The sequence below is a fragment of the Streptomyces sp. NPDC053755 genome (genome assembly GCF_040677675.1).
Classification (GTDB): Bacteria; Actinomycetota; Actinomycetes; order Streptomycetales; family Streptomycetaceae; genus Streptomyces.
On record NZ_JBFASK010000001.1, the window covers coordinates 359,362 to 473,741 of the forward strand.

Annotated in this window: 104 protein-coding genes and 3 tRNA genes; 45 read left to right on the forward strand and 62 right to left on the reverse strand. The window is 70.6% G+C overall.

The features are described 5' to 3' along the window. Positions 1–447 precede the first annotated feature (447 nt). The 5 genes from AB0K65_RS01585 (at position 448) to AB0K65_RS01605 (ending at position 5,905) form a co-directional block, all read left to right on the forward strand. On the forward strand, positions 448–669 hold the full coding sequence (locus AB0K65_RS01585; RefSeq protein WP_365713161.1) for a hypothetical protein: 222 nt from the start codon (positions 448–450) through the stop codon (positions 667–669). Between the two features lie 85 nt (positions 670–754). Continuing rightward, positions 755–1,381, forward strand: coding sequence for a PadR family transcriptional regulator (locus AB0K65_RS01590; protein ID WP_365713163.1), 627 nt, complete (start codon positions 755–757; stop codon positions 1,379–1,381). Between the two features lie 238 nt (positions 1,382–1,619). After that, positions 1,620–2,390: an ABC transporter ATP-binding protein gene (locus AB0K65_RS01595; protein ID WP_365713165.1), complete on the forward strand. Its 771-nt coding sequence runs from the start codon at positions 1,620–1,622 to the stop codon at positions 2,388–2,390. Beyond that, on the forward strand, positions 2,387–5,248 hold the full coding sequence (locus AB0K65_RS01600) for an ABC transporter permease (RefSeq protein ID WP_365713167.1): 2,862 nt from the start codon (positions 2,387–2,389) through the stop codon (positions 5,246–5,248). The genes AB0K65_RS01595 and AB0K65_RS01600 overlap by 4 nt, the downstream gene beginning before the upstream one ends. 111 nt (positions 5,249–5,359) lie before the next feature. Further along, a complete protein-coding gene (locus tag AB0K65_RS01605; protein WP_365713169.1) occupies positions 5,360–5,905 on the forward strand; it encodes a bacterial proteasome activator family protein in 546 nt (181 codons plus the stop codon). A gap of 88 nt (positions 5,906–5,993) precedes the next feature. Here the strand turns inward: AB0K65_RS01605 and AB0K65_RS01610 are convergent, their stop codons facing one another. From AB0K65_RS01610 to pdhA, 7 genes are all read right to left on the reverse strand, one after another. Beyond that, a complete protein-coding gene (locus AB0K65_RS01610; RefSeq protein ID WP_365713171.1) occupies positions 5,994–6,977 on the reverse strand; it encodes an NAD(P)H-quinone oxidoreductase in 984 nt (327 codons plus the stop codon). Between the two features lie 10 nt (positions 6,978–6,987). Further along, complete coding sequence (locus tag AB0K65_RS01615) at positions 6,988–8,046, reverse strand: potassium channel family protein (RefSeq protein ID WP_365713634.1); 1,059 nt, start codon at positions 8,044–8,046, stop codon at positions 6,988–6,990. Between the two features lie 20 nt (positions 8,047–8,066). Beyond that, a complete protein-coding gene (locus tag AB0K65_RS01620) occupies positions 8,067–9,545 on the reverse strand; it encodes a molybdopterin molybdotransferase MoeA (RefSeq protein ID WP_365713173.1) in 1,479 nt (492 codons plus the stop codon). 419 nt (positions 9,546–9,964) lie between these two features. Beyond that, positions 9,965–10,849 carry an NTP transferase domain-containing protein gene (locus AB0K65_RS01625; protein WP_365713176.1) on the reverse strand — a complete coding sequence of 295 codons (885 nt, stop codon included), beginning with the start codon at positions 10,847–10,849 and terminating at the stop codon, positions 9,965–9,967. A 397-nt stretch (positions 10,850–11,246) separates the two neighbouring features. Beyond that, positions 11,247–12,650: a dihydrolipoamide acetyltransferase family protein gene (locus tag AB0K65_RS01630; protein WP_365713180.1), complete on the reverse strand. Its 1,404-nt coding sequence runs from the start codon at positions 12,648–12,650 to the stop codon at positions 11,247–11,249. Beyond that, positions 12,650–13,675 (reverse strand): alpha-ketoacid dehydrogenase subunit beta, encoded by a 1,026-nt coding sequence (locus AB0K65_RS01635; RefSeq protein ID WP_365713182.1) that lies wholly within the window; start codon positions 13,673–13,675, stop codon positions 12,650–12,652. The genes AB0K65_RS01630 and AB0K65_RS01635 overlap by 1 nt, the downstream gene beginning before the upstream one ends. Further along, positions 13,675–14,835, reverse strand: a complete 1,161-nt coding sequence (gene pdhA / locus AB0K65_RS01640) for a pyruvate dehydrogenase (acetyl-transferring) E1 component subunit alpha (protein ID WP_365713636.1) — start codon at positions 14,833–14,835, stop codon at positions 13,675–13,677. Before pdhA ends, AB0K65_RS01635 begins: the two co-directional genes overlap by 1 nt. Positions 14,836–15,012: 177 nt before the next feature. Between pdhA and AB0K65_RS01645 the strand changes: the two genes are divergently transcribed. Further along, positions 15,013–15,510: an Lrp/AsnC family transcriptional regulator gene (locus tag AB0K65_RS01645; protein ID WP_365713184.1), complete on the forward strand. Its 498-nt coding sequence runs from the start codon at positions 15,013–15,015 to the stop codon at positions 15,508–15,510. Positions 15,511–15,652: 142 nt separating this feature from the next. On the opposite strand, the gene AB0K65_RS01650 is transcribed toward AB0K65_RS01645, so the two are convergent. Further along, positions 15,653–16,246, reverse strand: a complete 594-nt coding sequence (locus tag AB0K65_RS01650; RefSeq protein ID WP_365713186.1) for a TetR/AcrR family transcriptional regulator — start codon at positions 16,244–16,246, stop codon at positions 15,653–15,655. Continuing rightward, a complete protein-coding gene (locus AB0K65_RS01655) occupies positions 16,243–17,850 on the reverse strand; it encodes a 3-hydroxyacyl-CoA dehydrogenase (RefSeq protein WP_365713188.1) in 1,608 nt (535 codons plus the stop codon). The genes AB0K65_RS01650 and AB0K65_RS01655 overlap by 4 nt, the downstream gene beginning before the upstream one ends. A gap of 121 nt (positions 17,851–17,971) precedes the next feature. Here AB0K65_RS01655 and paaN point away from each other — a divergent pair, with 121 nt between their 5' ends. After that, positions 17,972–19,666 carry a phenylacetic acid degradation protein PaaN gene (paaN, locus tag AB0K65_RS01660; RefSeq protein WP_365713190.1) on the forward strand — a complete coding sequence of 565 codons (1,695 nt, stop codon included), beginning with the start codon at positions 17,972–17,974 and terminating at the stop codon, positions 19,664–19,666. A gap of 20 nt (positions 19,667–19,686) precedes the next feature. Here the strand turns inward: paaN and AB0K65_RS01665 are convergent, their stop codons facing one another. Genes AB0K65_RS01665 through AB0K65_RS01675 form a run of 3 tightly spaced genes read right to left on the reverse strand, consistent with a single transcriptional unit; the run spans position 19,687 to position 22,396 of the window. Continuing rightward, a complete protein-coding gene (locus AB0K65_RS01665) occupies positions 19,687–20,403 on the reverse strand; it encodes a TrmH family RNA methyltransferase (RefSeq protein WP_365713192.1) in 717 nt (238 codons plus the stop codon). Then, positions 20,400–21,668 (reverse strand): HTTM domain-containing protein, encoded by a 1,269-nt coding sequence (locus AB0K65_RS01670; protein WP_365713194.1) that lies wholly within the window; start codon positions 21,666–21,668, stop codon positions 20,400–20,402. Before AB0K65_RS01670 ends, AB0K65_RS01665 begins: the two co-directional genes overlap by 4 nt. Then, complete coding sequence (locus AB0K65_RS01675; protein ID WP_365713196.1) at positions 21,665–22,396, reverse strand: DUF5819 family protein; 732 nt, start codon at positions 22,394–22,396, stop codon at positions 21,665–21,667. Before AB0K65_RS01675 ends, AB0K65_RS01670 begins: the two co-directional genes overlap by 4 nt. Positions 22,397–22,508: 112 nt before the next feature. Between AB0K65_RS01675 and paaA the strand changes: the two genes are divergently transcribed. The 6 genes from paaA to AB0K65_RS01705 all read left to right on the forward strand — a co-directional run bounded on the left by paaA (position 22,509) and on the right by AB0K65_RS01705 (position 27,442). Continuing rightward, entirely contained in the window at positions 22,509–23,600 is a 1,092-nt protein-coding gene (gene paaA, locus AB0K65_RS01680) for a 1,2-phenylacetyl-CoA epoxidase subunit PaaA (RefSeq protein WP_365713198.1), read from the forward strand. Beyond that, positions 23,597–23,884 carry a 1,2-phenylacetyl-CoA epoxidase subunit PaaB gene (gene paaB, locus AB0K65_RS01685; protein WP_365713201.1) on the forward strand — a complete coding sequence of 96 codons (288 nt, stop codon included), beginning with the start codon at positions 23,597–23,599 and terminating at the stop codon, positions 23,882–23,884. The genes paaA and paaB overlap by 4 nt, the downstream gene beginning before the upstream one ends. After that, positions 23,881–24,603 (forward strand): 1,2-phenylacetyl-CoA epoxidase subunit PaaC, encoded by a 723-nt coding sequence (gene paaC / locus AB0K65_RS01690; RefSeq protein WP_365713203.1) that lies wholly within the window; start codon positions 23,881–23,883, stop codon positions 24,601–24,603. Before paaB ends, paaC begins: the two co-directional genes overlap by 4 nt. Continuing rightward, positions 24,597–25,094, forward strand: coding sequence for a 1,2-phenylacetyl-CoA epoxidase subunit PaaD (gene paaD, locus AB0K65_RS01695; RefSeq protein ID WP_365713205.1), 498 nt, complete (start codon positions 24,597–24,599; stop codon positions 25,092–25,094). The genes paaC and paaD overlap by 7 nt, the downstream gene beginning before the upstream one ends. Beyond that, positions 25,095–26,183 carry a 2Fe-2S iron-sulfur cluster-binding protein gene (locus AB0K65_RS01700; RefSeq protein ID WP_365713207.1) on the forward strand — a complete coding sequence of 363 codons (1,089 nt, stop codon included), beginning with the start codon at positions 25,095–25,097 and terminating at the stop codon, positions 26,181–26,183. 125 nt (positions 26,184–26,308) lie between these two features. Further along, positions 26,309–27,442, forward strand: coding sequence for an acyl-CoA dehydrogenase family protein (locus tag AB0K65_RS01705; protein WP_365713209.1), 1,134 nt, complete (start codon positions 26,309–26,311; stop codon positions 27,440–27,442). Between the two features lie 68 nt (positions 27,443–27,510). Here the strand turns inward: AB0K65_RS01705 and AB0K65_RS01710 are convergent, their stop codons facing one another. The 4 genes from AB0K65_RS01710 to AB0K65_RS01725 form a co-directional block, all read right to left on the reverse strand. Continuing rightward, on the reverse strand, positions 27,511–27,855 hold the full coding sequence (locus AB0K65_RS01710; RefSeq protein ID WP_365713211.1) for a rhodanese-like domain-containing protein: 345 nt from the start codon (positions 27,853–27,855) through the stop codon (positions 27,511–27,513). A 60-nt stretch (positions 27,856–27,915) separates the two neighbouring features. Further along, positions 27,916–28,722 carry a hypothetical protein gene (locus tag AB0K65_RS01715; RefSeq protein ID WP_365713638.1) on the reverse strand — a complete coding sequence of 269 codons (807 nt, stop codon included), beginning with the start codon at positions 28,720–28,722 and terminating at the stop codon, positions 27,916–27,918. Between the two features lie 322 nt (positions 28,723–29,044). Continuing rightward, positions 29,045–30,493 carry a DUF2252 domain-containing protein gene (locus tag AB0K65_RS01720; RefSeq protein ID WP_365713213.1) on the reverse strand — a complete coding sequence of 483 codons (1,449 nt, stop codon included), beginning with the start codon at positions 30,491–30,493 and terminating at the stop codon, positions 29,045–29,047. Positions 30,494–30,640: 147 nt separating this feature from the next. Continuing rightward, complete coding sequence (locus AB0K65_RS01725) at positions 30,641–31,735, reverse strand: hypothetical protein (protein WP_365713215.1); 1,095 nt, start codon at positions 31,733–31,735, stop codon at positions 30,641–30,643. 91 nt (positions 31,736–31,826) lie between these two features. Between AB0K65_RS01725 and AB0K65_RS01730 the strand changes: the two genes are divergently transcribed. Then, a complete protein-coding gene (locus tag AB0K65_RS01730) occupies positions 31,827–32,282 on the forward strand; it encodes a MarR family transcriptional regulator (protein ID WP_365713217.1) in 456 nt (151 codons plus the stop codon). Positions 32,283–32,430: 148 nt separating this feature from the next. Here AB0K65_RS01730 and AB0K65_RS01735 read toward each other — a convergent pair whose 3' ends face one another. From AB0K65_RS01735 to AB0K65_RS01745, 3 genes are all read right to left on the reverse strand, one after another. Then, positions 32,431–33,087, reverse strand: coding sequence for a response regulator transcription factor (locus tag AB0K65_RS01735; RefSeq protein ID WP_365713220.1), 657 nt, complete (start codon positions 33,085–33,087; stop codon positions 32,431–32,433). A 39-nt stretch (positions 33,088–33,126) separates the two neighbouring features. Next, positions 33,127–34,803 carry a histidine kinase gene (locus tag AB0K65_RS01740; RefSeq protein WP_365713640.1) on the reverse strand — a complete coding sequence of 559 codons (1,677 nt, stop codon included), beginning with the start codon at positions 34,801–34,803 and terminating at the stop codon, positions 33,127–33,129. Between the two features lie 336 nt (positions 34,804–35,139). After that, positions 35,140–35,226 (reverse strand) — tRNA-Leu (locus tag AB0K65_RS01745). A gap of 834 nt (positions 35,227–36,060) precedes the next feature. Here AB0K65_RS01745 and AB0K65_RS01750 point away from each other — a divergent pair. The 6 genes from AB0K65_RS01750 (at position 36,061) to pknB (ending at position 44,105) form a co-directional block, all read left to right on the forward strand. Continuing rightward, positions 36,061–36,903: a DUF3662 and FHA domain-containing protein gene (locus tag AB0K65_RS01750; RefSeq protein ID WP_365713222.1), complete on the forward strand. Its 843-nt coding sequence runs from the start codon at positions 36,061–36,063 to the stop codon at positions 36,901–36,903. A 10-nt stretch (positions 36,904–36,913) separates the two neighbouring features. Continuing rightward, entirely contained in the window at positions 36,914–37,435 is a 522-nt protein-coding gene (locus AB0K65_RS01755) for an FHA domain-containing protein (protein ID WP_365713224.1), read from the forward strand. Positions 37,436–37,603: 168 nt separating this feature from the next. Beyond that, on the forward strand, positions 37,604–39,088 hold the full coding sequence (locus AB0K65_RS01760) for a Stp1/IreP family PP2C-type Ser/Thr phosphatase (RefSeq protein ID WP_365713226.1): 1,485 nt from the start codon (positions 37,604–37,606) through the stop codon (positions 39,086–39,088). 25 nt (positions 39,089–39,113) lie between these two features. After that, complete coding sequence (locus AB0K65_RS01765) at positions 39,114–40,523, forward strand: FtsW/RodA/SpoVE family cell cycle protein (RefSeq protein WP_365713228.1); 1,410 nt, start codon at positions 39,114–39,116, stop codon at positions 40,521–40,523. Further along, positions 40,520–41,986, forward strand: a complete 1,467-nt coding sequence (locus AB0K65_RS01770; protein WP_365713230.1) for a penicillin-binding transpeptidase domain-containing protein — start codon at positions 40,520–40,522, stop codon at positions 41,984–41,986. The genes AB0K65_RS01765 and AB0K65_RS01770 overlap by 4 nt, the downstream gene beginning before the upstream one ends. A gap of 154 nt (positions 41,987–42,140) precedes the next feature. Further along, the gene (gene pknB / locus AB0K65_RS01775; protein WP_365713232.1) at positions 42,141–44,105 is read left to right on the forward strand and encodes a Stk1 family PASTA domain-containing Ser/Thr kinase; all 1,965 of its coding nucleotides are present in this window, start codon (positions 42,141–42,143) and stop codon (positions 44,103–44,105) included. A gap of 87 nt (positions 44,106–44,192) precedes the next feature. Here pknB and AB0K65_RS01780 read toward each other — a convergent pair whose 3' ends face one another. From AB0K65_RS01780 to AB0K65_RS01805, 6 genes are read right to left on the reverse strand one after another with little or no spacing between them, the layout of a single operon-like run. Continuing rightward, on the reverse strand, positions 44,193–44,870 hold the full coding sequence (locus tag AB0K65_RS01780; protein ID WP_365713234.1) for a class E sortase: 678 nt from the start codon (positions 44,868–44,870) through the stop codon (positions 44,193–44,195). Between the two features lie 29 nt (positions 44,871–44,899). Beyond that, positions 44,900–46,111 carry a class E sortase gene (locus tag AB0K65_RS01785; RefSeq protein WP_365713236.1) on the reverse strand — a complete coding sequence of 404 codons (1,212 nt, stop codon included), beginning with the start codon at positions 46,109–46,111 and terminating at the stop codon, positions 44,900–44,902. After that, the gene (locus AB0K65_RS01790; RefSeq protein WP_365713238.1) at positions 46,108–46,746 is read right to left on the reverse strand and encodes an aminodeoxychorismate/anthranilate synthase component II; all 639 of its coding nucleotides are present in this window, start codon (positions 46,744–46,746) and stop codon (positions 46,108–46,110) included. Before AB0K65_RS01790 ends, AB0K65_RS01785 begins: the two co-directional genes overlap by 4 nt. Further along, positions 46,743–46,913, reverse strand: coding sequence for a hypothetical protein (locus AB0K65_RS01795; RefSeq protein WP_365713669.1), 171 nt, complete (start codon positions 46,911–46,913; stop codon positions 46,743–46,745). Before AB0K65_RS01795 ends, AB0K65_RS01790 begins: the two co-directional genes overlap by 4 nt. 55 nt (positions 46,914–46,968) lie before the next feature. Continuing rightward, complete coding sequence (locus AB0K65_RS01800) at positions 46,969–47,655, reverse strand: class E sortase (RefSeq protein WP_365713642.1); 687 nt, start codon at positions 47,653–47,655, stop codon at positions 46,969–46,971. Between the two features lie 37 nt (positions 47,656–47,692). Beyond that, entirely contained in the window at positions 47,693–48,460 is a 768-nt protein-coding gene (locus tag AB0K65_RS01805; protein WP_365713240.1) for a DUF881 domain-containing protein, read from the reverse strand. Between the two features lie 140 nt (positions 48,461–48,600). On the opposite strand from AB0K65_RS01805, the gene crgA reads away from it, so the two are divergent. After that, positions 48,601–48,855 carry a cell division protein CrgA gene (gene crgA, locus AB0K65_RS01810; protein WP_362005428.1) on the forward strand — a complete coding sequence of 85 codons (255 nt, stop codon included), beginning with the start codon at positions 48,601–48,603 and terminating at the stop codon, positions 48,853–48,855. Between the two features lie 284 nt (positions 48,856–49,139). On the opposite strand, the gene AB0K65_RS01815 is transcribed toward crgA, so the two are convergent. Then, complete coding sequence (locus AB0K65_RS01815) at positions 49,140–50,006, reverse strand: rhomboid family intramembrane serine protease (protein ID WP_365713242.1); 867 nt, start codon at positions 50,004–50,006, stop codon at positions 49,140–49,142. Between the two features lie 291 nt (positions 50,007–50,297). Then, positions 50,298–50,831, reverse strand: coding sequence for a peptidylprolyl isomerase (locus AB0K65_RS01820; protein ID WP_365713244.1), 534 nt, complete (start codon positions 50,829–50,831; stop codon positions 50,298–50,300). A gap of 159 nt (positions 50,832–50,990) precedes the next feature. Between AB0K65_RS01820 and AB0K65_RS01825 the strand changes: the two genes are divergently transcribed. Next, entirely contained in the window at positions 50,991–51,755 is a 765-nt protein-coding gene (locus AB0K65_RS01825) for a DUF5324 family protein (protein WP_365713246.1), read from the forward strand. A gap of 237 nt (positions 51,756–51,992) precedes the next feature. Here the strand turns inward: AB0K65_RS01825 and AB0K65_RS01830 are convergent, their stop codons facing one another. Together AB0K65_RS01830 and AB0K65_RS01835 are read right to left on the reverse strand one after the other, a co-directional pair. Next, a complete protein-coding gene (locus AB0K65_RS01830) occupies positions 51,993–52,370 on the reverse strand; it encodes a DUF6344 domain-containing protein (RefSeq protein WP_365713248.1) in 378 nt (125 codons plus the stop codon). A gap of 590 nt (positions 52,371–52,960) precedes the next feature. Beyond that, a tRNA-Ala gene (locus tag AB0K65_RS01835) sits at positions 52,961–53,033 on the reverse strand. A 129-nt stretch (positions 53,034–53,162) separates the two neighbouring features. Between AB0K65_RS01835 and AB0K65_RS01840 the strand changes: the two genes are divergently transcribed. Together AB0K65_RS01840 and AB0K65_RS01845 are read left to right on the forward strand one after the other, a co-directional pair. Continuing rightward, complete coding sequence (locus AB0K65_RS01840) at positions 53,163–53,711, forward strand: DNA-binding protein (RefSeq protein ID WP_365713250.1); 549 nt, start codon at positions 53,163–53,165, stop codon at positions 53,709–53,711. A 132-nt stretch (positions 53,712–53,843) separates the two neighbouring features. Continuing rightward, a complete protein-coding gene (locus AB0K65_RS01845; RefSeq protein ID WP_365713252.1) occupies positions 53,844–55,253 on the forward strand; it encodes a serine/threonine-protein kinase in 1,410 nt (469 codons plus the stop codon). A gap of 110 nt (positions 55,254–55,363) precedes the next feature. Here the strand turns inward: AB0K65_RS01845 and AB0K65_RS01850 are convergent, their stop codons facing one another. The 11 genes from AB0K65_RS01850 to dnaA all read right to left on the reverse strand — a co-directional run bounded on the left by AB0K65_RS01850 (position 55,364) and on the right by dnaA (position 69,996). Then, complete coding sequence (locus AB0K65_RS01850; RefSeq protein WP_365713254.1) at positions 55,364–56,764, reverse strand: hypothetical protein; 1,401 nt, start codon at positions 56,762–56,764, stop codon at positions 55,364–55,366. A 275-nt stretch (positions 56,765–57,039) separates the two neighbouring features. Further along, on the reverse strand, positions 57,040–57,174 hold the full coding sequence (locus AB0K65_RS01855) for a DLW-39 family protein (protein ID WP_251415102.1): 135 nt from the start codon (positions 57,172–57,174) through the stop codon (positions 57,040–57,042). A gap of 217 nt (positions 57,175–57,391) precedes the next feature. Continuing rightward, positions 57,392–57,465: transfer RNA gene (locus tag AB0K65_RS01860), tRNA-Ile, on the reverse strand. A 97-nt stretch (positions 57,466–57,562) separates the two neighbouring features. Continuing rightward, the gene (locus tag AB0K65_RS01865) at positions 57,563–58,135 is read right to left on the reverse strand and encodes a DUF3566 domain-containing protein (RefSeq protein WP_365713256.1); all 573 of its coding nucleotides are present in this window, start codon (positions 58,133–58,135) and stop codon (positions 57,563–57,565) included. A gap of 105 nt (positions 58,136–58,240) precedes the next feature. After that, positions 58,241–60,868 carry a DNA gyrase subunit A gene (gene gyrA / locus AB0K65_RS01870; protein ID WP_365713259.1) on the reverse strand — a complete coding sequence of 876 codons (2,628 nt, stop codon included), beginning with the start codon at positions 60,866–60,868 and terminating at the stop codon, positions 58,241–58,243. Between the two features lie 41 nt (positions 60,869–60,909). Continuing rightward, entirely contained in the window at positions 60,910–62,955 is a 2,046-nt protein-coding gene (gene gyrB / locus AB0K65_RS01875; protein ID WP_365713261.1) for a DNA topoisomerase (ATP-hydrolyzing) subunit B, read from the reverse strand. A gap of 580 nt (positions 62,956–63,535) precedes the next feature. Continuing rightward, positions 63,536–64,084: a DciA family protein gene (locus tag AB0K65_RS01880; RefSeq protein ID WP_365713263.1), complete on the reverse strand. Its 549-nt coding sequence runs from the start codon at positions 64,082–64,084 to the stop codon at positions 63,536–63,538. Next, a complete protein-coding gene (recF, locus tag AB0K65_RS01885) occupies positions 64,081–65,202 on the reverse strand; it encodes a DNA replication/repair protein RecF (protein ID WP_365713265.1) in 1,122 nt (373 codons plus the stop codon). The genes AB0K65_RS01880 and recF overlap by 4 nt, the downstream gene beginning before the upstream one ends. Before the next feature lie 55 nt (positions 65,203–65,257). Continuing rightward, on the reverse strand, positions 65,258–66,136 hold the full coding sequence (gnd, locus tag AB0K65_RS01890) for a phosphogluconate dehydrogenase (NAD(+)-dependent, decarboxylating) (protein ID WP_365713267.1): 879 nt from the start codon (positions 66,134–66,136) through the stop codon (positions 65,258–65,260). A gap of 100 nt (positions 66,137–66,236) precedes the next feature. Continuing rightward, positions 66,237–67,367: a DNA polymerase III subunit beta gene (gene dnaN / locus AB0K65_RS01895; protein ID WP_365713270.1), complete on the reverse strand. Its 1,131-nt coding sequence runs from the start codon at positions 67,365–67,367 to the stop codon at positions 66,237–66,239. Positions 67,368–68,184: 817 nt separating this feature from the next. Next, on the reverse strand, positions 68,185–69,996 hold the full coding sequence (dnaA, locus tag AB0K65_RS01900; protein WP_365713272.1) for a chromosomal replication initiator protein DnaA: 1,812 nt from the start codon (positions 69,994–69,996) through the stop codon (positions 68,185–68,187). Positions 69,997–70,378: 382 nt separating this feature from the next. On the opposite strand from dnaA, the gene rpmH reads away from it, so the two are divergent. The 9 genes from rpmH to AB0K65_RS01945 all read left to right on the forward strand — a co-directional run bounded on the left by rpmH (position 70,379) and on the right by AB0K65_RS01945 (position 77,128). Continuing rightward, a complete protein-coding gene (rpmH, locus tag AB0K65_RS01905; RefSeq protein WP_018489831.1) occupies positions 70,379–70,516 on the forward strand; it encodes a 50S ribosomal protein L34 in 138 nt (45 codons plus the stop codon). A 24-nt stretch (positions 70,517–70,540) separates the two neighbouring features. Continuing rightward, a complete protein-coding gene (rnpA, locus tag AB0K65_RS01910) occupies positions 70,541–70,912 on the forward strand; it encodes a ribonuclease P protein component (RefSeq protein ID WP_215065480.1) in 372 nt (123 codons plus the stop codon). Continuing rightward, positions 70,909–71,235 (forward strand): membrane protein insertion efficiency factor YidD, encoded by a 327-nt coding sequence (gene yidD / locus AB0K65_RS01915; protein WP_015034858.1) that lies wholly within the window; start codon positions 70,909–70,911, stop codon positions 71,233–71,235. Before rnpA ends, yidD begins: the two co-directional genes overlap by 4 nt. Before the next feature lie 3 nt (positions 71,236–71,238). Then, on the forward strand, positions 71,239–72,543 hold the full coding sequence (gene yidC, locus AB0K65_RS01920; RefSeq protein ID WP_365713276.1) for a membrane protein insertase YidC: 1,305 nt from the start codon (positions 71,239–71,241) through the stop codon (positions 72,541–72,543). 13 nt (positions 72,544–72,556) lie between these two features. After that, the gene (locus AB0K65_RS01925; RefSeq protein WP_365713278.1) at positions 72,557–73,069 is read left to right on the forward strand and encodes a R3H domain-containing nucleic acid-binding protein; all 513 of its coding nucleotides are present in this window, start codon (positions 72,557–72,559) and stop codon (positions 73,067–73,069) included. A 118-nt stretch (positions 73,070–73,187) separates the two neighbouring features. Then, on the forward strand, positions 73,188–73,904 hold the full coding sequence (rsmG, locus tag AB0K65_RS01930) for a 16S rRNA (guanine(527)-N(7))-methyltransferase RsmG (protein WP_365713280.1): 717 nt from the start codon (positions 73,188–73,190) through the stop codon (positions 73,902–73,904). A gap of 267 nt (positions 73,905–74,171) precedes the next feature. Beyond that, positions 74,172–75,248 (forward strand): ParA family protein, encoded by a 1,077-nt coding sequence (locus AB0K65_RS01935; protein WP_365713644.1) that lies wholly within the window; start codon positions 74,172–74,174, stop codon positions 75,246–75,248. Beyond that, on the forward strand, positions 75,245–76,351 hold the full coding sequence (locus AB0K65_RS01940; RefSeq protein WP_365713282.1) for a ParB/RepB/Spo0J family partition protein: 1,107 nt from the start codon (positions 75,245–75,247) through the stop codon (positions 76,349–76,351). Before AB0K65_RS01935 ends, AB0K65_RS01940 begins: the two co-directional genes overlap by 4 nt. Positions 76,352–76,510: 159 nt before the next feature. Next, a complete protein-coding gene (locus AB0K65_RS01945) occupies positions 76,511–77,128 on the forward strand; it encodes a GNAT family N-acetyltransferase (protein WP_365713284.1) in 618 nt (205 codons plus the stop codon). Between the two features lie 102 nt (positions 77,129–77,230). Here the strand turns inward: AB0K65_RS01945 and trxA are convergent, their stop codons facing one another. The 7 genes from trxA to AB0K65_RS01980 all read right to left on the reverse strand — a co-directional run bounded on the left by trxA (position 77,231) and on the right by AB0K65_RS01980 (position 86,702). Next, positions 77,231–77,575: a thioredoxin gene (gene trxA, locus AB0K65_RS01950; protein WP_365713286.1), complete on the reverse strand. Its 345-nt coding sequence runs from the start codon at positions 77,573–77,575 to the stop codon at positions 77,231–77,233. A 50-nt stretch (positions 77,576–77,625) separates the two neighbouring features. Beyond that, on the reverse strand, positions 77,626–78,600 hold the full coding sequence (gene trxB / locus AB0K65_RS01955) for a thioredoxin-disulfide reductase (protein WP_365713288.1): 975 nt from the start codon (positions 78,598–78,600) through the stop codon (positions 77,626–77,628). Between the two features lie 125 nt (positions 78,601–78,725). Then, positions 78,726–79,433: a hypothetical protein gene (locus tag AB0K65_RS01960; RefSeq protein ID WP_365713290.1), complete on the reverse strand. Its 708-nt coding sequence runs from the start codon at positions 79,431–79,433 to the stop codon at positions 78,726–78,728. A 188-nt stretch (positions 79,434–79,621) separates the two neighbouring features. Then, the gene (sigM, locus tag AB0K65_RS01965; protein ID WP_365713292.1) at positions 79,622–80,326 is read right to left on the reverse strand and encodes an RNA polymerase sigma factor SigM; all 705 of its coding nucleotides are present in this window, start codon (positions 80,324–80,326) and stop codon (positions 79,622–79,624) included. Positions 80,327–80,351: 25 nt separating this feature from the next. Beyond that, entirely contained in the window at positions 80,352–82,058 is a 1,707-nt protein-coding gene (locus AB0K65_RS01970; RefSeq protein WP_365713294.1) for a protein kinase family protein, read from the reverse strand. A gap of 117 nt (positions 82,059–82,175) precedes the next feature. Then, on the reverse strand, positions 82,176–84,368 hold the full coding sequence (murJ, locus tag AB0K65_RS01975) for a murein biosynthesis integral membrane protein MurJ (protein WP_365713296.1): 2,193 nt from the start codon (positions 84,366–84,368) through the stop codon (positions 82,176–82,178). A gap of 45 nt (positions 84,369–84,413) precedes the next feature. Beyond that, entirely contained in the window at positions 84,414–86,702 is a 2,289-nt protein-coding gene (locus AB0K65_RS01980; protein ID WP_365713298.1) for a DUF6049 family protein, read from the reverse strand. Positions 86,703–86,883: 181 nt separating this feature from the next. Between AB0K65_RS01980 and AB0K65_RS01985 the strand changes: the two genes are divergently transcribed. Next, positions 86,884–88,326, forward strand: coding sequence for a CCA tRNA nucleotidyltransferase (locus tag AB0K65_RS01985; protein ID WP_365713300.1), 1,443 nt, complete (start codon positions 86,884–86,886; stop codon positions 88,324–88,326). 93 nt (positions 88,327–88,419) lie between these two features. Here the strand turns inward: AB0K65_RS01985 and AB0K65_RS01990 are convergent, their stop codons facing one another. The 3 genes from AB0K65_RS01990 to AB0K65_RS02000 form a co-directional block, all read right to left on the reverse strand. After that, a complete protein-coding gene (locus AB0K65_RS01990; RefSeq protein ID WP_365713302.1) occupies positions 88,420–89,682 on the reverse strand; it encodes an MFS transporter in 1,263 nt (420 codons plus the stop codon). Positions 89,683–89,755: 73 nt separating this feature from the next. Next, on the reverse strand, positions 89,756–90,838 hold the full coding sequence (locus AB0K65_RS01995; RefSeq protein ID WP_365713304.1) for an inositol-3-phosphate synthase: 1,083 nt from the start codon (positions 90,836–90,838) through the stop codon (positions 89,756–89,758). A 49-nt stretch (positions 90,839–90,887) separates the two neighbouring features. Continuing rightward, positions 90,888–91,577 carry a helix-turn-helix transcriptional regulator gene (locus AB0K65_RS02000; RefSeq protein WP_365713306.1) on the reverse strand — a complete coding sequence of 230 codons (690 nt, stop codon included), beginning with the start codon at positions 91,575–91,577 and terminating at the stop codon, positions 90,888–90,890. A gap of 367 nt (positions 91,578–91,944) precedes the next feature. Between AB0K65_RS02000 and AB0K65_RS02005 the strand changes: the two genes are divergently transcribed. Continuing rightward, the gene (locus tag AB0K65_RS02005; protein ID WP_365713308.1) at positions 91,945–94,680 is read left to right on the forward strand and encodes a transglycosylase domain-containing protein; all 2,736 of its coding nucleotides are present in this window, start codon (positions 91,945–91,947) and stop codon (positions 94,678–94,680) included. Between the two features lie 111 nt (positions 94,681–94,791). Further along, the gene (locus tag AB0K65_RS02010; RefSeq protein WP_365713310.1) at positions 94,792–96,285 is read left to right on the forward strand and encodes a glycosyltransferase 87 family protein; all 1,494 of its coding nucleotides are present in this window, start codon (positions 94,792–94,794) and stop codon (positions 96,283–96,285) included. A gap of 75 nt (positions 96,286–96,360) precedes the next feature. On the opposite strand, the gene AB0K65_RS02015 is transcribed toward AB0K65_RS02010, so the two are convergent. From AB0K65_RS02015 to AB0K65_RS02025, 3 genes are all read right to left on the reverse strand, one after another. Next, positions 96,361–97,392: an alanine racemase gene (locus AB0K65_RS02015; protein ID WP_365713312.1), complete on the reverse strand. Its 1,032-nt coding sequence runs from the start codon at positions 97,390–97,392 to the stop codon at positions 96,361–96,363. A 95-nt stretch (positions 97,393–97,487) separates the two neighbouring features. Further along, positions 97,488–98,606 (reverse strand): peptidoglycan bridge formation glycyltransferase FemA/FemB family protein, encoded by a 1,119-nt coding sequence (locus AB0K65_RS02020; protein WP_365713314.1) that lies wholly within the window; start codon positions 98,604–98,606, stop codon positions 97,488–97,490. 113 nt (positions 98,607–98,719) lie between these two features. Continuing rightward, complete coding sequence (locus AB0K65_RS02025) at positions 98,720–99,031, reverse strand: hypothetical protein (protein WP_365713316.1); 312 nt, start codon at positions 99,029–99,031, stop codon at positions 98,720–98,722. Between the two features lie 282 nt (positions 99,032–99,313). Between AB0K65_RS02025 and rpsF the strand changes: the two genes are divergently transcribed. The 4 genes from rpsF to rplI all read left to right on the forward strand — a co-directional run bounded on the left by rpsF (position 99,314) and on the right by rplI (position 101,017). Further along, positions 99,314–99,604 carry a 30S ribosomal protein S6 gene (gene rpsF, locus AB0K65_RS02030; RefSeq protein WP_004950685.1) on the forward strand — a complete coding sequence of 97 codons (291 nt, stop codon included), beginning with the start codon at positions 99,314–99,316 and terminating at the stop codon, positions 99,602–99,604. Positions 99,605–99,678: 74 nt separating this feature from the next. Then, positions 99,679–100,257 carry a single-stranded DNA-binding protein gene (locus tag AB0K65_RS02035; RefSeq protein WP_365713319.1) on the forward strand — a complete coding sequence of 193 codons (579 nt, stop codon included), beginning with the start codon at positions 99,679–99,681 and terminating at the stop codon, positions 100,255–100,257. Between the two features lie 58 nt (positions 100,258–100,315). Continuing rightward, the gene (gene rpsR / locus AB0K65_RS02040; RefSeq protein ID WP_005315025.1) at positions 100,316–100,552 is read left to right on the forward strand and encodes a 30S ribosomal protein S18; all 237 of its coding nucleotides are present in this window, start codon (positions 100,316–100,318) and stop codon (positions 100,550–100,552) included. A gap of 18 nt (positions 100,553–100,570) precedes the next feature. Then, positions 100,571–101,017: a 50S ribosomal protein L9 gene (rplI, locus tag AB0K65_RS02045; RefSeq protein ID WP_158988579.1), complete on the forward strand. Its 447-nt coding sequence runs from the start codon at positions 100,571–100,573 to the stop codon at positions 101,015–101,017. Positions 101,018–101,141: 124 nt separating this feature from the next. Here rplI and AB0K65_RS02050 read toward each other — a convergent pair whose 3' ends face one another. Further along, positions 101,142–102,479 carry an MATE family efflux transporter gene (locus AB0K65_RS02050; RefSeq protein WP_365713322.1) on the reverse strand — a complete coding sequence of 446 codons (1,338 nt, stop codon included), beginning with the start codon at positions 102,477–102,479 and terminating at the stop codon, positions 101,142–101,144. A 426-nt stretch (positions 102,480–102,905) separates the two neighbouring features. On the opposite strand from AB0K65_RS02050, the gene dnaB reads away from it, so the two are divergent. Together dnaB and AB0K65_RS02060 are read left to right on the forward strand one after the other, a co-directional pair. Next, on the forward strand, positions 102,906–104,393 hold the full coding sequence (gene dnaB / locus AB0K65_RS02055; protein WP_365713324.1) for a replicative DNA helicase: 1,488 nt from the start codon (positions 102,906–102,908) through the stop codon (positions 104,391–104,393). A 112-nt stretch (positions 104,394–104,505) separates the two neighbouring features. Further along, positions 104,506–105,900, forward strand: a complete 1,395-nt coding sequence (locus AB0K65_RS02060) for a serine hydrolase domain-containing protein (RefSeq protein WP_365713326.1) — start codon at positions 104,506–104,508, stop codon at positions 105,898–105,900. Between the two features lie 106 nt (positions 105,901–106,006). Here AB0K65_RS02060 and AB0K65_RS02065 read toward each other — a convergent pair whose 3' ends face one another. From AB0K65_RS02065 to AB0K65_RS02080, 4 genes are all read right to left on the reverse strand, one after another. Continuing rightward, positions 106,007–106,459 carry a GNAT family N-acetyltransferase gene (locus AB0K65_RS02065; RefSeq protein WP_365713328.1) on the reverse strand — a complete coding sequence of 151 codons (453 nt, stop codon included), beginning with the start codon at positions 106,457–106,459 and terminating at the stop codon, positions 106,007–106,009. An 80-nt stretch (positions 106,460–106,539) separates the two neighbouring features. Then, a complete protein-coding gene (locus AB0K65_RS02070) occupies positions 106,540–106,998 on the reverse strand; it encodes a MarR family transcriptional regulator (RefSeq protein WP_365713330.1) in 459 nt (152 codons plus the stop codon). 80 nt (positions 106,999–107,078) lie between these two features. Continuing rightward, positions 107,079–107,942, reverse strand: a complete 864-nt coding sequence (locus AB0K65_RS02075; protein ID WP_365713332.1) for a GNAT family N-acetyltransferase — start codon at positions 107,940–107,942, stop codon at positions 107,079–107,081. A gap of 5 nt (positions 107,943–107,947) precedes the next feature. Next, a complete protein-coding gene (locus AB0K65_RS02080; protein ID WP_365713334.1) occupies positions 107,948–108,475 on the reverse strand; it encodes a DUF2269 domain-containing protein in 528 nt (175 codons plus the stop codon). A 77-nt stretch (positions 108,476–108,552) separates the two neighbouring features. Here AB0K65_RS02080 and AB0K65_RS02085 point away from each other — a divergent pair, with 77 nt between their 5' ends. Together AB0K65_RS02085 and AB0K65_RS02090 are read left to right on the forward strand one after the other, a co-directional pair. Further along, a complete protein-coding gene (locus AB0K65_RS02085; RefSeq protein WP_365713336.1) occupies positions 108,553–109,209 on the forward strand; it encodes an HAD-IB family phosphatase in 657 nt (218 codons plus the stop codon). 108 nt (positions 109,210–109,317) lie between these two features. Beyond that, positions 109,318–110,493 (forward strand): globin domain-containing protein, encoded by a 1,176-nt coding sequence (locus tag AB0K65_RS02090; protein ID WP_365713338.1) that lies wholly within the window; start codon positions 109,318–109,320, stop codon positions 110,491–110,493. 156 nt (positions 110,494–110,649) lie between these two features. Here AB0K65_RS02090 and AB0K65_RS02095 read toward each other — a convergent pair whose 3' ends face one another. The 4 genes from AB0K65_RS02095 to AB0K65_RS02110 all read right to left on the reverse strand — a co-directional run bounded on the left by AB0K65_RS02095 (position 110,650) and on the right by AB0K65_RS02110 (position 113,962). Further along, positions 110,650–111,129 (reverse strand): NUDIX hydrolase, encoded by a 480-nt coding sequence (locus tag AB0K65_RS02095; protein WP_365713340.1) that lies wholly within the window; start codon positions 111,127–111,129, stop codon positions 110,650–110,652. A gap of 35 nt (positions 111,130–111,164) precedes the next feature. Further along, positions 111,165–112,061: a LysR family transcriptional regulator gene (locus AB0K65_RS02100; protein ID WP_365713342.1), complete on the reverse strand. Its 897-nt coding sequence runs from the start codon at positions 112,059–112,061 to the stop codon at positions 111,165–111,167. Between the two features lie 237 nt (positions 112,062–112,298). Next, a complete protein-coding gene (locus AB0K65_RS02105; protein WP_365713646.1) occupies positions 112,299–113,432 on the reverse strand; it encodes a cystathionine gamma-lyase in 1,134 nt (377 codons plus the stop codon). A 152-nt stretch (positions 113,433–113,584) separates the two neighbouring features. Beyond that, positions 113,585–113,962 (reverse strand): phage holin family protein, encoded by a 378-nt coding sequence (locus tag AB0K65_RS02110; RefSeq protein WP_365713344.1) that lies wholly within the window; start codon positions 113,960–113,962, stop codon positions 113,585–113,587. Positions 113,963–114,012: 50 nt separating this feature from the next. Between AB0K65_RS02110 and AB0K65_RS02115 the strand changes: the two genes are divergently transcribed. Further along, positions 114,013–114,330, forward strand: coding sequence for a cupin domain-containing protein (locus AB0K65_RS02115; protein WP_365713346.1), 318 nt, complete (start codon positions 114,013–114,015; stop codon positions 114,328–114,330). Positions 114,331–114,380 lie beyond the last annotated feature (50 nt).

Sequence of the window (114,380 nt, forward strand, 5' to 3'; positions counted from 1 at the left end):
GCGGAGCCGCCTCCGGCGGGCACTCCCGCGCCTTCGGCCCCCTCGGCTCCCGCCGCGTCATCGGCGGCGGGCGTGGGCAAGCGCCCCGGAGTTCCCCCGGCCCCCAAGCCGGGGACGCCCGGCAAGGTCCACGGCAAGGGTGCGGACAGGCCCTCCGCCGGAAAGGCCACGGCCTCGCGGCCGGCCACGGCGGCCCCGGATCGGGGGACGGCGGCCACGCCCGGCGCCTCCGGAGCGCCCGCCGCACCCGCCGCGCCCTCGGTGTCGCCCGGGCCCTCCGAGCCGGGGGCCCCCAGCAGGTCCGCCTCGCTCGCCGGCCGCCCAGCCGGACAGGGTCGTGAACGCCCCGGCCGACCCGCCGCGTCCCCGGTGCCGGTGCCGCTCTCTCCCGGCGAGTCGGCCGATCCCTCGCGTACCAAAACGGCAACAGCCGACGATCCTTCGACCTTGACGGAAGACGAGGCGCAGGACCACGAAGGGGTACCCGCGACGGAGGCGACGCTCCCTTCCGGGGCGCCCGAAAGCCTGCCCGCCGCCGCCCGCCGACTGGGCACGGAATCCACCTCCACCGTCGTTGACCGGCAGATTCCCGTCCTCACCCTGGGCGCGGGCCTCGCCCTGATGGGCCTCGGGATCGGCTTCCTCGGCATCCGGATGCGGCGCCGCTGAGCGTCCGGGTCCCCCTTGAGACGGATGCGACGGTTCCGTCTGAGGTCGCTTGTCGGCGTGGACATACTCGGTATACATACTGAGTATGTCGATCCGTCACGGGCTTCTGGCCCTCCTCGAACGGGGTCCTCGGTACGGCTCACAGCTCCGTACGGAGTTCGAGTCCCGCACCGGCTCCACCTGGCCGCTCAACGTGGGCCAGGTCTATACGACCCTGAACCGTCTCGAACGCGACGGCATGGTCGCTCAGGACGGGGAGGACGAGGCCGGCCACGCCCTCTACCGGATCACCGACGGCGGGCGGGCCGAGCTGAAGACCTGGTTCGAGAAGCCCGTCGACCGCACGAGCCCCGCCCGTGACGAACTGGCCATCAAGCTCGCCATGGCCGTCGGCGCGCCCGGCGTGGACATCCGCGCCGTCATCCAGTCCCAGCGCCATCACACCGTGAAGGCGATGCAGGACTACACCCGGCTCAAGGCCCAGGCCCTCGCCGCCCTGGAGAGCGGGGAGAGCCGGGAGCGCGACGACGTGGCCTGGCTGCTCGTCCTGGAACAGCTGATCTTCCAGACGGAGGCCGAGGCCCGCTGGCTCGACCACTGCGAGGCCCGGCTGATCCGTCTCTCGGCGACGGCCACCGCCGCCAAGGAGACCGGACCGCCCGCGGGGGCGGTCACGTCCGCCGAGGACGTGCGCCCGGCACCCCTGCGCTGACCGCCGGCCGGTCCCGCCGGAGAGGCCTCCTCCCCGCACGGGAAGCCGCCGTTCCGCGGGGCCGCCGCACCGACCACGCCCGACGCCGCTCCACCCACCGCCGCGCCGCCACCCCGACCGCACCACACCGGGCCGGCCCGCGGCCCCACCTTCCGTACCGCCTCTTCGACCGCTCCGTACGCGCCCAGCGCCCGTCATCCGGGCGTCCACCCCGCGTACGACCTAGGGGGACCCCTCCATGACCACACCGCAGTCCCATCAGCCACAGCAGGCACGACAGCCACACAAGCCCGTGCTGCAACTCCAGAACCTCACCCGCGTGCACGGCTCGGGCGCCACCGAGGTGCACGCCCTGCGCGGCATCGACCTCGCCGTCTACCCCGGCGAACTCGTCGCCGTCATGGGCCCCTCCGGCTCCGGCAAGTCGACGCTGCTCACCATCGCGGGCGGGCTCGACACCCCGACCTCCGGCCGGGTGATCGTCGAGGACACCGACATCACCACCGCCGACCGCAAGGCGCTGGCCGCCCTGCGCCGCCGCAGCATCGGTTACGTCTTCCAGGACTACAACCTCATCCCGGCCCTGACCGCCGCCGAGAACGTGGCCCTGCCCCGGGAGCTGGACGGCGTCTCCGCCCGCAAGGCCCGCACCGAGGCCCTCGCCGCCCTGGAGGAGATGGAGCTCGGCCACCTCGCCGACCGCTTCCCCGACGAGATGTCCGGCGGCCAGCAGCAGCGCGTCGCCATCGCCCGCGCCCTCGTCGGCGACCGCCGCCTGGTCCTGGCCGACGAACCCACCGGAGCCCTGGACTCCGAGACCGGCGAATCCGTCCTCGCCCTGCTCCGCTCGCGCTGCGACGCCGGCGCCGCGGGCGTCCTCGTCACCCACGAACCGCGGTTCGCCGCCTGGGCCGACCGGGTCGTCTTCCTGCGCGACGGTGCCGTCGTCGACCAGACCGTCCGCAGCGACGCCGACTCGCTCCTGTCCGGCCAGGCGGCCGAGCGGTGAACAACTGGTTCCATTCCTGGCGCGCCGCCATCCGTATCGCCCGCCGCGACGCCTGGCGCTTCAAGGGCCGCAGCTTCCTCGTCCTCGCGATGATCGCCCTGCCCATCCTGGGCGTCAGCGCCGCCGACCTGACGCTGCGCAGCTCCGAACTCTCCCCCCAGGAACAGCTGGAGCGCAGCATCGGCGCGGCCGACGCCCGCTTCTCCGACACGCAGTACGCGGGCGTGCCCATCTACCAGTCCCCTGACGGGGACATACACACGCCGGCCAAGGACTACGGCGACGCGGTCTGGCCGAGCGGCCCGACCGATGTCACCAAGACCATCCCGGCCGGCGCCACCGTCCTGACCGACACCACCGGCAACGCCAAGCTCACCACCGTCCACGGACTGCTCCAGACCGAGGTCCGTGAGCTGAAGGCCGCCGACCCGGTCGCCGGGGGCATCATGAGCCTCCAGGAGGGCCGCTTCCCCGAGAAGTCCGACGAGGTCGCCGCCACCACACACTTCCTCGAGACCAGCGGACTGTCGATCGGCTCCACCCTCTCCGCGCGGGGCTACGACCGCCCGTACCGGATCGTCGGCGCCTACGAACTGCCCAACGGCCTGAAGACCGACCAGATCAACGCCCTGCCCGGGGCCTTCCTCGCCCCGTACGCGAAGGCCGCCGAGAGCGCCGGCCTGTCGAAGCCGCAGTCCTCCACCACATACCTGGTGAAGCACTCCGGTGGTTTCACGTGGAACACCGTGCAGCAGGTCAACACCAAGGGTGTGGCGGTCATCTCGCGCCTGGTCCTGCTGGACCCGCCCGCCGACTCCGAGGTCCCGCTCCTCCAGATGGCCGGCTGGGGTGACTACCAGCAGAGCGTCGGCGCCCAGACCGCCGAACTCGCCGCCCTGGGCACCGTCGTGGGCCTGGCGATGCTGGAGATCTGCCTGCTTGCCGGCCCCGCCTTCGCCGTCGGCGCGCGTCGCTCGCGCCGCCAGCTGGGCCTCGTCGGAGCCAACGGCGGCGCCCGGAGCCACATCCGCGCCATCGTCCTGGCCGGCGGCCTGGTGATCGGCGTCGCCGCGGCCGTCGTCGGCACGGTCCTGGCCCTGATCCTGACCTTCGCCCTGCAGCCTCTTCTCGAGCAGTACATGGGCCAGCGGTTCGGCGCCTTCGACATCCGCCCGCTGGAACTCCTCGGCATCGCCCTGCTGGCCGTCCTCACCGGCCTGCTGGCCGCGATCGTCCCGGCCGTCACCGCCTCCCGGCAGACCGTCCTGGCCTCGCTCACCGGCCGCCGGGGCGTCCGCCGCAGCAGCCGTGTGCTGCCCATGGTCGGCCTCGGCGCCGTGCTCCTCGGCGGGGCCATCGCCCTGTACGGCTCGGTCGTCACGGACCAGTTCGTCATCGTCGCGGGTGGCAGCGCCATCGCCGAGCTGGGCGTGGTCGCCCTGACCCCGGCTCTGGTGGGGCTGTTCGGGCGGGTCGGCCGCTGGCTGCCGTTGTCGCCGCGACTCGCCCTGCGGGACGCTGTGCGCAACCGGGGCCGTACCGCCCCCGCCGTCGCCGCCGTGCTCGCCGCCGTCGCCGGCACCGTCGCCGTCTCCACCTACGCGGCGAGCGACGAGGCCGAGGCCCGCGCCGAATACCAGGCCCAGCTTCCGTACGGCGCGGTCTCCGCGCTCGTCGTCGAGGAGGGCGGCCGGGACGTCCCGGCGGTCCGTGACGCCGTCCAGCGTCTCTTCCCCATCGACACCCGCGCCGACGTCGCCCGCGTCCACGTCGGCAAGCCCACCTGCATGCCCTACGGCGGCGAGCCGGGGTGCGGCCGGTTCGACATCGTCATCCCGAAGGCCAACGAGTGCCCGCTGTGGGGTCCGAGTGTCGACGGCGAGGACCCGGCGTCCAAGTTCACCCGGGCCGAGCGCGAGAAGCTGGCCAAGGACTGGCGCTGCCTGGAGAGCGGCAACGGCGGGATCGTCGGCGCCGAAGGCGGCCTGCTCGTGGGTGAGGCCTCCGTCCTGAAGGTACTCGGCATCAAGGACGCGGCCGCCGAGAAGGCGCTCGCCGACGGCAAGATCGTCACCTTCTCCCGGGCGCAGGTCGGACCGGACAGCACGATCTCGGTCAAGCTGGTCGCCGACGCGGAGGCGGCCGACCGGGCCGAGCAGGAGGGCAAGCCGCTCCCCGGTGTGGTCAAGACCCTCCCCGCCCACCTGGTGACCGGGGACCACGAGGCGTACGGCCTGCAGGGGCTCATCACCCCGGCCGCGGCCAAGGCGGCGGGATTCTCCACCGTGGCGCTCGGTTCGTTCTTCTCCACCGACGCGCTGCCCGGCACCGAGGCCCGGCAGAAGCTGGACGGCGAGCTCGCCAAGATCGGCAGCGATGTCGACCTCCGCGTGGAGGAGGGCTTCGTCGGCGACACCAGCATCGTGCTCCTGGCACTGACCGTCTTCGCGGGCCTGGTCACCATCGGCGCGGCCGGAATCGCCACCGGTCTCGCGCAGGCCGACGCCGAGGCGGACCTCAAGACCCTCGCCGCGGTCGGCGCACCGCCCCGCGTCCGCCGCAGCCTCAGCGGATTCCAGTGCGGTGTGGTGGCGGCGATGGGTGTCATTCTCGGATCGATGGCCGGAGTGCTGCCGGCGATCGGGCTGCGTCTCACCGAGCAGCGCCAGCGGGAGCGGTTCTTCGAGCAGGCCCTCGCGGAGGGCTGGGGCGGTGCGATGACGCCTCCGCAGGTCACGATCGTGATGCCGTGGGCGACGCTGCTCGCCCTGCTGGTCCTGGTCCCCCTGGGCGCCGCGGTCCTGGCCGCCCTGGTGACCCGTTCACGCGGAGCCCTGGCCCGCCGCGCCGCGACCTGACCGGGCCGTTCCGGCCCGTTCCGTTGCCTTGCCGTGCCCCTGGACGAGGGTGGATCACCCTCGTCCAGGGGCACACCGTGTGGTGAGGCATGTGTGCGAGAGAATGGCGGCATGGAGATGCCGAGGAATGAACGGTCGCAGGAGAGCCCCCAGGTCCTCATCGTGGGACAGGACGGTATGGCTCTCGGCGGCACTCAGGGTGACGACGAATCCCGCGAGGTCCCGGTGACGGAAATGGTCGAACAGCCTGCGAAGGTCATGCGGATCGGCAGCATGATCAAGCAGCTCCTGGAGGAAGTACGGGCGGCGCCTCTCGACGAGGCCAGCCGCGTCAGGCTCAAGGACATCCACGCCAGCTCGGTCAAGGAGCTGGAGGACGGGCTCGCGCCCGAGCTGGTCGAGGAACTGGAGCGTCTCTCCCTGCCGTTCACGGACGAGGCGATCCCCTCCGAGGCGGAGCTGCGCATCGCTCAGGCCCAGTTGGTGGGCTGGCTGGAGGGTCTTTTCCACGGCATTCAGACGGCACTCTTCGCCCAGCAGATGGCGGCCCGTGCCCAGTTGGAGCAGATGCGGCGGGCGCTCCCGCCGGGCGCCTCGCACGACGAGGACGACGACCAGGGCCACGGCCACGCGATCCGCTCCGGCCCCTATCTCTAGGGCGCGCCCTCAGCTTCCGCCCGTACAGCGCGCGAAGGGGCCCGGCACACGAGCGTGTGTGCCGGGCCCCTTCGGCGTAGGACGGGTGTCAGCCCTGGGCGAGCAGCAGGACCTTCCCCACGTGCGTCCCGGAATCGAGCGCCCGGTGAGCCTCGGCGGCTTCCCGCAGCGGCAGCGTGCGGTCGACGACCGGACGGACCGTGCCCGCGCCGATCAACGGCCAGACGTGCTCCCGCACCGCGGAGACGATGGCGGCCTTCTCCTGCAGCGGGCGGGCGCGCAACGTCGTCGCCGTGATCGCCCCCCGCTTGGCGAGCAGCGCGGCCAGGTTCAGCTCGCCCTTCACTCCGCCCTGCATGCCGATGATGGCGAGCCGCCCGTTGACCGCGAGGGCCTTGACGTTGCGGTCCAGGTACTTCGCCCCGACGATGTCCAGGATGACGTCCGCACCGGCCCCGTCGGTCGCCTTGCGCAACTCGTCGACGAAGTCCTGCTCGCGGTAGTCGATCAGGATGTCCGCGCCCAGCTCGGCGCAGCGCGCCAGCTTCTCCGGCCCGCCGGCGGTCACCGCCACCCGCGCGCCCACCGCCTTGGCCAGCTGGATCGCCATCGTGCCGATGCCGCTGGCACCGCCGTGTACGAGGAGCGTCTCACCGGGCCGCAAGTGGGCGATCATGAAGACGTTCGACCAGACGGTGCTGGTGACCTCGGGCAGCGCCGCGGCGGTGACCAGGTCCACCCCCTCCGGGACGGGAAGCAGCTGGCCGGCGGGGACCGCCACCTTCTCCGCGTAACCGCCCCCGACGAGCAGGGCGCACACCTCGTCGCCGACCGACCAGCCGGACACCCCGGGACCGAGTTCGACGATCCGTCCGGAGCACTCCAGACCTGGATACGGAGAGGTACCGGGCGGCGGGTTGTAGAAGCCCTGTCGCTGGAGCAGATCGGCGCGGTTGACGGCGCTCGCCACCACCTCGACGAGGACCTCGCCCTGGGCGGGCACGGGATCGGGCACCTCGGCCCACACCAGGGCCTCGGGACCACCGGGTTCCGGAATCGTGATCGCATGCATGGCGGCGAGGCTACTCCGGCGGCGTCGACAACGGCGTGACGGCCGCCGCGCGCACGATCGTGATCACACGGTCCGTCAACTGCAGGGGACTGGCGGCCGGGTCGTCGTAACTGAGCAGCCGGTGTCCGCGCAGCACGCTGACCACCAGGTCCTCGGTCTCGCGGACGTTCTTGCCCACCTCGGCCTTTATCACCGGCCGTTCGATCAGGTCGAGGCCGGAACCCTGCTGGATGAGGTCCTCCATCACCGTGCCCGCGCTGGGGCTGAGCACGGAAAGCCCCAGCAGGCGGCCCGCCGCACTGGCACTGGTGATGACGGCGTCCGCGCCGGACTGGCGTAGCAGCGGCGCGTTCTCCTCTTCCCGTACCGCCGCGACGATCTTGGCGCCCCGGTTGAGCTGCCGGGCCGTGAGGGTGACCAGCACGGCGGTGTCGTCGCGCTGCGTGGCGATGACGATCTGACGGGCCCTCTGCACCTCGGCGCGGACCAGCACATCGCTGCGGGTCGCGTCGCCGACGACACCGACGAAGCCGTCCGCGTTCGCCGTCTCGATCACCTTGCCCGAGGGGTCGACGATGACGATCTGCTCCTTGCGCAGTCCGGTCGCACAGAGCGTCTGGATCGCGGATCGTCCCTTCGTACCGAAGCCGACGACGACGGTGTGGTCACGCAAGGTGGACCTCCAGCGGTTCAGCCGCCACTCCTCCCGGGTCCGTTCGGTGAGGACCTCGAGAGTGGTGCCGACCAGAATGATCAGGAAAAGCACGCGCAGGGGCGTGACCAGCAGGATGTTGACGAGCCGCGCCGAGTCGCTGTACGGGACGATGTCGCCGTATCCGGTGGTCGAGAGCGTCACGGTCGCGTAGTAGAAGCAGTCGAGGAAAGAGACCGTCTCATTGGCGTTGTCGTGATACCCGTCCCGGTCGAGATAGACGATCAGGACCGTCACGAGGAGGACCGCCAGCGCCATCAGCAGCCGCTTGCCCACCTGGCGCAGCGGCCTCTCGACGACCGGTCGGGGCATGTGGACCCGAGAGGGGGCCACCTTCTCGTCGACATGGCGGGCCATGATGTCCCGACTGGGAAGTTTCACGTGAAACACACTCCTTGGGACGCTCCTGCGGCCGGCGCCACGGGCCAGGGGAGGTCGAGAATCTCCAGGACGTCTCCGGGCTTCGCGCCGCCGGGCGGCACTACGGCCATACCGTCCGCGGCCGCGATGCCCCGGAGCATCGCCGGACCGTTGTAGTGCAGGGGTACGGCCCGCTCACCACGGTGGACGACCGGGACGAGCCGGGTGTCGTGCGGATGACCGTGCACCTCGTCGCGTACCGGCGCCCGGTACGGCGCGGGCGCCGGGGCACCCCCCAACGCACGCAGCAGCGGCTCCGCGAGGGTGAGGAGCCCGGAGACGGCGGCGAGCGGGTTGCCGGGCAGGCCGACCAGATACCTGCCGGGGCGCTCGGGCCTGCCGTGACCCTGGGGCCTGCCGTGGCCCTCGGCTCCCCGGGCTTCGGGGGCGTCGAGGCGGGCGAGGAGCATCGGGTGGCCGGGGCGGACCTTCACGCCGTCCACGAGCAGGGTGGCGCCCGCGCGGGCGAGGACGGGGTGGACATGGTCGACGGGGCCTGCCGCCGTACCGCCGGTGGTGATCACCAGATCGGCTTCGGACCCGCTGACCGCCGCGTACAGCGCCTCGGCGTCGTCGCCGATCCGGCGGGTGGCGAGGACCTCGGCGCCGAGCGCGCTCAGCCACGGGCCGATCATCGGACCGAGGGCGTCGCGGATCAGGCCGTCGTGGGGGAGGCCCGCGGTGAGCAGCTCGTCTCCCAGGACCAGGATCTCCACCCGGGGCGGGGGCACGGTCTTCAGCGCGTCGTATCCGGCGGCCGCGGCGAGGCCGAGCACCGCGGGGGTGATCGGGGTGCCGGCGGGCAGCAGGTCGTCGCCGGAGCGGCATTCCTGACCCCGGGGACGGATGTCCTGGCCGTGGATCACCCGATGCCGGGCGTGCAGATGACCGCCGGTGTCGGTGCGGGAGTGCTCGCTGCGGATGACCGCCGTCGTCTCGGCCGGGATCCGGGCGCCGGTGGCGATCCGTACCGCCGTGCCGTCGGCGAGCGCGGCGGCGGGGGCGTCTCCGGCGAGGACGGACTCCGCCTCGCGGATCTCCCAGGGTCCGGGGCCGGCGACCGCCCAGCCGTCCATCGCGGAGGTGTCGAAGGGCGGCAGGTCGGTGAGCGCGCGCAGCGGTTCGGCCAGGGCCCGGCCGAGCGCCTGCCCGAGCGGGACGGCGCGTGGCTCGCGATGCGCCCCCGCCTCCGCTCCCGCCCGGAGAGCGACGGTCCGCGCGGCGGGCCACGAGGTGGCTCGATGGGCCTGCTCCGGGCGCGCCTCGGCGGTGCGGGGCCGCCCGAGGAGGGCGAGCGCGTCCTCGACACCGTCGCCGTCGCCGTCGCCGTCGCTGTCGCCGTCGCTCTCGGGGGCATGGGAGGCGGGCTGGGGGCCGGACCCGTCGCGGGGCCGCGGCTCGGAAGCGGCCGCCGCCCGAAGACCGGAGCGGGTCAAGGGGGCGGCGGTTTCGGTCCGGGGGGCGGTGCCGGTACGAGGGTCGGTTTCGGCGCCGGGGGCGGATCCGGGCTCGGGGGCGGTACCGGGGCCGGTGCCGGGCTCGGCTCCGGAGGTGGTCCCGGTCTCGGGGGCGAATCCGGACAGAGGGTCGAGGCCGGACAAGGGAGCGGAGCGGGTCGTGGCCTTGGAGGGGGCCCCTGGCCCCGCTCCGGGCTCGGGGGTGGTGCCGGGGACGGATCCGGGCTCGGTCCCGGAGCCGGTTGGACGGCCGGGGGCGGTATGAGGGCCGGGAGCCGTGTCAGGGGCGGCCTCGGGGCCGGTCCCGGCCCGCGCGCCGGGGCGGGGGTCGACGCCGACGGTGGCACGCGTGGCGGCGACGGCTTGCGGGCGGGTGTCGGTCCCGCGCTCCTGCGGTGTCATCCTGCGGTGCCCTGCTCCGTCTCCGCGGCCCACCGGTTCGCGAGCGCCGCGGCCTTGCGGGCGGCCTCGGCGACCGCCTCCGGGGCGGTCTCGCCACCGGCGGCCGCCTGGGCCGCCGCGTAGCCGACCAGGAACGTGGTCAGCGGCGCGGCGGGGCGGGCGACTCCGTGGGCGGCGTCACGAGCCAGGTCGAGCAGGACGCCGGTGTCGACGTCGATCTCGATGCCCAACTCGTTCTTGACTGCGGTGATCCATTCGTCCAGCACGTTCCCATGCTCCCTGATACGGGCCCGGGCCGTGGCGATGTCCTCCCAGGTGTCGCAGTCGAAGGAGGCCAGGGGCTCCGCGGTGACCCGGGTGGTGCGGAGCCTTCCGGTGAGCAGACGCACGGGAAGGCCGCTGAGGATGCCGTGTTCGGCGGCGATGAGAGACAGCTCACGCCTCAGCGCCTCGGTGCGGTAGGCGGCGACCAGCGGCTGGTCGCGGCCTTCGCCGTCGACCAGCAGCGCGACCTCGGCAGGGGGCGCGTCGGGCGGGCCGGAGGTCTCGGTCAGGCTGTCCAGGAGACGGCGACCGGTCGTCTCGTCGAGAAAGGGCAGGTCAGCGGCGAGGACGAGCACCCGCTCGGCCGTCACCCGCCGGACTCCGGCGTCGAGCGCGGCCAGGGGTCCCCCGCCGGGCGGCTCCTCGCGGGTCCACTCCACGGGCCGCACGGTCTGACGCCGGTCCCCGACGACGACCGTCCTGGCGGCTTCCCGGCAACCGCCGAGAACCCGGTCGAGCAGCGCCCGCCCACCGACCCTCACCTGGGGTTTGTCCACCCCGCCGAGCCGCCTGGCGGCCCCTCCGGCCAGCACGATGGCGTCATACGCGGTCGTCATCCCAGCAGTATGGGCCGCGCCCGGCGGGATGTACCCGGAAGATCGGCGACGTCTCACGGACGGAGACATCCCGCGCCTGCCGGGGGCCCGGCCAAGGGCACGGGCCGGTTCGAGGGCTTCGGCGGGCCCGGACGCGCGCCCGGGAGCGGGCCCGGACGCGCCAACGACCCCTGAGGACGCACACGGGGGCGCGTGCCGCCGCCCTGAGGGCGCATGGGGCGGGCGCCGCCGCCCTGAGGACGCGCACGGGGGCGGGCGCCGCCGCCCTGTCGACGGTCACCGTCCGGGGGCGGGCGCCGCCGCCCTGTCGACGGTCACCGTCCGGGGGCGGGCGCCGCCGCCCTGTCGACGGTCACCGTCCGGGGGCGGGCCGTCCTCGCCCGCTCCCCGGCCGTGGTCAGACGGTGCGGAGCAGCACCGCCGGCTGTTCCACGCAGTCCGCGACGTAGCGGAGGAAGCCGCCCGCCGTGCCGCCGTCGCACACCCGGTGGTCGAACGTGAACGACAGCTGGACGACCTGCCGTACGGCGAGCTCGCCCCGGTGGACCCAGGGCTTCGGGATGATCCGGCCGACGCCGAGCATCGCCGCCTCGGGGTGGTTGACGATCGGCGTGGAGCCGTCGACACCGAACACCCCGTAGTTGTTCAGCGTGAAGGTCCCGCCGGTCAGGTCGGCCGGGGTCAGCGTCCCCTGCCGGGCCGCCTCGGTCAGCCGCGCGAACTCCGCCGTCAGGGACTCCGCCGTGCGCGTACCGGCGTCCCGGACGACCGGGACGACCAGGCCGCGTTCGGTCTGTGCCGCGAACCCGAGGTGCACGGACGGAAGCCGGACGATCTCCCGGGCGGCCGTGTCCACCGTGGAGTTGAGCTCGGGGAAGCGGGCCAGCGCGTGGGTGCAGATGCGGGCCAGCAGCGCGAGGAGCGAGATCTTCGGGCCGCCGGCAGCGTTCATCGCGGCCCTGGCGGCCAGGAGCTCGGTCGCGTCGGCGTCGACCCAGCACGTCGCGTCCGGGATCTCCGTCCGGCTGCGCGACAGCTTGTCGGCCACGGCCCCCCGGACCCCGCGCAGCGGAATCCGCTCGCCCTGCGCCGCGGAGGCGACAGAGGCGGGTGCGGCCGCAGGGGCCGGCACGGGGGTCGCCGCGGCGGCCAGGGCCTGCTCGACGTCGGCGCGCAGGATGAGCCCCTCCGGTCCCGACCCGCGCACCTCCCGCAGGTCCAGTCCCCGCTCCCGGGCCAGCTTGCGCACGAGCGGCGAGATGACCGGTACGGGCCCGTCGTGGGCACCGTTCGCGGGGGCCGCGGGCGTGGCGGCGGGCGCCGAGGACGTGGCGGCGGGTGTGGCGGCAGGCGCCGCGGGTGTGGCTACGGGGGCCACGGCGGGGCTCGCCTGGCGGACCCGGCGGCGGCGGGCCGCGGGGCCGGCCGTGCCGTACCCGACGAGCACGTTGCCGGAGTACTCCGAGGACTCGGCGTCCGCGGCGGTGCCCGCGGACCCGGTCGCCCCGGCGGCCGCGCCGGCCGACGCTTCGACCGTCCCCGCCCCGGTCTCCGTGCCACCGACCGCGACGGTCAGCAGGGGAGCGCCGACGGGAAGCTCGGTTCCCTCGTCACCGAACCGGGCCGTCACCACACCCCCGTAAGGACAGGGCACCTCCACCATCGCCTTGGCGGTCTCGACCTCGACGACGGGCTGGTCGATGGCGACGACGTCGCCGACGTTCACCAGCCAGCGCACGATCTCGGCCTCGGTGAGGCCTTCGCCGAGGTCCGGCAGCTTGAATTCGAGCACCTGGGCCATCAGCTCCCCGCCTCCCACTGCAGCCGCGCCACCGCGTCGAGGACGCGGTCCACGCCCGGCAGGTGGTGCCGCTCCAGCATCGGCGGCGGATAGGGGATGTCGAATCCGGCGACGCGCAGCACCGGCGCCTCCAGGTGGTGGAAGCAGCGCTCGGTCACCCGCGCCGCGATCTCCCCGCCCGGCCCGCCGAACCCGGTCGACTCGTGCACCACGACCGCGCGGCCGGTGCGCCGCACGGACGCGCAGACCGTCTCGTCGTCGAACGGCACCAGCGAGCGCAGATCGACCACCTCCAGGTCCCAGCCCTCGGCACGCGCGGCCTCCGCCGCCTCCAGACAGACCGGCACGGAAGGCCCGTACGTGATCAGCGTGGCGCTGCGGCCGCTGCGCCGCACCACCGCCTTGCCGATCGGCTCCACCGCCTTCGGCGCCTCGGGCGACCAGTCGGACTTCGACCAGTAGAGCCGCTTCGGCTCCAGGAAGACCACGGGGTCGTCGGAGGCGATGGCCGCCCGCAACAGGCCGTAGGCGTCCTCGACCGTGGCCGGGGTGACGACGTGGAGCCCCGGGGTCGCCATGTAGTAGGCCTCGGAGGAGTCGCTGTGGTGCTCGACGCCGCCGATGCCGCCGCCGTAGGGCACCCGGACCACCAAGGGCATCGGGAGCGCCCCGCGGGTGCGGTTCCGCATCCGCGAGACGTGGCTGATCAGCTGCTCGAACGCGGGGTAGGCGAAGGCGTCGAACTGCATCTCGACGACCGGCCGCAGACCGTACATCGCCATGCCGACCGCCGTGCCGAGGATGCCCGCCTCGGCCAGGGGGGTGTCCGTGCAGCGGTCCTCGCCGAACTCCTTGGCGAGCCCGTCGGTGACCCGGAAGACGCCGCCGAGGGTGCCGACGTCCTCTCCGAGCACGTGGACCGTCGGGTCCTCGGCCATCGCGTCGCGCATGGCCCGCTGCAGGGCCTGCGCCATGGTGGCGGGCTTGGCCGCGGCCCGGTCCGCCGTCTTCTGCGCGGTGGTCATCACGCCTCGCTCTCGGCGTCGAGTTCGGCGCGCAGCTGAGCCGCCTGCTCGCGCAGTTGCGTCGTCTGCTCGGCGTAGACGTGCGCGAACAGGTCCATCGGTTCCAGCACCGGGTCGGCGTTCATCCGCTCGCGCAGGGCGGCGGCCATCGTCTCGGCGGCCTCGGCCGCCGCACGCTTGCCGTCCTCGTCGAGCAGCCCGCGCTCCGTCAGCTCCTGCTCCAGGATCCGGATCGGGTCGTGGGCCCGCCACGCCTCGACCTCGCCGTCGCCGCGGTAGCGGGTGGCGTCGTCGGCGTTGGTGTGGGCGTCGATGCGGTAGGTGACGGCCTCGACCAGGGTCGGTCCGCCGCCCCTGCGGGCGCGCGCCACGGCCTCGGTGAGCACCTGGTGGACGGCGACGGCGTCGTTGCCGTCGACGAGCCGGCCCGGCATGCCGTATCCGACGGCCTTGTGGGCCAGGGACGGCGCGGCGGTCTGCTTGGCGAGCGGTACGGAGATCGCGAAGCCGTTGTTCTGCACCAGGAACACCACGGGGGCCTGCCAGACGGCCGCGAAGTTCAGCGCCTCGTGGAAGTCGCCCTCGCTGGTGCCGCCGTCGCCGACCATGGCGAGCGCGACCACGTCGTCACCCTTGAGGCGGGCGGCGTGGGCCAGGCCGACGGCATGCGGAAGCTGGGTGGCGAGCGGGGTGGAGAGCGGGGCGATCCGGTACTCCCGCGGGTCGTACCCGGTGTGCCAGTCGCCGCGCAGCAGCGTCAGCGCCTGCACGGGGTCCAGACCGCGGGCGACGGCCGCCAGGGTGTCGCGGTACGAGGGGAAGAGCCAGTCGCGGTCCTCGAGCGCCAGCGCGGCGGCCACCTCGCTGGCCTCCTGGCCGGTGGTCGACGGGTAGACCGCGAGCCGTCCCTGCTTCGTGAGGGCGGTGGCCTGGGCGTTGTAGCGCCGGCCGCGCACCAGCTCCGCGTAGAGCCGCCGCAGCAGCTCGGGGTCGGCGTCGGCCACGGCGTCCGTGCCGAGGACCCGGAAGGGCTCGGCGTCGGGCAGCAGCGGGGCGGGGTCCGTGCGCGGCTTCCACGCCGGAGGCGGGGTGGGCCGGTAGACCGGGGCGGCAGCGGGGGGCTCTTGGACTGTCGAACTGCGCTGTTGCAACGAGTCCACCTCCTCGTGGGAGCGGGCATAAGACCCGAAGACGGGTGGCGCGAATGTGGCGCGCCTCACCTACCGATTGTTCGGTCAGGGAGGCATTTTGGCTACAGGCGCCCTCAGCCTGTGGACAATCGGTTCTCCACAGCCTGGGATAGAAGCAGGTCGTCCATGGGAGAGAGGCGGGGGGACATGGCGGATGAACAAATGGCCCACGAGGGCGAGAGGGGTTCCGCGGCGCGGCCGCTGGACGCCATCGACAGGTCCATCCTCCGCATCCTCCAGACGGACGGACGCGCCTCGATCCGCGCCGTGGCCGAGCGCGTCCACGTCTCCCGCGCCAACGCCTACGCCCGCATCAACCGCCTGATCGACGACGGGGTGATCCGGGGGTTCAGCGCCCGGCTGAACCACGAGCGGGCGGGGCACGGGGCCTCCGCCTACATCACGCTCAAGATCGTCCAGAACTCGTGGCGCACGGTCCGCGAGCAGCTCCAGGCCCTGCCGGGAGCGGCGCACATCGCCCTGGTGAGCGGCGACTTCGACGTCCTGCTGCTCGTGCACACCCCGGACAACCGGACCTTGCGGGAGCTGGTCCTCACCAGGATCCAGTCGATTCCCGAGGTCCTTTCGACCCGCACGCTGCTGGTCTTCGAGGAGACGGACCTGGACCCCGACCACGCCGGGTGACGGCGGGCCGGGCGGGCCCCTCACCCGGGCCCCGGCGCACGGACCACGGCCCTCGGGCTCCCGCTCCCGCGCTACCGCCCCGCGCTCCCGGGGACGGGCCGTACCGGGCGGGGGGCCGCCCGGCGCGTACGGTCCGGCCGTCTCAGCGGGCCGTCCGCAGCCCGTCGAAGGCGAGGTGGACGACGGTGTCCGTCAGCTGCTCCCGGTCCGCGTCCCCGCCCGGATGCGGCCGGTACCACTCCACCAGCGAGTTGATCATGCCGAAGAGCAGACGGGTGGCGAGCCGGATGTCCACATCGGCCCGCAGATCCCCGTCGGCCGCGGCCGCCTTGAGCAGATCGGCCACTCTCTGGTCGAACTCACGCCGCCGCTCCAGCGCCCACCGCTCGGCCCTGGTGTTGCCCCGGACCCGCAGCAGCAGGGTGACGTACGGCAGCTCCGCCATCAGCACCTCGACGGTACGCCGGGTGACGTACTCGACCCGCTCGATGGCCCGCCCCTGGCTCGCCCCCGGTTCGTCGAGGATGGCGAAGAGCTCGTCGAGTGCCCGGCTGACCGCCCGCCGCAGCAGCTCCTCCTTGCCGGAGACGTGGTGGTAGATCGAGGACTTCGAGATGCCCGCGGCCTTGGACAGGTGCTCCATGGAGGTGCCGTCGTAGCCCCGCTCGTTGAAGACCCGGACGGCGACGGAGAGCAGCGTCTCCGGGGTGTAGGTGTCCCGCTTCGCGGTCGTCACGACGCGCCCTCCCCACCCGCCGCGTCCGCGTCCCGCTCCGCCGAGGCGGCCGCGGCCGCCTCGGCGGCCACCCGGCGGCGCAGCGCCTGGGAGGGGGCGTAGCGGCCCGTCGGGTACTCCTCGTGGAGGTTCGACAGCGTCTCCAGGACCCAGTCCGCGCCCAGCTCCTCGGCCCAGGCGAGCGGCCCGCGCGGGTAGTTCACGCCGAGCCGCATCGCGGTGTCGATGTCGTCGGCGTCCGCCACCGCGCGCGTGGCGGCGTCCAGGGCGAAGTCGGCGAGCATGGCGACGGTGCGGGCGACGATCATGCCCGGGACGTCCTTGATGACGCTGACCTTCTTGCCGAGGGCCTGGAAGAGTCCGATCGCCTCCCGCAGCGACCGCTCGTCCACGGTCACGGCGGGCGCCAGGACGATCCGCTCGCAGGTGGCGAAGTCGAGCGCGAGGTCGAAGTGGATGACGGGCATCGCCGCGTCGTCGGCGGCCGTCCCGTCGGTGAGGAAGAGCCTGGCCCCGCTCGGCAGCTCGATCCAGCCCGGGTAGCCCGCCACCGCGTCCTCGCGGAGGTCGACGGTGACGGACGTGGTCTCCTGCAGCAGCCGGACCAGCGGCTCCGCCTGGTACAGATCTCCCTGCACGACCACCGCTGAGGGCGGTTCGGCGGGCGGCGCGGTGTGCGGCCCGGGGGCCGTCGCGCCCTCCCCGTACGGGAACCAGCCCTGCCCCGACTTGCGGCCGAGCCGCGCCGACTCGACCAGCCGGCGCTGGGCGAGGGAGGGGGTGAACTTGGGGTCCTGGGAGAAGGACTCCCACACGGAGCGGGTCACGGCCTCGTTGACGTCCTGGCCGATGAGGTCGGTCAGCTCGAAGGGCCCCATCCGGAACCCGCCGCACTCCCGCAGGGCGGCGTCGATGGTGGCCGGGTCGGCCGCGCCCTCCTCGTACACCCGCAGCGCCTCCGCGTAGAAGGGCCTGGCTATGCGGTTGACGATGAAGCCGGGGGTGTCGGCGCAGCGCACCGGCGTCTTGCCCCAGCTGCGCGCCGTCTCGTACGCGCGCGTGGCGGCGGCCGGATCGGTGGCGAAGCCGCTGACGACCTCGACGAGCGGCAGCAGCGGGGCCGGGTTGAAGAAGTGCAGGCCGACGAACCGGCCGGGCAGGCGCAGCCCGCCCGCGATGGCGGTGACGGAGAGGGAGGAGGTGTTGGTGGCGAGCAGGGTGTCGTCGCCGACGATCTTCTCGAGCTCGGCGAAGAGCTGCTGCTTGACCGGGAGCAGTTCGACGATCGCCTCGACGACGAGCGCCGCGTCGGCCAGCTCGGTCAGGTCGGCGGCGGCGTGCAGCCGGGCCACCGCGCCGTCGCGCTCCGCCCGGTCCATCCGCCCCTTCTCGACCAGCCGGTCCAGCCGGGCCGCGAGGGCGGCCACCGCCGCCTCGGCCCGGCCGGGGGCGCTGTCGTAGAGCCGTACGGGATGGCCGGCGACCAGGGCCACCTGGGCGATTCCCTGGCCCATGGTGCCCGTGCCGACGACGGCGACGCCGCGGCTCCGGTCGATGGCTTCGGTGCCGGCGTCCGGCACCGCGTCGCTCACATTGGCGGTCATACGACTGATCCTCCCCGATGGGTTGTCCACAGCTTCGACAGACCCCCTTGTCCCGACCGATCGTTCGGTTACTCTAACTCTGTCCGCCTGACCCTGCCCAGCTCGACGAGGAGTTGCGCCCATGGCCGCCGCTCAGCTGACCATCGACCACCTGGCCGCGACGCACCGGTCCACACTCGACCAGGCGCTCGACACCATCCGCACCCGTGCCTATTGGTCGCCCCACCCCGAGCACCCCAAGGCGTACGGCGAGAACGGCTCCCTGGACGCCGCCGCCGGACTCGAGGCGCACAAGGCCGCGCTCGGCACGCGCTTCGAGCTGGACCAGCCCGGCACGGACGGCTGGACCGGCGGCGAGGTCTCGCCGTACGGCCCGGCACTCGGCATCGAGTACCCGCACGCCGACATCGACGTCCTGCTGCCCGCCATGCGCGCCGGCATGGCCGCCTGGCGCGACGCCGGGGCCGAGGCCCGCGCCCTGGTCTGCGTGGAGATCCTCGCCCGGATCTCCGCCCGCACCCACGAATTCGCCCATGCCGTGATGCACACCAGTGGCCAGGCGTTCACGATGGCGTTCCAGGCCGGCGGCCCCCACGCCCAGGACCGCGGTCTGGAGGCCGTGGCGTACGCGTACGCCGAGCAGACCCGCACCCCCGGCAGCGCCGACTGGTCCAAGCCGCAGGGCAAGCGGGACCCGCTGGAGCTGTCCAAGCAGTTCACCCCGGTCGCCCGCGGCATCGCGCTCATGATCGGCTGCAACACCTTCCCGACCTGGAACGGCTATCCCGGCCTGTTCGCCTCCCTCGCCACCGGCAATCCGGTCCTGGTCAAGCCGCACCCCCGCGCCGTGCTGCCCCTGGCGCTGACGGTCCGCGTCGCCCGCGAGGTCCTCGCCGAGGCCGGTTTCGACCCCAACCTGGTCGCCCTGGCCGTCGAGCGGCCCGGCGAGGGCATCGCCAAGACCCTGGCCGTCCGCCCCGAGATCCGGATCATCGACTACACCGGATCCACCGCCTTCGGCGACTGGCTGGAGGCCAACGCCCGCCAGGCGCAGGTCTACACCGAGAAGGCCGGCGTCAACACGGTCGTCGTCGACTCCACCGACGACTACAAGGGCATGCTGTCCAACCTCGCGTTCTCCCTCTCGCTCTACAGCGGCCAGATGTGCACCACCCCGCAGAACCTGCTGATCCCCCGCGACGGCATCACGACCGAGGCCGGCCCCAAGTCGTTCGACGAGGTCGTCGCCGACCTGTCGGCGGCGGTCGGCGGGCTCCTCGGCGATGACGCCCGGGCGAACGCCCTGCTCGGCGCCCTGGTCAACCCCGACGTGAAGGCGCGTCTCGAGGCCGCCGCCGACCTCGGCGAGGTGGCGCTCGCCTCCCGCGAGCTGGCCAACCCGGACTTCCCGGACGCCGTGGTGCGCACGCCCGTCATCGTGAAGCTGGACGGCTCCAAGCCGGACGCCGAGGCCGCGTACCTCTCCGAGTGCTTCGGCCCGGTCTCGTTCGCCGTCTCGGTCGACTCGACCGACGACGCCCTCGAGCTGCTGCGGCGCACGGTCCGCGAGAAGGGCGCGATGACGGTCGGCGCGTACACCACCGACGCGTCGGTGGAGCGCGCGGTCGAGGAGGTCTGTCTGGAGGAGTCGGCCCAGCTCTCGCTGAACCTGACGGGCGGGGTGTACGTCAACCAGACGGCCGCGTTCTCCGACTTCCACGGCTCCGGCGGCAACCCGGCCGCGAACGCCGCCCTGTGCGACGGGGCGTTCGTGTCCAACCGCTTCCGGGTGGTGGAAGTCCGCCGCCAGGCCTGACCCCACCGGCGCGGGGGCCCTTACGGCGCCTCCGCGCCCCCCGGGAGGGCGGCGAGCTGCCCGCTCGCGTCGATCTCGGCGTACCGCTGCACCCACGCGTGCATGGCGATGGCGGCCGCCGCCCCCGCGTTGATCGACCGGGTCGAGCCGAACTGGGCGATCGAGCACACCATCAGCGCGTGCTCCCGGGCCTCCTCGGTGAGACCCGGACCTTCCTGCCCGAAGAGCAGCACGCAGCGCCGCGGCAGCACGGTCCGTTCCAGCGGCACCGCGCCCGGCAGGTTGTCGATCCCGATGATCGGGAGGTCCTCGGCCGCGGCCCACGCGGTCAGCGACTCGGTGTCCGGGTGGTGACGCACGTGCTGGTAGCGGTCGGTGACCATCGCACCCCGCCGGTTCCAGCGCCGGCGGCCGACGATGTGGATCTCCTTGGCCAGGAAGGCGTTCGCGGTGCGCACCACGGAGCCGATGTTGAAGTCGTGTCCCCAGTTCTCCACCGCCACGTGGAAGTCGTGGCGCCGGGTGTCCAGGTCGGCGACGATCGCCTCCCGCGTCCAGTACCGGTAGCGGTCCACGACGTTGCGCCGGTCGCCGTCGGCCAGCAGCTCGCGGTCGTAGCGCTCGCCCTCCGGCCAGGGCAGCGGGTGCGGCCCGACGCCGACCTCGGGCGTGTGCCCCTCGTCGTACTGGACCGGCTCGGCCGGCCCGCCGGCCTCGGGATTCTCGGTGGTGCTCACCCGACGAGGGTACGGGGGGCGGCTTCCTCACCCGTACGGCGCTGCTTCGGCACCGCCCGGCCCGGCAGCCGCGACAGCAGCCGGTCCCGGCCGCGCACCACCGCCGCGCCGAGCCCCACCAGGAACGCCGTCGGCAGGAACACCGCGTCCGCGGAGATCATCGCCAGCGAGAAGACGGGAAGCCCGAGCAGGACGGCGATACCCGCGTGTTCCAGCATCATCGCGACCAGCAGGACGTTCTTGACCCGGCGGTTGAACAGCGCGAAGGGGAAGGCGACCTGCACGAGCACGGTGCCGTAGGTCAGCGCCATCACCATCAGGGCGCTGGACCCCAGCACGTCGGAGAGGGCCGGCCAGGGCGCGAAGTAGTCCAGCTTGAGGGGGTAGTACAGGGCGGTGCCGTCCTGCCAGCGCGAACCCTGGATCTTGTACCAGCCCGCCGTGGCGTAGATCAGACACACCTCCGCCATGATCACGACGAGGGTGGCGTTGTGAGCGAGGTTGGCCAGCACGTCGAGCAGGACGTGCGGCTCGCCGGGGGCGAAGCGGCACACCAGCCACCACAGCGCCTGCGCCAGCCACAGCACCCACATCAGCACCAGCAGCCACCATTCGCCGGTCACACCGGAGAAGGCGGTGGCGGTGAGCAGGAACCCGCCGAGCACGGTCCACAGCAGCGGCCCGACGACGTCGCGCCGCGGCGGCGGCTCGTCCCCGGCCTCGTACGCCTCCCGCGCCGCGCGCTCGTCTCGCGCGGCCCGGCGCGCGTCCAGGGACCAGACCTGGGAGCAGCGGGTCAGCACGAGGTAGACGGCGGCGAGGTGGACGACGTTGTCGCCGCCGTCGCCGACGAAGATGGAGCGATTCTGCAGCGACAGCACCCCGGCCATGAAGACCACCGACACGGCGCGGGTGCGCCAGCCGAGCAGCAGCAGGAGAGCGGAGAGCACGGCGAGCCCGTAGACGACCTCGAACCACAGCCGGCCGTCGGACCACATCAGCGCCGTGAAGGCGCCGTTGTCCGTGATCAGCTGCCGGCCCATCTCCCACGACCAGGGGCCGTCCGGTCCGTACAGCTCGTGGCGGTGGGGCAGCTCGCGCAGCAGGAAGAGCAGCCAGGTGAGGGAGAAGCCGATGCGGACGATGGCGCTCTGGTAGGGGCCGAGAGCCGACGCGGTGACGCGCTGGACGGCCCGGGCGAGCCGCCGGTCGACCGGCTCACGGGCGCCGCGGCCGGGGGCTGCGTGGGGTGTGGACGGGTTCACCGGTCCCCCTCCTCGCGGTCGTCCCGCGTCCGCTCGGGCAGGTCGGCGGAGCGCACCTTCCACCACGGCACCTCGCGGTGGACCGGGTCGGTGTTCGTCTTCTCGTCGCTCCACACGGGAGCGGGGACGGCGCGGGTCGAGGAGCGGAGCTGTATGGCCTCCACGGTGCCGCCGAGGTCCTCCTCGGCGAGCCGGAGCATCACGATCCTGCGCATGTAGCTCTCGGAGAGCCGGCCGCGCAGCCCGTTGGGCCGGTGGTCGGCGCTGTGGGAGTTGAGGTAGAAGTCCCAGGCCCGCCGGAGTTCGTTCTGGTCGGTGTGGCTGGGCAGCAGGCTGCCGCGGATCCGCTCCGCGTCCTGCGCGGTGAGGTCGATCCAGTCGGTGGTACGCCGGGGACCGTCGTCGGCCGCGACCTCGGCCCGCACCTGGACGGCGATGTTCTGCTGGAGCGGGTTGGGGGCGAAGAGCTTCCAGTTCTGCTCGAACTCGGGGTACACCCAGCCGTCGACCGCCGCCCCGTGCTGCTTGGTCAGCGTGTTCGACGGCGCGACGTGAAGGAACACCATGCCGACGTGGACACAGGCGAAGACCCCGACGACGGCCAGCGCGACGGCGGCGACGACCTGGTACGGCATCGACAGGGACGCTATCCCGGCGCCGGGCCGGAGGGCCTCGTACGGGGGCGCCGGAACCCCCTCACGCACATCCTCGCCGTCGTACGCGTCCATCCCCGCCCCGATCCCGATCGGCCCACCACGTTATCCACAGGGTTGACACCATACGGGCCGCCGACCCACCATTGAAGTCATTCAACCGAACGATCGGTCGGTAGGGGATCTGATGACCGCAGGGACGGCAGCGACAGCAGTGACCCAGGACGCGCAGCACGCGCGGCCCGGGCAGGACACGGCCCAGGAAGCGACCCAGGCCGCCTACGAGGCGGTGTTCGACGCCGCCGTCGCCGCCGACGAGCGCATCGAGCCACGCGACTGGATGCCCGACGCCTACCGGGCCTCCCTCGTCCGCCAGATCGCGCAGCACGCCCACTCCGAGATCATCGGCATGCAGCCCGAGGCCAACTGGATCACCCGCGCGCCCTCGCTGCGGCGCAAGGCAATCCTCATGGCCAAGGTGCAGGACGAGGCCGGCCACGGCCTCTACCTCTACAGCGCCGCCGAAACACTCGGCACCGGACACGACGAACTCCTCGACAAGCTCCACTCCGGCCGCCAGAAGTACTCCTCGATCTTCAACTACCCCACGCTGACCTGGGCCGACGTCGGCGCCATCGGCTGGCTGGTCGACGGCGCCGCCATCACCAACCAGGTCCCCCTCTGCCGCTGCTCCTACGGCCCGTACGCCCGCGCGATGGTCCGGATCTGCAAGGAGGAGTCCTTCCACCAGCGCCAGGGGTACGAAGCACTGCTCGCCCTCTCCCAGGGCACCGAGGCCCAGCACGCCATGGCCCAGGATGCCGTGAACCGCTGGTGGTGGCCCTCGCTCATGATGTTCGGCCCGCCGGACGACGAGTCGGCCCACTCCGCCCAGTCCATGGCCTGGAAGATCAAGCGGCACTCCAACGACGAACTGCGCCAGCGGTTCGTCGACATCGCCGTCCCCCAGGCAGAGGCGCTCGGACTCACCCTCCCCGACGCCGACCTCCGGTGGAACGAGGAGCGCGGCCACTACGACTTCGGCCCCATCGACTGGGACGAGTTCCGGGAAGTCCTCAAGGGCAACGGCCCCTGCAACGACCAGCGCCTCAGCAAGCGCCGCCAGGCCCACGAAGACGGCGCCTGGGTCAGGCAGGCCGCCGCGGCCTACGCCGAGAAGCACGACCGGCGCACCACACACCACGAGAACGACCAGCACACCGAGCACGACGAGCGCGGCACCCGCGCGGACCGGCAGGACGGGGAGGCACGGGCATGACCACCGACGGATGGCCCCTCTGGGAGGTGTTCGTGCGCTCGCGGCGCGGACTGTCCCACACCCACGCGGGCAGCCTGCACGCGCCCGACGCCGAGATGGCCCTGCGCAACGCCCGCGACCTCTACACCCGCCGCAACGAAGGCGTGTCGATCTGGGTGATCCCCTCCACCGCGATCACCGCCTCCTCCCCCGACGAGAAGGACCCCTTCTTCGAGCCGTCGGCCGACAAGCCCTACCGCCACCCGACGTTCTACGACATCCCGGAGGGGGTGAAGCACCTGTGAGCGACACCGCACTCACCCCCGCGGCCGCCCTCGCCCTCGGCGACGACGCCCTCGTGCTCGCCCAGCGCCTCGGCGAATGGGCGGGCAACGCCCCCGTCCTCGAAGAGGACGTCGCCCTCGCCAACATCGCGCTCGACCTCCTCGGCCAGGCCCGCGTCCTGCTCTCCCTCGTCGGAGACGAGGACACGCTCGCCTACCTCCGCGAGGAGCGGGACTTCCGCAACGTCCAGCTCGTCGAACAGCCCAACGGCGACTTCGCCCACACCATCGCCCGCCAGCTCTACTTCTCCACCTACCAGCGCCTCCTCTACGGACAGCTGGCCACCGGCGGCAGCCCCCTGGCCGGCCTCGCCGCCAAGGCCGTCAAGGAAGTCGCCTACCACCAGGACCACGCCGAACACTGGACCCTCCGCCTCGGCGACGGCACCCCCGAGAGCCACGACCGCATGCAGCGCGCCTGCGACGCCCTGTGGCGCTACACCGGCGAGCTGTTCCAGCCCGTCGACGGGCTCGACGTCGACCACAAGGCCATGGAAGCCGCCTGGCTCGACTCTCTCACCGCCGTCCTCACCCGGGCCACCCTCACCCTCCCGGACGGCCCCCGCACCGGCGCCTGGACCGCCGGCGCGGGACGGCAGGGGCTGCACACCGAATCCTTCGGCCGGATGCTCGCCGAGATGCAGCACCTGCACCGCAGCCACCCGGGGGCGACATGGTGACCATGACCGCCCTGGAAGAGGAACTGAGCCGCATCGCCGGCGCCGTCCCCGACCCGGAGCTGCCCGTCCTCACCCTCGAGGAACTCGGTGTCCTGCGCGGCGTCCGGATGCTCGGCCCCGACCGCGTCGAGGTCGCTCTCACCCCGACCTACACCGGCTGCCCCGCCATCGAGACCATGTCCCACGACATCGAGCACGCGCTCCACGAGCACGGCATCCCCGACGTCTCCGTCGTCACCGTCCTCGCGCCCGCCTGGTCGACCGACGACATCAGCGACGAAGGCCGCCGCAAACTGGCCGAGTTCGGCATCGCACCACCGCGCCCCCAGGGCCCGGCCGGAGGACCGGTCGCGGTCACCCTCGCCATCCGCTGCCCCCACTGCGGCTCCACCGACACCGAGCTGCTGAGCCGCTTCTCCTCCACCGCGTGCAAGGCCCTGCGCCGCTGCACCGCCTGCCGCGAACCGTTCGACCACTTCAAGGAGCTGTAGATGGTGTCCTCAGGCGCCGGACGGGCCGAGTTCCATCCGCTCCGGGTGAGCGACGTCGAGCAGCTCACGGACGACTCGGTGGCCGTCACCTTCACGGTCCCGCCCGAACTGCGCGAGGCCTACCGCCACACGCCCGGCCAGCACCTCGCCCTGCGCCGCACCGCGCGCGACGGCGAGGAGATCCGCCGCACCTACTCCATCTGCGCCCCCGCCGCCCCGCCCGGACAGGAACCGGCCCTGCGCGTCGGCATCCGCCTTGTCGACGGCGGCGAGTTCTCCACGTACGCGCTCAAGGAACTGGCCGTCGGCGACACCGTCGAGGTCATGCAGCCCATGGGCCGCTTCGTCCTCACCCCCCGCCCGGGCCACTTCGCCGCCGTGGTCGGCGGCAGCGGCATCACGCCCGTCCTCTCCATGGCGGCGACCCTCCTCGCCCAGGAGCCCGGCGCCCGGTTCTGCCTCATCCGCAGCGACCGCACCGCCTCCTCCACGATGTTCCTCGACGAGGTCGCCGACCTGAAGGACCGCTTCCCCGACCGGTTCCAGCTCGTCACCGTCCTCTCCCGCGAAGAACAGCAGTCAGGCCTGCCCTCCGGACGGCTCGACCAGGAACGGCTCACCAGCCTGCTCCCCGCCCTGCTGCCCGTCGACGAGATCGACGGCTGGTTCCTCTGCGGCCCCTTCGGACTCGTCCAGAGCGCCGAACGGACCCTGCACAGCCTCGGGGTGGCACGCGCCCGGATCCACCAGGAGATCTTCCACGTCGACGACGGCTCCACCGACGCCCCCGCTCCCGCCACCGGCGCACCGGTCCACGCCACCCTGACGGCCACCCTCCACGGCCGCTCCGGGAACTGGCCCGTGGAAGAGGGCGAGACCCTCCTCGACACCGTGCTCAAAGCCCGCGCCGACGCCCCGTACGCCTGCAAGGGAGGCGTATGCGGCACCTGCCGCGCCTTCCTCGTCGGCGGAGAGGTGCGCATGGACCGCAACTTCGCCCTGGAGCCGGAGGAGACCGAAGCGGGATACGTCCTGGCCTGCCAGTCCCACCCCGCCACTCCCGAAGTGGAGCTCGACTTCGACCGCTGACCGCCCACCAGCCGCCCGAGCGACCCTTCCCATCGCCTAGAACCTGTTCTATCTTGACGGCCCGTCAGAATTTCCCGACGGGCCGTCACGACAGACGCTCAGGCAGGCAACGGAAGGGAAAGCCAGTGGACTTCACCTTCACCGAGGAACAGCAGGCCGCCGCCGAGGCGGCCCGGGCGGCCTTCGCGGACATCGCACCCGACACCGTACCCAGCCCCGCCCTCACCACCGGCGCCGTGGCCGACGACCTCGACCGTGCCCTCTGGGCCCGCCTCGCCGCCGCCGACCTCCTCAGCCTCGTCCTGACCCCCGCACACGGCGGCGCCGGCCTCGACACCATCGCCCTCTGCCTCGTCCTGCGCGAATCCGCCCGCGTCCTCGCCCGCGTACCCCTGCTCGAAACCAGCGCCGTCGCCATGACCATCGAGCGCTACGCCGACGCACGACTCTGCGCCGACCTCCTGCCCCGCGTCGGCCGCGGCGAGCTCGTCCTCACCGCCGCCCCCAACGGCCTCAGCGGCCACGAGCCCGCCGAACAGGCCGTCACCGCCCGCCGCCACGACACCCACTGGACCCTCGACGGCCTCCAGAGCGCCATCCCCTGGGCCCACGGCGCCGACCACATCGCCGTCCCCGCCCACACCCCGGAGGGACGCACCGTCCTCGCCCTGCTCCCCCGCACCCAGCCGGGCGTCACCCTCGCCGACCAGTACTCCACCAGCGGCGAACTCCTCGCCCAACTTCACCTCGACGCCGTCCGGCTCGACCCCACCGATGTCATCGAGACCGAGGGCGCCTGGGAATCACTCCGCGCCGTCCTCACCACCGGCACCTGCGCCCTCGCCCTGGGCCTCGGCGAAGCCGTCCTCACCATGACGAGCCGGTACACCGGAAAACGCGAACAGTTCGGCCACCCCGTGGCCACCTTCCAAGCCGTCGCCGTCCAGGCCGCCGACCGCTACATCGACCTGCGCGCCATGGAAGTCACCCTCTGGCAGGCCGCCTGGCGAACCAGCACCTCGGCCGGCGGCCCGCTCCCCGCGGAAGCCGACATCGCCGTGGCCAAGATCTGGGCCTCCGAAGGCATCCGCCGCGTGGTGCAGACCGCCCAGCACCTCCACGGCGGCTTCGGCGCCGACACCGACTACCCTCTGCACCGCTACCACGCGTGGGCCAAGCAGCTGGAACTGTCCCTCGGCCCCGCCGCGGCCCACGAGGAAACCCTGGGCGACCTCCTGGCAGCCCACCCCCTCACCTGAGAGGGGCCCCGCCCCGGGCCACCGAGCCCGCGGAGGCGGGGGAAACACCGCAGGGCAGGAGACAGCTCTCAGAGGACGAAGGCCGGGCTGCCGTGATCCGTCACCATCGGACGCCCGGCACCGTCCCAGGCGAGCATGCCGCCGTCGACGTTCACCGCGTCGATCCCCTGCTGCACCAGATACTGCGTGACCTGCGCCGACCGGCCACCCACCCGGCACATCACATACGCGCGACGCCCCTCGGACACCGCCTCCGTCACCTCACCGAAGCGCGCCACGAAGTCGCTCATCGGCACGTGCAGGGCGTTTTCGACATGCCCGGCCGCCCACTCGTCGTCCTCCCGGACGTCCAACACCAGCGCATCGGCCGGCACAGAGGCCGCGTCCACCGAGGGCAGCGGGGCGAAATTCATGGGACGTGCCTTCTCTCGTACGTATGGACCGCTCGAACCAACCCGAGCCTCCTGGGAAAACTACTGCACCAGCCCGGCCAGCTCCGCCTCACGCTCGGAAACCTGCGCGAGCAGCTGCTCGGCGATCTCCTCCAGGAGATGATCCGGATCGTCGGACGCCATCCGCAGCATCGCGCCGATCGCGCTCTCCTCCAGCTCCCGCGCGACCAGGCTCAGCAGCTCCTTGCGCTGCGACAGCCACTCGAGGCGGGCATACAGCTCCTCGCTCTCGCTCAGCCGCTCCTCGGCCGGCGCAGGCCCGGCCGCCCACTCCGCGGACAGCTCGCGCAGCACGGCCTCGTCACCACGGGCGTAGGCCGCGTTCACCCTGGTGATGAACTCCTCGCGCCGCTTGCGCTCGCCATCCTCCCGAGCGAGGTCCGGATGCGCCTTCCGCGCCAGCTCGCGATACAGCTTGCGGGCCTCCTCACTCGGCCTGACCCGCTTCGGCGGCCGCACCGGCTGATCCGTCAGCATGGCGGCGGCCTCGGGGGACAGACCGTCGGAGTCGAGCCAGTCGTGGAAGAGCTCGTCGACACCCGGCATCGGCATGACGGCCGCCCGCGCCTCGCGCGCCCGCCGCAGATCCTCGGCGTCACCCGTCCTGGCCGCCCGCGCCTCCGCGATCTGTGCGTCCAGCTCGTCGAGCCGCGCGTACATGGGACCGAGCTTCTGGTGGTGCAGCCGGGAGAAGTTCTCCACCTCGACCCGGAACGTCTCGACCGCGATCTCGAACTCGATCAACGCCTGCTCGGCCACCCGCACGGCCTTCTCCAGCCGCGCCTCGGGCCGCTCCCCGGCACCCTGCCCCTCGGCCGTACCGGCCACATGTCCCTGACCCGAGTCCTGCCCCGAGCCCTGATCGGCGGCCTGCGGGGCCTGGTCGGGGTCCTGGGTGGAGGCCTGACCGGCGTCCTGCTGCGCACTCTGGGCGAAGCCCTGGTCCTGGCCCTGGCCCTGGGAGGGGCTCTGGTCCTGGCCCTGGTCCACGCCTGGGCCCGCGTCTCGGTCCACGTCCATGTCCTCGCTCCGGCTCGTCACCACACCAGCCTACGGTCCCTCGGGGGCCCCTCCCCCCTCCCTCCCCCCCACCCCTCCCCACCCCCTGCCCCCGTGTGCGGTGCCCGCCGGCGGGCGGCGGGCACCGCCGTCAGACGCCCGGCTCGGCCGCGATCCGGCCGTCGCGTACCGCCGTCACCAGGTCGGCGTGGTCCGCCGTGGTGCGGTCGGCGTAGGCCACGGCGAAGGCGGCTATCGCCTCGTCCAGTTCCTCGTTCTTTCCGCAGTAGCCGGCTATCAGGCGCGGGTCCGCGCTGTGCGCGTGGGCGCGGGCCAGCAGGGCGCCGGTCATGCGGCCGTAGTCGTCGACCTGGTCGGCGGTGAGGGCGGCCGGGTCGACGCTTCCCTTGCGGTTGCGGAACTGCCGCACCTGGAAGGGGCGCCCCTGCACTGTGGTCCAGCCGAGGAGGTTGTCGCTGACGACCTGCATGCGCTTCTGTCCGAGGACCACGCGCCGTCCCTCGTGCACGGGCTCCTGGACGGTGAAGCCGACGTCCGGAAGGTGGGGGAGCAGGGCCGACGGCCGTGCCTCCTTCACCTGGAGGACGAGGGGTTCGCCCCGGTGGTCGAGCAGCAGCACGACGTAGGAGCGGGTGCCGACGCTGCCGGTGCCGACGACGCGGAACGCGACGTCGTGAACGGCATAGCGGGAGAGGAGCGGCAGTCGGTCCTCCGAGACGGTGTCGAGGTACGGGCCGAGGGAGGCGGCGACGGCCGCCGCCTCCGCGTCCGGGACCCTGCGGAGCACGGGTGGCGCGTCGACGAAGCGTCGGCCGCCGCCTTCGGCGTCGGTGACGGTCTCGGTGGACTTGGCGGCGAAGCGTGCGCTGGTGTTGTTACGGGCCTTCTCCGAGACCCGTTCGAGGGTGCCGACCAGGTCGCGGGCGTCGGTGTGGGAGACGAGTTCCTCGTCGGCGATCGCGTTCCAGGCGTCGAGGACGGGGAGCCGGGCCAGAAGCCGCATGGTCCGGCGGTAGGCGCCGACGGTGTCGAAGGCGGCGGCCCGGCAGGTGTCCTCGTCGGCGCCCACCTCCCGTCCGGCGAGGACGAGTGAGGTGGCCAGCCGCTTGAGGTCCCATTCCCAGGGGCCGACGACGGTCTCGTCGAAGTCGTTGAGGTCGATGACGAGTCCGCCGCGGGCGTCGCCGTAGAGGCCGAAGTTGGCCGCGTGGGCGTCGCCGCATATCTGGGCGGCTATGCCGGTGACGGGGGAGCCGACGAGGTCGTGGGCCATGAGGCCGGCGGAGCCTCGGAGGAAGGCGAAGGGGCCGGCGGCCATTCTGCCGACGCGTATCGGAGCGAGTTCCGGGACCCGGTCGCGGCTCGACTCCTCCACGGCGCGAAGGGCGTCGGGGCGGCCGGCGGGGAGGGACAGTTCCTTGTGCGCGGAGCGCGGGGTCCGTTCGCGCAGGTGCTTGCCCTGCTTCTTGGGGGAGTCCGTCGCTCCCGTGCGGGTGCGCGGAGCGAACCCGGGGACGTGCGGAATGCGTTCGTCTCCGGTGTCCCGTTGTCCCGGTACCGCTGTCCGGATCTCGCTCATGGAACGTCCTCCCCCGACGTCGTCACCGTGTGGTGCGATCTGTCCGACATCAACTGGGGACGACCGTACAGCCGGGCTCTTCGAGCCGTCTGCCCCTGTGGACAACCGGCTCCGTGGGGAGACCGGGGTGCCCGTCACGAGGGACGGCTACACGCCGACGGCTTCTTCCATCTCCGCCTCGGCGTCGGCCTGCGCCTCCTGCCTCGTCTGCGTCCGTGTCTGTGCCGGTGGGAGTGATGTGGTGGGGGCCTGGGGCTGGCGGCGGCGGGTTTCGGTCAGTGCGGCGAGGGTGGTGAGGACGATGCCGGCCACGAGCCACAGTGCCAGCACGAGGAGGTGACCGCCGAGGGCGTTGCCGTCGAAGTAGACGTGGCTGCGAGCGCCTTCGACGAAGCCTGCGCCGTTCCAGAAGGAGTGCAGGGCGGCGAAGAAGCCGGGCTGGAGTTCGGGGCGGTAGATGCCTCCGGAGCTGGTGAAGTTGAGCATCACGAACAGCACCATCACGCCGAGGGTGGTCCAGCGGCGCAGGAAGGTGTGGAGTCCGACGCCGATGAGGAGGATGCCGGCCGAGTACAGCCAGGACATGGCCCAGAGGCCGCCGAGGCCGTGGTCGGCGAGGTGGAACACCGGTCCGGCGAAGAGGGTGCCGACGAGGCTGACGGCGAGGGACATGCCGACGGCGAGGAGGGCCCGTGTCCGCATGGCCAGGACGGCTCCGGCGCCGCCGATCACGGCGACGGACGCGTAGGAGCCGATGCTCAGGGCGACCAGGAGGAAGAAGATGCCCTGCCCGGTGGGGTCGCCTGCCGAGACGGGGGCGACGTCGGTCACGGTGAGCGGTGCGCCTTGCTGGGCGGCGACCTTGGTGAACACCTTCTCGACGGCCATGGCGCTGGTGTCGGAGGAGGCGGACGCGACGAGGAGTTCGGGGTGTGTGCCGGGGATGTAGGCGCCGAAGCTGGTCTGCTCGCGGAGCGCGGAGACGGCGGCGTCACGGTCGGCGAGGGTGCTGACGTCGAGGGCGCCGTCGCCCTTGTCGTGGAGGGTCTGGGCGAGCACCTGGGCGGTGGGCCCGGAGCCGACGATGTCGACGTGCAGGTCGTGGGGCTGGGGCGCGTGGAAGGCGCCGAGGTAGGCGAGGCCCATGCCGATGCACATGAGGAGGGGGGTGAGCAGGTGCCCGAGGGTGTGCCGCAGCGCACCCGGGGGGTTGGTTCCTGTGGGGGCGGGGCGGGCGGTCACGTGCGCACCTCCATGGTTGGCTTTTACAACTACTTACCGTTGTACTATACAACTGACACGGGACAGCCCGCCAGCCACACCGAGGAGCGTCATGACCGACGGCGACCGCGAGAACTCCGTCGACACCATCCAGCGCGAACTCACGGCCTTCGCCCGGCGGGCGCGTGCCGCGGCGGCCCGGCTCCACCCCGAGCTGCCGCTCGTCTCCTACACGCTGCTCGCCCACATCGTCGACCAGCGGGGCTGCCGGGCCACGGACCTCGCCGCGCACTACATGCTGGACAAGTCGACGGTCAGCAGGCAGGTCGCCGGCCTGGAGAAGATGGGCCTGGTGGAGCGCCGCCCCGACCCGGACGACCACCGCGTGCAGGTCCTGCACCCGACGGAAGCGGGCACCGGTCTTCTCTCCTCCACGCAGGCGAACCGCCTCGCCGCCTACCAGGAACGCCTCAAGGACTGGTCCGCCGACGATCTCGCCCGGTTCGCCGCGTACCTCCTCCGCTACAACGCCGCCGGCACCGCCGGCTTCCCCGACCCCCTCCGCTGACCCCGGCCCCGCCCGACCCGGGCCACGACCCCGCCCCCGCCGGCCCTGTCCGACGGCCCTTCAGCCTCACCCCGGTCCGCCCCTGGCCCGTCGGCCGGACCGCCCCCGACGACCCCCGGGGACGCCTCCCCTACCGCCCGAGAAGCGGCTAGAGCCCCGCGTCCCTGGCCAGCAGTGCCGCCTGCACCCGGTTCTCGCAGCCGAGCTTGGCCAGGATCCGGCTCACGTACGTCTTCACCGTGGCCTCGCTCATGTGCAGCCGCCTCCCCGCGTCGGCGTTGGACAGCCCCTCTCCGAGCAGCGCCAGCACGTCCCGCTCACGCTCGCTCAGCGCCGCGACCCGGCCCCTGGCCTCCTCGGCACGGGCGGCCTCCCGCCCCGAGGCGAGCCGCTCGACCACATGCCGGGTGGCGGCCGGCGAGAGGTAGGCGTCTCCCGCGGCGGCGGCCCGCACCGCCCGGATCAGCTCGGCGGGCGCCGTGTCCTTGAGGAGGAACCCGGCGCCGCCGTGTTCCAGAGCCCGCAGGACGTTCTCCCGCTCACCGAACGTGGTCAGCACGATCACCCTCGCCGAGGGCGCCGTCCTGCGCAGCTCGGGGAGGGCCAAGAGCCCGTCGAGCACCGGCATCTGGATGTCGAGGAGCACCACGTCGGCTGCGTGCGCCCGGGCCTCGTCGACCGCCGCCCTGCCGTCGGCGGCCTCCGCGACCACCTCGATCTCCGGGTCCGAGGTGAGGATCATCCGGATCCCCGCCCTGATCAGCGGTTCGTCATCGGCGATCACGACCCTGATGCGCTGCCCCACAGCTACTCCCCAACGGCTACCGATACGGCGCGGTCAGCGCTACCGCTTGACCTCGTAGGACTTCTTCTCGATCAGCTTGCCGTCCTTGAAGCAGAACCGGAAAACCGGCTCCGCCTCGAAGTCGTCCCCTATCTCCGAGGACATCAGCACCAGGCAGGTGGACCCCGCCGGCTCGGCGGGTCCTCTGCCGTGCAGCCCCGTGGTGGCGATGGTGTCGCCGGAGGGAAGCCGGTCGCGGACCTCCTGTTCGGCGGTGCCGACCTTCACCGCCTCGTACTCGCCGGGGTCGATCATTCCTTCCTTCATCGATCCCACCAGGAAGTAGATGCCGAAGCCGGCCGCCACCATCAGCAGCACCAGTGCCGCGAAGGCGATCCCGCATCCCAGCGCGAACCCGTTCGCCTTGCTCCTGCCTCCGCGCAACGCCATCGCCAGCTCCCGCTCCGTGAACGTCCAGTCGGCCGGTCCGACCGCGACCGGTCCACCGTCGTCGAACACGGGCGCCGCCGACTGCTGCCGGAAGTCGTCGGCGACATCGACCAAAGGCGCTGCTTCTCCCACCCCGTAGGGCAGGACCCCGGCGACCCGGAAGCCGCCGCCGTCCACCGGCCCGGCGTGGACCATGCCGCCGACGAGCCGGGCCCGCTCGTGCAGGCCGGTCAGGCCCTGGCCGCCGCTGACGACGTCGCGAGGAGGGGCAGCGGCCGCCTCGTTGACGATCTCCACGACGAAGGAGTCCGGTTCGTAGCGCAGTTCGACGCCTATGAGGGCGCCGGGAGCGTGCTTGTAGGCGTTGGTCAGCGCCTCCTGGACGATCCGGTAGGCGGCGTGGTCGGCGGCGGGCGGCAGCGTCTGGTGCCTGCCGGCCCGGCGTAGTTCCACCCGGTTGCCCGCGGCTCTGGCCGCCTCCACGAGCCCTTCGATACCGGCGGTCCCCCGCGCCGCCCGTCCCGACTCGTCCCCGGCCCGCACGGGGGCGGACGGCCCGGCGTCCGCCGCCTCGATCCCGTCGCTCAGGATGCCGACGACCTCGCGCAGCTCGTGCATCGCGGTCACCGAGGCGTTCCGCAGGACACTCACGGCCTGGCGCTGGCGGTCGGTCAGCTCCCTGTCGACCTCCAGAGCGCCGGTGTGCACGGAGATCAGCGCCAGCTGGTGACCGAGGCTGTCGTGCATGTCCTGAGCGATCCGCTGCCGCTCCCGCAGCCGGGCCTGACTGGCCACCATGACCCGCTCCCGCAGCAGCTGGGCGTTGCGTTCCTGCAGGGCGTGCAGCAGGGTCCGGCGCTGGGTCCAGTACCGGTTGGCGAGCCCCGGGGCCAGCGTCGTCGCCAGGTAGTACAGCGTCGAGAGGAACACCAGGCTCAGCACCCGGTGCTGGTCCCAGGACTCCACCAGCGTCGTCGCGACGTTCAGGACGTACGCGACGCTGTACGCCACCAGGGCCCGTCCGGCGCCGGCGATACGGCGGCCCGCCGACCAGCCGACCACGATCAGCAGGACCAGGAAGCCCGGCAGGACCGGCGCGAGTGCCCCGGTGACGATCAGCACGCTCGCGGGCAGCCGGCGCCGGAGCAGGGACAGAACGGCGGCGGCCAGGGCGACACCGGCGAGCTGCCATCCCTCGCCGCCGAGCAGTTCCTCGGTCCCGGCGGCCAGCAGCGCCAACACCACCGCGAGCACCGCCTCGCCGGCGGTCCTGCGCCGCGACCACATGCCGGGCGCAGCGAACCACCGCCATCCGGCGGCGATCCCGGTTCTGATCCTCGAAGACGCTTCCACGCTCGCACCCTAGGCAGCGCCCCGCCCCGCCCGCGGCTCTCTTTCGTCTCACCCTCGCGCGACGAACGTCGCACGCACCCGGCGGCCGAGTGACCCGCCGCGTGACCGGCAGACCGACAGACCGGCGGGACGTAGAGCGTGGGACGTGGGGCCTGGGACCCGGGTCCCCGGCGCTCGCAATGCCGGGTCGCGCCCGCCCTGTGACCGACGCACGATGTGAGCTGTACAACGCGGAAGCCCCGTAGGTCGATGACCTACGGGGCTTCCGTCTGGTGCGCGAGGGGGGAGTTGAACCCCCACGCCCTTTCGGGCACTGGAACCTGAATCCAGCGCGTCTGCCTATTCCGCCACCCGCGCATTGGGTGTGTCTCCGGCCCTCACCTTTCGGTGCGAGCGCCTGGCGACATCTGAAGATTAGCACGTCGCAGACGGTGGATTCACATCCGTTGTTTCGGCCCCCCGTCCAGCGAACAGGGAGAGACGAGGAGGCGCGGGAAGAGCCCGCCGGAGCAGGCGAAGACCGACGAAAGGCGGGGCGGGGCAAGGAAAGCCGAGCAGAGCCGGGGAGGGCGGGGCGGATCCGAGGGCACCACCGACCGGCATTCGACACCGAGACGGACTCGTGAGCGGACACGGAACCTGACGCGCCGGCCGGCGTCGCGAGGTCCCGCAACCGGGCCCGCAAACCGGACTCTCGACGGGGCCCGCGACCGTCCGCCCAGACCGGCGCCGTCCCGGGTCGGTCGCCGGACGCCCCGGCCGGGCCCGGTGCCCGACCGGGAAGACGAAGGACCGAGAGCAAGAAGACCGAGACGAAGAACACCGAGGGAAGGAGACCGAGGAAGGAGACCCGGGAAGACGGAAGCCCGAGACGAGGACCGAGCCGAGGACGGGGAAGAAGCCCCGAAGCGAGCCGGAGGACGAGTCGGCGCGGTAAGAAGGAGAACGCACGCGTCGGACCCGTGACGGAAGGGGAGGAAGAGGACGGACCGCCCCCCGGCGATCCCGCCGCTTCGCCCCGCTCTCCCTGCGCACCCGCCGGGTGCGGGACACTGTCCACAGGCCGCCTCTACGATCCGTGTGAGAGGTGACACTCGTCCACAGGGCAGAGAAGGGGAACCAGCCGATTTCCCGACGCGTGGATACGATCAGTAAGCAGTACCAGGACGGCAACGACGGAGGAGGTGCCCCATGGGAGTCCTGAAGCGTTTCGAGCAGCGGCTCGAAGGCCTGGTCAACGGCACCTTCGCCAAGGTCTTCAAGTCCGAGGTCCAGCCCGTCGAGATCGCGGGCGCTCTCCAGCGTGAGTGCGACAACAACGCGACGATCTGGAACCGCGAGCGGACCGTCGTCCCGAACGACTTCATCGTGGAGCTGAGCACGCCGGACTACGAGCGTCTCAGCCCCTACTCGGGCCAGCTCGGCGACGAGCTGTCCGGCCTGGTCCGGGACTACGCCAAGCAGCAGCGCTACACCTTCATGGGCCCGATCAAGGTCCATCTGGAGAAGGCGGACGACCTCGACACCGGTCTGTACCGGGTCCGCAGCCGCACCCTCGCATCGAGTTCGTCACAGTCCCAGCCGCAGCCGCCGGTCGGCGGCTCAGCCCAGGGCCGCGCCCCCGGGTACGGCTACCCTCCGGTCGGTGCCCCTCCGATGCCCGCGGCCCCGCCGCCGGGCGGTCCGCAGCGCCCCGCGCCCGCCGGCCGTCCCGCCGCCGGTGCGCCCGGCCCCATGCCTTCCGCCGGCGCGCAGGTGCGCCGGTGGATCGAGATCAACGGCACCCGCCACCAGATCTCCCGCCCGACCCTGGTCCTTGGCCGCAGCACCGACGCGGACGTGAGGATCGACGATCCCGGCGTGTCCCGCCGGCACTGCGAGATCAGGACCGGAACGCCCTCGACGATCCAGGATCTCGGGTCCACCAACGGCATCGTGGTGGACGGGCAGCACACCACCCGCGCTACGCTCCGCGACGGCTCGCGGATCGTCGTGGGCAGCACCACCATCGTTTACCGGCAAGCCGAAGGGTGAAGCGGGGGCAATGTCAGAGCTGACCCTTACGGTCATGCGGTTGGGTTTCCTGGCCGTTCTGTGGCTGTTCGTCATCGTGGCCGTCCAGGTCATCCGCAGCGATCTGTTCGGCACACGTGTCACGCAGCGCGGTTCGCGGCGCCAGGACGCACGGCCGCAGCAGAACGCGCGCCAAGGGGCCGCGCCGCCCCAGCAGCGCGGCCAGCAGAGCGCGGGCGGTGGGCGCCAGCGCCGTGGCGCACCGACGAAGCTGGTCGTCTCCGAGGGCACCCTCACCGGCACGACGGTCGCCCTCCAGGGGCAGACCATCACGCTGGGCCGGGCCCACGACTCGACGATCGTGCTGGACGACGACTACGCCTCCAGCCGGCATGCCAGGATCTACCCGGACCGGGACGGCCAGTGGATCGTCGAGGATCTCGGGTCCACCAACGGCACGTATCTCGACCGGACCCGCCTCACCACCGCCACACCGATTCCGCTGGGCGCGCCGATCCGCATCGGCAAGACCGTCATCGAGCTGCGGAAGTAGTACGACAATGAGCGAGCGGAGCGAGCGGGCCGAGGCGGTCCCCACGACGGACGGCGCGGTGGACCGGCACATCCGGGCCGCGTCCCGGCACGGGCTCCCGACCGGAGGGTGGGCAGTGTGGCTCGAGACCGGCTGTACCCCGAGGCGGCGTCGACAGGGCAGGTGCGCATGAGTCTGTCACTGCGCTTCGCCGCCGGGTCGCACAAGGGCATGATCCGCGAGGGCAACGAGGACTCCGGTTACGCCGGGCCGCGGCTGCTCGCGATCGCCGACGGCATGGGCGGCCAGGCCGCCGGTGAGGTCGCTTCCTCCGAGGTGATCTCCACGCTCGTCACGCTCGACGACGACGTCCCCAGCTCGGACATCCTCACCTCGCTCGGTGCCGCCGTGCAGCGGGCCAACGACCAGCTGCGCATGATGGTCGAGGAGGACCCCCAGCTGGAGGGCATGGGCACCACGCTCACCGCCCTGCTGTGGACGGGCCAGCGCCTCGGCCTGGTGCACGTCGGCGACTCCCGCGCCTACCTCCTGCGCGACGGGATGCTGACGCAGATCACCCAGGACCACACGTGGGTGCAGCGGCTCGTCGACGAGGGCCGGATCACCGAGGAAGAGGCCACCACCCACCCGCAGCGCTCCCTGCTGATGCGCGCGCTGGGCAGCGGCGACCACGTCGAGCCGGATCTGTCGATCCGTGAGGTCCGGGCGGGCGACCGCTATCTGATCTGCTCCGACGGGCTGTCCGGGGTCGTCTCCCATCAGACGATGGAGGACACCCTCGCCAGCTACCAGGGCCCGCAGGAGACCGTGCAGGAGCTGATCCAGCTCGCGCTGCGCGGCGGCGGCCCCGACAACATCACGGTGATCGTCGCCGACGTCCTCGACGTCGACGGCGGCGACACCCTCGCCGGGCAGCTCAGCGACACCCCCGTCATCGTCGGCGCGGTCGCGGAGAACCAGGCCCAGCTGAACGACGGCGGAGCGATGCAGACCCCCGCCGGCCGCGCCTCCGGGCTCGGCCGCGCGGGCGCGCACCAGCAGCAGCCGCCCGCGGGCGGCTTCGGCCCGCCCGGCAGCGGCGACGACCACGGCTACGGCGGCATGCCGCCGCAGGGCTCCTTCGGGGCCTACAGCGACGAGGACTTCGACAAGCCGCGCACCGGCCGCAAGTGGCTGAAGCGGAGCTTCCTCCTGATCCTCGCGCTCGCCGTGCTCGGCGGCGGCACCTACGGCGGATACCGCTGGACGCAGACGCAGTACTACGTCGGCTCCAAGGACGAGCACGTGGCGCTGTACCGGGGCATCAGCCAGGACCTGGCCTGGATCTCGCTCTCCAAGGTGGAGAAGGATCACCCCGAGATCGAACTCAAGTACCTGCCGCCGTACCAGCGCAAGCAGGTCGAGGAGACGATCGCCGGGGGCAGCCTCGGCAAGGCGCAGGCGAAGATCCAGGGGCTCGCCGCGCAGGCGTCGGCCTGCAAGAAGGAAGAGCAGCGCCGTGAGGCCGCGGAGAAGGCCGCGGACCAGGCGAGCAAGCCGCCCGCGGACGGCTCGACCCCGCCCGACCCCAAGCCCACCACAGCCGCTCCCTCACCGGGTCCCACCCTCTCGCAGGACGAGAAGGAGCTGGCCTCGAACTGCGGCAAGCAGTAAGACCCGTAGGGGGCCTTTCACCACCATGAGCGTTGTCACCAACACGACCACCATCGGCGCGATCGAGGCGCCGAGCCGCCGTAACACCGAGCTGGCGCTCCTCGCGTTCGCCGTCGTCATCCCGGTGTTCGCGTACCTCAACGTCGGCCTGGCGCTGGACGGCGAGGTCCCCTCGGGCATGCTCGGGTACGGACTCGGCCTCGGCCTGCTCGCGGGCGTCGCGCATCTCGTGGTGCGGAAGTTCGCCCCGTACTCCGACCCGCTGCTGCTGCCGCTGGCCACGCTGCTCAACGGCCTCGGTCTGGTGCTGATCTGGCGGCTCGACCAGTCGCCGCGGATCATCGCCCGGTACAAGACCTTCAGCCCGGACGCGCCGAACCAGATGCTGTACTCGGCGATCGCCATCGCGATGTTCGTGGGCGTGCTGCTGCTTCTGAAGGACCACCGGGTCCTGCAGCGGTACACGTACATCTCGATGGTCGCCGCCCTCGTCCTGCTGCTGTTGCCGCTGGTCCCGGGCCTCGGCGCGGACGTCTTCGGCGCCAAGATCTGGATCCGCGTCGGCGGCTTCTCCATCCAGCCCGGCGAGTTCGCGAAGATCGTTCTCGCGGTGTTCTTCTCCGGCTATCTGATGGTGAAGAGGGACGCGCTGGCTCTGGCCAGCCGCCGCTTCATGGGCCTCTACCTGCCGCGCGGCCGCGACCTCGGCCCGATCCTCACGATCTGGGCCGTCAGCCTCCTCATCCTGATCTTCGAGAACGACCTCGGTACGTCCCTGCTGTTCTTCGGCATGTTCGTGATCATGCTGTACGTGGCGACGGAGCGGACCAGCTGGATCGTCATGGGTCTGCTGATGTCCGTGGCGGGCGCGGTCGGCGTGGCCTCGTTCGCGGGCCACGTCCAGGCCCGTGTGGACGCGTGGGCGGACCCGTTCGGCTGCGCCACGGAGGTCGCCGCCTGCGACCAGATGTCGCAGGTGCTGATGTCCTTCGGCTCCGGCGGCATCCTCGGCACCGGCCTCGGCCAGGGCAACTCCGACCTGATCGGTTTCGCCGCCAACTCCGACTTCATCTTCGCCACGGTCGGCGAGGAGCTCGGGCTGACCGGTGTCATGGCGTTCCTGCTGCTGTACGGCCTGATCATCGAGCGCGGTGTCCGCACCGCCCTCGCGGCCCGCGACCCGTTCGGCAAGCTGCTCGCGATGGGTCTGTCCGGCGCGTTCGCGCTGCAGATCTTCGTCGTCGCCGGCGGTGTGATGGGCCTCATCCCGCTGACCGGTATGACCATGCCGTTCCTCGCGTACGGCGGTTCCTCCGTGATCGCCAACTGGGCCCTGATCGGCATCCTCATCCGGATCAGCGACACCGCGCGCCGCCCGGCGCCCGCCCCCGCCCCGTCCCCCGACGCCGAGATGACCCAGGTGGTCCGTCCGTGAACAAGCCCCTGCGCCGGGTCGCGATCTTCTGCGGCCTGCTGGTCCTCGCCCTGCTGATCCGGGACAACTGGATCCAGTACGTCCGCGCCGACGAGCTGAACGCCCACCCCCGTAACAAGCGGGTGCAGATCGAGCGCTACGCCAACGTCCGCGGCAACATCATCGTGGACGGCAAGCCCATCACGGGCTCGGTCGACTCCCAGGACCCGTACTACCGCTTCAAGCGGACCTATGCCGACGGCCCCATGTGGGCCCCGGTGACCGGGTACGCCTCGCAGGCCTACGACGCCAACCAGATCGAGAAGATCGAGGACGGCATCCTCACCGGCAACGACGACCGGCTCTTCTTCGACCGCACGCTGGCGATGTTCACCGGTGACAAGAAGAAGGGCGGCGACGTCGTCACCACCCTGAGCGGCGCCGCGCAGAAGGCCGCCTTCGAGGGTCTCGGCAAGAAGACCGGCGCCGTCGTGGCCATCGAGCCCAAGACGGGCAAGATCCTGGCGCTCGCCTCCACCCCCTCGTACGACCCGTCGTCCTTCGCCGGCTACTCCCGCGAGGACGAGAAGGCGTGGGTCGCGCTCGAGCAGAACAAGAACAAGCCGAAGCTCAACCGCGCCCTGCGCGAGATCTACCCTCCGGGCTCCGTCTTCAAGGTCGTCACGGCGGCCGCGGCGCTGGAGAACGGCAAGGTCACGGACATCAACGCGCCGACGGACACGCCGGAGCCGTACAAGATCCCGCTCTCCACGCAGCCCATGAAGAACCACGCCAACGGCTGCGAGAACGCCAGCCTGAACCGTGCGCTCGAGGTGTCCTGCAACTCCGTCTTCGCCAAGCTCGGTGACGAGGTCGGCCGCGACAAGATGGTCGAGACGGCCGAGAAGTTCGGCTTCAACGCCGAGCAGTTCACCCCCGTCCGCTCGGCCGCATCCGTCTACGACAAGAAGATGGACCGCGGCGGGAACGCCCTCTCCTCCATCGGCCAGTTCAACACGGCGACCTCCCCGCTCCAGATGGCGATGGTCACCGCGGCGATCGCCAACGACGGCAAGCTCATGAAGCCGTACATGATCGAGGAGCTGCGCGCGCCCAATCTCGACGTGCTCAAGCGGAACGAGCCCGAGGAGATGAGCCGCCCGGTCTCGCAGCAGAACGCCCAGCTGATCCAGACGATGATGGAGAACGTCGTCGAGAACGGCACGGGCGGCAACGCCGACCTGGACATGGACGGCGTGAAGGTCGGCGGCAAGACGGGTACGGCCCAGCACGGCGAGAAGAACGCCAAGCGGCCCTACGCCTGGTTCATCTCCTACGCCAAGACCGACCAGGGCTCCCCGGTCGCCGTCGCCGTCATCGTCGAGGACTCCGAGGGCACCTCGCGCGAGGACATCAGCGGTGGCGGCCTCGCCGCCCCGATCGCCAAGGCCGTGATGAAGGCGGTACTGAAGACCAGGAGCTGACCGTACGGCCGGGTTCCGGCCGGATACCGGTCAGGTATCAGGTGCCGGTCGCGGGCGGAACGCCTTCCCCGCGGCCGGTAGCGTATGCGCGAACAGCACACCGCCGGACCACACACGGGTGCGGTCGGGACAGACGGAGAGGGCTGGATTAGCTATGGAAGAGCCGCGTCGCCTCGGCGGCCGGTACGAGCTGGGCTCGGTGCTCGGCCGTGGTGGCATGGCCGAGGTCTACCTCGCCCACGACACCCGGCTCGGCCGCACCGTCGCCGTGAAGACGCTGCGGGCCGATCTCGCCCGTGACCCGTCCTTCCAGGCCCGGTTCCGCCGTGAGGCCCAGTCTGCCGCCTCGCTCAACCACCCGGCGATCGTCGCGGTCTACGACACGGGCGAGGACTACGTCGACGGGGTGTCCATCCCGTACATCGTGATGGAGTACGTCGACGGCTCGACCCTGCGTGAGCTGCTGCACTCCGGGCGCAAGCTGCTGCCCGAGCGCACCCTCGAGATGACGGTCGGCATCCTCCAGGCCCTCGAGTACTCGCACCGCGCCGGCATCGTGCACCGTGACATCAAGCCGGCGAACGTCATGCTGACGCGGACCGGCCAGGTCAAGGTCATGGACTTCGGCATCGCCCGCGCCATGGGCGACGCCGGGATGACCATGACGCAGACCGCCGCGGTCATCGGCACCGCGCAGTACCTCTCCCCGGAGCAGGCCAAGGGCGAGCAGGTCGACGCCCGCTCCGACCTGTACTCCACCGGCTGCCTGCTGTACGAGCTGCTCACCGTCCGGCCGCCCTTCGTGGGCGACTCCCCGGTCGCGGTCGCCTACCAGCACGTACGGGAGGAGCCGCAGCCGCCGAGCAACTTCGACCCCGAGATCACGCCCTCGATGGACGCCATCGTCCTGAAGGCGCTGGTGAAGGACCCCGACTACCGCTACCAGTCCGCGGACGAGATGCGCGCCGACATCGAGGCCTGCCTCGACGGTCAGCCGGTCGCCGCGGCCGCCGGGATGGGCGCGGCCGGATACGGCGGTTACGGCGGCTACGCGCCGGACGACCAGCCGACGACGGCGCTGCGCCAGACCGACCCGGCGGGCCAGACGTCCATGCTGCCGCCGGTGAACCCCGACGACGGCGGATACGGCTACGACGACCGCCCGGCCCGCCGCCGCCAGCAGAAGAAGTCGAACACCTCGACGATCCTGCTGGTCCTCGCGGGCATCCTGGTGCTCGTCGGCGCGATCCTGATCGGCCGCTCCATCTTCGACAGCAAGGAGGGCACGGACCAGGTGGTCGTGCCGCAGTTCGTCGGCAAGACGCTGCAGGAGGCCGAGGGCCTCGCGACCAACGCCCAGGTGAAGGTCGCGCAGTCGGGAGCCGAGCGCTGCGACCAGCCCAAGGGCACGATCTGCCGGCAGACTCCGGCGGCCGACGGCACCGCGAAGATGAACGTCAACGAGACGATCTCGGTCGTGGTCTCCGAGGGCGCCCCGCAGATCGAGGTGCCGGACGTCACCGAGAAGTCCCAGGAGAGCGCGGAGGAACAGCTGCGCGCCAAGGGCTTCCAGGTGAAGGTGGTGAAGGAGGAGTCGGACGAGGAGCCGGGCCGGGTCCTGAGCCAGAACCCGACCGGTGGCTCGAAGGCGGAGCAGAACACCGAAGTGACGATCACGGTGGCGAAGAAGAAGCAGACGCCGCTGCCCGACGTCACCACGAAGTCGTACGACGCGGCCGTCCAGCAGCTGTCCACGCTCGGGTTCACGAACATCGCCCGCCAGGACGTCGACTCGGACCAGCCCGCGGGCACGGTCATCGAGCAGACCCCGAAGGGGAACACGGACCAGCCCAAGGACGTCCAGATCACGCTGAAGGTCTCCAAGGGTCCGCAGCAGCAGCCTCCGGCCACGATCCCCGGCGGCCTCGCCGGCAAGAAGTACCAGGAAGTGAAGCAGCAGCTGGAGGCGTTGGGCCTGGTCGTGACGGCTCAGGGCTCGGACAGGGACAACGCCACGGTCCTCGGCACCAACCCGCCGGAGGGCAGCCAGGTCACCCCGGGCCAGACGATCACCGTCTACACCGCGGGCGGAAACGACGGCGGCGGCTTCTTCGACTAGCCTCGCCGGACGTACCACGCGAAGGCCCCGGCATCCTGGAGGATGCCGGGGCCTTCGTTCATGCTCTCGGGCGACGCGATCTGTCCGTCAGCGCAGTTCCGCGGGCGGCGTGCGGTCCCGGTCCACCTTCTCCGTACGCTCCAGCTCGCCCCAGACAATGTAGCGGTGGTCCGAGGTGTACATCGGGGTGCACGTCGTCAGGGTGATGTAGCGGCCCGGCTTCTTCTTGCCCGACTCCTCGGGGACGGGCTGGATGACGTCCACGTTGTACTTCGTCGTCTCCGGCAGGGTCTTGTAGACCTTGTAGACGAACCAGGTGTCCTGGGACTCGAAGATGATCGAGTCGCCGTTCTTCAACTTGTGGATGTTGTGGAACTTCGCCCCGTGCCCGTCCCGGTGCGCGGCGAGCGTGAAGTTGCCCTGCTTGTCCTGCGGGAGGGCCGACTTGATCGGGTCGGTGTAGTAGCCGGCGACACCGTTGTTGAGGGTCTTGCTGTCGGTGCCCTTCTTGACCAGTATCTCGCCGTCGTCCATGGCGGGTACGTGCAGGAAGCCGATGCCGTCCTTGGTGTCGAGGGCGCCCGGTCCGCCGGCCCAGCGGTCGCGGACCTGCTCGCCTTCCTGGTCGGCGGCGCGGTCGGCGAGGACGTTGGTCCACCACAGGGAGTAGACGACGAAGAGTCCGAGCACCAGACCGGCGGTGATGAGGAGTTCACCGAAGAGGCTGATGATTCCGGCGATCCTGCTGCGCGCACGTGCTGCCACTACGTCGTCCCGTCTCGAGGAATGGGGTCTCAGCCTACGAGCGCGTCCGGTTTCCCCTTGCTGCGCGGGCGTTCCTCGACCATCTTGCCCCACACGATCATGCGGTACGTACTGGTGAATTCGGGGGTGCAGGTGGTGAGCGTGATGTACCGTCCGGGGGCCGTGAAGCCCGACCCCTTGGGCACCGGGTCGATGACGGCGACGTTCGACGGCGAGGTCTGCGGCAGGATGCTCGCCATCTCGTAGGTGTAGTACGCGTCCTGCGTCTCGACGACGATCGGGTCCCCGGGCCGCAGCTGGTTGATGTACCGGAACGGCTCGCCGTGCGTGTTGCGGTGGCCGGCGACGGCGAAGTTGCCCTGCTTGTCGGAGGGCATCGCCGTCTTCAGGCTGCCCTCGGCATAGTGGCCGACCATGCCCCGGTCCAGGACCTTGGGCTTGTTGATGCCCTCGGCGATGGGGACGACCACGTCCAGCTTGGGGATGTACATGATGGCGAAGCCCTGCCCGGGCTCGAACGCCTCCGGGGCGCGGCCCTTCGTCCAGGCGTCCTCGATCTGTTCCTTCGCCTGGTCGGTCTGCTGGCCGGCGCGGACGTTCGTCCACCACAGCTGGTAGGTGACGAAGAGCAGCATGACGACGCCGAAGGTGATGAACAGCTCGCCCACGACGCGGCTGGCGACGACGCCGACGCTCTCCTTGCGGGCGCGGGCCGCCCGGCGGGCCTCGACGCGCGAGAGGGGAGCGGCGGGCGCGGCGGGGGCCGGCGCGGGGGCGGTCGCCCCTCGGCGCCCCCTCCCCCTGCCCTTGGCGGCGCGCCGCCGCTCGGCTCTGCCGGGCCCCAGGTCGGGCGTCGGGGAGGGTCTCGGCGAGGGCGTGGGCGCGGGCTCCGCATCGGTGTCGACCGACCGGAGGGCCACGGTCTCGTCGTAGGCCGCGTACGGGGCGTCGTACGGGGCGGCGTAGGTGGCGTCGTACGAGCCCTGGAAGGGGGTCTCCTGGGCCGCTTGGGGCACCGGGGACTCCCGTACGGGTTCGTACGCCGTCGTCCCGTAGGAGGGCGGGTAGGCCGTCTCCTCGTACCGCGGCGCGGGTATGGGGTCGTGCACCGTGTTCGGGGCCGGCTGCGGCACCGCGTGCGACAGCGCGTCCGGCTCGGGGTGCTGTGCGGGTACGGGCGCGGGCTCGGGTTGCGGCTCCGGCGGGTTCGTCGCCCGGAACCACGGCGACCCCGCCGTCACGCGACGGCCTTGCCCACCACCGGCGCGAGCCCCGCCGACCGCCCGACCGCCCCCTTGTCGCCGCACCGCTCCAGCCAGTTGGCGAGCATCAGGTGACCGTGCTCGGTGAGCACCGACTCCGGGTGGAACTGAACCCCTTCGACGGCCAGTTCACGGTGGCGCAGCCCCATGATGATGCCGTCGTCGGTCCGTGCGGTGACCTCCAGCTCGTCCGGCAGGCGCGTGGGCTCGGCGGCGAGCGAGTGGTAGCGGGTCGCGGTGAAGGGCGAGGGCAGGCCCGCGAAGACGCCCGTGCCCTCGTGGCGGACGAGGGAGGTCTTGCCGTGCAGCAGCTCGGGGGCCCGGTCGACGACGCCGCCGTAGGCGACGGCCATGGACTGCATGCCCAGGCAGACACCGAAGACGGGCACGCCGGTGTCCGCGCAGTGGCGCACCATGTCGATGCAGACGCCGGCCTGTTCGGGAGCGCCGGGGCCGGGGGAGAGCAGGACGCCGTCGAAGCCGTCCTGGGCGTGGCCCAGCTCGACCTCGTCGTTGCGCACCACCTCGCACTCGGCACCGAGCTGGTAGAGGTACTGCACGAGGTTGAAGACGAAGCTGTCGTAGTTGTCGACGACGAGAATCCGCGCGCTCACTGGCCGTCCACCGTCACATCGTTGAACGGAAGCAGAGGCTCCGCCCAGGGGAACACATACTGGAAGAGGGCGTAGACGACCGCGAGGACCAGCACGAGGGACAGGAAACCCCGCACCCACGCGTTGCCCGGCAGATGCCGCCAGATCCAGCCGTACATGCCGTCCACTGCCCCTTCCGTTCGTCTGGGGACCAGAGTACGGGGCGATGGCCCCCGCGAGGGGTCAGCCGTGCAAAGCCGGTGGCTTGCCGTGCGTCACAGGCCGCGTGGCGTCCAGGTGCGCCCAGACGACCAGGCGGTGGCTGCTGCCCCACTCCGGCTCGCAGGTGGTGAGGGTGAGGTAGCGGCCGGGTCCTTCGAAGCCCGATCCGCGGGGCACGGGGTCGATCACGCCGACGTCGGTCGGCACGGTCCGCAGGGGCGCGCGGGCGACGCGGTACGTGAACCAGGTCGTCCCGTCGGTGAGGACGACGGGGTCGCCCGGGCGCAGCCGGGGGAAGTCCTTGAACGGATCTCCGTATGTGCGGCGGTGTCCGGCCACGGAGAAGTTGCCGGTCCCGCCGAGGCGGGCGGTGGAGGCGTAGTGGCCGAGGCCCTTCTTCAGGGTGGCGGGGGCGGTGCCCTCCAGGACGGGCCATTCCCAGTCCTCGCCGAAGCGGGGAACGTACATGACGGCGATGCCCTTGCCTGCCGTGTAGGGCCGCGGTGCGGCGGTGGCCGTCCCGGTCCCGGAGGGCCCGGGGAGGGGCTGCTCGACCCAGGCGCGCCGGAGCAGGTCGACCTCGCCGGCCGTGGCGCTGCCGGCTTCGACTCCGGTCCAGAACAGCACGTACGCGACGAAGAGGAGGATCACCGCTCCGGCGGTGACGCAGACCTCGCTGAGGGTTCTCACGACCAGTCGTACGGACAGCCCCACCCTGCCCTCCCTGCGGTCGGCTCGTGGTCGGTCAGCTCACCGGCTTCGCGTGGTGGAGGTCCACTGTGCCCGAGTAGCCGGGGAGAGTCACCGCCCGGTGCTCGTCCACTTTCCAGCCGAGCCCGTAGGCCTTCACGTAGAGCTGGTAGTTCTGGATCGCCGGGGAGTCGGTGAGTGCCTTGTTCAGCGCGTCCCGGTCACCCACAGCGGTGATCTTGTACGGCGGGGAGTAGACCCGGCCCTGGAGGATCAGGGTGTTGCCGACGCAGCGCACGGCGCTGGTGGAGATGAGCCGCTGGTCCATCACCTTGATGCCCTTGGCGCCGCCCTTCCACAGGGCGTTCACGACGGCCTGGAGATCCTGCTGGTGGATCACGAGGTCGTTGGCCTGCGGTTCGGGGTATCCAGGGGCCGCCTGGGCGTTCTGCGGGGCATCATTGAGGGTGACGGTCAGCCCGGGCCCGGAGGTCTCCGTGGTCCCGGCGGCCGTCTCGAGGGCTCGCAGCCTGGCGTCCTCGGCCCGGGTGGAGCCGTCGTCGCGGGCGGCGAGGGCGTCGACCTGGCGGCGTACCGCGGCGGTGGACTCGTCCAGGCCCGCGTTCTTGTGGCTGCGCTCCTCGATGAGGTCGGAGAGCCTCAGCAGCGAGGCGTCCGTGCGGATGTTGGTGCCCTTGGCGGTGTTGAAACTGGTGACGAAGATCAGCCCGGCGAGGGCGAAAACGGCAGCGGTGAGGACCCGGACGGGCCGCCACTGGGATGATCGGCCCGGCCCGGTGGGAGAGTCGGCGGAATTGCTCAACGTACCCTGATCCCCTTCGGTGCCACGGAAGCACTACGCTAACGGACGCCCGGGGGACGCAGTGGTCCTCCTACGTCACATCCCGGCGCCAGCCACAGTTCCCTGCGCGGTCACGCAGCGCATCGACAGGAGAGTCCCTCGTGCCGAAGTCACGTATCCGCAAGAAGGCCGACTTCACGCCCCCGCCCGCCAAGCAGGCCACCAACATCAAGCTGACCAACCGCAGCTGGGTGGCACCCGTGATGCTGGCGCTGTTCCTGATCGGGCTGGTGTGGATCGTCGTCTTCTACGTCACCGACGGCTCGCTGCCGGTGAAGTCCCTCAACAACTGGAACATCGTCGTGGGCTTCGGGTTCATCGCGGCCGGGTTCGGCGTCTCCACCCAGTGGAAGTAGCCGTCCCCGGGTCGGCCGTCAAGCCTTGCCCTGAGGTTATCCACAGCGTTGTGCACAGCACTGGATAACTTACGAAGATCTGTGGATAACCCACCGGTAGGTTGACGCCGGTGTGACTGCGCCACCCTCGTGACGGAGGGTGGCAGGCCCCTTGCCCTGATGGGAAAGTCCCAGCTCGGAGGCAGGGGGCACAGTTGTTCCCAGGAAACGCACACCCCGACCCCCCGCCTGTGGATAACTCTGGGGAAAGCTCTCCTCAGAGGCTCATCCACAGCTGTGACTGCTCAGGTGAGCGCGGCGGAGCGGGCCAGGACCAGCCCCAGGTCGATCACGAGCACGAATCCACAGGCCGCGTACTGGACGAGCGCCCGGCGGGCCCGGGGCGCGTGCACCAGGCCGTACGTCACCAGCGCGCCGCCGACCAGGCCGCCGATGTGCGCCTCCCAGGAGATGCCGGGCCGGGTGAAGGTCAGCAACAGGGACAGCGCCGTGAACAGGATCACCGGCCGCATGTCGTACCGCCGGCGGCGGGCCAGCACCACCCACGAGCCGATCAGGCCGAAGACGACGCCCGAGGCGCCCAGCGACGGCTGGTTCGGGGCGGCGACCAGGAAGGCCAGAGCCGAGCCGGAAAGCCCGGAGAGCAGGCACAGCACGGCGTAGCGGATCCGCCCGAGCTCCGGCTCGACGATCCCGCCGATGATCCACAGACCCAGCATGTTGAAGACGAAGTGCGGGATCTCCTGGTGCAGGACGGTGGACGTCACCAGCCGGTACCACTCGCCGTCGGCGACCCCCACCACCTCGGCCAGCGCCGGGCTGTACGCGTACCCGATCAGCGCCAGCTCGTCCACGAGGCGGTCGCCGGCCACCTGGACGGTGATGAAGAGCGCCAGGTTGATAGCGATGAGGATCTTCGTGACCAGGCGCCCGTCGGACGCCACCCGGCCGCCGGCCAGGGTCCGCGGCTGGTTGGCGTCGGGCGCGTGGCCCGTGCCGGAGCCGCCGCGCACACAGTCGGGGCACTGGAAGCCCACGGAGGCGGAGACCATGCACCGGGGGCAGATCGGCTTCTCGCAGCGGGTGCAGCGGATGCCGGTCTCGACGTCCGGGTGGCGGTAACAGCGCGGCAGGCCGGACTCCGGCTCCATGGTGTCCCTCCCGAGGACAGGGGCGGCTGGGGTGTACGCGCGCGGGCGACGCACGGCACCGCCCCGCCCTCCTGACGGACGGGCGGGGCGAAAAGGTTCCCGGACGCGGTCGGCGACGGGGTGGCCGGGCGCGGTGGTCGGCTCCGGCGGGCGCGGTGGTCGGCTCCGGCGCGGACCGGCGCACGCCAGGACCGGTCGGCTCACACGAGGACCGGTCGGCTCACACCAGGACCGGTCGGCTCTCACCAGGACCGGTCGGCTCAGGCCCCGACCCGCGCAGGCCAGGACCCGTCAGCTCTGGCGGGTCTCGATCACGACGGACTCGATGACCACGTCCTGGACCGGGCGCTCGGTGCGCGGGTTGGTCTCCGTGGTGGCGATCGCGTCGACGACCTTCTTGCCCGCCTCGCCCACCACCTCGCCGAAGATCGTGTGCTTGCGGTTGAGCCAGCTCGTGGCACCGACGGTGATGAAGAACTGCGACCCGTTGGTCCCCGGCCCCGCGTTGGCCATGGCCAGCAGGTAGGGGCGGTCGAAGAACAGCTCGGGGTGGAACTCGTCCGCGAACTCGTATCCCGGACCGCCGGTGCCGTTCCCCAGCGGGTCGCCGCCCTGGATCATGAACCCCTTGATGACCCGGTGGAAGACGGTGCCGTCGTAGAGACGGTCCGTCGAGACCTTCCCGGTCGCGGGGTGGGTCCACTCCCGCTCGCCCTGGGCGAGCTCCACGAAGTTCCGGACCGTCTTCGGCGCGTGATGCGGCAGCAGCCGGATCTCGATGTCGCCCTGGCTGGTCTTCAGAGTGGCGTACAGCTGCTCGGCCACGATCCGCCTTCCGTCGATCTCGTCGGGGTCTCCCCTGGCGGGTCGATCCTGCCATGCCCCGGATGCCCGCCCCGCATGCCGGACCGCGATACGACAGGCATGATTTCGAAAAGGGTGGAAAGGCGAAAAACCGACACCGCCACCGAGTAGGAGGATCCCGTGACCCGGATGGACAGCGTGCGCACCGCGACCGATTCGGCCAAGGACAGTGTGCTGCACGCGGCGGAAGTGGTGGCGCCCTATGCGACCACGGCCAAGGACCAGGCCGTGGTGTACGCGGGCACGGCCAAGGACCACGCCGCTCTCTACGCGCACGAGGCACGCGTCCGGCTCGCGCCGAAGGTCGAGAAGGCCGCGCGTCAGGCACGTCACCAAGCTCGTCTGCAGTACAACTGCCATGTCGCACCGCACGTACCGCCGCGGGTCGACGCCGCCGCGCATCGTGCCGCGGTGCGGACCCGTAAGGCCGCCCGTCAGGCGGCCGACTACACCGTTCCGCGTGTCGAGCACGCGGTCGCCGCGACCGGTCCTGTCCTGGACGAGGCCGGCGCGCGTTCCGTCGCCGCCTGGGCCGCGCTCCGCGGGCAGGTGACGCCGAAGGAAATCCGGAAGATCGTGAGGAAGCACGAGCGTCGGGCGAAGGCCGGACGCCTTGCCAAGGGACTCGTGGTCCTGGGTGTTGTGGTCGGCGGCGCCTACGCCGCCTGGAGGTGGTGGGACAAGCAGGCCAATCCGGACTGGCTGGTCGAACCGCCCGCGCCTACCGAGATCGACGAGGAGTCGGTGCTGTCGTCCGTCGACGGCGGCAGGTCTCTCGACGACGAGATGGCGGCCAAGCAGGCCGAGGCCGATGCGGCGGACACCACCGCCGCGGAAGCCGGCACGGCCGAGGACGAGACCACGGACCGGGACGAGCGTCCTTGACGAGATGAGCGTCGCGGAGGAGACCAGTGTCCCCGAAGCGATGACTGTGGCTCTGGAGACGAGTGTCCTCGCGGAGAGGGGCGTCCCTGGCGGGATTCCCGTCCCTGACCGGACGAGTGTCGGTGAGGCGGGATCCCGGGAGAAGGGCTTCTCCGGGGCGACCGTCGCGACGACGAGCTGACAGCGGATGTACCGGCACGGATGCAGGGCGTGGGGAGGGAAGTGACTCCCCGCGCCCTACGCGGCCGAGGCAAGCGCCAGACCCGACAGTTCCGACTGCTCGGCCAGGCCCGTCTCGGCCGAAGTGCCGGTACGCCGCTGCCGTACGGAGGGCGAGGAGCCGTGCGCCTCGGCGCCGATGCGCTGCTTGATGGTGGGCGGCAGGGAGCGGTCCCGCACCGGCGTCCACCGCTGCGTTCGCTGCGCCGGTACGGCGGCGAAGGGACGGGCTTCCCGGGCGGTGGTGCTGCTGCCGTTGGCGGTCGGCTCCTCCGGCTGCTGCACGGCGGGGGCCTGCGCGGCGGCGGCGGTGCTCGCCAGGCCCACGGAGGCGAGCAGGGCGAAGAGTACGGAGATGAAGGCGGTCCAGAACTGCTTGACCTTGGCGGTGGCCATGGCCCCTCGCTTTCGTGACGTTCTCGGATGGTGCATTTCGGGTTGCGCGCTTTACATACCTTTCTCATGATGTGTACGCACCCCTGGAAACCGCGGAGCGACGCCGTCCCCGCGCAGTTCTTCCGATGAACACCACCCGTACGGCTCAGTGCGCGGTGACGGGCCCCGCAGCGGCGCCCCCGGAGAACCGCACTTCACCACCGCGAACCAGGGCGGTGACGCCCGCCCGGACCCGGACGAACGCGGGGCGTGTCAGCCGAATCCGTCGCCCGGTCCGCGGGCGAGCGTGCGTGCCCCTCGGCGAGGGACCGGCCCGGTACGAGCCGACCGCGGGCCCGCGGACCCGCGGCGCTCGCCCCTGAGTCGACGGTCCTGACGCGTGCCGGCTCCGGCCTCGCCGACGTGGGCCACGCGGCCGCGCCCCTGTCCGTCACCGGTGCGTGGCACAGCGGGACGTCTTCGTGAGACCGCGGTCCGAGCGCGTCCCCGCCGAGGCCCGCCCGGGCCGGTGCGTACGTCTGGGCCCCCTGACACGCAGAAAACCCCCTCCGACCGCGTCGCCGCAGGTCGGAGGGGGTTTTCTTGCCAAGTGGAGCCTAGGGGAGTCGAACCCCTGACATCTGCCATGCAAAGACAGCGCTCTACCAACTGAGCTAAGGCCCCGGAACGAGAACAGAGTACCGGGTCTCCCCCTCTATCTCGCAAAAGGATTGGGACTCCCGGTCGGCGACCACGCTCCGTAAGATGCTGACCGAGGTTCGCAGTGGCGAACCGCAGGGATGGGGAGAAGTAATGGACGCAGCGCAGCAGGAAGCCACGGCAAGAGCCAGAGAGCTTCAGCGCAGTTGGTACGGAGAGCCGCTGGGGGCGCTCTTCCGTCGGCTCATCGACGATCTCGGGCTCAATCAGGCCAGGCTCGCGGCCGTGCTCGGACTGTCGGCACCCATGCTCTCCCAGCTGATGAGCGGCCAGCGGGCCAAGATCGGCAATCCCGCCGTCGTCCAGCGGGTCCAGGCCCTGCAGGAGCTCGCCGGACTGGTCGCCGACGGCAGCGTCAGCGCGGCCGAGGCCACGGACCGGATGGACGAGATCAAGAAGTCGCAGGGCGGCTCGGTGCTGACGGGCACCAGCCAGACGGCCAACAGCTCGGGCGCGCCGACCGTGCGCCGCGTGGTCCGGGAGATCCAGTCGCTGCTGCGCTCGGTGGCGGCCGCCGGCGACATCATCGATGCGGCCGACTCCCTCGCCCCGGCCCACCCGGAACTGGCAGAGTTCCTCCGGGTGTACGGCGCCGGGCGCACCGCCGACGCGGTCGCGCACTACGAGTCGCACCAGAACTGACGCGGACCCCACGGTCCGGCGCGGCCACGCCCTCGACGGCGGCGCGCCGGGCCCGGGGCCACGGTGCACCTCCCGTGGCCACGGCCGGCACGGCGGAACGGAAACGGCACGACGGGGAGCGGGCGCAGAGCGATGGGTGAGGTCTTCGCTGGTCGGTACGAGCTGATCGACCCGATCGGACGGGGTGGGGTCGGCGCGGTGTGGCGCGCCTGGGACCACCGGCGCCGCCGCTACGTCGCGGCCAAGGTGCTCCAGCAGAGCGACGCCCACACGCTGCTGCGCTTCGTGCGCGAGCAGGCGCTGCGCATCGATCACCCTCATGTGCTCGCCCCGGCCAGCTGGGCCGCGGACGACGACAAGGTCCTGTTCACCATGGACCTGGTGGCCGGCGGTTCGCTGGCGCACGTGATCGGCGACTACGGCCCGCTGCCGCCGCGCTTCGTCTGCACGCTGCTCGACCAGCTGCTGGCCGGCCTGGCGGCGGTGCACGCGGAGGGGGTCGTGCACCGCGACATCAAGCCGGCGAACATCCTGCTCGACGTGACCGGCGCCGGGCGGCCGCACCTGCGGCTGTCCGACTTCGGCATCTCCATGCGCAAGGGCGAACCCCGCCTCACCGAGACCAACTACGTGGTGGGAACGCCGGGTTACTTCGCGCCGGAGCAGATGACGGGCGCGGAGCCGGACTTCCCGGCCGACCTGTTCGCGGTCGGTCTGGTCGCGCTCTATCTGCTGCAAGGCCGCAAGCCCGACTCACGGGCCCTGATCGAGTACTTCATGGCCCACGGCACCCCCGGCGCGCCGGAGGGCATTCCCGAGCCGCTCTGGCAGGTTCTCGCCGGTCTGCTGCAGCCGGACCCGCAGGCGCGCTTCCGGACGGCCACGGGGGTACGCAAGGCGCTCACCTCGGCGGTCGAGATGCTGCCCGAGGCGGGCCCGGACGAGGAGCCGGTCGAGGTCTTCGACCAGATCGGCCCGCTGCCGGCCGGCTTCGGCCCGAACGGCCCGGAGAAACCGGCGCCCACGGCCCCGGCCACGACCCACGCGCCCACGACAGCAGGCCCCACGGCCCTGGCCCCTACGGCCGCCGGTGCCGCGTCCCCGGCCGCGTCGGCACCCGCATCCGTGTCAGGGCCCTCGCCCGTAGCCCCTCCGGCTCCCGTGCGGCAGCAGCCGCAGCACGCGACCCCACAGCCACCGCCGCCGAACCCCTCCGAGACGGGCAGCTTCCACCTGCCACCGCCCCCGCGGCCGGCCCCCGTGCCCGCACAGCCGCAGGCGCCCGTCGCCCCGGTGCGTACGGACTTCGCCCAGACCCCGACGGCGGCCGTGCCGTACGACCAGGCCGCCACCCGCCCCTACACCGCGCACGCCCCGCAGAGCGCCCCGGGCAGCGCCCCGAGCGCCCCCGGCGACCCCGGCGCCCCCGTCGGCACGAGCCTCGTGCAGCGGCCGGGACCGCCCCCGAAGGTCGCGGTCCCGATGCTGGTCGTGGCGCTGATCTGTTTCGCGGTCGGCTTCTGGGCGCTCGCCCAGTCCTGACGACGTCTCGCGGGTCCTGACACGGGCCGCGGCCCGTCCGACCGCCGTCACCGCGCGGTCTTGGGCCGCGCGGTGACGGCGGACCGGTCGGCCGTCGCCACCAGCCGTCGTCACCAGGCCGGCGGCGGCCCGAATCCGGCCGTCCCGGCCTGCGGAGCCGACTGCGGCGCCCTGGCCGCCCGGCGCCGGGCGAGGACCGTCCACATGCCGAGGATCAGGACGAGGAGGGTCCCGGAGCCGATCCCCGCGGCCGCGACCAGTCGCATGCCGTCGCTCTTCTCCGCCTGGGGCCCGCTCTGTCCGCTGGCCGCCGCGTCCCGGTCGTCCCCGGTGACCTGGAACGGCCCGGCGTCCCCGGCGTAGGGGGGCCCGGACTTCGCCGTACCGGTGACGCTCACGCGTAGGGTCAGCGGCACCGGCTCGTCCCCGTACGCCTTGGCGACCTCCGGGCTGAGCGTCGCCGACAGGTAGTACCAGCCGGCGAACCGCAGGGCGTTGGTGTAGCTGTTGGAGGCGTAGCGGTTCTCGAAGGCCACCGGCCGGTGCGGGTCGAGCGACAGAGTCGCCGGTTCGCCGTCGTAGCTGACGGTGTCCTCGTCGACGTGACCACGGGCCGGGTTGTCCAGCGACAGCACCAGCGCGTTGCCGACGTACGTGTCGCCGGACGGGCTCGTGCCCAGTTCGGCGCTGGCGTGGATCTGCTGGCCCCAGTCGACGGGCACCCGGTAGAAGAGGGTCTGGCCGGGCTTGATGTCGGCGCGCCACTCGCCCTGGCGCAGCGAGGTGGCGTCGTGGAAGCCCGCACCGCCCTGGCGCTTCTGCGGACCGCCCGCGGGCGGCGGGGGCGTGGAAGAGGGCCAGCTCTCCGGCAGCTCGGTGGGGCCCGTCTGCCGCACGCCCGGCTCGGAGAGGTAACGGATCTCCAGATCCCAGTCCTCGTCCGGCGAGGCGGCCTCGGAGGTCCGCTCGACGAGCACGTAGTACGCGCCGGCCTGCTGGCAGCCGGAGCTGCCGGCCTCGATCGTGCGGTGGGCGTAGGCGGCGACGGGCCGGGTGAAGCCGCCGGATCCGAACCGGGCGTCCTGGTAGCCGCACTGGGAGTTGGAGCCGTCCCGCATGCTCACCTTGATGCCGTCGCCGTACTCCGCCTTGCCGGCCGTCCTGGGGACGGCGACCACGGACACGTACGCGTTCTGCAGGGCGTCGAGGTCGACGCGGTAGTAGAGCTTGCCGTCCTTCTCGATGGTGTCCCGGTACGTCCCGCCGGCCTTCAGCCGCTCGGCGTCCAGGTTGGTGGCCGCGCCGCGCACCCGCTGGGCCGCGCCGTCGAACGTGTACGGGCCCACACCGGCCTCCCCCGCCCGGCCGGGCAGCGCACCGGCCGCCCACGCCTGCGCGGGCAGCGCGGCCGCGCACACCGCCGCCGCCAGGGCACCGGCCAGCGCTCGGGCCACTCCGACGCCGGCCGCCCCTCCCGTGCGGAGCACGCCCCGCCCGCGCTGCGTCTTCACGCGCCTCTCCTCGTCTCCCACCCGACGACACCGCCCCCGGCGCCCGTGGTGCCGGTCCGTCCTGCCCGCCCGTAGGGATGCTGTCCGTGGCCGTCCGCGAGGACGACCGCCGCGTCCTCAGGCCGGGTCACCGCCACGACGACCACTCGATTTTGCTCACGCAACCTAGTGATGCGCAGGGGTGAACTCAAGGGTTCACCGTCACGGTCCCGGCACAGCACGAAGCCCCGGCCGCTCAAGCGCGGCCGGGGCTTCGTCCACAGACGATCTTCGTCTCACACACCCGAACCTGCGGGCACGGAGTCGGTCGCCTCCGTCCACAGATCCTGCTCGGCGCGATCCGCCTGGATCTGGCGGTACACGAGGAGCCCGCCGATGGCGGCCAGTGCGACCAGGAGAATCTTCTTCACCGCGCGACCTCGTCTTTCGTTGACGTAGGAGACTTCTGACGCCCACTCTACACATCGACCGATACCGATCGGTGACCTACTCTCCGGTCTTCCGGCTTCCCCGGCGAAGCGATTCGTCACCACGCTCGCCGCGTGCCTGATCACAGCGTCGCGTCACGGCGGTACGCCAAAAGCGATCGGCCCGGACGGAGAATTCCGTCCGGGCCGATCGCCACTGTGGGGCTAACAGGATTTGAACCTGTGGCCTCATCCTTATCAGGGATGCGCTCTAACCAACTGAGCTATAGCCCCGCCGCGCTTTGCGGTGTGTGTCCCGCGCGCTGACCTCTGAAGATTAGCGCACCTGGGGGCCAGTCCCAAAATCGGTTCCGGACGGCCCCCCGGCGGCCTACTCGTCCTCCGCCAGCGTGAGCTCGACACCGCCCACGAAACCGGCCGAGAGGTTGTAGATGAACGCCCCCAGCGTCGCCAGCGCGGTCATCAGGACCACGTCGATGACCGCGATCACCGACGTGAACATGAGCACCCGCGGCAGCGACAGGAACGACTGCAGGTCGAAACCGTTGGACTCGTTCGAGCCGGTCGCCTCGCTGATCGTGCCGCCGACGGTCGAGAAGACGCCCATGGCGTCCATGACCATCCACAGCACCGACGCCGCCACCACCGTGCAGACGCCGAGCGCGATGGAGAGCAGGAAGCTCACCTTCATGACCGACCACGGGTCGGCCTTGGCCACCCGCAGCCGCGCCTTGCGCGTACGAGGGGTGGTCCGCGCCCCCGTACGCGGCCGGCGCACCGCCGCCGCGTCCTGACCGCCCGTACCGCCCGCGCCCGGCGCCTGAGCGCCGTACGCCTGCGGCGGGTGGTAGGGCCCGCCCGGCTGCTGCGCTCCCGCGCGCTCGCCGGGCAGCGGCCCGTTGTACGTGTCGTACGAGGGCTTGGGCCCTCGAGTGTCCGTCACCGCAACCCCCTGGGAGTCCGTGGCGGAACCACGGGCACCGTCCGCTCCAGCACCAGCAGAAGCTCCGGCAGCCGCCGATCCGGCGCCCGTGGCTCCACTCACTTCCTACTCCTCGTGCTCCCCGGCCGAGGGCTCGGTGCCCTCGGCTGCCTCAACCGCGGCAGCGACCTCGGCGCCTTCCGTGTCCTCGACACCCTCGGCACCGTCGATGGCCTCGGCACCGTCGACCTCTTCGGCCTCGCTGCCCGCCTCGGCGTTACGTGCGATACCGACGACGGCATCGCGCTTGCCCAGGTTGATCAGCTGGACGCCCATGGTGTCACGGCCGGTCTCCCTGACTTCGTTGACTCGCGTGCGAATCACACCACCGGACAGCGTGATGGCGAGGATCTCGTCCGTCTCCTCCACCACCAGCGCGCCCACGAGCGACCCGCGGTCCTCCACGATCTTGGCGGCCTTGATACCCAGGCCACCGCGACCCTGGACGCGGTACTCGTCGACGTTGGTCCGCTTCGCGTACCCACCGTCGGTGGCGGTGAAGACGAACGTACCGGGCCGGACGACATTCATCGAGAGCAGCTCGTCGCCTTCGCGGAAACTCATGCCCTTCACACCGGACGTGGCACGGCCCATCGGGCGCAGCGCGTCGTCGGTCGCGGTGAAGCGGATCGACTGCGCCTTCCTGCTGATGAGCAGCAGGTCGTCCTCGGCGGAGACCAGCTCCGCACCGATCAGCTCGTCGTCGGCGCCCGCCTCCGTCTCCCGGAGGTTGATCGCGATGACACCGCCCGAGCGCGGCGAGTCGTAGTCCTTCAGCGCGGTCTTCTTGACCAGGCCGGCCTTGGTGGCGAGCACCAGGTACGGCGCGGCCTCGTAGTCGCGGATCGCGAGGATCTCGGCGATCTGCTCGTCCGGCTGGAAGGCCAGGAGGTTGGCCACGTGCTGGCCGCGCGCGTCCCGGCCGGCGTCCGGGAGCTCGTACGCCTTCGCGCGGTAGACCCGGCCCTTGTTGGTGAAGAAGAGGAGCCAGTGGTGGGTCGTGGACACGAAGAAGTGGTCGACGATGTCGTCCTGCTTCAGCTTCGTGCCGCGCACGCCCTTGCCGCCGCGCTTCTGCGAGCGGTAGTCCTCGGTCTTCGTCCGCTTCACATAGCCGCCACGCGTGATGGTGACGACGATGTCCTCCTCGGCGATCAGGTCCTCGATGGACATGTCACCGTCGAAGGGCACCAGCTTGGAGCGGCGGTCGTCGCCGAACTTCTCGACGAGCACCGCCAGCTCCTCGCTGACGATGCCGCGCTGGCGCTCCTCGGAGGCCAGGATCGCGTTGTACTCGTTGATCTTGGCCTGGAGCTCGTCGTGCTCGGCGACGATCTTCTGGCGCTCCAGGGCGGCGAGCCGGCGCAGCTGCATCTCGAGGATGGCGTTGGCCTGGATCTCGTCGATCTGGAGGAGGCCCATCAGGCCCTCGCGCGCGACCTCGACCGTGTCGCTGCGCCGGATGAGCGCGATGACCTCGTCGATCGCGTCGAGCGCCTTGAGCAGGCCGCGCAGGATGTGCGCCCGCTCCTCCGCCTTGCGGAGGCGGAACTTGGTCCGGCGGACGATGACCTCGATCTGGTGCGTCACCCAGTGGCGGATGAACGCGTCCAGCGAGAGCGTGCGCGGCACACCGTCGACGAGCGCCAGCATGTTCGCGCCGAAGTTCGTCTGGAGGTCCGTGTGCTTGTACAGGTTGTTGAGCACGACCTTGGCGACGGCGTCGCGCTTGAGCACGATCACGAGCCGCTGGCCGGTCCGGGACGAGGTCTCGTCGCGGACGTCGGCGATGCCGCCGATCTTGCCGTCCTTGACGAGGTCGGCGATCTTCTGCGCGAGGTTGTCCGGGTTGGTCTGGTAGGGAAGCTCCGTGACGACCAGGCACTGCCGGTTCTGGATCTCCTCGACCTCGACGACCGCGCGCATCGTGATGGAGCCGCGGCCGGTGCGGTACGCCTCCTCGATGCCCTTGCGGCCCACGACCAGCGCGCCGGTCGGGAAGTCCGGGCCCTTGATCCGCTCGATGAGCGCGTCGAGCAGCTCCTCGTGCGTGGCCTCGGGGTGCTCCAGCGCCCACTGGGCGCCGGCCGCGACCTCGCGGAGGTTGTGCGGCGGGATGTTGGTCGCCATGCCGACCGCGATGCCGGCGCTGCCGTTGACCAGCAGGTTCGGGAAGCGGGCCGGCAGGACCGTCGGCTCCTGGTTGCGGCCGTCGTAGTTGTCCTGGAAGTCGACGGTCTCCTCGTCGATGTCCCGGAGCATCTCCATCGACTGCGGCATCATCTTGCACTCGGTGTACCGCATGGCGGCGGCCGGGTCGTTGCCCGGGGAACCGAAGTTGCCGTTGGAGTCGACGAGCGGCATCCGCATCGACCACGGCTGGGCCAGGCGGACCAGGGCGTCGTAGATGGAGGAGTCGCCGTGCGGGTGGTACGTACCCATGACGTCACCGACGACGCGGGCGCACTTGTAGAAGCCCTTCTCGGGCCGGTAGCCGCCGTCGTACATCGCGTACAGCACGCGCCGGTGGACGGGCTTGAGGCCGTCCCGCACGTCGGGCAGCGCACGCGAGACGATGACGGACATCGCGTAGTCGAGGTACGAGCGCTGCATCTCGGTCTCGAGCCCGACGGGCTCGATCCGCAGCACCGGCTCTTCTTCTTCGGTCGTGACAGGGGGGTTCTCGTCGGCCATTGCTGGTCGTCAGTCCTTTCGTACGGTCAGCTGAGACCGACTCAGATGTCGAGGAAGCGAACGTCCTTGGCGTTGCGCTGGATGAAGGAGCGCCGGGCCTCGACGTCCTCGCCCATCAGCACCGAGAACAGGTCGTCGGCCTGGGCCGCGTCGTCCAGCGTGACCTGGCCGAGCACACGGTGGTCCTGGTCCATCGTGGTGATGCGCAGCTCTTCGGCGTTCATCTCGCCCAGACCCTTGAAGCGCTGGATCGAGTCCTCGCGGATCCGCTTGCCGTTCTGCTTGCCCAGCTCGACGAGCGCGTCCCGCTCGCGGTCCGAGTACGCGTACTCGAAGTCGTCCCGGCCCCACTTGATCTTGTAGAGCGGCGGGCGGGAGAGGTAGACGTGACCGGCCTCGACCAGCGGGCGCATGAAGCGGAAGAGGAACGTCAGGAGCAGGGTGTTGATGTGCTGGCCGTCGACGTCGGCGTCCGCCATCAGAATGATCTTGTGATAGCGGAGCTTCTCGATGTCGAAGTCCTCGTGGACTCCGGTGCCGAAGGCCGAGATCAGCGCCTGGACCTCGGTGTTCTGAAGGATCTTGTCGATCCGCGCCTTCTCGACGTTCAGGATCTTGCCGCGGATCGGCAGGATGGCCTGGTACATCGGGTTCCGGCCGGACTTGGCCGAGCCGCCGGCGGAGTCACCCTCGACGATGAAGATCTCGCACTTGGTGGGGTCGTTCGACTGGCAGTCGCTCAGCTTGCCGGGCAGGGACGCCGACTCCAGCAGGCCCTTGCGACGGGTCAGGTCACGGGCCTTGCGGGCCGCCACGCGCGCGGTGGCCGCCTGGATCGACTTGCGGATGATGTCCGCGGCCTCGACGGGGTTGCGGTCGAACCAGTCGTTCAGGTGCTCGTGGACGATCTTCTGGACGAAGGTCTTGGCCTCGGTGTTGCCCAGCTTCGTCTTCGTCTGGCCCTCGAACTGCGGCTCGCCCAGCTTGACGGAGATGATCGCCGTCAGGCCCTCGCGGATGTCCTCACCGGTGAGGTTGTCGTCCTTCTCGCGCAGCAGCTTCTTGTCGCGCGCGTACCGGTTCACCAGGCCCGTGAGCGCGGCGCGGAAGCCCTCTTCGTGCGTACCGCCCTCGTGGGTGTGGATGGTGTTGGCGAAGGAGTACACGCCCTCGGTGTACTGCGAGTTCCACTGCATCGCGATCTCGACCGAGAGCATGCGCTCCTTGTCCTCGGCCTCGACGTCGATGACGGTGGGGTGGATCAGCTCGCCCTTGCGGGAGTTGAGGTACTTCACGAAGTCGACGATGCCGCCTTCGTAGTGGTACTTCACCGTGCGCGCGACGGGCTCCGCCGCCTCCGCGTCCGGGTCGTCGGCGCCGACCGTGGCCTTCGCGGACTCGCGCTCGTCCGTCAGCGTCAGGGTGAGGCCCTTGTTGAGGAAGGCCATCTCCTGGAAGCGGCGCGCGAGCGTCTCGAAGGAGTACTCGGTGGTCTCGAAGACGTCGGGGTCGGCCCAGAACGTCACGGTGGTGCCGGAGTCCTCGACCTCCTCGTGGCGGGCGAGCGGCGCGGTGGGGACGCCGAGCTTGTAGTCCTGCGTCCAGCGGTGGCCGTCGCGCTTGATGTCCACGGAGAGCCGGGTGGAGAGGGCGTTGACGACGGAGACGCCGACGCCGTGCAGACCACCGGAGACGGCGTAGCCGCCGCCTCCGAACTTGCCGCCCGCGTGCAGGACGGTGAGCACGACCTCGACGGCCGGCTTCTTCTCGACGGGGTGCATGTCCACCGGGATGCCGCGGCCGTTGTCGACGACGCGTACACCGCCGTCGGCCAGGATCGTGACGTCGATGGTGTCCGCGTGGCCGGCCAGGGCCTCGTCGACGGAGTTGTCGACGACCTCTTGCACGAGGTGGTGGAGGCCGCGCTCACCGGTCGAGCCGATGTACATGCCAGGTCGCTTGCGGACCGCGTCCAGACCCTCGAGGACGGTGATGGCGCTGGCGTCGTACGACGCGGGGTTGGCGGACGGAGTGTTCTCGTTGGGGTTGCCGGAATCGGCCACGAAGCGCCCTTTCTGGCACAGCACAGGCCGTTCTCCGGGCATACGGGAGCGGCTGCGTCGTTCGACATGTTCCGCAGGGTGGCGGGATCTCCTATCAGTCTACCGGTAGCTCTGACACGAATGGGGGTTTGCCGGTACCTGAGTCCGCATGTGCCGCCCTGAGCGGGAGCGAGACGACTCCCCATATCCGGACGGGGGCTCCAAAGGGCTCTGACGGCCACCCAGCGCTTCGGGCAGTGACCGGTTGTGGGCAACCGATACGGGAGGGGGCTCGGTGGGGGTGGCGGGGGCGCTCGGGGCGTCCGGACCGCGTGGGGAGTGCCGTGGACACCGGGGGGCCGGGGGCACTCGGGACAGGCCTCGGGGCAGGGCCGGGGACCGGCTTCGGGGCGGGATTCCAGGCGGAAGGGGAGGAGGGGAGCCGGAAGGGGCCGGGCTGCGGGGCGGGCGGACCAGGGGGCCGGGCTAGGTCCGTCGGGGGCGGCCCGCCGGGCTGCGGGGACGGCGGAGCTGCGTGACTGCGGGGTCGGGCTGGGGCGCCGGGCGGCGGGGCCGCGAAACAGGCCCCTCAACCGCACCTCGCACCTCCCAGGCGTCAGACCCCTCAGCCGTAGGTGTCGCCCGGTCCCACGGAGCCCGGCGCCCTGAGCGGCCCGTACCCCTTGCGCGGGCCTCCCGGGCCCAGCACCTTGATCACCCGGACCGTCCCGTGGCCGAGATCCTCGTTCAGCCGGGCCACCAGCCTCGGCGCCAGCAGCCGCAGCTGCGTCGCCCACGCCGTCGAGTCGCACTGCACGGTGAGCACCCGTTCCTCCGGGTCGTCGTCGTACTTCAGCGGCTCGCAGTGCTTGGCCAGGTCCTCGCCCACGATCTGCGGCCAGCGGCCCATGACGCCGCCCACCGCCGCCGGGGCCTCCCAGCCGCGTTCGGTGATCAGCCGGTTGATCGCGGAGCCGAGCGCCATCGGGTCCCGGCCGTCGGCGTGCGCGCCGGACCGCAGCCCGCCGCCCCGCCGCGCCTGCTTCTTCTGCTGGGCGGCCGCTCCGCGCGCCTTCGCCTGCTCCTTGGCGGCGCGCAGCGCGACCCGCGCCAGGTCGACGCCCGAGGGCTCCGGCGCCTTCGCACCGGTCTCCGGCTTCTCGCTCCCGCTCACAGCCTCTCCACCACGCCTTCCGCGACCCCGTACCGCGCACCGGCCAGCACCCCCGGCACGTCGTCGTCCACCGCCGCCGTCACCAGGACCTGTTCGCCGGGGGCCACCAGCTCCGCGAGCCGCTCCCGGCGCCGCGCGTCCAGCTCGGCGAAGACGTCGTCGAGCACCAGGACCGGCTCGTTGCCCTCCGCCCGCAGCAGGTCGTACGAGGCGAGGCGCAACGACAGCGCGTACGACCAGGACTCCCCGTGACTGGCGTACCCCTTGGCGGGCAGGTCGCCGAGCTTGAGGAGCAGCTCGTCGCGGTGCGGGCCGACGAGCGTGACACCACGCTCGATCTCCTGCTTCCTGACCTCGGCGAGCGCCGCGGTCATCTGCTCGTACAGCTCCTCGCGGGTGTGCCCGGGGCCCGGCGCGGACGGTCGGTACTCCAGCAGAACCGGTCCGCCGCCGGGCGCCAGCTGCTCGTACGCCTTGTCGGCGAGCGGCTGGAGCACACCGATCAGGTCCAGGCGCTGAGCCAGAAGCTCGGCCCCCGCGCGCGCGAGGTGCTGGTCCCACACCTCCAGTGTCGACAGGTCCATGCCGCGGCTGCCGTGTCGCCGGGCCATGGCGGCGGACTTCAGGAGCGTGTTGCGCTGCTTGAGCACCCGCTCGTAGTCGGAGCGCACGCCTGCCATGCGCGGCGCGCGCGCCGTGATCAGCTCGTCGAGGAAGCGCCGGCGCTCCCCGGGGTCGCCCTTCACCAGGGCCAGGTCCTCGGGCGCGAACAGCACGGTGCGCACGATCCCCAGTACGTCACGCGGCCTGACCTGCGAGGACCTGTTGATGCGGGCGCGATTGGCCCGCCCGGGGTTGAGTTCGAGCTCGACCAGCTGCGAGCGCTCGCCCTGGGTGACGGCGGCGCGGATGATCGCCCGGTCCGCCCCCATCCGCACGAGCGGCGCGTCGGAGGCGACGCGGTGGCTGCCCAGGGTCGCGAGGTACCCGACGGCTTCGACGAGGTTCGTCTTGCCCTGGCCGTTCGCCCCCACGAAGGCGGTGACGCCCGGGTCGAGCGGAACCTCGACCCGGGCGTAGGAGCGGAAGTCGGCCAGCGACAGATGCGTGACGTGCATGGTGTGCGCCGACCTTCCCCGGCTGCCGTGCACCGCCGGGCGCACAGCCTGTGGATTACTTCTTGGACTCGACCGCGTGACCGCCGAACTGGTTGCGCAGCGCGGCGATCATCTTCATCTGCGGAGAGTCGTCCTGACGGGACGCGAACCGCGCGAACAGCGACGCGGTGATCGCCGGCAGCGGCACGGCGTTGTCGATGGCCGCCTCGACGGTCCACCGGCCCTCGCCGGAGTCCTGCGCGAAGCCGCGGAGCTGCTCCAGGTGCTCGTCCTCGTCCAGCGCGTTGACGGCGAGGTCCAGCAGCCAGGAACGGATGACCGTGCCCTCCTGCCAGGAGCGGAAGACCTCGCGCACGTCGGTGACGGAGTCGACCTTCTCCAGGAGCTCCCAGCCCTCGGCGTACGCCTGCATCATGGCGTACTCGATGCCGTTGTGGACCATCTTGGCGAAGTGGCCGGCGCCGACCTTGCCGGCGTGGACGGAGCCGAACTCGCCCTCGGGCTTGAGCGCGTCGAAGATCGGCTGGACCTTCGCCACGTTCTCCGCGGCGCCGCCGTACATCAGGGCGTAGCCGTTCTCCAGGCCCCACACGCCGCCGGAGACGCCGCAGTCGACGAACCCGATGCCCTTGGCGGCGAGCTCCTCGGCGTGCTTCTCGTCGTCGGTCCAGCGGGAGTTGCCGCCGTCCACGACGATGTCGCCGGGGGAGAGCAGCTCGCCCAGCTCGTCGATGGTGGACTGGGTCGCGGCACCGGCCGGGACCATCACCCACACGACCCGCGGACCCTTGAGCTTGCCCACAAGCTCTTCCAGGCTGTGGACATCGGCGAGGTCCGGGTTGCGGTCGTATCCGATGACGGTGTGGCCTGCGCGGCGGATGCGCTCGCGCATGTTGCCGCCCATCTTGCCGAGACCGACGAGACCGAGCTCCATCAGAGATTCCTTAAGCGTCGTGTGCGGTTCGTACCCGGGTCCGAGCCTACGCCCGGACCCTCTTGCACACCTGTGGGGTCGGCCGCTCAGTCGACGCCCGTCAGCCCGACAGACGCACCGGCATGATCAGGTACTTGTACGCCTCGTCCGCCTCCGCGTCGACCGCGGGCCGGCCGCTCAGGAGCGCGGGCTTGGTGGAGGTCGTGAAGGAGAGCTGGGCGACCGGGGAGTCGATCGCGCTCAGGCCGTCGAGCAGGAACGTCGGGTTGAAGGCGATCGAGATGTCGTCGCCCTCCAGCTGCGCGTCCACACGCTCCACAGCCTGTGCGTCGTCGCTGGAGCCGGCCTCCAGGATCAGCACGCCCTGCTCGAAGCTGAGCCGCACCGGGGTGTTGCGCTCGGCCACCAGGGCCACGCGCTTGACGGCCTCGACGAACGGGGCGGTCTCGATCACCGCGATCGAGTTGAACTCGGTCGGGAAGAGCGTCCGGTACTTCGGCAGGTCGCCTTCGAGGAGTCGGGTGGTGGTGCGGCGGCCCGCGCCCTCGAAACCGATGAGGCCCTCGCCCTTGCCGGAGCCGGAGAGCGCCAGCGTGACGGTGTCCCCGCTGGTGAGCGCCTTGGCGGTGTCCAGGAGGGTCTTGGCGGGCACCAGGGCGACGGCGGAGGCGTCCGGGGACTCCGGCTTCCACAGGAACTCGCGGACCGCGAAGCGGTAGCGGTCGGTGGAGGCCAGGGTGACCGTGTCGCCCTCGATCTCGATGCGCACACCGGTGAGGACGGGCAGCGTGTCGTCGCGGCCCGCGGCGATGGCGACCTGGGCGGCGGCCGAGGCGAAGACCTCGCCGGGGACCGTGCCGGTGGCGGTGGGCATCTCGGGCAGCGCCGGGTACTCCTCCACGGGCAGGGTGTGGAGGGTGAAGCGGGAGGAGCCGCAGACCACGGTCGCCCGTACACCGTCTGTGGAAATCTCCACCGGGCGGTTGGGCAGGGCGCGGCAGATGTCGGCCAGCAGGCGGCCGGAGACCAGGACGGTGCCGTCCTCCTCGACCTCGGCCTCGACGGAGACCCGGGCCGAGACCTCGTAGTCGAAGCTGGAGAAGCTCAGCGCGCCGTCCTCGGCCTTCAGCAGAAGGCCCGCGAGAACGGGCGCCGGCGGACGGGCCGGAAGGCTGCGGGCCACCCAGGCCACCGCCTCCGCGAGTACATCGCGCTCCACCCGGATCTTCACCGGAACCGCCTCCTGCTGTTGCTGGCTCTTCGTCGACTGCGGGAACCAGTCTGACGCACGCCACCGACACTCGGTGCGGCTCGGGGTCAAATCGCGACGAGAGGTCGCCGACGGTCCGGGCTCGAGTTGTGCACAGGTCCCACTTCGAAGCGGATTCCGGGCTAACTCTAGGTGGAAGTAGTAGTAGGGCCTGTGGAAACCGTGGATAACCCCGTTTTCGCAGGTCAGCCCCGCTTTTTTGTCCACTGCCCCTGTGGGTGACGTCGGTGGACAACCAGGGTGTTCTGTGGACGCCGGAAAGTTCTGCACACCCGGTACACAGGCGGACCCGACTTCTCCCCAGTGATGTCCCCAGCTTTACCCAGGTTCCCCACAGCCCAATCGTCTCCCTTGGTGTGACCGCTTTCACTCGACGCAGTGAGCGGGGGCGTTTCGTTGCCGAACAGTGGACAGCGGTGTGGAGAAGCTGTGGGCAACTGCCTGTTCCCTGTGGGCCGACAGTGGACAACCGGGAGGAGCCCCTGTGGACGGAAGTTTTGTCCACAGGCTGTGGATCAAGGTTGCCAACAAATCCCCAAGCGCCTGACCTGGTGTGATGATCTCCCACCCGGCGGGCCTGTGGACATGATTCGGATAACTCGGTGGTCCCCACCCTGTGGACGGAAGATCATCCCGCAATCTGTGGAGAACCGACGGCCCGCTCCTGGTAATCGAACAGCCGGGGTGGCCCGCAGGCGCCGCAAAGACGGGAAGGGCGCCCCGGGAGGTGTCCCGGAGCGCCCTTCGGAGCCGTCCGCCCTCGGACGGAGAGGGCCTCTCAGCCGTTCTTGATGCGGTTGGTGAGTTCGGTGACCTGGTTGTAGATGGAGCGCCGCTCGGCCATCAGCGCGCGGATCTTCCGGTCCGCGTGCATCACCGTCGTATGGTCGCGGCCGCCGAACTGCGCGCCGATCTTCGGCAGCGACAGGTCCGTGAGCTCACGGCAGAGGTACATCGCGATCTGGCGGGCGGTCACCAGGACGCGGCTGCGCGACGAGCCGCAGAGGTCCTCCACGGTGAGGCCGAAGTAGTCGGCCGTCGCCGCCATGATCGCGCCGGCGGTGATCTCCGGAGCGGCGTCCTCGCCCCCCGGGATCAGGTCCTTGAGGACGATCTCCGTCAGTCCGAGGTCCACCGGCTGCCGGTTGAGGCTCGCGAACGCGGTGACCCGGATCAGCGCGCCCTCCAGCTCACGGATGTTCCGCGAGATCCGGGAGGCGATGAACTCCAGGACCTCCGGCGGGGCGTTGAGCTGCTCCTGCACCGCCTTCTTGCGGAGGATCGCGATACGCGTCTCCAGCTCCGGCGGCTGCACGTCCGTGGTGAGCCCCCACTCGAACCGGTTGCGCAGCCGGTCCTCCAGGGTCATCAGCTGCTTGGGCGGCCGGTCCGAGGAGAGGACGATCTGCTTGTTCGCGTTGTGGAGGGTGTTGAAGGTGTGGAAGAACTCCTCCTGCGTCGACTCCTTGCTCGCGAGGAACTGGATGTCGTCGACCAGCAGGATGTCCACGTCGCGGTAACGCTTGCGGAAGGTGTCGCCCTTGCCGTCGCGGATCGAGTTGATGAACTCGTTGGTGAACTCCTCGGAGCTCACGTACCGCACGCGGGTGCCGGGATAGAGGCTCCGCGCGTAGTGCCCGATCGCGTGCAGCAGGTGGGTCTTGCCGAGACCCGACTCCCCGTAGATGAAGAGGGGGTTGTACGCCTTGGCCGGAGCCTCGGCCACGGCGACGGCGGCCGCGTGCGCGAAGCGGTTCGACGAACCGATGACGAAGGTGTCGAAGAGGTACTTGGGGTTGAGACGCGCGTGCTGCTCGCCGGGGGCGCCCGACGGGCCCTGCCCGGACGAGGAGCCGGGGCGCCCGACACCGGGCCCGCCGCCTCCGGGGCCCGCCGCGGGACCGCCGGGGCGGGGCCCCTGGCCGCCGCCCGGCCCCTGCCGCTCGGGAAGATCGGCGCGCTCGGGCCGCTGCGGCTGTTCGTACGCCGACGGCCGCTCGTCGTAGCGCGGCTGCTGGGACTGGGGGTGGCGGGGCCCGGCGTACGGGTCGCGCTCCTGGTATCCGCCGAGCCGGGGCTGCTGCCAGGAGAGGTCCTCCTGGGTGCGCGGCCAGGCGCCCGGGTCGGGGCGCTGCTGCTGGTAGTCCGGGTAGGCGGGGCGGGCGGTCGGCAGCCCGTCGTCGTGCGCCGGCCGGTGCCCGTACTCCTCGTACTTCTCGTACGCGTCCGTGGGAGGCCGCTCGTCGTAGCGCCCCTGCTGCGGGGACTGCTGGTGCTGCTGCGGGTGGATCGGCGGCGCGGGGGGCGTCGGCTCGCCCACGGAGTCGTCGACGGTGATCGCGATCCGGATGGGCCGGCCGCACTCGCGGCTCAGGGTCTCGCTGATCAGCGGAGCCAGGCGTCCTTCGAGGACCCGCTTGCCCCATTCGTTGGGGACGGCGAGGAGCGCGGTGTCGGCCACCAGTGCGAGAGGCTGGCAGCGCTCGATCCACTGCTTGTCCTTGGGCTCGATGCCCTGCTGGCCCTCTCTGAGGAGGTGCTCCAGCACGCGTGGCCACACTGCGGCAAGATCGGCAGGTACGTCAGCCACAGGGCACGCTTCCTCGCAGGTCCCACGAATGTGTGGTTCTCGGGACGGTGGGTCGATGTCCGTCAGGACAGGTAAGGACAGAACGGAAAAACATCTAGGGGTCCAGCCACGGTAGTCGCGGCGGCTGACGTGGTTCAAGTTGTTGTCCACAGCCTGTGCACAATGGACCCCGGCGATCGGCCGGTTTGACCGGATGGCGTAGCCGCGCGTACCGTAACCAGGTCGAGTTGTCGATGGCTGCTGCCGCCTGCCTCCGATGGGCAAAGATCACGGTCAGTGATCGTGAAGCGGTGCACTCGGGCGTATTGCGAGCTACTCGTGGGCGCACGGTGACAGCCAGGCGATGTCCCGCCACCACACACATCATTTCTGGAGCCCCCGAGTGAGCAAGCGCACCTTCCAGCCGAACAACCGTCGTCGCGCGAAGACCCACGGCTTCCGCCTGCGCATGCGCACGCGTGCCGGTCGCGCCATCCTGGCGAACCGCCGTGCCAAGGGTCGCTCGAGCCTGTCCGCCTGATCCGCTTCAACAACAGGTCATGACGTGCTGCCTACCGAGAATCGGCTGAGGCGGCGCGAGGACTTCGCAACCGCGGTACGCCGAGGGCGCCGGGCCGGTCGCCCGCTCCTCGTCGTCCACCTGAGCAGCGGTGCTACAGACCCGCACGCGCCTGGGGAGAGCGCTCCCCCGACGCGTGCGGGTTTCGTCGTGAGCAAGGCCGTGGGCGGTGCCGTCGTACGCAACCAAGTGAAGCGACGACTGCGCCACCTCGTCCGCGAACGGCTGTCCGAGCTGCCCCCCGGTAGCCTGGTGGTCGTACGGGCGTTGCCCGGAGCCGGCGACGCCGATCACGCACAGCTGGCCCGAGACCTGGACGCCGCACTTCAGCGGCTCCTGGGAGGGGGCACGCGATGAAGTACCCGCTGCTGGCTCTCATCAAGCTGTACCAGTGGACGATCAGCCCGCTCCTCGGGCCCGTCTGCCGGTACTACCCGTCGTGTTCCCACTATGGATTCACGGCCATCGACCGGCATGGCGCGATCAAGGGCACTGCCCTGACCGCCTGGCGCATCCTGCGGTGCAACCCGTGGTCGCCCGGCGGCGTGGACCACGTGCCTCCGCGCAAGCGTCCTCGCTGGCACGAAATGCTGCGGAACGCACTGCGCGGCGACAAGGGCGGGTCCACCGCCGAGACGAGCCCGGCCGCAGAGACCTCGCCCAATGCTCAAGGAGCCTGATTAGTGGACACGATTGCCAGTTTTTTCAGCTTCATCACCACACCTGTCTCATGGGTGATCGTCCAGTTCCACACGTTGTACGGGGCGATCTTCGGTCCTGACACGGGCTGGGCCTGGGGTCTGTCCATCGTGTCCCTGGTGGTGCTGATCCGGATCTGTCTGATCCCGCTGTTCGTCAAGCAGATCAAGTCGACCCGGAACATGCAGGCGCTCCAGCCGAAGATGAAGGCGATCCAGGAGCGCTACAAGAGCGACAAGCAGCGTCAGTCCGAAGAGATGATGAAGCTGTACAAGGAGACGGGCACCAACCCGCTCTCCTCGTGCCTGCCCATCCTGGCCCAGTCGCCGTTCTTCTTCGCTCTGTACCACGTGCTGTCCAGCATCGCCTCGGGCAAGACGATCGGTGTCATCGACCAGCCGCTGCTGGAGAGCGCCCGTCAGGCGCACATCTTCGGCGCCCCGCTGGCCGCCACCTTCACCGACAGCGCCGAGAAGGTCGCCTCCCTCGACGCCTCGATCACGTCGGTCCGCATCGTCACCGCGATCATGATCATCCTGATGTCGGCCTCGCAGTTCTACACTCAGCGCCAGCTGATGATGAAGAACGTCGACCTCTCGGTGAAGACGCCGTACATGCAGCAGCAGAAGATGCTCATGTACATCTTCCCGGTGATCTTCGCCGTCATGGGCATCAACTTCCCCGTCGGTGTTCTCGTCTACTGGCTGACCACCAACGTGTGGACCATGGGCCAGCAGATGTACGTGATCAGCCAGAACCCGACCCCGGGCAGCAAGGCGCAGGACTCCTACCTCCAGCGGCTGCTGAAGAGCGTGACCTCGCACGGTGAGGTCCGGGGCCGTCGCCGGAAGAACATCGTCAAGGCCATCGTCGCCAAGGGCAGCGACCGCAACGAGAACGAGCGCCGCTTCTTCGCGGGCCTGGCCAAGGCCGGCTTCGCCGCCCAGGCCGACGGCACCGTGATCAAGAGCGACACCGTCGCGGCCGAGGCCGAGGGCGGGGCCGCCGCCAAGCGGCAGCAGCCCAAGCGCCAGACCAAGGCGAAGCGCCAGGCGGCCGTGGGTCAGACCGCCGCTGCCAAGAGCGCCGAGGACGCCGCCGGCTCCCCGGCCGGCGCCGAGGAGCCCAAGACCTCGCTGGAGAAGAAGCCGGAGGGTGCGGCCACCGACGCGGCACAGGGCGACAAGCCCGCGCGCCCGAGCCGGGCCAGCTCCGGTGCCACCCGCCAGGCAAAGTCCGGTCAGCGCAAGGGCCAGCAGCGGCCCAAGCACCCGTCGTCCAAGAAGTAGAAGGAGTCGATCCGTGACGGAAGGCACCACCTCCGCCGCCGCTGAGGGTGGCGACACCCTGACCCGCCTGGAGCAGGAGGGCGAGATCGCGGCCGACTACCTCGAGGGCCTCCTCGACATCGCCGATCTCGACGGCGACATCGACATGGACGTCGAGGCGGACCGGGCCGCGGTCTCGATCATCAGCGACTCGAGCAGCCGCGAGCTGCAGAAGCTCGTGGGCCGCGACGGCGAGGTGCTGGAGGCTCTCCAGGAGCTGACCCGCCTGGCCGTGCACCGGGAGACCGGCGACCGCAGCCGTCTGATGCTCGACATCGCCGGCTTCCGCGCCCAGAAGCGCACGGAGCTCGCCGAGATCGGCGCCAAGGCCGCGGCCGAGGCGACGTCCACGGGTGCTCCGGTCAAGCTGGACCCGATGACGCCGTTCGAGCGCAAGGTCGTCCACGACGCGGTCGCCGCCGCCGGTCTGCGGAGTGAGTCCGAGGGCGAGGAGCCGCAGCGCTTCGTCGTCGTTCTCCCTGCCTGACCCCTCCTCGCAGTGTCGGCCCCGTCTGTTCGCAGGCGGGGCCGATCTTTGTCAGCCTGATAGTCAGCCATCAGAGTGCGCTCGCACCTATGCGTGCGGTACGGAAGGACGGTTCCCCGTGACGGAGGCAGCGGAGCTTCCCCCCGCGCCTGAGCAGGCGCGGACGGTATTCGGTGAGTACTACGCGGAGGCCGTCCGGTACGCGGAGCTTCTCGCGGACGCGGGCGTCAAGCGAGGGCTGATCGGTCCTCGTGAGGTCCCCCGCCTCTGGGAGCGCCACCTGCTGAACTGCGCGGTGCTCTCCGAGGTGGTCCCTGAGGGCGTCACCGTCTGCGATGTGGGCTCGGGCGCCGGGCTTCCCGGTATCCCCCTGGCTCTGGTCCGGCCTGATCTGAAGATCACGCTCCTGGAGCCGCTGCTCCGCCGTACCAACTTCCTCCAGGAGGTCGTGGAGCTGCTGGGTCTCGACCATGTGACGGTCGTCCGCGGCCGGGCCGAAGAGGTTCTGGGGAAGCTCCCGCCCGTGCACGTGGTGACCGCCCGCGCTGTGGCCCCGCTCGACCGCTTGGCCGGCTGGGGCGTTCCCCTGCTGCGCCCGTACGGAGAGATGCTGGCCCTCAAGGGCGACACCGCCGAGGAGGAGATCAACGGTGCCCGCGCCGCCCTCTCCAAGCTCGGCGTGGTGGAGACCTCGGTGCTCCAGGTCGGCGAGGGAATCGTGGATCCCCTCTCGACCGTCGTGCGCGTAGAGGTCGGGGAGAGCCCGGGTGGTGTGCGGTTCGCCGCCAAGCGAGCCAAGGCGGCCCGCCCGAGCCGTACCCGTCGGCGCCGCTGAGCCGTCAACGCGGCGCAACTGATCCGTACAAGCTGCCATACGTACGTATTTCGGAGTGTCGAGCGGTCCTGGGTCGACAGCGCGGGCATCGTGTTTCACGTGAAACGTCGCTCACTGCTGCAGGGGATCATCAGCCGCGGCCGCGCGGCTGCCACGCCCCGGGAACGCAAGCCGTCCGTGAAGCCCCCCGCGAGGGTGAGGGGATTGTCCACAGAGGTGGAATCCTCCACAGAACCACGGGCCTCGCTGGTTCACGACCCCGAATGCATGGCAGGCTCTATTCATCGCGAGCCTGAAGCCGAGGAGAGTGAATCCTTGCGGTCCAACGCCAACATCGCGGGACCGATGACCGATCCGGTCCCCGGTCCCCGAACCGAATCGGTGGGGGAGGATGTTTCACGTGAAACACCGCCCCCGATGGACGACACCCCCATTGGTCGTGCTGCCCAGCTGGCAGTAGAGGCGCTGGGGCGTGCCGGTGAGGGCCTCCCTCGGCCTGCCCAGACACGCGTGATGGTGGTTGCCAACCAGAAGGGCGGAGTCGGGAAGACGACCACGACGGTCAACCTCGCCGCTTCGCTTGCGCTGCACGGCGCCCGGGTCCTGGTGATCGACCTCGACCCCCAGGGCAATGCTTCGACCGCTCTGGGAATCGACCACCATGCGGAAGTTCCCTCGATCTATGACGTTCTGGTGGAGAGCAAGCCGCTCTCCGACGTGGTGCAGCCCGTCCAGGACGTCGAAGGCCTCTTCTGCGCTCCAGCCACCATTGATCTCGCCGGTGCGGAGATCGAGCTGGTGTCGCTGGTAGCGCGGGAGAGTCGACTGCAGCGAGCGATCCAGGCGTATGAGCAGCCGCTCGATTACATCCTGATCGACTGCCCGCCGTCGCTCGGTCTGCTGACCGTCAACGCCATGGTGGCGGGTGCCGAGGTGCTCATCCCCATCCAGTGCGAGTACTACGCGCTGGAGGGGCTGGGGCAGCTCCTGAAGAACGTCGACCTGGTGCGGGGGCATCTCAACCCCACACTCCATGTCTCGACGATTCTGCTCACGATGTACGACGGCCGGACGAGGCTCGCCTCTCAGGTCGCCGATGAGGTGCGCACTCACTTCGGCGAGGAGGTGCTGCGGACCAGCATCCCGAGGTCGGTACGTATCTCCGAAGCACCGAGCTACGGGCAGACCGTGCTCACCTACGACCCGGGCTCCAGTGGTTCGCTGTCGTATCTCGAGGCGGCCCGCGAGATCGCGCTGCGGGGAGTCGGGCTCCAGTACGACGCCCAGCAGGCTCATGCGGGTCACCAGAACAGCCAGCGAAACATGTCGGAGGGTATCCAGTGAGCGAGCGACGTAGAGGATTGGGGCGTGGGCTCGGAGCGCTGATCCCCGCTGCTCCCCAGGAGCGGCAGGCGCCGACTCTCGGTGCGGGATCGGTAGCGGCCTCCTCGGGGGCCATCCCGCCCATGGCGTCCGAGCGAGGGGTGGCCGCCGCGAAGGTGGCGACCCTTCCGCAGAGCGCCCAGTCGCCGGATTCGGTGGTGGTGACGGCGGAGCCCGAGCCGGTCGCCGAGGTGGACTCCCCCGCCGGGGCTCACTTCGCCGAGCTGCCGCTCGACTTCATCACCCCCAACCCGCGGCAGCCGCGTGAGGTCTTCGACGAGGACGCCCTGGCGGAGCTGGTTACCTCCATCAAGGAGGTCGGCCTGCTGCAGCCCGTCGTCGTACGACAGCTCGGGGCCGAGCGCTATGAACTGATCATGGGCGAGCGTCGCTGGCGGGCCTGCCGTGAGGCCGGCCTGGAGCGCATCCCCGCGATCGTGCGGGCCACGGACGACGAGAAGCTTCTCCTGGACGCGCTTCTGGAGAACCTCCACCGGGCGCAGCTGAACCCTCTGGAGGAGGCGGCCGCGTACGACCAGCTCCTCAAGGACTTCAACTGCACCCATGACCAGCTGGCTGACCGGATCGGCCGCTCCCGGCCCCAGGTCTCCAACACGCTGCGTCTGCTGCGGCTCTCGCCTCCGGTCCAGCGGCGGGTCGCCGCAGGCGTTCTCTCGGCCGGCCACGCCCGCGCCCTGCTCTCGGTGGACGACCCGGAGACGCAGGACAAGCTGGCGTACCGGATCGTGGCCGAAGGGCTCTCGGTGCGTGCCGTCGAGGAGATCGTCACCCTGATGGGTTCCGAGCCCACCTCTACGACCAAGCCCAAGGGGCCGCGGGCGGGGGCTCGCGTCTCCCCGGCGCTCACGGATCTGGCCGCCCGGCTTTCGGACCGTTTCGAGACACGGGTGAAGGTCGATCTCGGTCAGAAGAAGGGGAAGATCGTCGTCGAGTTCGCCTCGGTGGACGACCTCGACCGGATCCTGTCGACCCTGGCTCCTGGTGAGGGCCGCGTCCTGGACCAGGTTCATGCCGAGCAGGGCGAGGAAGACACCGAGGGCTGATCTGTCCTTCTGCTTGTCCCCAGGGCGGGCCGTGTTCCGGTGCAGACCGGAACACGGCCCGCCCTTTGCCTGCGGACGGTATCGCCCTGATCGCCCCATCGATACGATTCTGAGAGGGGCATATCCGTCTGCGTTGGCCGAGGGAAGCGAGGAATCGCCGTGGGGCGTCGGCTCGTACCGCTCACGCTGGACAACCTTCCGGACCTCCCCCAGCGGTGTCGCTCCTGTGTCTTCTGGGAGCTCGACCCCGTGAGTGGCGAGGCCGCCGTGAAGTCGGGCAGACCGGAGCTGGAGAAGGAAGCCTGGATCTCGTCCGTTCTCCTGGAGTGGGGATCCTGTGGCCGGGTCGTCTACGTCGACGATGTGCCCGTCGGCTTCGTCCTGTACGCGCCTCCCGCCTATGTGCCGCGCTCCATGGCGTTCCCCACGAGCCCGGTCTCGGCGGACTCGGTGCAGCTGATGACGGCCTGGATCACGCCGGGCTACCAAGGGCAGGGGCTGGGGCGGACGATGGTGCAGACCGTCGCGAAGGACCTGCTGCGGCGCGGCTTCAAGGCGATCGAGGCGTTCGGCGACGCTCGGTGGAAGGAGCCGGCCTGTGTCCTGCCGGCGGATCATCTTCTCGCGGTGGGATTCAAGACCGTACGGCCGCATCCCGCCCATCCGCGGCTGCGGCTGGAACTGAGGACGACGCTCTCCTGGAAGGAGGACGTCGAGATGGCACTGGACCGGCTCCTCGGCGCAGTACAGAAGGAGCCGGCGCTGCGTCCCCTCTAGCGGCTGCCTCTACATTCCTCTTCCGAAGCGGCGCTCGGTGACGAAGACGGCCCGCCCCCTCGTGGGGGCGGGCCGTTCGTGTTTCACGTGAAACGAGAAGCCTCAGGCCTTGGTGGCCTCGTCGGAGACGAACTCCTCCAGGTCGCGGAGGATCGCGGCCTTCGGCTTGGCGCCGACGATGGTCTTCACGACCTCGCCGCCTTTGTACACGTTCAGTGTCGGAATCGACATGACGCCGTACTTGGCAGCCGTGGCCGGGTTCTCGTCGATGTTCAGCTTCACGATCTCGATCTCACCGTGCTCGGCGGCGATGGCCTCCAGCGACGGGGCGATCTGGCGGCAGGGTCCGCACCAGGCGGCCCAGAAGTCCACCAGGACGGGCTTGTCGCTCTTGAGGACGTCGTCCTCGAAGGAAGCGTCGGTCACGTTCTTCAGGGCGCCGGCCACGGCGACCTCCTTAACTTCGCGGGGTGTGGGGTGGGGAATGCCGGGCGAGATCAGACCGCCGGGGTCTTCTCCGGCTCGGCGAGCTTCTCGGTGTCGGCGAGGGCGGCCAGGAAGCGCTCGGCGTCGAGCGCGGAGGAGCAGCCCGTACCGGCAGCGGTGATCGCCTGACGGTAGGTGTGGTCGACGACGTCACCGGCACCGAAGACACCAGGCAGGTTCGTCCGCGTCGAGGGAGCCTCGACCTTGAGGTAACCCTCCTCGTCCAGCTCCAGCTGCCCCTTGAACAGCTCGGTACGCGGGTCGTGGCCGACGGCGATGAAGAGCCCGGTGACCGGGAGCTCGCTGGTCTCGCCCGTCTTGGTGTTCCGCAGGGTCAGGCCGGAGAGCTTCTGATCACCGTGGATCTCGGCTACCTCGCTGTCCCAGGCGAACTTGATCTTCGGGTCGGCGAAGGCACGCTCCTGCATCGCCTTGGACGCACGCAGGGTGTCACGACGGTGGACGATGGTGACGGACTTGGCGAAGCGGGAGAGGAACGTCGCTTCCTCCATGGCGGTGTCGCCGCCGCCGACGACGGCGATGTCCTGGTCCTTGAAGAAGAACCCGTCGCAGGTGGCGCACCAGGAGACTCCGCGCCCGGAGAGCGTGTCCTCGTTGGGGAGGCCGAGCTTGCGGTGCTGGGAGCCGGTCGTGACGATGACAGCCTTGGCGCGGTGCACGGTGCCGGCGGTGTCCGTGACGGTCTTGATGTCGCCGGTCAGGTCCACGGCGACGACATCGTCCGGGATCAGCTCGGCGCCGAAGCGCTCGGCCTGCGCGCGCATGTTGTCCATCAGGTCCGGGCCCATGATGCCGTCACGGAAGCCGGGGAAGTTCTCCACGTCGGTCGTGTTCATCAGGGCGCCACCAGCGGTGACAGCACCTTCGAAGACGAGCGGCTGCAGCGACGCACGCGCCGTGTAGAGCGCTGCGGTGTAACCCGCGGGACCGGAGCCGATGATGATCACATTACGGACGTCGCTCACGGATTTCTTCCTCGTCTCTGAAGACTGCCTACTGCCTACGGGGCGATCGGGTCGGTGACTCTCACCCCACCCAACGGATCCTACGGGGCGAGCATTCCCGAGTTTGCCCCCCGGCGCGGCGGTAGTCAGGAGCGAGGGTAGGACTCCGTCAACAAGAGCTTGGCTTTGCCCTCTCCTGAGCCTTCCGCGCAGGAGGCGTCCAGAACGAAGGCCTCCACCTGAGTGGCGTCGGTTCGGTCAGGCAGGACGAGGAGATAGGCCGACGTTCCCTCGTATTCGCCCTTCTGAAAGGCGAGGGGCGTGTCGGGCCGATCAGTGCCGGCCTTGACGCAGGCGGGGACCGCTTCGGTGATGCCTCGTTTGGGCGTGTTGCCGCCCTGGGCGGACATCGACTCGGGGCTGCCGTCCCTGGGCGCCCTGAGGGGGGTGTCCGGCTGAAGGAGTGCTTGGACCCGGGCTTCCACCGGCTCGCCGGCGAAGCGTGCCCCGGCCGTATCGCTGACCGCCGCGTCGCTCTTCTTGTCACCGGACTCGCCACTGAGGGTCTGGACGCCCCCCTGAGCGAAGAACAGGCTCAGACCCAAGGCGGCGGCTCCGAAGGCCGCCCCGAGCGCCGCGACCCGGCGCCGGCCCGCTTTGCCAGGGCGGCCGGGGCCGGTGGCACCGCGAGGGCGGCCGACCGGCCGGTCCGCACGCGGGGCGGAGGGAGGTGCTTCTCGCTGCACACTCTCTGTTTCACGTGAAACATGACCGTCGCGGTCGGGCGCCGTCGCGTCCAGGAGGGCCTCCGCCGCCAGAGCGGCGTCGATGCGGCCGGCGATGTCGGCAGGCATGCGCGGAGGGCCGGGGAGAGTGCCCAGCAGCCCGCGGATCTCTTCCAGGGAGGTGCGTACGTCCGCACAGAGGGGGCAGCCGTCGATATGGCGGCGTACGGCCGAGGTGCGGGAGGGGGAGAGCAGCCCTTCGGTGAGGTCGGAGATCTCTGAGACGTCCGGGTGCTGGGTCGTGTCGGTCGAGGAAGTCACGCGCGCCCACCTCCGCCCTTCACAGCTGCCGGACCGTTCGGTCCCGTATCCCTTGGCCCCGCCACCGGTGGGACGGATGTCCCCGGCGTCCGGTTCCTTCCCCGGTCGGGACCCTCGTTACCCACCGTCCCGGCTCGCAGATGGGTGAGCATGGGCAGCAGCTTCGCCCGGCCCCGCGCACACCGGCTTTTCACTGTTCCGGCGGGCACGTCGAGGATGCGGGCGGCCTCGGCCACCGGGTATCCCTGCATGTCGACCAGGACGAGAGCCGCTCGCTGGTCCTGCGGGAGCTTGGCGAGCGCTGCCAGCAGTTCCCGGTGCAGGTCCTGCCGCTCGGCAGGTGCCTCGGCCGACTCGGCGGGTTCGAGGAGCTGCTCGAAGCGCGCGGTGTCGTCCATGGGGGAGGTCTTGCGGGAGGCGGTTTTGCGGGCGCGGTCGAGGCAGGCGTTCACCGTGATGCGGTGAAGCCAGGTCGTGACGGCCGACTGGCCGCGGAAGGTGTGGGCGGCCCGGAAGGCGGAGACGAGGGCGTCCTGGACGGCGTCAGCGGCTTCCTCGCGGTCCCCCAGCGTCCGCAGCGCGACGGCCCACAGCCGATCGCGGTGGCGCCGTACGAGCTCACCGAAGGCGTCCGGTTCCCCGGCCACATGCCGCGCCAGAAGTTCCTGGTCGCTGATGTCGCCGTCTATCGCGTCGTCCAACGGTGAGCCCCCTCCCCTTCGGCCGTCAGCTGGTGATCTTGATGTCCGAGATCTTGCCGCGGAAGTTGCCCTCGCTGCTGGCGGGCAGCTCCGTCAACCAGATCAGAACGTAGCGCGTCGTCACCGGCTTCGGTGCCTTCAGCGTCACCTTGGTGCCAGAGCCGGACGTCTGGGTGGCGAAAGCGCCCGGACTGGTCGGCGCGGTCGTGTCTCCGGCCGGGGCGGTCCGCAGCTCCACGGAGGTGTGCCCCACGAAGGAGACGTCGACCGAGCCGACCTGCTGCGGCGCGCCCAGGTCGAGCACCATGCCCACGCCCTCTTTGAGCCCGCCGAAGTCGGCGCTGTAGTAACCGTCGGTGTTCCAGAAGCTGCTGAGGTCGCCGTCGTAGGCGTTCTTTATGCCCTCCGGCTTCTCCGAGCCGCTGCCGAGCGGGTCGAAGTCGTGCGCTCCGACGATCCGGACGGGCTTGCCCGTCGCGGGTGCCTTCTCGTCCTGGATGTCCTGCGACGGCAGGTCCTTGGGCGTCTCGGTGCCCTTGGTCTGGTCGAGCAGCCGATCCGCGATCTGCCAGCTGCCCAGTCCGAGGGCGGCGATGAGCAGCGCGGAGACGGCCCACTTCAGAGCCCGGCCGGTGCGGCTCTCCAGAGGGGCGGGAGGGGCGGCCACCGGCTGGGCGACCGTGATGCCCGGCCGCTGCGGAGGACGCCCGTACGTGCCCTGCTGGTAGGTGGTGCGCTGGTACTCCGGAGGGGTGGCGAACTCGGGCTCCGGCGGACGGATGCGGGGCATCGCCGCCACGGCCTTGGCGAGTTCGTCCGGCGTGGTGCAGGGCGGCTCCTGGCGCGAGGCTGTGGCGCCGTCGTTGGCGAGGGCGCGCATCGCGATCTCGGACAGACCACGGTGGACGCCGGCACGCACCTGGTCGGGCGCGAGCAGGCCCACGCCCTTGGGGAGACCGGAGAGCCCGTGGGCATCGCTGTCGTAGGGCCAGCGCTGGGTCAGCGCCGCGTACAGGAGGGCGCCGATCGCCTCGGTGTCGGTCCGCTGGGGCCGTTCGGCGCTGATGCCCCGCAGTGCGGCGTTCACGGCGAGGCCGCGGATGCGGTACTGGCCGGTGGAGCTGCGCAGTACGGCGCTCGGGGTGAGGCGGAGGTGGGCGAGTCCTTCGCGGTGGGCGGCGGCCATCGCCTGGGAGACCTGGCTGACGAGCTGATAGGCGTCGTGCGGTTCCAGCGGGCCCACCGCGAGCAGCGCGGTCAGTTCCGTGGAGTCGGGCAGCCACTCGTGCACCACGTACACGAGGTCGTTCTCCTCGACGGCGTCGAGGACCTGGACGAAACGCGGGTCGCCGAGGAGCGCCGCGGAGCGGGCCGCGGCCAGGACCGAACGGGCTCGAGGGTGGTCCGCGGGCAGGAGATGGACGCCCACCGCACGACGCAGTTTCTCGTCGACGGCACGCCAACTGCTGAAACCGTCCAGACGGGTGACGCACTCTTCCAGGCGGTAGCGCCTGGCCAGTTTGTGGCCGCTGTGCAGCTCGGGTGTCTCGATGGAGGGCTGTTCGCCGTTCTGCCGATCGTCGGCCTTGTTCTCCGCGTCTTCGGCGGACTTCTCCGCCTGCGCCTGCGCTTTCGCCACCCCGTCGGTCGCGGCCTTGCCCGCCTTGGCGGTCAGCGGATCGTCACCGCTGTTGTCGGCCACGTCGACGGCAGCCGTGCTACGTTCCGCCACCGTCGTTCCTGCCTCCCCATCCGTTGCGCCACATCCAACAGCCAAGCCAATTGTGCCCACAGTCGGCCGCTATGCACGACACACGGCGGCCGACGATGGTTGTGCGGGACGCCTCTCCTAGCGTCCGAGGCGTCCACGGACCATACCGACCATGGAGTTCAGCTCCGCGATCCGCATGCGCTTGGCCGCCACGAAGAACACACCGAGCAGGACCGCGCCGCCGACGACCAGTGCCACGAGCGAGCCCAGAGCATCCTCGCCCAGGAACTTCAGAAGCCCGAAGCCGACCGCTCCCGCCACGACCGCGGCGGGCAGCGAAGCCAGACAGAGCCGTGCGTAGGTTCGCATGACGTGGGCGCCGTCCAGATCGCCGCCCAGACGGTTGCGCAGCCGACGCCAGGCGACGCCGACACCGACGGCGTAGGCGAGGCCGTACGAGGCGGCCATGCCGACGACCGCCCACTGGGCCGGCAGCACGAAGTAACAGGCTGCCGACGCGGCCGCGTTGACGGCGGCGACGATGACCGTGTTGTAGAAGGGCGTCCGCGTGTCCTCGTAGGCGTAGAAGCCGCGCAGCACGACGTACTGGACCGAGTACGGGATCAGGCCCAGGCCGAACGCCATGAGGATGAAGCCCATGCCCTGGGCTGCCTGGATGCCGCTGGAGGCGTACAGCAGGGTGCACATCGGGACGCCGAGGGCCAGGAAGGCGAAGGAGACCGGGACGATCGCGACGGCGGAGTTCCGCAGGCCCTGCGAGATGTCGTCCCGGACGGCGCCGGGGTCGTCGTCGTGTGCCGCGCGGGAGATGCGGGGCAGCAGCGCGGCCATGACCGAGACGGTGATGATGGCCTGCGGCATGCCCCAGATCAGCTGGGCGTTGGAGTACGCCAGGAAGCCCGCTCCGCTCTTGCCGGACGCCTCGCCGGCCGCGGTGGCGAGCTGGGTGACGACCAGCACACCGGCCTGGTTGGCCAGGACGAACAGCACGGTCCACTTGGCGAGCTTGACCGTCTTGCCCAGGCCGTGGCCCTTCCAGTCGAACCGCGGGCGGAACCGGAAGCCCGTCTCGCGGAGGTAGGGGATCATCGCCAGCGCCTGGACGGCGAGGCCGAGCAGAGTGCCGATGCCGAGCAGGCGGATGCCGTCCTCCGGGATGGTCTGCACACCCATGTGGGACTCGGCCGAGGTGCCGTAGACCCAGATGAACAGGCCGAAGGTGACGATCATGACGATGTTGTTGAGGACCGGGGTCCACATCATCGCGCCGAACTTGCCGCGGGCGTTGAGGATCTGACCCATCACCACATGCACGCCCATGAAGAAGATGGTGGGCAGGCAGTACCGGGCGAAGGTCACGGCGACGCTGTTGGCGGCGGCGTCGTCGGCGATCGTGTTGGACATCAGCCGGATCAGCAGCGGGGCCGCGAAGACGGCGATCGCCACGATCGCGCCGAGGGCCACCATCACGAGGGTCAGCAGGCGGTTGGCGTACGCCTCGCCGCCGTCCTCGTCGTTCTTCATCGAGCGGACAAGCTGCGGCACGAAGACGGAGTTGAGGCCGCCTCCGACGGTGAGGATGTAGATCATCGTCGGCAGGGTGTACGCGATGGTGAAGGTGTCACCGAGCAGGGCGGCGCCCAGGGCGCCGGTGATCACGAGGCTGCGGACGAAACCGGTGAGGCGGGAGACCAGGGTTCCGGCCGCCATCACCGCGCTCGACTTCAGCAGCCCCGAGGCGCGGCCGGACTTCTTCGGGGCGGGGGCGGGCATGGGGTTCGCCTCCGGAGCGGGCGGGGGCACCTGCCCCGGGGCCTGCTGGTCCCGGTAGAGGTGCGCGAAGGCGTCCGGCTCGGGAGCGTCCTCGCCGGCCCGCGTGACGAGGTCGTCCACACCGGTGAACTGGACCGTGCGGGCGTCGTCGCCGTAGGGCAGATGGCGGGAGGGTCCGTCGGGCTCGGGCGCCGGTGTCTGCGCCCAGACCCTCGGGTCCGGGGCGTACGGGGGCGCGGCCGGCTGCTGGTAGAGCGGCTGCGGCTCCGGGTAGGTGCCCGGCGGCGGCGGGGGGTGCGCGGCGCGGTCGTAGAGCGCCTCGTTCACCGGGTCCTGGGCGGAGAGGTCCTGTGCGCGGTAGGGGTCGTGGGTGTAGGCGTCCTGGACGTAAGGGTCCTGGGCGTAGGGGTCGGGGGCTGGCTGCTGGGGAGGCGGAACCGGCGCCTGGCCGGGGCCCGGGGGCGCCGCGGGCGTCCCGCCGGACGGCTCGGTGCCGCCCGCGCCCTGGCCGCGGTCACCGTCGTACGGCGCGTTCATGGTTACCCCACCTCATCGTCCCCGGCCGACCGGCCACGACATCGCTCAACGGTCCACTTTCTCACCCGTGCCCGACGGGTCGCCGCTTTCGGGACCGGTGTCAGGGGTCGGGTCACTCGGCTGCTCGGGATCGCCGTCCTCCGCGGCCTCCGCTTCGGCGTTCCTGGCAGCCGCGCGCTTGCGCTGGGTGTACATACGCACGCCGGCGAGGACGAGCAGCAGCACACCTCCGGCGATGACGAGCATCACGGTCGAGGTGATCTCGGAGACCTTCACGGTGAAGGTCATCGGCTTCCCGTACGGTGTGCCGTCCTCGGTGAAGAGCTGGGCCGTCATCGGGACCGGACCGTTGGCGTTGGCGGAGGCCGTGAACTTCACCGACTGGCTGTGACCGCCGTTGATCTTGACGGGAAGCTCGGCGACGGCCCCGCCGCCGTTCACCTGCAAGCGGGTCTTGTTCCCTGAGGTCAGCCGCAGCACCAGGTGGTCCACACCCTGTAGCAGCTTGTTCTGCACGGTGACGGGGATGGTCGCGCTGCGCCCGGAGAGCATGAGGTCCGACTTGTCGATCAGCTGGACCTCTTCGGTGAGGTCCCGAAGGTAGTCCCGCACCTCGATCCGGTACAGCGAGGCCGCCGGAGCCTGGCCCCGCCAGGACGTCGACATCTCGCGGCTGATCGCGTTGCCGAAGGGGGTCACGACGCGGTCCGCCTGGGTCAGGATGACCTTGAAGTCGTCGAGCTCGTCGCGGGTCTCCTTCATGTCCCGGAAGGCGGAGACCGGCAGTTCCTGGTCCCGGAGCCGCTGCGGATAGCGGGCGGCGCCGGGCACCCTGGTCTCGGCGTCCGGGTCGGGCTTCGCCGCGGCGGCCGCGATGAGGTCGGACGGCTGCGTCCAGCGCTGGGCCGCCAGTCCGCGGAGCGCGGTCGCCATGCTCTGCGCCTGGGCCGCCGTCGGCACCCTCTGCGGGGCGACCACGACGCTGCGCTGCTCGTCGGGTTGCTCCAGGGTGACGGCGAGCGACTGGGCGAGGAACTCCTGGACGGCCCGTGTGGACGTCCCCGTACGGAGCAGGTCGCCGTCGAAGGCGGTCGACAGAGAGGCATCGCTGACGACGGCCGTCGTGCCGCCGCCGACCGCGCGTGCGGCCGTGGGGGTGTACGGGAGGTCGTCACGGAAGCTGTCGCTACGGGCGATGACCTTGTGTGCGCCGGCCGAGGTCGCCACACCCATGATCGACGGGTCGACGGCTCCGTCGACGGGCCAGGAGAAGTCGGTGGAAGGCGTCACGTGGAGCGTCGTCTCCACGGTCGTCCGCGCCAGCTCCGTGGCCAGCCGGAGGTGGCCGAGTGACCCGGGTACGTCCTTGCCGCGATGGGCCAGCGAGGCGATGTCAGGGTCGGCGAAGGGCAGGGCGACGACCTTCCGGTCGGCCACCGCCTTCTCCAGGGAGTCCAGCCACCGCTCGGCGACCGCCTGGTTCGTGCCGGGCACCGTGTCCGTGCCTCGCTTGACGCGGTAGCTGCCGGTCATGGCGTCGACGGTGGCGAGCAGGTCCGGATCGATGACCCAGGTCACCGGGAGGTCCCTGCCCAGCGCGACCATCTGCTCCAGGCGTCCCCCGGGAGCCAGCTCGGCGGCCAGGTCGTCGTTCTCGAAGACCGGCGTCTGCTGGTCGTCCGAACCCGTCTCCGCCGACACCCGGGCCGAGGAGATCAGAGGCCAGAGGTAGGTGAGCTGGGTCCGCTTCTCCGTGGCCTCGGGCTGATAGGGCAGGAACGTCCGCTCGATGCCGAGCACCCGCCCGCCGGGCTGGGCCGGCGTCCGGCCCGAGAGGGACACTCCCAGCTGGTAGACCCCCCCGTCCTTGAGCCCGAGCTTGTCGACCGGCACGGAGAGCGTGAACTCATGGCTGAGTCCGGCCGCCAGCCTCGGGATCTTGACGGCGTAGGTGCCGCCGAGGGGTGCCGGGTCGTCGCCCGGCCGGAAGCCGGAGCGATCGGAGACCTGCTCGATCTGGCTGCGGCTGGTCATCCGGGGGCCCACGCGGAGATCCACCGTGGCGTCCGTGACGGCCTGCCGGCTCTGGTTGGTGACCGTGCCGGAGACCGTCAGGGTGTCGCTCTCCAGCGGCGCACTGGGGGTGAGCGTGTCAAGGGACACACTGACCGTCTTGGAGCCGCTCGGTTCCTCGGCCGCCGTCGCGGAGGGCGCGACAGGGCCCTGGAGCACTCCGGCCAGCAGGGGCGTTCCGGCGATCAGGGAGGCCGCTCGCCGCAGCCAGCGACGGGCAGGTGAGGGACCGGTCCCCTGGATGTCTGCCGCCTCGGCCACGCGTTCGCCCGTCCTCGTCGTATCAGTGGTGTCGGTGGTTCCCGGTTGCTGTGTCCACGCATGGTAACGAGGCACGCTGTGGCCAAGTGCCGGGGACTGCTCCAGGTGATCGCGGCGAAGGGGCGGGCCGCCGGGAAATCAGGGACGCCAGGGGGAGCCGGGGCACGTACCCTTTTCTGTTGTGCCGAACGCCAACGAAGACACCCCGACTGCACTGAGCCAGGTGCAACGCCGCGCGGTCAGTGAACTGCTGCGTGTGTCCCCTGTCGCCGACGACCTCGCCCTCCGTTTCCAGGAGGCCGGGTTCAGCCTCGCGCTGGTCGGCGGCTCGGTACGGGACGCGTTGCTCGGCCGGCTCGGCAACGACCTCGACTTCACGACCGACGCCCGCCCCGAGGACGTACTGAAGATCGTCCGGCCCTGGGCGGACGCGGTCTGGGAGGTCGGCATCGCCTTCGGCACGGTGGGCTGCCAGAAGAGCGGCTACCAGATCGAGGTGACGACGTACCGTTCCGAGGCGTACGACCGCACGTCGCGCAAGCCCGAGGTCTCCTACGGCGACTCCATCGAGCAGGATCTCGTCCGGCGGGATTTCACGGTCAACGCCATGGCCGTGGCGCTCCCGGCGAAGGAGTTCATCGACCCGCACGGTGGGCTGGAAGATCTCTCCGAGCGGGTGCTGCGCACTCCGGGCACGCCCGAGGAGTCCTTCTCCGACGATCCGCTGCGCATGATGCGTGCGGCGCGCTTCGCCGCGCAGCTGGACTTCGAGGTGGCACCGGAGGTCGTCACGGCGATGACCGAGATGGCCGGCCGCCTTGAGATCGTCTCTGCCGAGAGGGTGCGTGACGAGCTGAACAAGCTGCTCGTCTCGGCTCACCCGCGCAAGGGTCTGGGGCTGCTCGTCGACACGGGACTTGCCGACCACGTGCTGCCCGAGCTGCCGGCCCTGCGGCTGGAGAGTGACGAGCACCACCGCCACAAGGACGTCTATGAGCACTCCCTGACGGTCCTCGACCAGGCGATCGATCTGGAGGAGGACGGGCCGGACCTGGTGCTGCGTCTGGCCGCACTGCTCCACGACATCGGCAAGCCGCGGACCCGCCGCTTCGAGAAGGACGGTCGGGTCTCGTTCCACCACCACGAGGTCGTCGGCGCGAAGATGACCAAGAAGCGCATGACCGCGCTCAAGTACTCCAACGACATGATCAAGGACGTCTCGCGGCTGGTGGAGCTGCACCTGCGCTTCCACGGGTACGGGACCGGAGAGTGGACCGACTCGGCTGTGCGTCGCTATGTACGTGACGCGGGCCCCCTGCTCTCGCGGCTCCACAAGCTGACGCGCTCGGACTGCACCACGCGGAACAAGCGCAAGGCGAGCGCGCTCTCCCGTGCCTACGACGGCCTGGAGGAGCGCATCGCGCAGCTTCAGGACCAGGAGGAGCTGGACGCCATCCGGCCCGATCTGGACGGCAACCAGATCCAGGAACTGCTCGGCATCCGACCGGGCCCGGCGGTCGGTCAGGCCTACAAGTTCCTGCTGGAGCTCCGGCTGGAGAACGGTCCCATGGAGCACGAGGCGGCCGTGGCCGCCCTCAAGGAATGGTGGGCGGCTCAGGGCTGAGTCGGATGGGGGCGCGGTCCGACGGTCGATGTTTCACGTGAAACATCGACCGTCGGCGGCTGAGGGGTGATGTTTCACGTGAAACATCACCCCTCAGCTCTGTTGCCGACGCCGTCCCAGAAGCAGGAGCGTGGTCGCTCCGTAGACGCCCGCGACCAGGAGGACGAGCGGCACCGATCGGCCGTCCGGTGGCAGCATCAGCGCCGCGACTCCGGCCGCGCCGACGAAGGCGACGTTGTAGAGCACGTCGTAGAGCGAGAAGACCCGCCCTCGGTAGCCGTCGTCCACCGACGTCTGGACCACCGTGTCCGTCGCGATCTTGGTGCCCTGGGTGATGAGTCCGAGAGCGAAGGCGGCGATCAGGAGCGGGGCCGGCTCGAAGGACAAGCCCAGGGCCGGCGTCAGGAACGTGGCCGCCCCCGCGCAGGCGGTCATCCAGCCGAAGGGGCCGAACCGTCCGACGACCCAGGGAGAGATCACCGCGGCGGCGAAGAAGCCTGCCCCGGAGACAGCGAGAGCGAGCCCGAGCAGCGCGAGTCCTTCCGACTCGGTGGAGCTCCAGGCGTACCGGCACAGCATCAGTACGGCGACGGTCAGGGCGCCGTAACAGAAGCGGACGAGGGTCATGGCGGCCAGGGCGTGGGCGGCTGCGCGCCGCTCGCCCACGTGCCGCAGCCCGCTCATCAGACCGTGGGCGGTCGACGCGAGGGCGGCGGCGAGCCGAGGCTGTACCAGCTCCGGCTCGGGTCCGAGGAGGTCGCGGGGCATGCGCAGGGAGGCCAGCGCGGCGCAGAGGTAGAGGACGGCGCCCAGCGCCACCACAGCGGCATCGGAATCGGCCGAGACGAACCGGACCACGAACGCGAGCCCGCCGCCCAGGGTCGCGGCCAGAGTGCCGGCCGTCGGAGACAGGGAGTTGGCCACGACCAGCCGCTCGGCGTCGACGACCCGCGGCAGTGACGCGGAGAGCCCCGCCAGGACGAAGCGGTTGACGGCGGTCACCGAGAGGGCCGAGGCATAGAAGAGCCAGTCCGGAACGGAGGCCAGCATGAGGGCCGCCGTCCCACAGGCGAGGGCGGTCCGGAGCAGGTTTCCGTAGAGGAAGACCTGGCGACGCCGCCACCGGTCCAGGAGAACCCCGGCGAAGGGGCCGATGAGCGAGTACGGGAGCAGGAGCACCGCCATGGCCGAGGCGATGGCGGCGGGGGAGGTCTGCTTCTCCGGGGAGAACACGACGTACGTGGCGAGGGCCACCTGGTAGACGCCGTCGGCGCATTGGGAGAGCAGGCGGACGGCGAGCAGGCGGCGGAAGTTCGTCAGGCGCAGGAGTACGCGCAGATCACGTACGACGGGCATGGCAGCAAGACTCACATACGCGGAGGGTCCCCGGGCACAGCCCGGGGACCCTCCGCGTCGTGCGGGGCGTTGCTTAGCGCTCGACCTCGCCCTTGATGAACTTCTCGACGTTGGCGTAGGCCTCGTCGTCGAAGTACTGAACCGGCGGGGACTTCATGAAGTACGAGGACGCGGAGAGGATCGGGCCACCGATGCCGCGGTCCTTGGCGATCTTCGCGGCGCGCAGGGCGTCGATGATGACACCGGCCGAGTTCGGGGAGTCCCACACCTCGAGCTTGTACTCGAGGTTCAGCGGGACGTCACCGAAGGCGCGGCCCTCAAGGCGGACGTACGCCCACTTGCGGTCGTCCAGCCAGGCCACGTAGTCCGACGGGCCGATGTGGACGTTCTTCTCGCCCAGCTCGCGGTCCGGGATCTGCGAGGTGACGGCCTGGGTCTTGGAGATCTTCTTGGACTCCAGGCGGTCGCGCTCCAGCATGTTCTTGAAGTCCATGTTGCCGCCGACGTTGAGCTGCATCGTGCGCTCAAGACGGACACCACGGTCCTCGAACAGCTTCGCCATCACACGGTGGGTGATGGTCGCGCCGACCTGCGACTTGATGTCGTCACCGACGATCGGGACGCCGGCCTCGGTGAACTTGTCCGCCCACTCCTTGGTGCCGGCGATGAAGACCGGGAGGGCGTTGACGAAGGCGACCTTGGCGTCGATGGCGCACTGCGCGTAGAACTTCGCGGCGTCCTCGGAACCGACGGGCAGGTAGCAGACGAGAACGTCGACCTGCTTGTCCTTGAGGATCTGGACGACGTCGACCGGCTCCTCGGCGGACTCCTCGATCGTCATCCGGTAGTACTTGCCCAGACCGTCAAGGGTGTGGCCGCGCTGGACCGTGACGCCCTTGTTCGGGACGTCGCAGATCTTGATGGTGTTGTTCTCGCTGGCGCCGATGGCGTCGGAGAGGTCGAGGCCGACCTTCTTGGCGTCGACGTCGAACGCGGCGACGAACTCGACGTCACCGACGTGGTACTCGCCGAACTGGACGTGCATCAGGCCGGGCACCTTGGCCGCCGGGTCGGCGTCCTTGTAGTACTCGACGCCCTGCACCAGCGAGGCGGCGCAGTTGCCCACGCCGACGATGGCTACGCGAACCGAACCCATTTCCGGTTGCTCCCTGTGTGATCGTGGAATCCCCGCACAGCGCGGGGATTCACTTGGCGGTGTCGTCGGACGGATCCGGCCGGGTACTGCCCCCGTGCCGGGGCAGGCCGCCCGTTTCTCCAGAATCGTTGTCCTGCTGAGCGGCGCCCTCGGGGGTGTCGGGACCGGATCGCTGATCCCGCCCCGCCCGCTCGCTCTCGATGAGCTCGTTCAGCCAGCGCACTTCGCGCTCCACGGACTCCATTCCGTGGCGCTGCAGCTCAAGCGTGTAGTCGTCGAGTCGTTCGCGCGTACGGGCCAGAGAGGCGCGCATCTTCTCCAGGCGCTCCTCCAGCCGACTGCGGCGGCCTTCCAGTACCCGCATCCGAACCTCGCGCTCGGTCTGCCCGAAGAAGGCGAAGCGGGCGGCGAAGTGCTCGTCCTCCCAGGTGTCCGGGCCGGTGTGGGAGAGGAGCTCTTCGAAGTGCTCTTTCCCTTCCGCCGTCAACCGGTAGACGATCTTGGCGCGGCGCCCTGCGAGTGAAGCGGCGAGAGCGTCCTCGGGGGCGCTGCCCGGCTCCTCGATCAACCAGCCGTTTGCGACCAGCGTCTTGAGGCAGGGGTAGAGGGTTCCGTAGCTGAAGGCGCGGAAGATCCCCAGCGAGGTGTTGAGCCGCTTTCGCAGCTCGTAACCGTGCATGGGGGCTTCGCGCAGCAGGCCGAGAACGGCGAACTCAAGGATTCCTGAGCGCCTGCTCATCCGTCGCCTCCTCCGCCCTCGGAACTTTATGCCGTACTGATGTATCGACTCGATACATCACGACGATAGAACGGTGGTCCGGATGCGACAAGGGGGACGGCAGTGACCGGCGTCACATCATCAATTCACAGCAAGCGATCTGCCTGATTTGGGGTGAACTTCGGCCCTAGGTGGGTTTTGGCCGTGCGTAGTCTGTGCGGCATGCAGACCACCGGGAACCGAGCGATGCCGAGGGGCGTCAGTGTTCGGGATGACCGGCTGCGGTGCGGAAGTGCCTCCCATGGGGCTCGTCCGTACGTATTTCGGGGGGACCGGAACTCAACTGCCGCTTCCAGGCGTGCGCGCCTGCCCGAGGAGTAGTCGTTCGATGAGCGAGCACCGTCGCAAGATGCCGCAGTCGCAACCGCCGAGTGGCGGTCGCGCGGCGGCCCGACGAGCTGCCCAGCAGCCGACGGGCCGTAGGCCGGCCCAGGCGCGGGATGTCAGTACGGGTTCCCCTTCGTACGGATACGAAGAGGAGCGACCCTACGGCGGACGGGCCGAGGCCCGTCGCGCCGCCCAGCGAGGAGGCGGCCGTCGGCGTGCCCCCGACGGCGGTGGCGCGGGCGGTCCGGGCGGTGGCCGGCGTGGCGGCGGGGGCGGCGGGCAGGGCGGAGGCCCCGGCCGCGGCGGTGCGGGCGGCCGCCCGCCCGGCAAGAAGCGGGCGATCGACTACCCCCGGTACGGCAAGTACGGCTGGCGCCGCTGGGTGCCCTCGTGGAAGCTCGTCACGGGGCTCTTCCTCACGTTCCTCGGCAGCCTGATGGGCGCGGCGGCGATCGGCTACGCCGTCGTGGGCGTACCCAACGAGGACCTGGCCGCCAAGGCGCAGAACAACGTCTACTACTGGGCCGACGGCACCCAGATGGCAGCCACCGGTGGTGAGGTCAACCGCCAGATCATCGGCCTGGACCAGATCCCCCTGCACATGCAGGAAGCCGTCATCTCCGCCGAGAACAAGACGTTCCGCAAGGACTCCGGTGTCGACCCGACGGGCATCGCGCGAGCGGTGTGGAACATGGCCAAGGGCGGGGAGACCCAGGGCGGTTCGACCATCACCCAGCAGTACGTGAAGAACAACCTGCTCGCCGACCAGTCGCAGACCCTCAGCCGGAAGGTGAAGGAGCTCTTCATCTCCATAAAGGTCGGCACCGACATGGAGAAGCCCGAGATCATGGCGGGCTACCTGAACACCGCGTACTACGGGCGCGGTGCCTACGGCATCCAGGCGGCGGCCCGTACCTACTTCAACAAGGACGCGCGGCAGCTCAACGTCAGCGAGTCCGCCTTCCTGGCCTCGCTGCTCAAGGGCGCGACCTACTACGACCCGGCGGGCTCGCAGGAGATCGACCCGGCCGCGACGCCGGCCGCCAACCTCGACCGTGCCGAGAAGCGGTGGAGGTGGATCCTCGACGAGATGGTCAAGGACGGCACCCTCGACCCGGGCGAGCGCGCGAAGTACCCGACCTTCCCGAAGGTGCAGCCGCCGAAGAAGAACGCGGCGCTCACCGGCCAGATCGGCTACCTGGTCAGCACGGCCAAGGCCAACTTCATCAACAGCTACCCGGACGTCGACGAGAAGAAGCTCGCCGAGGGCGGTTACGAGATCCACACGACCTTCGACAAGAAGAAGGTCAACGCGCTCGAAGCGTCGATCAAGAAGGTCTACGCCGAGCACATCGACCCCAAGAAGCGGCCGAAGACGGACACCCACGTCCAGTTCGGCGGTGCCTCGGTGGACCCGAAGACGGGCAGGATCGTGGCCCTCTACGGCGGCACCGACGCCACCAAGCACTTCACCAACAACGCCGACCAGACCGGTGCCCAGGTCGGATCGACCTTCAAGCCGTTCGTGCTGGCCGCGGCGATGGAGTACGGCGTACGGGACCCGCGCGAGGGCAAGGTCCAGGACGCCTCCACCCGTACGATCGTCGATCCCGACAAGAGCCGCTACTCCGGCAAGAACAAGCTGCGGATCAAGAACTACGACGGCACGGTCTGGCACAACGAGAAGGGCGAGGAGTGGCTCCAGGTCAATGACGACGACGCGAGCTACCCGGAGATGAGCCTGCGCGAGGCGATGATCCGCTCGGCCAACTCGCCCTACGTCCAGCTCGGCATGGACATCGGCATCGACAAGGTCCGCGAGACGGCCGTCAAGGCCGGTCTGCGCGAGGGCTCGCTGGTGAAGGCCGACGTTCCGTCCTTCTCCCTCGGCATCTCCGACCCGAGCGCGATCCGCATGGCCGGCGCCTACGCGACCTTCGCGAACAACGGTGAGCGCAACGACGTCTTCTCCGTCTCCGAGGTCAAGAAGAAGGGGGCGGTCATCTACAAGCACAAGGAGAAGCCCGAGCGCGCCTTCTCCACGGCCATCGCGAGCAACGTCACCGACGTGCTGCGGGACGTCGTCGAGAACCCGAAGGGCACCGGCCGCAAGGCCGCCATCGAGGGCCGTGACGTGGCCGGCAAGACCGGTACCACCGACGGCAACAACTCCGCCTGGTTCGTGGGGTACACCCCGCAGCTGTCGACGGCGATCGACATGTACCGCTTCGACGACGACGAGTCCAACACCTCGCGTGAGTTCCTGTCGATGTTCGGCACGGGTGCCCAGCCCAAGATCCACGGTTCGTCCTTCCCCTCGCGGATCTGGCACGACTACATGACCGACGCCCTCGAGGGCACGAAGCCCGAGTCCTTCCCGGAGCCGGAGGACCTCGAGTCCGCCGAGCCCGTCTTCGGCGGCGGTCTCACCAGCCCGACGCCGACCCCGTCGGCGACGCCCACGCCGACCGAGTCGTCCCCCACGCCCTCGACCACGCCCTCCTCCACGCCGAGCAAGACGCCGGACCCGGAGAAGAGCTGCGAGAACGTGTGGGACTGGCCGTGCAACACCAACGGCGGCCAGGACGGCGGGAGCACCGACGGCAACGAGAACGCAGGGACCACCGAGGGCGGTGGGGACACCGGCGGGACACCCACGTCACCCACGCCGACGACCAGCGACGGCACCAGCGGCGGCAGGCCCAACGGCGGGACCAACGGCTGGCTGGGCGGCTGATCTCCCGTCGCAGCGGTCCTGAGGGCCGTCGCACCGCTCCGTACCCCGTGTACGGCGTCCGGTGCGGCGGCCCTCGCCGTTTCCCCCGACGCGTACGGCAGGATGTCCCCCATGCCGAGCCTCCAGAAGACGACTCCGCAGCGGGACCGGACGCGGGCCCGGGCGGTGGTGTGCCCCACCCGACGGGACGAGGTGGCCGCCGCGGGCAGCGAGCTGATCGGGGGGCCGGCCGGCCGGTTCGCCGTGTTCGGCACGAGCGCCCTCACGCCGGTCCGGGTGATCGTGCTGGTGGCCATCGGCATGTTTGCGCTCGGTATGGTGCAGAAGATCCCCTGCTACGACTGGGCCTGGTTCCGCGGCTCCACCTCCCAGTACACCCACGCCTGTTACTCGGACATCCCCCACCTTTTCGTCGGGCGGGGGTTCTCCGAGGGCCTGGTCCCCTACTTCGACAGGCTGAGCGGCGACATAGAGTTCCTGGAGTACCCGGTACTGACCGGGCTGTTCATGGAGGTCGCGGCCTGGCTGACGCCGGACGGCGGCGACCTGATGCACCGCGAACAGACCTACTGGATGATCAATTCGGCCATGCTCCTGGTGTGCGCGGCCGTGCTGGCCGTCTGCGTCGCCCGGACCCATCGCCGCCGTCCCTGGGACGGGCTCCTGGTCGCCCTGGCGCCGGCGTTCGCCCTCACGGCGACCATCAACTGGGACCTGCTGGCCGTCGCGCTGACCTCCGTCGCGGTCCTGATGTGGGCGCGCGGACGGAGCCTCGCCTTCGGCGTCTTCATCGGCCTGGCCACGGCGGCGAAGCTGTACCCCGTCTTCCTCCTCGGCGCCCTGCTGCTGCTCTGCTGGCGGGCCGGGAGATGGCGGGAGTACGGCGCCGCCCTGCTCGGCGCGGCGGGTTCCTGGCTCGTGGTGAACCTCCCGGTGATGCTCCTCGCGCCCGAAGGGTGGAAGCAGTTCTACACCTTCAGCCAGGAACGCAACGTCGACTTCGGATCGCTGTGGCTGCTGGTCAGCCAGCGCACGGGTGAGCCGATCACGCCCGAGACGGCCAACATCCTCGCGGCGCTCCTGATGCTGCTGGCCTGCGGCGGCATCGCCGCCCTGGCGCTCACCGCGCCCCGACGCCCCCGCTTCGCGCAGCTCGCCTTCCTCGTCGTGGCCGCGTTCGTCCTGGTCAACAAGGTCTACTCGCCGCAGTACGTGCTGTGGCTCATCCCGCTCGCCGCCCTGGCCAGACCGCGCTGGCGCGACTTCCTGATCTGGCAGGCGTGCGAGGTCATGTACTTCCTGAGCATCTGGCTGTACCTCGCCTTCACCACCAGCGGCAACAAGCAGGGCCTGCCGACGGACGGCTACCACTTCGCCGTCGTGCTCCACCTGCTCGGCACGCTGTACCTGTGCGCCGTCGTCGTCCGCGACACCCTGGCGCCCGAGCGGGACGTCGTCCGGCAGGACGGCTCCGACGACCCCTCCGGCGGCGTCCTGGACGGCGCCGAGGACGTCTTCGTCATGGGCAGAGCGGCGCACCCGGCCCAGCACGCGGCCGCGTCCGTGGAGGGCCCGAGGGTGGACTGGGGCATGGCCCGGGAATGACCGCGGGGGCCCTCCGGGCGGGCCCGGAGGGCCCCCGGGGCCCGGTCGTCCGATCTGCTCGGGAGCAGCGGCGCGTCAGCGCTCGACGAGGCGGTCGAACTGGGTCGTGGTGTGCCGCAAATGGGCCACCAGCTCGTCGCCGACCTTCGGCTCCTGGGCGTCGGCCGGCACGAACAGGATCGACACCTGCATGTGCGGCGGCTCGGCGAACCAGCGCTGCTTACCGGCCCAGACGAACGGCGAGAGGTTCCGGTTGACCGTCGCGAGACCCGCTCGGGCCACACCCTTCGCCCGGGGCATCACGCCGTGCATCGCCTTGGGAGCCTCCAGGCCCACGCCGTGCGAGGTGCCGCCCGCCACGACGACCAGCCAGCCGTCCGAGGCGGCCTTCTGCTGGCGGTAGCCGAACCGGTCGCCCTTGGCGACACGGGTGACGTCGAGGACGGAGCCGCGGTACTCGGTGGCCTCGTGGTCCCCCAGCCACAGCCGGGTGCCGATCCGCGCCCGGAACCGGGTCTGCGGGAACTGCTGCTGGAGCCGGGCCTGCTCCTCCGCCCGCAGATGGCTCACGAACATGGTGTGCAGCGGCAGCCGGGCGGCCCGCAGGCGGTCCATCCAGCCGATGACCTCCTCGACCGCGTCCGTGCCGTCCGTGCGGTCCAGGGGGAGGTGCAGGGCGAAGCCCTCCAGGCGCACGTCCTCGATGGCGGCGTGCAGCCGGGGAAGCTCCTCCTCGCGAACGCCGTGGCGCTTCATCGAGCTCATGCACTCGATGACCACCCGCGCGCCCACCAGGGCGTGCACACCGTCCACGGAGGAGACGGACCGGACGACGCGGTCCGGCAGCGGCACCGGCTCCTCGCCGCGGCGGAACGGCGTGAGGACCAGCAGGTCCCCGCCGAACCAGTCCTTGATCTTCGCCGCCTCGTACGTGGTGCCGACGGCGAGCATGTCCGAGCCGAAGCGGGCGGCCTCGTCGGCCAGCCGCTCGTGGCCGAAGCCGTAGCCGTTGCCCTTGCAGACCGGGATCAGTCCGGGGAACTGGTCGATCACGGTCTTCTGGTGCGCCCGCCAGCGAGCGGTGTCGACGTAGAGGGAGAGCGCCATGGCCGGCCCGGAACCTTTCTGGTGGGTGCGGTGTATCAGAGGTATGTACGACACCGACGATTGCGTACGAGACTACGCAACCTCCGGGTGGGGCGTCAGCGGCGCGACATGTAGATGTCGAGCGCCTTGTGCAGGAGCTTGTTCAGCGGGAAGTCCCACTCGCCGACATACTCCACGGCCTCGCCGCCCGTACCGACCTTGAACTGGATCAGGCCGAAGAGGTGGTCGGTCTCGTCGAGCGAGTCCGAGATGCCGCGCAGGTCGTAGACGGTGGCGCCCATCGCGTAGGCGTCGCGCAGCATCCGCCACTGCATCGCGTTCGACGGGCGGACCTCGCGGCCGATGTTGTCGGAGGCGCCATAGGAGTACCAGACGTGACCGCCGACGACGAGCATGGTGGCGGCGGACAGGTTCACGCCGTTGTGGCGCGCGAAGTACAGCCGCATGCGGTTGGGGTCCTCGTTGTTGAGGACGGTCCACATCCGCTGGAAGTACGAGAGGGGGCGCGGCCGGAAGTGGTCGCGCACCGCGGTGATCTCGTACAGCCGCTGCCACTCCGCGAGGTCCTCGTAGCCGCCCTGGACGACCTCGACGCCCGCCTTCTCGGCCTTCTTGATGTTCCGTCGCCACAGCTGGTTGAAGCCCTTGAGGACGTCGTCCAGCGAACGGTTGGCGAGCGGCACCTGGAAGACGTAGCGGGGCTGCACGTCGCCGAAGCCGGCGCCGCCGTCGTCACCCTGCTGCCAGCCCATCTTGCGCAGCCGGTCGGCGACCTCGAAGGCGCGCGGCTCGATGTGGGTGGCCTCGACGTCCTTCAGCCGCTTCACGTCCGGGTCCTGGATGCCGGACTTGATGGCGGCGGAGTCCCAGCGGCGGATGACCACGGGCGGGCCCATCTTCACCGAGAAGGCGCCCTGCTGCTTGAGGTGCGCCAGCATCGGCTGCAGCCAGTCCTCGAGGTTCGGGGCGTGCCAGTTGATGACCGGACCCTCGGGCAGGTACGCCAAGTACCGCTTGATCTTCGGAAGCTGACGGTAGAGCACCAGGCCCGCGCCGACGATCTCGCCCGACTTGTCGAACCAACCCAGGCTCTCCGAGCGCCACTCGGTCTTCACATCGGCCCATGCCGGAACCTGGCAGTGGCTCGCCGAGGGGCGGCTCTGGATGAATGCCAGATGCTGCTCACGGCTGATGGTCCGAAGGGTCAGGCTCATGCGGGGCGCTCCTCGGCAGGTGTGTCCCCATCGGTTCAGGGGCTCCGGCTCTCGCGCCGAAGCCTACTGCGACCGAGGAGCGCCCCGGCTGGCCTGTGGGTCGTGGCTGAGGGTCAACCGCCGGCGCCGAAGAGACCGCCGTGGGCCATGCCGAGGTAGAAGCCCACCGCCGAGGCGCCGAGCCCGACGATCATCGCGAACCGTTCCCGGGTGGTGACGGAGATGAACTGCCCGTACGCGCCCGTGAGGATTCCGATCAGGCCCGCCCAGGAGCTGAGCAGGTGCAGGTGGTGGAACATCGCGGTCACGAAGGCGAGGACGCCCAGGACGAGCGTCACCGCCAGCAAGGTGTCCTGGAGCGGGTGCGGCTTGCCGTCGGTGGCGAGAAGGGAGTGGCCGGGGTCGGGTCGCATTGCCTGTGCCATGGGGCACCTCCTGCCGTGCCTGCGGGAAGGCGGCGCATTGTGGCGCCGCCCACATCCGATGTGTACAGATTGCGTCCCCTCACCACCGGATTTCAACCGGAAGCCGATGGGCGGGTACTCTGTACGGTCTGCACCGGTGTCTGCCCATGCCCACTCGGGCCCGACGGCACTCCTCACTCGCTGAGGGGGCTGTCAGTGGTGGCCGATACCGTTGCTTACGCATCACGACCCTCCTGCCACGGAACGACCGTGGCCGCTGAGTCCAAAGGAGGTGGGTTCCACATGCGTCACTACGAGGTGATGGTCATCCTCGACCCCGATCTCGAGGAGCGCGCTGTCTCCCCGCTGATCGAGAACTTCCTTTCCGTCGTCCGTGAGGGCAACGGAAAGGTCGAGAAGGTCGACACCTGGGGCCGTCGTCGTCTCGCCTACGAGATCAAGAAGAAGCCCGAGGGCATCTACTCGGTCATCGACCTGCAGGCCGAGCCTGCGGTCGTCAAGGAGCTCGACCGCCAGATGAACCTGAACGAGTCGGTCCTCCGGACCAAGGTCCTCCGCCCCGAGACCCACTGAGCACCTAGCTCAGAGGTCATCGGGTCCGAGTAGCAGTAAGCAGCCAGAAGCAATCCCGCCGAGAGGTTCACCCAATGGCAGGCGAGACCGTCATCACGGTCGTCGGCAATCTTGTCGACGACCCCGAGCTGCGCTTCACCCCGTCCGGTGCGGCGGTCGCGAAGTTCCGTATCGCGTCCACTCCCCGCACCTTCGACCGTCAGACCAATGAGTGGAAGGACGGCGAGAGCCTCTTCCTCACCTGCTCGGTCTGGCGTCAGGCGGCGGAGAACGTCGCCGAGTCGCTCCAGCGAGGCATGCGCGTCGTCGTGCAGGGCCGGCTGAAGCAGCGGTCCTACGAGGACCGCGAGGGCGTCAAGCGCACGGTCTACGAGCTGGACGTCGAGGAAGTCGGCCCCAGCCTCAAGAACGCCACGGCCAAGGTCACCAAGACCACCGGTCGCGGTGGCCAGGGCGGCTACGGCGGGGGTCAGCAGGGTGGCGGCGGCGACTGGGGCGGCAGCTCCGGTGGCGGCCCGCAGGGTGGTGGCGGTGCTCCCGCCAACGACCCGTGGGCGACCAGCGCGCCGGCCGGCGGCCAGCAGCAGGGCGGCGGAGGCGGCTGGGGTGGAAACTCCAGCGGCGGCGGCTACTCGGACGAGCCCCCCTTCTAGGGCACTGGCCCTGGGAGTGGCTCGTATCCCCACTTCTTGATCACACAGGAGAAACACCATGGCGAAGCCGCCTGTGCGCAAGCCTAAGAAGAAGGTCTGCGCGTTCTGCAAGGACAAGACCGCGTACGTGGACTACAAGGACACGAACATGCTGCGGAAGTTCATTTCCGACCGCGGCAAGATCCGTGCCCGCCGCGTGACCGGCAACTGCACGCAGCACCAGCGTGACGTCGCCACGGCCGTCAAGAACAGCCGTGAGATGGCGCTGCTGCCCTACACGTCCACCGCGCGATAAGGGAAGGGTGACCGAAAAATGAAGATCATCCTCACCCACGAGGTCTCTGGCCTCGGTGCCGCCGGCGATGTCGTCGACGTCAAGGACGGTTACGCTCGCAACTACCTGGTCCCGCGTGGTTTCGCGATCCGCTGGACCAAGGGTGGCGAGAAGGACGTGGCGCAGATCCGCCGCGCCCGCAAGATCCACGAGATCGCGACCATCGAGCAGGCCAACGAGATCAAGGCCCGCCTCGAGGGCGTGAAGGTGCGTCTGGCCGTTCGCTCCGGCGACGCCGGCCGCCTCTTCGGCTCCGTGACCCCGGCCGACATCGCCACGGCGATCAAGTCCGCGGGTGGCCCCGACGTCGACAAGCGTCGCGTCGAGCTCGGTTCGCCGATCAAGACCCTGGGCTCGCACCAGGTGTCCGTGCGTCTGCACCCCGAGGTTGCCGCGAAGCTCGGCGTCGAGGTTGTCGCCGCGTAACGCTGCTCTCAGCAGTACAGAAGGGCCGCTCCCCGAGGGGGCGGCCCTTCCGCTGTTTCACGTGAAACATCCCCCTCGCGTATGTGCGTCCGAAGCCCCGCGACGAGGCGCTGCGGGCTTTCCCTCAGCGGGTGGCGCCGGTGACGAGCCAGCGGCCGGAGCGGGAACGCGCCCAGAGCGTCCCCATCCGCACGGTCATCATCAAGGTCATCGCCCACCAGAGCGCGGTCAGCCCGCCGCCGAAGGCGGGGATGAGGAGGGCGACCGGGGCGAACACCGCCAGAGTGAGCAGCATGGCCCAGGCGAGGTACGGCCCGTCCCCGGCGCCCATCAGGACACCGTCGAGGACGAAGACCACACCGGCGATCGGCTGGGAGACCGCGACCACCAGGAGGGCCGGGAGCAGGGTCTCCTGGACGGTGGTGTCACCGGTGAAGAGCGGGATGAACAGGGGGCGGGCGATCACGATGAGGGCTCCGAGGGCCACACCGGAGACGACGCCCCACTGCACCATGCGGCGACAGACCTGCCGGGCGCCGTCGGCGTCGTCGGCTCCGAGGTAGCGGCCGATGATCGCCTGCCCGGCGATGGCGATGGCGTCCAGCGCGAACGCCATCAGGCTCCACAGGGACAGGATGATCTGGTGGGCGGCCACCTCCGCGTCGCCGAGCCGGGCCGCGACAGCGGTGGCGATCAGCAGCACCGCGCGCAGGGAGAGCGTACGGACGAGGAGGGGTGCGCCTGCCTGGGCGCTGGCGCGTATGCCGGCGGCGTCCGGGCGCAGGGAGGCACCATGGCGGCGGGCGCCGCGGACGACCACCACGAGGTAGGCGGCGGCCATGCCGCACTGGGCGATCACGGTGCCCCAGGCGGATCCTGCGATGCCGAGGCCGGCGCCGTACACCAGAGTCACGTTCAGGACGGCGTTGGCAGCGAAGCCGGCGATGGCCACGTAGAGCGGCGTGCGGGTGTCCTGGAGGCCCCGCAGGATGCCGGTGGCCGCCAGGACGACCAGCATCGCGGGGATGCCGAGGCTGGAGACGCGGAGATAGGTGACCGCGTAGGGCGCGGCCGTGTCGGAGGCGCCGAAGAGGTCGACCAGCCCGGGGGCGGTCGGAAGGGCGACGGCGACCACGGCGGCGCCGAGGAGGAGCGCGAGCCAGATGCCGTCCATGCCTTGGCGGATCGCGGCCTGGAGGTCGCCGGCTCCCACGCGGCGGGCGACGGCGGCCGTGGTGGCGTACGCGAGGAAGACGAAGACGCTCACCGCGGTGGACAGCAGCGCGGCGGCGATGGCGAGACCGGCGAGCTGTGGAGTGCCCAGATGGCCGACAATGGCGCTGTCGACCATGAGGAAGAGGGGCTCGGCGACGAGCGCGCCGAAGGCCGGCACGGCCAGCGAGATGATCTCTCGGTCGTGGCGTCGTCGGGCGGCCTTGGGCGTCGCGGGGGCCTGGGTCATGCGCTCCAATCTAATCTTCCACAGGTAAGAGATGCAATGCCTCTTGGGTCCTTACGGCTGAGGGTCGGAGGGCTCCGGGTGTGCGCCGTTTGTTCTGATCTTGATCCGTGGGGAAAAGTTTTTCTCCCCCACAGCCCGTGGATGAGAAAACCGCAGGTCAGCATCGCGCCGGGGGGCGCGCTATGAGTTTGTCCACATGACTGTCCCCCGGTCCGTGCACAGGTTCTGCGGGGTTCTCCACAGCATCTGGTCCTTCATCCACAGAGCCTGTGGATAACCAGATTGGCTGACGGTGCCCGCGGGCCTACCGTGGTCCGGCGCCCGACCCGCCTGAAGCGGAGTCAACGCCTCTTGGTTGTCCGAGCCGTGGCGTAAGAAAGAGTGGCACGGATAGGTCCGCCGGAGCGGACGGGAGGAGGTGGCTTGGTGAGCATTCCCGAGCCCTTGGACGACCCCTGGACGGACAGCGGGCCCAGCGACCGGCTGCCCGTCGCCCGTCCCCGCGGCGAGGGCCGCGGACGGGGTAGGGGCCGTGACGACCAGCACGACCGCGGCAGTGACGGCGGTCCCTGGGACAGCGGTCTCTCCGGCTTCGAGCGGGTCCCCCCGCAGGACCTCGACGCCGAGCAGTCCGTCCTCGGCGGCATGCTCCTCTCCAAGGACGCCATCGCCGACGTCGTGGAGATCATCAAGGGCCACGACTTCTACAAGCCCGCCCACGAGACGGTGTACGCCGCGATCCTCGACCTGTACGCCAAGGGCGAGCCGGCCGACCCGATCACGGTCGGTGCCGAACTCACCAAGCGGGGCGAGATCACCCGCGTCGGCGGTGCCTCGTATCTGCACACGCTCGTCCAGTCGGTGCCGACCGCCGCGAACGCCGCCTACTACGCGGAGATCGTCCACGAGCGGGCCGTGCTGCGGCGCCTCGTCGAGGCCGGTACCAAGATCACGCAGATGGGTTACGCCGCCGACGGCGACGTCGACGAGATCGTCAACTCCGCCCAGGCGGAGATCTACGCGGTCACCGAGCAGCGCACCACCGAGGACTACCTGCCGCTCGGCGACATCATGGAAGGCGCGCTCGACGAGATCGAGGCGATCGGCTCCCGCAGCGGTGAGATGACCGGCGTACCGACCGGCTTCACCGATCTCGATCAGCTCACCAACGGTCTGCACCCCGGTCAGATGATCATCATCGCGGCCCGCCCCGCCATGGGTAAGTCGACCCTCGCCCTGGACTTCGCCCGGGCCTGCTCCATCAAGCACAACCTGCCCAGCGTCATCTTCTCCCTCGAAATGGGGCGCAACGAGATCGCGATGCGCCTGCTCTCTGCGGAGGCGCGCGTCGCGCTGCACCACATGCGCTCGGGCACCATGACCGACGAGGACTGGACGCGTCTGGCCCGCCGGATGCCCGACGTCTCGCAGGCCCCGCTCTACATCGACGACTCCCCGAACCTGTCGATGATGGAGATCCGCGCCAAATGCCGCCGGCTCAAGCAGCGGGCCGGCCTCAAGCTCGTGGTCATCGACTATCTGCAGCTCATGCAGTCGGGCGGGTCCAAGCGGTCCGAGAGCAGGCAGCAGGAGGTCTCGGACATGTCGCGAAACCTGAAGCTCCTGGCCAAGGAGCTGGAGCTGCCGGTCATCGCGCTCTCGCAGCTGAACCGCGGCCCCGAGCAGCGCACCGACAAGAAGCCGATGGTGTCCGACCTGCGTGAGTCCGGCTCCATCGAGCAGGACGCCGACATGGTGATCCTGCTGCACCGTGAGGACGCGTACGAGAAGGAGTCCCCTCGCGCGGGCGAGGCGGACATCATCGTGGGCAAGCACCGTAACGGTCCGACGGCGACGATCACCGTCGCCTTCCAGGGCCACTACTCCCGCTTCGTGGACATGGCACAGACCTGACCCGACCTGACGGGACCCGAGCGGTCAGACGGTGCGCCTCCCGACCGGGTGGGGCGGCGCACCAGCGGCGAATGTGGTCGACTCGGAGCGCCGGGGAGCGTTGGATCTCCCCATGACGTCATCTTTCGAACCGCTGCTTCCCACCACCGCACGAGCCCTCGCCCACCGGGTGGCCGTTGCCCAGGCCGAGGGGCGGGCGCCCTCCTTCGTCGGGGCGGTCGCCAGGGAGGGGGCGATGGTCTGGAGCGGATCGCGCAGTTGTGTCGACGGGCACGACCCGGACTCCGATACGCAGTACCGCATCGGCTCCCTCACCAAGGTGTTCACCGCCGTCCTGGTCATGCGGCTTCGTGACGAGGGGCTCCTGGACCTGAACGATCCGCTCGGGAAGCACCTCACGGGAGCGGAGCTGGGTGGTGGCCTCGGAGAGGTGACGATCGCTCAGTTGCTGGGTCACAGCGCCGGCTTGGGCGCCGAGACGCCTGCGCCGTGGTGGGAGCGTACGCCCGGGACGGTGCGCCCGGAGCTGGCCGACGTCCTCGGCGCGCAGCCCTTCGCCCATCCTGTCGGGCGACGCCATCACTACTCCAACCCGGGATACACCCTGCTGGGTTCGCTGGTCGAGGCGGTCAGGGGAGTGCCCTGGGAGGAGGCACTGCGGGGCGAGATCCTGGAGCCGTTGGGGCTGAGCCGGACGACTGCCCGTCCGGTCCCTCCCCATGCCGGCGGGTGGGCGGTGCACCCGTGGGCGGATGTGATGCTCCCGGAGCCGTCCGAGGATCTGGGGCTCATGGCACCGGCGGGGCAGCTCTGGTCGACGGCCGAGGACCTCTGCCGTTTTGCCGGATTCCTCACGAGAGGCGACGGCCGGGTGCTCAGTGCCGCCTCCGTCGAGGAGATGCGGACGCCGGCGGCGCCGCCCGCGGCCGGTGACTGGGAGGGCGGTTACGGCCTCGGTATCCAGCTGGTGCGCAGGGACGGTCGGACGCTGATCGGTCACACCGGCTCACTACCGGGCTTCGTCGCCTGCCTCTGGGTGAATGTGGAGGAGGGAGTGGCGGCGGTGGCCCTCGCCAATGCCACGTCAGGCCCTCTGACGGCGGCTGTCGCCGCGGATCTCGTCAGGATCGTGGCGGAGGCCGAGCCGAGGTTCCCCGAGCCGTGGCGGCCCCTTCCCGGGGCGGAGGTCGACCAGGAGCTGCTGGAGCTGACCGGGCCCTGGTACTGGGGGACGTACGCGTACGGGCTCCGGCTGGGCGGGGAGCGGGAGATGGTCCTGGAGCCGCTGCGCGGTCCCGGACGGCGGGCGCGCTTCCGCCCGCTGCCCGAGGGCGGGTGGATCGGCCTTGACGGCTACTACGCGGGGGAGACGCTGCGGGTCGTGCGGCGCGTGGACGGCTCGGTGAGCCACCTCGACCTGGCGTCCTTCGTCTTCACCCGCGAGCCGTACGAACAGGGAGACGCGGTGCCCGGTGGAGTGGACCAAGCGGGGTGGCGCGGCCTCTGAGGTCGTCGCTCCGGAGCGGACCGGCGACGTTTCACGTGAAACGGAGCGGTGAGGCATGTCGCGGGATGCCGAGGGCTCAACCTCTCGGCATCCCGCCTGGCGGGCTTCAGAGGTTCATCTTGAAGCCCAGGTGAGAGCCCTCGAAACCGAGCCGCTCGTAGAAGCGGTGGGCGTCTGTGCGTGTGGCATCGGAGGTGAGCTGCACCAGGTGGCACTTCTGGCGCCGGGACTCCTCGACGGCCCATGCGATGAGCTGCGATCCGAGGCCGCTGCCGCGCTCGTCGGAATGGATGCGAACGCCCTCGATGATCGACCGCGTCGCCCCTTTGCGGGAGAGCCCCGGGATGATCGTGAGCTGGAGTGTGCCGATGGTCTTCCCGTCGCGCACGGCCACGACGAGACGCTGATGAGGGTCTCGGACCACGCGATCGAAGGCCGCGCGGTAGGGCGCGAGGTCATCAGGGGATTCGCGCTCGGCGCCCAGCGGGTCGTCGGCCAGCATCGCGACGATGGCGGGGATGTCGTCGGCGGTGGCGGGCCGTATCTCAAGATCGCTCATGGGCGGCAGGCTACGCCCCTGCCCGTGCCATGCACCGGGATCGGCCCTGCTCCGGCATTGAAGTGACGGGCCGGCCCGCGCTAGGCGGGGACGCTCAGGCCCTCGACGACGCGGACCAGCGGGGCCAGCTCGGGGTTCTGGGCCGCCTGGTCGAGAGCCTCGCGCAGAGCGCGGTCATTCGTCGGCCGGGCCTCTTCGAGGAGCTGCAGACCGGCTTCCGTGACATCCGTGTAGATGCCTCGCCGGTCGGTGGCACAGAGGTACCGGGTGAGCAGTCCGCGGTCCTCCAGGCGGGTCACCAGTCGGGTGGTGGCGCTCTGGCTGAGGACGACGGCGTCGGCGACCTGCTTCATCTGCAGATGGCCCCCAGGACCGCTGTGCTGGCGGCTGAGGACATCGAGGAGGGAGTACTCGCGCACGCTCAGGCTGTGCTTGGCCTCCAGCTCCCTCTCGATGTGCGACTCGATCCTCCCGTGGAGCAGGGAGAGGGCGCACCAGCCCTGGGAGAGGGCGGTGAGTGCGGGGTCGGTCGCGGTCATGGTCTCTCTCCTCGGTCCCTGAGCGGCTTGTTTCAGGGTAGACGATGAGCGCAAAAGCCCGCGTTTGCAAGCAGTACGGTCTATCCGGCCGCCACCGTCAGCGGGGCGAAGCGTCGGCTCCAGTCGCCCGGGAGATCGGGCAAAGACCGTGTCATCACGGCGTTGAAGGCGATCGGTTCGAGCCCGTTCGCCTTCACCCAGCGCAGCAGGGACTCGTGGCGTACGTCGATGTCCGTGCGGAGGGGACGCTCCGTGGCGGCGGCGAGGGAGACGATGAGGGACTGGGCGGTCGAGGTGTCGCGGGCGATCAGAGGACCGATGACATGGGTGTCCATGTTCGGCCAGGCTGCGGCGAAACCGGTGATCTCGCCGGCCGTCTCGGCGACCCGGAGATGATCCGCGAAGGCGGGGAGGCGGGTGATCATGTGGGTACGGTCGAGCCCGAAGATCTCGGCATCCAGGCGCAGGACGGCCTGGAGGTCGTCCGCGGTGGCCGGACGGGTCGGAATCTGAGCCGCCGGCTCGTTGAGGGTGAAGCGGCCGCGGACCATCTCCGCGCGGCCCGTGACGGCGAACCCCAGCTCTTCGTAGAGCGGGCGGCCGTGCGGAGTGGCGTGGAGGGTGACCGGGGTGTCTCCGAGCTCGGCCAGCACGTGCCGCATCAACCGGCGTCCTATGCCCTGCCGGGCATAGCGCTCGGCGACCAGCACCATCCCGATGGCCGAGAGGCCGGAGCCGTACGAGGTCACCACGCAGGCCGTAACGAGTCCCTTGCCGCTGGGGTCGTCGATGCCGTACCCCGTCCCCGCGGCGAGCAGCAGGCCCCACTTGTGCTCCTCGCGCGGCCAGCCCCGGTCCTCGGAGAGATCGGCGCAGGCGAGGAGGTCGCCCGAGGTGAGACGCCGGATGGGGAGCTGATCGAGCGGGGGGAGCGATGTCGGCATGACGCTCAGGCTCTCCGACGCGGTGATCGTTCGTCCACCGTTTTACGAGAAGTGGCCGATACCCGCAGATGGCGGCCTCGTCGGGTCGGCCCGAACGGCTTGAGGACCGAGATCGTCGTCATGAAGAGGTAGGCCGCCGTCGATACCGTGGGCGCGGCCACCAGGCTGATGTCAGGGGTTCCTACGGCGGCTGCGTGGTCGATCTCGGGCCGCAGTGCGAAGACGGTCGCGGCTGCCGTCACCAGGGTCATCCAGAACTTGATCCAGATCCAGCGGTGGCGGGCCAGCCCCCAGGGTGTGCCCAGCGACAGCACCAGGCCGCTGACCAGCGTGCTGAGCGCGACGGGCGCCAGCAGCCAGTCTCCGAACACGTCCATCGAGCGGTAAGCCGCGTGGGTCAGCGAGTGGTCGCCGGTCGTGTAGGCGGTGATGCCGAGCGCCAGCAGACCCACGCTGAGCCCGAGCCAGCTCACCGAGACGGCGATGTGGAGGACGAGGAGAGCCCGCCGAGCGGGACGCTGGAGATGTTTCACGTGAAACACCGTGCCGGTCGACCCGTGCACTCCGCGTCTGGCAGCGGGAGTAACCGCACGTACTAGCCTCGGCGTACATGACGACACCTTCGGGCAATGGACGCAGGCTGCACCTCTTCGATCTCGACGGCACCCTGATCCGTGGCTCGGCGGCCGCTGTGGAGATCTCCCGGCAGCTCGGCCTGAGCAAGGAGATCGCCGCTCTGGAGGAGGACTTCCTGCTGCGGGGGATGGCACCCGACGAGTTCGCTGTGCAGGCTCATGCGCTGTGGTCCGAGCTCACGACGGAACAGGTCACGGCCGCCTTCGAGGGGGCGCCCTGGCTGAGCGGCATCCGCGAGGTCTGGGCGGACATCCGGGCCCAGGGGGACCGCTGCGCGGTCATCTCGCTTTCACCGGACTTCTTCGTCGAGCGGCTCCTGGACTGGGGGGCCGACGCCACCCATGGTTCCCGCTGGCCTGCGGTCCCCTTCACTCAACCGATCCACCGCCCGGGGATTCTCAACGCCAAGGCGAAGGTGGACATCGCCCACCGCTTGTGCGCGGAGTTCGGCGTGCCTCTCGAGGACTGCGTAGCCTACGGCGACTCCATGTCCGACGCGGCACTCTTCGCCGTGGTGCCAGAGACGGTGGCGGTGAACGCGGACCACCATCTGGCCGACCTCTCCCGGCACAGCTACACGGGAGCCGATCTGCGGGAGGCTTACGCCCTGGTGCGAAAGGGCGCAGCCTAACCGGAATCCCGGTGTGAATGACCGGGAATCCCACTCTCTGTCCGCGTCGGCGGTCGGCGCTGCCATGCTGCGGCGACAACAGCCGGCTGGGCGAGGGCGAGGCACACGATGGACGCTGCGACCACCACCAGATGCGCGGACGAGGGCACACGCTCCCGAATACCGTCCGAGCCCTCTCCCGACGCCCGTCTCGTCCGTCGCACGCTGGCCGAGATCGCCCCGGTCGCGGACAAGGTGACCTCGTACTTCTACGCCCTGCTCTTCGTCCGCCACCCCGAGCTGCGGGCGATGTTCCCCCCGGCGATGGACACCCAGCGCGATCGCCTTCTCAAGGCACTGCTGACGGCGGCCGAGCATCTGGACAACGCGCCCGTCCTCACCGACTACCTTCAGAACCTGGGCCGAGGCCACCGGAAGTACGGCACGCAGGCCGCCCACTACCCGGCCGTCGGCGAGGCCCTCATCGGAGCGCTGATCCAGTACGCCACCACGACCTGGGACGAGGAGACCGAGGCCGCGTGGGTCCGTACGTACACCACGATCTCGCAGATCATGATCGATGCGGCCGCCGAGGACGAGCGGCGGGCGCCGTCCTGCTGGCGTGCCGAGGTCGTCTCGCACGATCTCAGGACCCCCGACGTCGCGGTGATCACCTTACGGCCCGACCAGCCGTACCCCTTCCTCGCCGGCCAGTACACGACACTGGAGACTCCCTGGTGGCCGCGTGTCTGGCGGCACTACTCCTTCGCCTCGGCGCCTCGCCCCGACGGACTCCTCTCCCTGCACGTCAAGGCGGTTCCGGCCGGCTGGGTCTCTCAGGCCCTGGTGCACCACGCACGCCCCGGCGACGCGCTACGGCTCGGGCCGCCGGCCGGGTCCATGACGGTCGACCACTCCACCGACAGCGGCCTGCTCTGCCTGGGCGGCGGGACCGGGATCGCCCCCATCAAGGCGCTGGTGGAGGACGTCGCCGAGCACGGGGACCGGCGCCCGGTCGAGGTCTTCTACGGAGCGCGTAGCGGCCACGACCTGTACGACATCGACACGATGATGCGACTCCAGCAGACGTTCCCGTGGCTGTCGGTGCGCCCGGTGACCGAGGACCAGGGCCGTCTGCCGGAGGCCGTGGGGCGGTACGGGCCGTGGAACGAGTACGACGCGTATCTCTCGGGCCCGCTCGGCATGATTCGCAGCGGAGTGCACGCCCTCAGGGGAGCGGGTATTCCCGCCGAGCGGATCCGCCACGACTCGCTGGAGGACCTCGTCACGGTGGCACACCCCTGACCCGGCTCGGCGGCGAGCCCGGGCGGCACTCCTGACCAGGCCTGACGGAACGGTCCCGGGAGAGAGACACCCCTGACCCAGGTCCGACGGACGGTCCCGGAAGAGAGACACCCCTGACCCAGGTCCCACGGAACGGTCCCGGGAGAGAGACACCCGTCAGCCCAGGTCGGGGGCGTGCATCGCCCGGACCCCCTCGATGTTGCCGTCGAGATAGTGCCGCAGCGACAGCGGCACGAGATGGACGGCGGCGATGCCGACCCGGGTGAACGGCACCCGGACGATCTCGTATTCACCGCACGGCTCCTCGATCTCGGGACCGTGGCGCAGGGAGGGATCCATCGACTCCAGGCGGCAGACGAAGAAGTGCTGGACCTTCACTCCGGAGACACCGCCGTCGACGATGTGCTCGACGGTGTCGACGAAGCAGGGGACCACATCGGTGATCTTGGCGCCGAGCTCCTCGTGCACCTCGCGGTGCAGGGCCTCGACGACGGTGGTGTCCGACGGTTCGACCCCGCCACCAGGCGTCACCCAGTAGGGGTCCACCCCGGGCTTCGTGCGCTTGATGAGGATGAGGTCGTTTCCGTCGAGCAGGATGGCGCGTGCGGTGCGCTTGACCACGGGACGTTCGGTCATGGGAAGAAAATGGCCCGCCACAGCTGTCCTGAAACTCACCAGCCCCCGGCGGCTCTCAGGAGCCACTCGTGCGCCCGCGCGATCGGGGGCAGGGCGAGCGTGCCGGTGCGGACGACCAGGAAGTAGGTCCGCAGGGGTGGCACCGGCGGATCGAGCAGCGCCACCAGCCGTCCACCCGCCAGGGCGTCCTCGCACAGATAGCGGGGCAGCACCGCCAGCCCGGCGCCGGCGGCGGCGGATTCCAGCACGGCCCGCAGGTCGGGCGCTATGACGGTGGCGGCCGACGCCGGCTTGCTCTCGAAGACGGCGGCCCAGTACCGAGAGACGAACGGCAGCGACTCGTGGACTTCCACCACCGGCAGCTGCTCCAGGACCACCGCTCCCTTCCGCAGCAGTGTGTCCGGGGTGAGCCGTGCGGCCCAGCGCGGTGCGGCGACCAGGACGTGCTCCTCGTCGCAGAGGGGTGTGGAGGTGAGAAGCCCGCCTCGCGGGCGGGCGGTGGCGACGGCCAGGTCGTGGTGACCGGCGGCGAGACCCTCCAGCACGTCCTCGGCGTTGTCGAGGAAGGAGGCACGGACCGCGAGGCCCTGGGAGACGAGCGGTGCGAGGGCCGGCAGGGCACGCATCGAGGTGAACTCGGGCGGCCCGGCGAGATGCAGGGTCCGGACTCCGTTCTCCTCGTCGAGACCGGTCTCGACGATCTCCACGAGGGCGTCCAAGTGCGGGGCCGCGCGGTGGGCGAGCTCGTCCCCGATGGTGGTGGGGGTGACTCCGCGGGCCTGGCGCAGGAAGAGCGGGCGGCCCAGCTGCCGCTCCAGGGTGCGGATCTGGCTGGTGACGGCCGGCTGGGAGAGCCCGAGGAGCGCCGCGGCGCGGGTGAAGGAGCCGGCCCGGTGCACCGTGACGAATGTGCGCAGTAGGGCCAGATCCATGTCAGCCCTCTCCCGGCCGGGGGTGGCCGTTCGACTCGCCGTCGTGGTCAGGCGTCGGCTGATGGCGCCTCAGGACGGTCCAACTATAAATATGTCGATAGGTCTCTGTCGCTCCCGTGATTGGACACTGACGCTGAGTCAACTAGCCTTGTTCAGGCGGGATCTCCGCGCGTGGAACCGAGGTGTTCCGAGCCACGAGGGGGGAGGCTCGGAGCACCTCGTTCCGTACCGGGAGCGTCAGACAGCGTCCTTGCCCGCCAGGTCGAGAGCGCGCAGGACGTCCGCGATCAGATCTTCCGGGTCCTCCGCGCCGACGGAGAAGCGGACGAAGCCCTCCGGGACGGCGTCGCCGCCCCACCTGCCCCGCCGTTCGGCGGTCGAGCGCACGCCGCCGAAGCTGGTGGCGTCGTCCACCAGGCGCAGTTCGTCGAGGAACCGGTCGGCGTGCTCCCGGCCGGACAGGACGAAGGAGACCACGGAACCGAAGCGCCGCATCTGCGAGGCCGCCACGGCGTAGGAGGGGTCGTCGGGCAGGCCGGGGTAGCGCAGCCCGCTCACGTCGGCGCGCCGGCTCAACGCCTGCGCGAGGGCGAGGGCCGAGGAGCACTGCCGGTCGAGGCGCAGCTGGAGCGTGGCCAGGGAGCGGTGGGCGAGCCAGGCCTCCATGGGCCCGGGGATGGCTCCGACGATCTTGCGCCAGCGCCGTACCTCCGCGGCCCGGTGAGGATCACGGCAGCTGACGTGCCCGAGCAGGATGTCCCCGTGCCCCGTCATCCCCTTGGTGTCGCTGGCGACGGAGAAGTCCGCTCCCAGGTCGAGGGGCCGCTGTCCGAGGGGGGTGGCCAGGGTGTTGTCGACGGCGACCAGCGCTCCGGCCTCATGGGCGGCGCGGGTCAGACGGCGGATGTCACAGACGTCGAGGCCGGGGTTGGAGGGGGTCTCGATCCACAGCAGCCGTGCCCCGTCGAGGACGGAGAGCTGGGCGTCGCCGCCGGTGGGGGCGGTGCGGACCTCGATGCCGTACGCCCTCAGCTGCTCGTGAAGGAGGGGAAGCGCCTGATAGCCGTCGTCCGGCATGACGACCGTGTCGCCGGCCTTGAGCTGGGAGAACAGCACGGCGGAGATGGCGGCCATCCCGGAGGCGAAGACCAGCGTCTCGACGTCCGGCTCCCCCGGCGCCTCCAGGTCGCCGATGGCGCGTTCGAGATGGGTCCAGGTGGGGTTCTCGTCCCGCCCGTAGGTGTAGGGGCCGGTCGGATCGCCCGGCAGGTGGAAGTGCGCCGCGAAGACCGGGCCCGGCAGGGTCGGTTCGTACTTCACCGGGTCGGGAAGCCCCGCTCGTACCGCCCGGGTTCCGTCACCCGCCCCGATGCCCCGCGCGCTGGTGCCCCCGCCCCCGTGCTCCGCGCCGCTCACGTCGCCGTTCGTCCCGCTGTTCATGCCGGCTGTTCCTCCGCCTCTCGCCTCCGGCGGAGAGCTGTCCTCGCTCGCCGCCTCACCATGGTCCGCCATCGCCTCCGCGCTCAGTCCCCGTCGGGCAGCACGACGTTGAGCGCCCAGGAGACGACGGAGATGATCAGTCCGCCGAGGACGGCGGTCCAGAAGCCCTCGACGTGGAAGCTGAGGTCGAGCACATCGGCGAGCCAGGAGGTCAGCAGCAGCATCAGGGCGTTGACCACCAGGGTGATCAGGCCGAGGGTGAGGATGAACAGCGGAAGCGTGAGCAGCTTCACGACCGGCTTGACCAAGAAGTTCACCAGCCCGAAAACCAGGGCGACGAGGATGAGCGTCAGGGCCTTCTTACCGGTGCTGTCACCGGTCAGGGTGATGTCCTGGAGAAGCCAGATGGCCACTCCCAGGGCGCCCGCGTTGGCGAGCGTCTTGACTACGAAATTCTTCATGTGTCTGATCGTGGCAGACATGATCGGGCCAAGGCAGGGGCGGACGGACGATGAAGGCATTCCGGCTGGACGAACTGGAGGCGGAGCGCGCCGCCCATGACGGCGCGTACCTCCAGTTCCTGCGCGAGCGGAACATGTCGGTCGGTCTGTACGCGCTGGACGCGGGCGCGCTCGACCCGCAGCAGCCGCACGGGCAGGACGAGGTGTACTTCGTCGTCAGCGGCCGGGCGTCGATCACGGTCGGGCTGGAGACGACGCAGGTGGCGCGGGGCAGCGTGGTGTACGTGCCGGCCGGGGTGGCCCACAAGTTCCACCACATCACGGAGGACCTGCGGGTCATGGTGGTCTTCTCGCCGCCGGAGGGCTGAGTTCCCCTAGGGGGCGGATCAGGGGAGAGCGGGGGCTGCGGAACCCCCGT

Excerpts from the sequence above, each read along its gene's own strand:
- AB0K65_RS01590 (WP_365713163.1), top strand. The coding sequence starts at position 755 with ATGTCGATCCGTCACGGGCTTCTGGCCCTCCTCGAACGGGGTCCTCGG.
- AB0K65_RS01595 (WP_365713165.1), top strand. The coding sequence starts at position 1,620 with ATGACCACACCGCAGTCCCATCAGCCACAGCAGGCACGACAGCCACAC.
- AB0K65_RS01605 (WP_365713169.1), top strand. The coding sequence starts at position 5,360 with ATGGAGATGCCGAGGAATGAACGGTCGCAGGAGAGCCCCCAGGTCCTC.
- AB0K65_RS01610 (WP_365713171.1), bottom strand. The coding sequence starts at position 6,977 with ATGCATGCGATCACGATTCCGGAACCCGGTGGTCCCGAGGCCCTGGTG.
- AB0K65_RS01615 (WP_365713634.1), bottom strand. The coding sequence starts at position 8,046 with ATGGCCCGCCATGTCGACGAGAAGGTGGCCCCCTCTCGGGTCCACATG.
- AB0K65_RS01625 (WP_365713176.1), bottom strand. The coding sequence starts at position 10,849 with ATGACGACCGCGTATGACGCCATCGTGCTGGCCGGAGGGGCCGCCAGG.
- AB0K65_RS01630 (WP_365713180.1), bottom strand. The coding sequence starts at position 12,650 with ATGGCCCAGGTGCTCGAATTCAAGCTGCCGGACCTCGGCGAAGGCCTC.
- AB0K65_RS01635 (WP_365713182.1), bottom strand. The coding sequence starts at position 13,675 with ATGACCACCGCGCAGAAGACGGCGGACCGGGCCGCGGCCAAGCCCGCC.
- AB0K65_RS01645 (WP_365713184.1), top strand. The coding sequence starts at position 15,013 with ATGGCGGATGAACAAATGGCCCACGAGGGCGAGAGGGGTTCCGCGGCG.
- AB0K65_RS01655 (WP_365713188.1), bottom strand. The coding sequence starts at position 17,850 with ATGACCGCCAATGTGAGCGACGCGGTGCCGGACGCCGGCACCGAAGCC.
- paaN (WP_365713190.1), top strand. The coding sequence starts at position 17,972 with ATGGCCGCCGCTCAGCTGACCATCGACCACCTGGCCGCGACGCACCGG.
- AB0K65_RS01675 (WP_365713196.1), bottom strand. The coding sequence starts at position 22,396 with ATGGACGCGTACGACGGCGAGGATGTGCGTGAGGGGGTTCCGGCGCCC.
- paaA (WP_365713198.1), top strand. The coding sequence starts at position 22,509 with ATGACCGCAGGGACGGCAGCGACAGCAGTGACCCAGGACGCGCAGCAC.
- paaB (WP_365713201.1), top strand. The coding sequence starts at position 23,597 with ATGACCACCGACGGATGGCCCCTCTGGGAGGTGTTCGTGCGCTCGCGG.
- paaD (WP_365713205.1), top strand. The coding sequence starts at position 24,597 with ATGGTGACCATGACCGCCCTGGAAGAGGAACTGAGCCGCATCGCCGGC.
- AB0K65_RS01700 (WP_365713207.1), top strand. The coding sequence starts at position 25,095 with ATGGTGTCCTCAGGCGCCGGACGGGCCGAGTTCCATCCGCTCCGGGTG.
- AB0K65_RS01710 (WP_365713211.1), bottom strand. The coding sequence starts at position 27,855 with ATGAATTTCGCCCCGCTGCCCTCGGTGGACGCGGCCTCTGTGCCGGCC.
- AB0K65_RS01720 (WP_365713213.1), bottom strand. The coding sequence starts at position 30,493 with ATGAGCGAGATCCGGACAGCGGTACCGGGACAACGGGACACCGGAGAC.
- AB0K65_RS01730 (WP_365713217.1), top strand. The coding sequence starts at position 31,827 with ATGACCGACGGCGACCGCGAGAACTCCGTCGACACCATCCAGCGCGAA.
- AB0K65_RS01740 (WP_365713640.1), bottom strand. The coding sequence starts at position 34,803 with ATGTGGTCGCGGCGCAGGACCGCCGGCGAGGCGGTGCTCGCGGTGGTG.
- AB0K65_RS01750 (WP_365713222.1), top strand. The coding sequence starts at position 36,061 with ATGGGAGTCCTGAAGCGTTTCGAGCAGCGGCTCGAAGGCCTGGTCAAC.
- AB0K65_RS01755 (WP_365713224.1), top strand. The coding sequence starts at position 36,914 with ATGTCAGAGCTGACCCTTACGGTCATGCGGTTGGGTTTCCTGGCCGTT.
- AB0K65_RS01760 (WP_365713226.1), top strand. The coding sequence starts at position 37,604 with ATGAGTCTGTCACTGCGCTTCGCCGCCGGGTCGCACAAGGGCATGATC.
- AB0K65_RS01765 (WP_365713228.1), top strand. The coding sequence starts at position 39,114 with ATGAGCGTTGTCACCAACACGACCACCATCGGCGCGATCGAGGCGCCG.
- pknB (WP_365713232.1), top strand. The coding sequence starts at position 42,141 with ATGGAAGAGCCGCGTCGCCTCGGCGGCCGGTACGAGCTGGGCTCGGTG.
- AB0K65_RS01815 (WP_365713242.1), bottom strand. The coding sequence starts at position 50,006 with ATGGAGCCGGAGTCCGGCCTGCCGCGCTGTTACCGCCACCCGGACGTC.
- AB0K65_RS01830 (WP_365713248.1), bottom strand. The coding sequence starts at position 52,370 with ATGGCCACCGCCAAGGTCAAGCAGTTCTGGACCGCCTTCATCTCCGTA.
- AB0K65_RS01840 (WP_365713250.1), top strand. The coding sequence starts at position 53,163 with ATGGACGCAGCGCAGCAGGAAGCCACGGCAAGAGCCAGAGAGCTTCAG.
- AB0K65_RS01845 (WP_365713252.1), top strand. The coding sequence starts at position 53,844 with ATGGGTGAGGTCTTCGCTGGTCGGTACGAGCTGATCGACCCGATCGGA.
- gyrA (WP_365713259.1), bottom strand. The coding sequence starts at position 60,868 with ATGGCCGACGAGAACCCCCCTGTCACGACCGAAGAAGAAGAGCCGGTG.
- recF (WP_365713265.1), bottom strand. The coding sequence starts at position 65,202 with ATGCACGTCACGCATCTGTCGCTGGCCGACTTCCGCTCCTACGCCCGG.
- gnd (WP_365713267.1), bottom strand. The coding sequence starts at position 66,136 with ATGGAGCTCGGTCTCGTCGGTCTCGGCAAGATGGGCGGCAACATGCGC.
- yidD (WP_015034858.1), top strand. The coding sequence starts at position 70,909 with ATGAAGTACCCGCTGCTGGCTCTCATCAAGCTGTACCAGTGGACGATC.
- AB0K65_RS01935 (WP_365713644.1), top strand. The coding sequence starts at position 74,172 with ATGGCAGGCTCTATTCATCGCGAGCCTGAAGCCGAGGAGAGTGAATCC.
- AB0K65_RS01960 (WP_365713290.1), bottom strand. The coding sequence starts at position 79,433 with ATGCCTGCCGACATCGCCGGCCGCATCGACGCCGCTCTGGCGGCGGAG.
- murJ (WP_365713296.1), bottom strand. The coding sequence starts at position 84,368 with ATGAACGCGCCGTACGACGGTGACCGCGGCCAGGGCGCGGGCGGCACC.
- AB0K65_RS01990 (WP_365713302.1), bottom strand. The coding sequence starts at position 89,682 with ATGCCCGTCGTACGTGATCTGCGCGTACTCCTGCGCCTGACGAACTTC.
- AB0K65_RS01995 (WP_365713304.1), bottom strand. The coding sequence starts at position 90,838 with ATGGGTTCGGTTCGCGTAGCCATCGTCGGCGTGGGCAACTGCGCCGCC.
- AB0K65_RS02000 (WP_365713306.1), bottom strand. The coding sequence starts at position 91,577 with ATGAGCAGGCGCTCAGGAATCCTTGAGTTCGCCGTTCTCGGCCTGCTG.
- AB0K65_RS02005 (WP_365713308.1), top strand. The coding sequence starts at position 91,945 with ATGAGCGAGCACCGTCGCAAGATGCCGCAGTCGCAACCGCCGAGTGGC.
- AB0K65_RS02010 (WP_365713310.1), top strand. The coding sequence starts at position 94,792 with ATGCCGAGCCTCCAGAAGACGACTCCGCAGCGGGACCGGACGCGGGCC.
- AB0K65_RS02015 (WP_365713312.1), bottom strand. The coding sequence starts at position 97,392 with ATGGCGCTCTCCCTCTACGTCGACACCGCTCGCTGGCGGGCGCACCAG.
- AB0K65_RS02020 (WP_365713314.1), bottom strand. The coding sequence starts at position 98,606 with ATGAGCCTGACCCTTCGGACCATCAGCCGTGAGCAGCATCTGGCATTC.
- AB0K65_RS02025 (WP_365713316.1), bottom strand. The coding sequence starts at position 99,031 with ATGGCACAGGCAATGCGACCCGACCCCGGCCACTCCCTTCTCGCCACC.
- rpsF (WP_004950685.1), top strand. The coding sequence starts at position 99,314 with ATGCGTCACTACGAGGTGATGGTCATCCTCGACCCCGATCTCGAGGAG.
- AB0K65_RS02035 (WP_365713319.1), top strand. The coding sequence starts at position 99,679 with ATGGCAGGCGAGACCGTCATCACGGTCGTCGGCAATCTTGTCGACGAC.
- rpsR (WP_005315025.1), top strand. The coding sequence starts at position 100,316 with ATGGCGAAGCCGCCTGTGCGCAAGCCTAAGAAGAAGGTCTGCGCGTTC.
- rplI (WP_158988579.1), top strand. The coding sequence starts at position 100,571 with ATGAAGATCATCCTCACCCACGAGGTCTCTGGCCTCGGTGCCGCCGGC.
- AB0K65_RS02050 (WP_365713322.1), bottom strand. The coding sequence starts at position 102,479 with ATGACCCAGGCCCCCGCGACGCCCAAGGCCGCCCGACGACGCCACGAC.
- AB0K65_RS02060 (WP_365713326.1), top strand. The coding sequence starts at position 104,506 with ATGACGTCATCTTTCGAACCGCTGCTTCCCACCACCGCACGAGCCCTC.
- AB0K65_RS02065 (WP_365713328.1), bottom strand. The coding sequence starts at position 106,459 with ATGAGCGATCTTGAGATACGGCCCGCCACCGCCGACGACATCCCCGCC.
- AB0K65_RS02070 (WP_365713330.1), bottom strand. The coding sequence starts at position 106,998 with ATGACCGCGACCGACCCCGCACTCACCGCCCTCTCCCAGGGCTGGTGC.
- AB0K65_RS02075 (WP_365713332.1), bottom strand. The coding sequence starts at position 107,942 with ATGCCGACATCGCTCCCCCCGCTCGATCAGCTCCCCATCCGGCGTCTC.
- AB0K65_RS02085 (WP_365713336.1), top strand. The coding sequence starts at position 108,553 with ATGACGACACCTTCGGGCAATGGACGCAGGCTGCACCTCTTCGATCTC.
- AB0K65_RS02090 (WP_365713338.1), top strand. The coding sequence starts at position 109,318 with ATGGACGCTGCGACCACCACCAGATGCGCGGACGAGGGCACACGCTCC.
- AB0K65_RS02095 (WP_365713340.1), bottom strand. The coding sequence starts at position 111,129 with ATGACCGAACGTCCCGTGGTCAAGCGCACCGCACGCGCCATCCTGCTC.
- AB0K65_RS02100 (WP_365713342.1), bottom strand. The coding sequence starts at position 112,061 with ATGGATCTGGCCCTACTGCGCACATTCGTCACGGTGCACCGGGCCGGC.
- AB0K65_RS02110 (WP_365713344.1), bottom strand. The coding sequence starts at position 113,962 with ATGAAGAATTTCGTAGTCAAGACGCTCGCCAACGCGGGCGCCCTGGGA.
- AB0K65_RS02115 (WP_365713346.1), top strand. The coding sequence starts at position 114,013 with ATGAAGGCATTCCGGCTGGACGAACTGGAGGCGGAGCGCGCCGCCCAT.